Annotated in this window: 32 protein-coding genes; 19 read left to right on the forward strand and 13 right to left on the reverse strand. The window is 74.4% G+C overall.

Going from position 1 to position 115,343, the window contains the following annotated elements:
• The first annotated feature begins 100 nt into the window (after positions 1-100).
• From AB0J40_RS34605 to AB0J40_RS34655, 11 genes are all read left to right on the forward strand, one after another.
• Entirely contained in the window at positions 101-1,519 is a 1,419-nt protein-coding gene (locus tag AB0J40_RS34605; protein WP_364461729.1) for a cation:proton antiporter, read from the forward strand.
• Positions 1,520-1,527: 8 nt separating this feature from the next.
• Positions 1,528-2,724: a macrolide family glycosyltransferase gene (locus AB0J40_RS34610; protein ID WP_364461732.1), complete on the forward strand. Its 1,197-nt coding sequence runs from the start codon at positions 1,528-1,530 to the stop codon at positions 2,722-2,724.
• Positions 2,721-3,920, forward strand: coding sequence for a cytochrome P450 (locus tag AB0J40_RS34615; RefSeq protein WP_364461735.1), 1,200 nt, complete (start codon positions 2,721-2,723; stop codon positions 3,918-3,920). The genes AB0J40_RS34610 and AB0J40_RS34615 overlap by 4 nt, the downstream gene beginning before the upstream one ends.
• A 121-nt stretch (positions 3,921-4,041) precedes the next feature.
• Positions 4,042-15,726, forward strand: a complete 11,685-nt coding sequence (locus AB0J40_RS34620; RefSeq protein ID WP_364461738.1) for a type I polyketide synthase — start codon at positions 4,042-4,044, stop codon at positions 15,724-15,726.
• Between the two features lies 1 nt (position 15,727).
• The gene (locus tag AB0J40_RS34625; protein WP_364461741.1) at positions 15,728-29,947 is read left to right on the forward strand and encodes a type I polyketide synthase; all 14,220 of its coding nucleotides are present in this window, start codon (positions 15,728-15,730) and stop codon (positions 29,945-29,947) included.
• 488 nt (positions 29,948-30,435) lie between these two features.
• Positions 30,436-43,704 carry a type I polyketide synthase gene (locus AB0J40_RS34630; protein ID WP_364461744.1) on the forward strand — a complete coding sequence of 4,423 codons (13,269 nt, stop codon included), beginning with the start codon at positions 30,436-30,438 and terminating at the stop codon, positions 43,702-43,704.
• A gap of 51 nt (positions 43,705-43,755) precedes the next feature.
• Positions 43,756-67,956, forward strand: coding sequence for a type I polyketide synthase (locus AB0J40_RS34635; protein WP_364461747.1), 24,201 nt, complete (start codon positions 43,756-43,758; stop codon positions 67,954-67,956).
• The gene (locus tag AB0J40_RS34640) at positions 67,953-76,874 is read left to right on the forward strand and encodes a type I polyketide synthase (protein ID WP_364461750.1); all 8,922 of its coding nucleotides are present in this window, start codon (positions 67,953-67,955) and stop codon (positions 76,872-76,874) included. Before AB0J40_RS34635 ends, AB0J40_RS34640 begins: the two co-directional genes overlap by 4 nt.
• A gap of 10 nt (positions 76,875-76,884) precedes the next feature.
• Positions 76,885-87,162, forward strand: a complete 10,278-nt coding sequence (locus tag AB0J40_RS34645; protein WP_364461753.1) for a type I polyketide synthase — start codon at positions 76,885-76,887, stop codon at positions 87,160-87,162.
• Positions 87,159-87,917, forward strand: coding sequence for an alpha/beta fold hydrolase (locus AB0J40_RS34650; RefSeq protein ID WP_364461756.1), 759 nt, complete (start codon positions 87,159-87,161; stop codon positions 87,915-87,917). The genes AB0J40_RS34645 and AB0J40_RS34650 overlap by 4 nt, the downstream gene beginning before the upstream one ends.
• An 11-nt stretch (positions 87,918-87,928) precedes the next feature.
• A complete protein-coding gene (locus tag AB0J40_RS34655) occupies positions 87,929-89,179 on the forward strand; it encodes an activator-dependent family glycosyltransferase (protein WP_364461758.1) in 1,251 nt (416 codons plus the stop codon).
• Between the two features lie 43 nt (positions 89,180-89,222).
• Here AB0J40_RS34655 and AB0J40_RS34660 read toward each other — a convergent pair whose 3' ends face one another.
• Positions 89,223-90,416 carry an aminotransferase class I/II-fold pyridoxal phosphate-dependent enzyme gene (locus AB0J40_RS34660; RefSeq protein WP_364461761.1) on the reverse strand — a complete coding sequence of 398 codons (1,194 nt, stop codon included), beginning with the start codon at positions 90,414-90,416 and terminating at the stop codon, positions 89,223-89,225.
• A gap of 263 nt (positions 90,417-90,679) precedes the next feature.
• On the opposite strand from AB0J40_RS34660, the gene AB0J40_RS34665 reads away from it, so the two are divergent.
• Complete coding sequence (locus tag AB0J40_RS34665; RefSeq protein WP_364461764.1) at positions 90,680-91,894, forward strand: macrolide family glycosyltransferase; 1,215 nt, start codon at positions 90,680-90,682, stop codon at positions 91,892-91,894.
• Positions 91,891-92,949, forward strand: coding sequence for a ketoacyl-ACP synthase III family protein (locus AB0J40_RS34670; protein WP_364461767.1), 1,059 nt, complete (start codon positions 91,891-91,893; stop codon positions 92,947-92,949). Before AB0J40_RS34665 ends, AB0J40_RS34670 begins: the two co-directional genes overlap by 4 nt.
• Positions 92,950-93,130: 181 nt before the next feature.
• Here AB0J40_RS34670 and AB0J40_RS34675 read toward each other — a convergent pair whose 3' ends face one another.
• The 4 genes from AB0J40_RS34675 to AB0J40_RS34690 form a co-directional block, all read right to left on the reverse strand.
• Complete coding sequence (locus tag AB0J40_RS34675) at positions 93,131-93,403, reverse strand: hypothetical protein (RefSeq protein WP_364461770.1); 273 nt, start codon at positions 93,401-93,403, stop codon at positions 93,131-93,133.
• Positions 93,367-93,957 (reverse strand): LuxR C-terminal-related transcriptional regulator, encoded by a 591-nt coding sequence (locus AB0J40_RS34680; RefSeq protein ID WP_364461773.1) that lies wholly within the window; start codon positions 93,955-93,957, stop codon positions 93,367-93,369. Before AB0J40_RS34680 ends, AB0J40_RS34675 begins: the two co-directional genes overlap by 37 nt.
• 452 nt (positions 93,958-94,409) lie before the next feature.
• On the reverse strand, positions 94,410-95,594 hold the full coding sequence (locus tag AB0J40_RS34685) for a cytochrome P450 (protein ID WP_364461776.1): 1,185 nt from the start codon (positions 95,592-95,594) through the stop codon (positions 94,410-94,412).
• A gap of 7 nt (positions 95,595-95,601) precedes the next feature.
• Entirely contained in the window at positions 95,602-96,825 is a 1,224-nt protein-coding gene (locus tag AB0J40_RS34690) for a macrolide family glycosyltransferase (protein ID WP_364461779.1), read from the reverse strand.
• A gap of 142 nt (positions 96,826-96,967) precedes the next feature.
• On the opposite strand from AB0J40_RS34690, the gene AB0J40_RS34695 reads away from it, so the two are divergent.
• Together AB0J40_RS34695 and AB0J40_RS34700 are read left to right on the forward strand one after the other, a co-directional pair.
• On the forward strand, positions 96,968-97,924 hold the full coding sequence (locus tag AB0J40_RS34695) for an ATP-binding cassette domain-containing protein (protein WP_364461781.1): 957 nt from the start codon (positions 96,968-96,970) through the stop codon (positions 97,922-97,924).
• A gap of 4 nt (positions 97,925-97,928) precedes the next feature.
• On the forward strand, positions 97,929-98,768 hold the full coding sequence (locus AB0J40_RS34700) for an ABC transporter permease (RefSeq protein WP_364461783.1): 840 nt from the start codon (positions 97,929-97,931) through the stop codon (positions 98,766-98,768).
• A gap of 3 nt (positions 98,769-98,771) precedes the next feature.
• Here the strand turns inward: AB0J40_RS34700 and AB0J40_RS34705 are convergent, their stop codons facing one another.
• Positions 98,772-99,998, reverse strand: coding sequence for a macrolide family glycosyltransferase (locus tag AB0J40_RS34705; RefSeq protein ID WP_364461786.1), 1,227 nt, complete (start codon positions 99,996-99,998; stop codon positions 98,772-98,774).
• A gap of 205 nt (positions 99,999-100,203) precedes the next feature.
• Here AB0J40_RS34705 and AB0J40_RS34710 point away from each other — a divergent pair, with 205 nt between their 5' ends.
• Entirely contained in the window at positions 100,204-101,664 is a 1,461-nt protein-coding gene (locus AB0J40_RS34710; protein ID WP_364461789.1) for a glycosyltransferase family 39 protein, read from the forward strand.
• A 1-nt stretch (position 101,665) separates the two neighbouring features.
• Here AB0J40_RS34710 and rfbB read toward each other — a convergent pair whose 3' ends face one another.
• The 5 genes from rfbB to AB0J40_RS34735 all read right to left on the reverse strand — a co-directional run bounded on the left by rfbB (position 101,666) and on the right by AB0J40_RS34735 (position 106,776).
• A complete protein-coding gene (rfbB, locus tag AB0J40_RS34715) occupies positions 101,666-102,637 on the reverse strand; it encodes a dTDP-glucose 4,6-dehydratase (RefSeq protein ID WP_364461791.1) in 972 nt (323 codons plus the stop codon).
• A gap of 20 nt (positions 102,638-102,657) precedes the next feature.
• Positions 102,658-103,545 (reverse strand): glucose-1-phosphate thymidylyltransferase RfbA, encoded by an 888-nt coding sequence (gene rfbA, locus AB0J40_RS34720; RefSeq protein WP_364461793.1) that lies wholly within the window; start codon positions 103,543-103,545, stop codon positions 102,658-102,660.
• A gap of 360 nt (positions 103,546-103,905) precedes the next feature.
• Complete coding sequence (locus AB0J40_RS34725) at positions 103,906-105,189, reverse strand: ATP-binding protein (RefSeq protein ID WP_364461795.1); 1,284 nt, start codon at positions 105,187-105,189, stop codon at positions 103,906-103,908.
• A gap of 204 nt (positions 105,190-105,393) precedes the next feature.
• Positions 105,394-105,924 carry a hypothetical protein gene (locus AB0J40_RS34730; RefSeq protein ID WP_364461797.1) on the reverse strand — a complete coding sequence of 177 codons (531 nt, stop codon included), beginning with the start codon at positions 105,922-105,924 and terminating at the stop codon, positions 105,394-105,396.
• Positions 105,925-105,939: 15 nt separating this feature from the next.
• On the reverse strand, positions 105,940-106,776 hold the full coding sequence (locus AB0J40_RS34735; protein ID WP_364461799.1) for a hypothetical protein: 837 nt from the start codon (positions 106,774-106,776) through the stop codon (positions 105,940-105,942).
• A gap of 64 nt (positions 106,777-106,840) precedes the next feature.
• On the opposite strand from AB0J40_RS34735, the gene AB0J40_RS34740 reads away from it, so the two are divergent.
• Genes AB0J40_RS34740 through AB0J40_RS34750 form a run of 3 tightly spaced genes read left to right on the forward strand, consistent with a single transcriptional unit; the run spans position 106,841 to position 113,629 of the window.
• A complete protein-coding gene (locus tag AB0J40_RS34740) occupies positions 106,841-108,172 on the forward strand; it encodes a helix-turn-helix transcriptional regulator (RefSeq protein ID WP_364461801.1) in 1,332 nt (443 codons plus the stop codon).
• Complete coding sequence (locus tag AB0J40_RS34745) at positions 108,156-110,885, forward strand: AAA family ATPase (RefSeq protein WP_364461804.1); 2,730 nt, start codon at positions 108,156-108,158, stop codon at positions 110,883-110,885. The genes AB0J40_RS34740 and AB0J40_RS34745 overlap by 17 nt, the downstream gene beginning before the upstream one ends.
• 2 nt (positions 110,886-110,887) lie before the next feature.
• Positions 110,888-113,629 carry an AAA family ATPase gene (locus AB0J40_RS34750; RefSeq protein WP_364461807.1) on the forward strand — a complete coding sequence of 914 codons (2,742 nt, stop codon included), beginning with the start codon at positions 110,888-110,890 and terminating at the stop codon, positions 113,627-113,629.
• Between the two features lies 1 nt (position 113,630).
• On the opposite strand, the gene AB0J40_RS34755 is transcribed toward AB0J40_RS34750, so the two are convergent.
• Together AB0J40_RS34755 and AB0J40_RS34760 are read right to left on the reverse strand one after the other, a co-directional pair.
• On the reverse strand, positions 113,631-114,278 hold the full coding sequence (locus AB0J40_RS34755; protein WP_364462079.1) for a response regulator transcription factor: 648 nt from the start codon (positions 114,276-114,278) through the stop codon (positions 113,631-113,633).
• 105 nt (positions 114,279-114,383) lie between these two features.
• Positions 114,384-115,277 carry a TIGR03619 family F420-dependent LLM class oxidoreductase gene (locus AB0J40_RS34760; protein WP_364461809.1) on the reverse strand — a complete coding sequence of 298 codons (894 nt, stop codon included), beginning with the start codon at positions 115,275-115,277 and terminating at the stop codon, positions 114,384-114,386.
• Positions 115,278-115,343: the final 66 nt, after the last annotated feature.

Consider the following 115,343-nt stretch of genomic DNA (forward strand, 5'->3'; position numbering starts at 1 on the left):
GCCCGCCCCCCCACACCCGGGTGGGTAGAAAAAGACTGGTACTAACCCTTGAACACCCCCCCCCACGGCGTGGCGACCACCCTGATCGGAGAGGCCAGTCATGTCATCGCTCGACGAGCGCACCAGCGCCGAGCCCGAATCACCCGCCGGGACGCGGGGCCGGGCGTGGATCTCCTACCTGGCCATGGTGGTCGTCCCGGTCGTGATCGCGTTCTTCCTGCTGCGCACCAGCCCGGACGGCGGCGCGACGGCGACCGGGCACGCGGGTGGCGCGCCCGATCCGGTGGCCAAGCTGCTGTTCGCCCTGCCGGTGATCTTCCTGGCCTGCCGGCTGCTCTCGGCGCTCGCGAAGCGGCTCGCGCAGCCGACGGTGATCGGCGAGATCTTCGCGGGCATCCTGCTCGGGCCGTCGTTCCTCGGCTGGCTGTGGCCGGCGGCCTACCACTGGATCTTCCCCGACTCCCTGGCCCCGACGATCAACACGTTCGCCCAGATCGGCCTGGTCATCTTCATGTTCCTGGTCGGCTACGAGCTCGACGTCGAGCTGGTCCGCCGCCGCAGCAAGGCCGCGGTGCTGGTGAGCCACGTGAGCGTCGCGATCCCGTTCCTGTCCGGCGTGCTGCTCGCGTTCGTCCTGCACCCCACGCTCGGCGCCGGCGTCGACCGGTTGCCGTTCTCGCTGTTCCTCGCGATTTCGATGAGCATCACCGCGTTCCCCGTGCTGGCGCGGATCATCACCGACCGCGGGATGACGAAGCTGCCGATCGCCGCGCTGGCCCTGAGCTGCGCCGCCGTCGACGACATCACGGCGTGGTGCCTGCTCGCGCTCGTCGTCGCCATCGCCAGTGCCGGTTCCCTGGCCGCCACCGGCCTGACCATCGGGCTCACGATCGCGTTCTTCGCGCTGATGCTGTTCGTCGTACGGCCACTGCTGCGCCGGCTGTTCGCCCCGACCGACCACGGCCAGAAGGCGCTGCCGACGACGGCGGTGGTGTCCGTGCTGCTGGCCGGGTTGCTGCTCTCCGCGCTGGCCACCAACGCCATCGGCATCCACCCGATCTTCGGCGCGTTCCTCTTCGGCGCGGTGACGCCGCGCGGGTCGCTGCCGATCCGCCAGGCGACCGAGCAGATGCACGCGCTGACGGTGACCCTGCTGCTGCCGCTGTTCTTCGTCTACACCGGACTCCGCACCAAGTTCGACCTGATCGGCGCCGACCCCACGCTGTGGCTGTGGTGCGCGCTGATCGTCGTCGTGGCGATGCTGGGCAAGTGGGGCGGGAGCCTGGCCGCGGCGCGGCTGTCCGGGATCGGCAGGCGGGACGCGTGGTCGCTGGGCGCGTTGATGAACTGCCGGGGGCTGACCGAGCTGGCGGTGCTGAACATCGGGCTCGACCTCAAGGTGATCAGCCCGACGATGTTCGCGATGCTCGTGGTGATGACCCTGGTGACCACGGTGGCCACCTCGCCCGCGCTTTCGCTGATCGAGCGGTACCGGCGCCGGCGCGTTCCCGCCGCGTAGGAACGGTCATGAGCGACATCACCTTCCTGCCCTACCCGGCCTACGGGCACATGACACCGGCGCTGCCGGTGGTCGCCGAACTGGTCCGCCGCGGCCACCGGGTCACCTGCTTCACCTCCGGTGAGTTCGCGGACCGGGTCGCCGCGACCGGTGCCCGCGCCGCGGACTACGGCTGCGACCTGTCCACCGCGCAGCCGGACATCACCGACGCCGACGAAGCCGCGCGGGCGCCGCTCGACCTGCTCGAACAGAGCATGGCCGTGCTGCCCGCCGTGGAACGCCTGCCCGCACCGGACCTGCTCGTCTACGACACGACGCTGTGGGCGCCGGGCCGGCTGCTGGCCCGGAAGGCGAACCTGCCCACCGTGCAGCTGTCGGCCACGGCCGCGTCGAACGAGCACTTCTCGCTCACCAAGGAGAACCAGACCTTCGGCGAGCCGGTCGACCCGGCGCACCCGGCGATCGCCCGGTTCGTCACGCGGCTCGGCGAGCACCTGGCCGGGCACGGCCTCGGAGCGCTGACGCTGGCGGAGTTCTTCACCGGCGGCGACGAGTTCACGCTGGTGTTCCTGCCGCGGGCGTTCCAGCCGGCCGGGCAGACCTTCGACGACCGGTTCGCCTTCGTCGGGCCGTCGGTCGGCGGCTCCGCCGGTTCGTGGACGCCGCCCGCCGACGGGCGGCCGGTCGTGCTGATCACGCTGGGCACGACCGTCAACGACCGCCCGGAGTTCTTCCGCACCTGCGCCGAGGCGTTCGCGGGCCTGCCGTGGCAGGTGGTGCTCACCCTCGGGAAGCGAGTGGACCCGGCCGCACTCGGGCCGCTTCCGGCCAATGTGGAGGCCCACCGCTGGGTCGCCCACCCCGACGTCCTTCCGCACTGCTCGGTGTTCCTCTGCCAGGGCGGGATGGGCAGCCTGATGGAGGCGCTGTACTTCGGCGTCCCCGTGATCGCCGTGCCGCACCACCCGGAGCAGCACATCAACGCCCGGCAGATCCGGCGCCTCGGCCTCGGGGTGTCCCTGGACAAGGAGACGGTGACCGCCGCGGGCATCCGGGACGCGGTGCTCGCCGTCGACCGCGACGACGCCGTGCGCCGGCGCGTCGACCTGATGCGGCGCGAGGTGCACGCCGCCGGCGGGGCGGTCCGCGCCGCCGCCGAAATCGAGGCGCGGGTCGCGCCGCTGGCCGGAGGGAGCCGGAAGTGACCGAGCCGTTTTCGCTGCCCGTCAAGCGCAGCTGCCCGTTCGACCCGCCCGACGAGTACCGGACGCGGCCGCCGGTCGGTCCGCTCGCGTTCGAGGCCAGTCCCGGGCCGGCCACGGGCTGGCTGGTGACCAGGCTGTCCGACGTCCGCGCGGTGCTGTCCGACGCCCGGTTCAGCCACCGCAACGACCTCGTCGCGCTCGCCGTGCCGCCGCCGTTCCCGATGGACACCTACGAACCGGAGCCGGCCGCGCCCGGCGCGTTCCCGAAGATGGACGGCGCCGACCACGCGCGGTACCGGAAGCTGATCGCGAAGTACTTCACCGTGCGGCGCACCCGCGAGCTGGTCCCGGCCGCCGAACGCATCGCCGGCGGGCTGCTCGACGCGATGGCCGCGCACGGGACGGAAGCCGAGCTGGTCACCGCCTACGCCGAGCCGCTGGCGACCCGGCTGATGTGCGAGCTGGTCGGCGTGCCGGAGTCCGACCGCGAAGAGCTGCTGCACCACCTGAACGTCGTGGCCCGCATGCGGTACACCCTGGACGAGCTGATCGCCGCGATCACCGTCGTCGGCGGCACCCTGGAACGGCTCGTCGACGCGGCCTTCGACGACCCCGGCGAGGACATGCTCGGCGAGCTGGCGAGCACCGGCGAACTCGACCGGCCCGAGCTGGTCAACCTCGCGTGGGCGCTCGTCGGCGGCGGCTTCGACACCACGACGAACATGCTGGCGCTGGGCACTTTCGCGCTGTTCGAGCACCGTGCGCAGCTGGCGCGGGTGCAAGCCGATCCGGCGTTGTGGCCCAACGCCGTCGAGGAGCTGCTGCGCTACCTGACGGTCTCGCACCTGGGTGCGAGCCGGGCGGCGCTGGCGGACGTCGAGCTGGGGGAGCACGTGATCCGCGAAGGCGAGACGGTGGTCGTCGCGCTCCCCGTGGCCAACCGCGACCCCGAGCGCTTCCCGGACCCCGACCGGCTCGACCTCGGCCGCGTGACCCAGGGCCACGTCGCGTTCGGCCACGGCGTGCACCAGTGCATCGGCCAGCACCTGGCCCGGTTCACCATGCAGGTGGGTTTCCGGGCGCTGTTCGAGCGGTTCCCCGAGCTGCGGCCGGCGGTGCCGGCGGACCAGGTGCCGCTGCGCGACGACATGCTCCACTACGGCGTGCACGCCCTCCCCGTCACCTGGGCGCGCTGAAGTCCTTTAGGCACCGCACTAGACCTCACCTGTCCGTCGTGGACAGCGTTGCCGCGCCCGTGGTGCCGTGGACGTCGAGCCGCCGTCACAGGAAGGAAGCCGCCCGCCGATGGAGCGTGAGATGACGGGTTTTGCGAGCACTCCGGGCGAACCGGTCGCCGTGGTCGGGCTGTCCTGCCGCTTTCCGGGCGCGGACGGTCCCGACGCGTTCTGGCGGCTGCTGACCGATGGCCGCAGCGCGATCACCGAGGTGCCCGCCGACCGGTGGGACGCCGGGGAAACCGGGGTACGGCACGGCGGGTTCCTCGACGCGGTCGACCGGTTCGACGCCGCGTTCTTCGGCATCTCGCCGCGCGAGGCCGCCGCGATGGACCCGCAGCAGCGCCTGGTGCTGGAACTGGCGTGGGAAGCGCTGGAACACGCCGGGATCGTGCCCGCCACCCTCGGCGGGAGCGCCGCCGGCGTGTTCGTCGGCGCGATGTGGGACGACTACGCCGCACTCGTGCACGCGAGCGACGCGCGGGCGATCGGCCACCACACCATCACCGGGGTCCACCGCAGCCTGCTCGGCAACCGCGTCTCCCACTTCCTCGGCGCGCACGGCCCGAGCTTCACCGTCGACTCCGGACAGTCGTCCTCGCTCGTCGCCGTCCACCTGGCGGTGCAGAGCCTGCGCCGCGGCGAGTGCCCGGTCGCTCTCGCCGGCGGGGTCAACCTGATCTTCGCGCCGGGCAACGCCGTCACCACGGCGAAGTTCGGCGGGCTTTCGCCGGACGGGCGGTGCTTCACGTTCGACGCCCGCGCCAACGGGTTCGTGCGCGGCGAGGGCGGCGGCCTCGTCGTCCTCAAACTGCTGGCGCGGGCGCAGGCCGACAGCGACGAGATCCTCGGCGTCATCCGCGGTACCGCCGTCACCAACGACGGCGCCGGCGAGGGGCTCACCGTCCCGGACGCCGACGCGCAGGCCGCCGCGGTCCGGAGTGCCCATGCCGACGCCGGGATCGAGCCGTCGGTCGTGGGGTACGTCGAGCTGCACGGGACCGGCACGAAGGTCGGCGACCCGATCGAAGCGGCCGCGCTGGGCCGGGTCTTCGCCGCCGGGCGGGCCGAGCCGCTGCCGGTCGGCTCGGTCAAGACGAACATCGGCCACCTGGAAGGCGCGGCGGGGATCGCCGGGCTGCTCAAGACCGTCCTCGCGGTGCGGCACGCCGCGCTGCCCGCGAGCCTCAACTTCACGACACCGAACCCGGCGATCCCACTCGACGAGCTGAACCTGCGCGTGGTGACCGAGCCCGCGGACTGGGCCGGCCGCCGGATCGCCGGGGTCAGCTCGTTCGGGATGGGCGGGACCAACGCCCACGTCGTCCTCGAAGCGGCCGATCCGACCCCACCCCGTGCGGCGCCGGACACGGCCGCGCCCTGGCTGCTCTCGGCCCGCACCGCCGCGGCGCTGCGGGCGCAGGCGGGCCGCCTGCTGTCGCATGTGGACGAACACCCGGAACTGTCCTCTGTGGACATAGGCTGGACGCTGGCGAACCGGCGCACGGCGTTCGAGCACCGCGCGGTCGCCGACGGCCGCGAAGGGCTGCGCGCGGTCGCCGACGGACTGGGCGTCACGCAGGGCGTGGCGGCGACGAGCGACGGCCGCGTGGCCTTCGTCTTCCCCGGCCAGGGCGGGCAGTGGGCCGGGATGGCCGCCGAGCTGCTCGACGCCTCGCCGGTGTTCGCCGCGCGGCTGGCCGAGTGCGCCGCCGCGCTGGCACCGCACCTCGACTGGGACGTCGTCGACGTCCTGCGCCGGGGGACGCCCTCGCTCGAGCGCACCGACGTGCTGCAGCCGGTGTTCTGGTCGGTCGCGGTGTCTCTGGCCGCCGAGTGGCGAGCGCGCGGGGTCGAGCCCGCGGCGGTGCTCGGGCACAGCCAGGGCGAGCTGGCGGCCGCCGTCGTCGCGGACGCGCTGTCGCTGGAAGACGCGGCGCGGATCGTCGCGCTCCGGGCCAAGCTGCTCGCCGGCCGGATGGCGGGCCACGGCGGCATGCTGTCGGTCGACCTGCCGGTCGACGCCGTGACCGAGCTGCTCACCGCGTACGCCGGCCGGCTGTCGGTCGGCGCGGTCAACGGCCCGGCCACCACGGCGGTCTCCGGCGACCTCGACGCCCTCGACGAGCTGCAGGCCGAGCTGACCGCACGGGAAGTGCGCACCCGCCGGATCGCGATCGCCTACGCTTCGCACTCCGCGCAGGCCGAGCCGCTGAAGGACGAGCTGCTGCGGCTGATCGCCGGGATCCGGCCGCGGGCGTCGGCGATCCCGTTCTACTCGTCGACCGCGGGCGGCCGGCTCGCCACCGAACACCTCGACGCGGACCACTGGTTCGCGAACCTGCGGCAGCCGGTGCTGTTCGACCCGGCCGTGCGCGCGGCGCTGGACGCGGGCATCGGCGTGTTCGCCGAAGTCAGCCCCCACCCGGTGCTGGTCGCCGGGGTGGTGGCGACGGCGGCCGACCACGACCGCCCGGCCGCGGCGGTGGGCACGCTCCGCCGCGGCGAAGGCGGCCCGGCCCGGTTCGCGAAGTCGGTCGCCGAGCTGTGGACCCGAGGCGGCGCCGTCGCCTGGACGTTCCCCGGCGCGCACCCGGTGGACCTGCCGACGTACGCCTTCCAGCGCGAGCGCTTCTGGCTCGGCAGCACCGAACTCGACAGCACCGAAACCGTCGGTACCCCCCGATACACTGGAGACCGGGGGGCGGAGGCCCGCCCCCAGCCCACCCAGGACCTCCTCGAGACCGTCCGCGCCCACACGGCGCTGGTCCTCGGCCACCCCGGCCCGCAGGCGATCGACCCCACGGCGTCGTTCAAGGACCTCGGCTTCGACTCGATCACCGGCGTCGAGCTGTGCGAGCGCCTGTCCGCCGAGACGGGCCGCAAGGTCCCGGTCACCGCGGTGTTCGACCATCCGACCCCGGCCCGTCTCGCCGCGATGCTGGCCGGGACGACCGACGCCGACCAGACACAGGTGACCGGCGGAGACGAGCCGATCGCCATCGTCGCGATGAGCTGCCGCTACCCGGGTGGCGTGCGCTCGGCCGACGACCTGTGGGACCTCGTCAAGAACGGCCGCGACGTCATCGGCGGCCTCCCCACCGACCGCGGCTGGGACCTCGACGCGCTCTACGACCCCGACCCCGGCCACCAGGGCACGTCCTACGCGCGCCACGGCGGCTTCCTCGCCGACGTCGCCGAATTCGACGCGGACTTCTTCGGCATCTCGCCGCGCGAAGCCCTGGCGATGGACCCCCAGCAGCGGCTGCTCCTGGAAACCGCGTGGGAGGCGTTCGAGCACGCCGGCATCGACCCGGCCTCCCTGAAGGGCAGCCGCACCGGCGTCTACGTCGGCGCCACGAACTCCGAGTACGGCCCGCGGCTGGCCGAAGGCGGCGAAGGCGGGCACCTGCTCACCGGCACGACCGGCAGCGTCGCCTCCGGCCGGATCGCCTACGTCCTCGGCCTGGAAGGTCCGGCGCTGACCGTCGACACCGCGTGCTCCTCCTCGCTGGTCGCGCTGCACCTCGCCGTGCGCGCGCTGCGGGCGGGGGAGTGCACGCTCGCGCTGGCGGGCGGCGCGGCCGTGCTGGCCGGTCCCGGGATGCTCGTCGAGTTCAGCCGCCAGCGCGGCCTTTCCCGCGACGGCCGCTGCCGCGCGTTCTCGGCCGACGCCGACGGCACCGGCTGGGCCGAGGGCGCCGGTGTCGTGGTCGTGGAACGGCTCTCCGACGCCCGCCGCAACGGCCACCCGGTGCTCGCCGTCGTGCGCGGCACGGCGGTCAACTCCGACGGCGCGTCCAACGGCCTCACCGCCCCGAACGGCCCGTCCCAGCAACGCGTGATCCGCGCCGCGCTGGCCGACGCCGGCCTGGCACCGTCCGAAGTGGACGTCGTCGAGGCGCACGGCACCGGCACGCCGCTGGGCGACCCGATCGAAGCCCAGGCACTCATCGCCACCTACGGCCAGGACCGCGAACGGCCGCTGCTGCTCGGCTCGCTGAAGTCGAACCTCGGGCACACCCAGGCCGCCGCCGGCATCGGCGGCGTGATCAAGGTGGTGCAGGCACTGCGCCACGGCGTCGTCCCGCGCACCCTGCACGCCGGCGAGCCGAGCCCCCGGATCGACTGGTCCGCGGGCGCGGTGACCCTGGCCGCGGCGGAGCAGCCGTGGCCGGAGACCGGCGCACCCCGCCGGGCCGGCGTGTCCTCCTTCGGCATCAGCGGGACCAACGCGCACGTGATCGTCGAGCAGGTCCCCGAACCCGAGCCGGTCCCCGTCGTCGAGGATTCCCTGGGCGTGTGGGTGCTATCCGGCCGTTCCGAAGCCGCGGTCGCGGACCGGGCGACGGCGTTGGCGGAGACCGAGCACGGCGTCGCCGACGTCGGCTGGTCCCTCGCGGCGACGCGGACCGCGTTCGAGCACCGGGCCGCGGTGGTCGGCGAACGCGGCGAGCTGCTGACCGGCCTGCGCGAGATCGCCGCGGGGACTCCGGGCGCGTCGGTGGTCACCGGCGTCGCCGGTCCGGTCGGACGCACGGTCTTCGTCTTCCCGGGCCAGGGTGCGCAGTGGGCCGGCATGGCCGCCGGCCTGCTCGGCGAGTCACCGGTTTTCGCGGAACGGTTCGCCGAGTGCGAGGCAGCCTTGGAGTCCTTTGTGGATTTCTCCCTGCGGGACGCGGACCTGGATCGGGTCGACGTCGTGCAGCCGCTGTCGTGGGCGGTGATGGTGTCGCTGGCCGCGCTCTGGCAGTCCTACGGTGTCACGCCGGACGCGGTCGTCGGCCACTCCCAGGGCGAGATCGCCGCGGCCGTGGTCGCCGGTGGACTGTCCCTCGAGGACGGTGCCCGGGTGGTCGCCCTGCGCAGCAAGGCGATCGCGGCCGGACTGGCCGGCCAGGGCGGCATGGCGTCGATCGCGGCGGACGCCGAGCGGGTCGAAGCCCTGCTGGACGACCGGATCTCCATCGCGGCGTTCAACAGCCCGTCCTCGACGGTCGTGGCCGGAGACCCCACCGCGCTGCAGGACCTGGTCGCCCGCTGTGAAAGCGAGGGCCTCCGCGCCCGGCTGATCCCCGTGGACTACGCGTCCCACTCTGCGCACGTGGAAGCGATCGAAGCCGAGCTGCGTGAAGTGCTGGCCCCGATCCGGCCGCGCACCGGGGAAATCCCGTTCTACTCGACCGTGACGGCCGAACCCGTCGACACCGCGACGCTCGACGCCGGGTACTGGTACCGCAACCTGCGGCAGCCGGTGCTGTTCCACGAGACCGCCGACGTGCTCGCCGAGCGCGGCCACCGGTTCTTCGTCGAGGTCAGCCCGCACCCGGTCCTCGGCGGCGCGCTCCAGGACACCCTGGACGCGGCCGTCGTCGGGACGCTGCGCCGCAACGAGGGCGGCCTCCGCCGGTTCCTGCTGTCGGCCGCCCAGCTGTGGGCGCACGGTCACGACGTCGACTGGTCGGCCCACCACCCCCCGCGGCGCACGGTGAGCCTGCCCACCTATCCCTTCCAGCGGCAGCGGTTCTGGCTCGAGCCGGCGGCCGAACCCGACGGCGACAGCGGGTTCTGGACGGCGCTCGACGAGGACACGTTCGGCCTCGCCGAAGACACGCCGTGGCGCGACGCACGCCTCGCGTTGACCCGCTGGCGACGCCAAGCCGATCTGGACAGCCGGCGCCACCGCATCGCCTGGCGTGCGCTGCCCGAGCCGGCCGCCGCCCCGCTCACCGGCACCTGGCTCGTCGTCACCTCTGCTCCCGGCGCGCTCGACGGACTCGGCGCCGACGTCGTCGAGGTGCTCGCCACCGACGACCGCGCGGCCCTCGCCGAACGGCTGACCGGCCTGACCCCCGACGGCGTGCTCGCCCTGCCCGCGCCCGGCGACGACCCGGTCGGCGCGGTCACCCGCGCGACCGTCCTGGTCCAGGCACTCGGTGACGCCGGCATCGACGCACCCCTGTGGTGCCTGACCAGCGGCGCGGTCGCCCCGCTCGACACCGACCCGGCGCCGAAGCCGGAGCAGGCCGCGGTCTGGGGCTTCGGGCGCGTCGCCGCGCTGGAGCACCCCGGCCGCTGGGGCGGGCTCGTCGACCTGCCCGGGACGTGGGACGCCGAAACGCTCGCGCGGCTGGCCGCCGTGCTCGCCGGCCCCGAAGACCAGGTCGCCATCCGGCCGTCCGGCGTCTTCGCCCGCCGCCTGGTCCCGGCCGCCCTGCGGGGCAGGGCACCGGCCCGGACCTGGGAGACGCGCGGCACGGCGCTGGTCACCGGTGGCACCGGCGCGCTGGGCAGGCACCTCGCCCGGTGGCTCGTCGCCCGCGGCGCCGAGCACGTCGTCCTGACCGGCCGCCGCGGCGCCGACGCCCCCGGCGTGGCCGGACTGCGGGCGGAGCTGGGTACCCGGCTGAGCGTCGTGGCCTGCGACGTCGCCGACCGCGACGCCGTCCGCGAACTCCTCGAAGGCATCGACGATCTCCGCACGGTCGTGCACGCGGCGGGCGTCGGCACCCTCGCCGCGATCGCCGACACCGGCCCGGACGCGATCGCCGACGTCCTGCGGGCCAAGGTGCTCGGCGCGCGGCACCTCGACGACCTGCTCGGCGACCGCGAACTGGACGCGTTCGTGCTGTTCTCCTCGATCTCCGGGGTCTGGGGCGTCGCCGACCACGCCGCCTACGCCGCGTCGAACGCCTACCTCGACGCCTTCGCCCTGCGCCGCCGGGCGCTCGGCCGGACCGCGCTGTCGGTGGCCTGGGGCCCGTGGGCCGGCGGCGGCATGATCGCCGAAAGCCTGCACGACGTCCTCGCGCGCCGAGGTGTCCCGGTCATCGAGCCCGAGCCCGCCCTCGCGGGCCTCGGCCAGGCGCTCGACCACGACGAGGCGTTCGTCGCGCTGGCCGAGATCGACTGGCCGGTGTTCGCCGAGGTCTTCACCGCCGTCCGGCCGAGCCCGCTGCTCGCCGAGCGGCCCGGAGCGCAAGCCCACGAAGAACCCGCCGCGGCGTCCGACTGGCTCGCGGGCCATTCCGGACCCGAGCGGGAAAAGCTGGTGTCCACTGTGGTCCGGCAGCAGGTCGCGGCCGCGCTCGGGCACGCGAGCCCGGAGGCCGTCGACGTCCGACGCGCGTTCAAGGACCTCGGTTTCGACTCGCTCACCGCCGTCGAGCTGCGCAACCGGCTGACCGCGGTGACCGGGCTGAAGCTGCCGAGCACGTTGGTCTTCGACCACCCCACGGTCGCGAAGCTGACCGAGTTCCTGCTGGGCGAAGTGACGCCGGAGTCCACAGTGGACGCCGGGCCGGTCGAGGACGACCCGATCGCGATCGTCGCGATGGGCTGCCGCTTCCCCGGCGGGGTCACCTCCCCCGAAGAGCTGTGGACGCTGCTGTCCGACGGCGTCGACGCGATCTCCGGCCTGCCCGCCGACCGCGGCTGGGACGTCGGCTCGCTCTACGACGCCGACGCGAGCCGGCCGGGCACCACCTACGTCCGCCACGGCGGGTTCCTCGACGGCGCCACCCGGTTCGACCCGGCGTTCTTCGGGATTTCCCCGCGGGAAGCGCTGGCCATGGACCCGCAGCAGCGGCTGCTCCTGGAGGTCTGCTGGGAGGTGTTCGAGCGCGCGGGGATCGACCCGGCCACGCTCCACGGCACCCCGGCCGGCGTGTTCGTCGGCCTGACCGACCAGGCCTACGGCTCGGGCGGCGGCTCCGAGGGGGAGGACTACCTGGTCACCGGCGCGGTGTCGAGCGTCGCTTCCGGCCGGATCGCCTACGTCCTCGGCTTGGAGGGCCCGGCCGTCACGGTCGACACGGCGTGCTCGTCGTCGCTGGTCGCGCTGCACCTCGCGGCGCAGTCGCTGCGGGCGGGGGAGTGCTCGATGGCGCTGGCCGGCGCGTCGATGGTGATGTCGACGCCGAGCCAGTTCCTCGGCTTCAGCCGCCAGCGCGGCCTCGCGCCCGACGGCCGCTGCAAGCCGTTCTCCGCTTCCGCGGACGGGTTCGCCCTCGCCGAGGGTGTCGGTGTCCTGCTGGTCGAGCGCCTGTCCGACGCGCGCCGCCGCGGGCACCCCGTGCTCGCGGTCCTGCGCGGGTCGGCGGTCAACTCCGACGGCGCGTCGAACGGCCTGACCGCCCCCAACGGCGGGTCCCAGCAGCGGGTGATCCGCGCCGCCTTGGCCAAGGCCGGGCTCCGGCCGTCCGAAGTGGACGTCGTGGAGGCGCACGGGACCGGCACCCCGCTGGGCGACCCCATCGAAGCGCAGGCGCTGATCGCCGCGTACGGGCCCGAGCGCGAACGGCCGTTGCTGGTCGGCTCGCTGAAGGCGAACCTCGGGCACACCCAGACCGCGTCCGGGGTCGCCGGGGTGATCAAGGTCGTCGAGGCGATGCGCCACGGCGTGCTGCCGCGGACGCTGCACCTCGACGAGCCGACCGCGGAGGTGGACTGGTCGGCCGGGGTGGTCGAGCTGACGGCCGAGGACCGGCCGTGGCCGGAAACCGGCGCCCCGCGCCGCGCGGGCATCTCGGCGTTCGGCATCAGCGGCACCAACGCGCACGTGATCCTGGAACAGGCACCGGAAGAGCCCCCGGTGGACGCACTGCCGGACACCGTGGGCACCTGGGTGCTGTCGGCCCGGTCGGAAGCCGCCGTCCGCGAGCAGGCGGCGGCGCTGGCGGAGACCGGGCACGGCGTCGCCGAGGTCGGGTGGTCCCTGGTGCACACCCGGCCGGCCTTCGAGTACCGGGCCGCGGTCGTCGGCGATCGGGACGAGCTCCTGGCCGGGCTGCGCGAGCTGGCCGCCGGCGGTCCCGTCACCACCAGGACCGCGGGGGAGACCGTGTTCGTCTTCCCGGGTCAGGGCGCGCAGTGGGCGGGAATGGCGACCGGGTTGCTCGACGAGTCACCGGTCTTCGCCGAGCGGATCGCGGAGTGCGCGGCCGCGTTGGCCCCGTACGTGGACTGGTCCTTGACGGAGGTCCTGGGCGACGCGGCGGCCCTGGACCGGGTCGATGTCGTGCAACCGGCGTCGTGGGCGGTGATGGTCTCGCTCGCGGCGCTCTGGCGGGCGCACGGGGTCGAGCCCGACGCGGTCGTCGGGCATTCCCAGGGCGAGATCGCCGCCGCCGTGGTCGCGGGTGGACTGTCGCTCGAGGACGGTGCGAGGGTGGTCGCCCTGCGCAGCAAGGCGATCGCGGCCGGCCTCGCCGGCCGGGGCGGGATGGCGTGGATCGCCGCCCCGGAAGCCGAGATCACCCCGCTGCTGGAACCGTACGACGGCCGGATCTCCCTCGCCGCGGTGAACGGGCCCGGTTCGGTCGTCGTCTCCGGCGAAGCCGAGGCCATCGAGGCGCTGCTCGCGGCCGCCGGCGAGCTGCGGGTCCGCCGCATCCCGGTGGACTACGCCTCCCACTCGGCCGCGGTCGAGGCGATCGAGGCCGAGCTGCGTGAAGTCCTCGCCGCGATCCGGCCCCGGTCGTCGTCGATCACGTACCTCTCCGGCGTCACCGGCTCGCCGATCGACACGGCCACGCTGGACGCCGGGTACTGGTACCGCAACCTGCGCCGGCCCGTCCGGTTCCACGACGCCACGAAGGCGCTCGTCGAAGCCGGGCACCGGTTCTTCGTCGAGGTCAGCCCGCACCCGGTGCTCGGCGCGGGCATCGAGGAAACCCTCGACGAGGCCACGGACGCGGCCGCCGTCGTCGGGACCCTGCGGCGCAACGCGGGGGATCTCCGGCGGTTCCTGACCTCCCTGGCCCAGCTGTGGGCGCACGGCCACGACGTCGACTGGTCGGTCCGCTACCCGGTCAAGCGCACGGTCCCGTTGCCGACCTATCCCTTCCAGCGGCGGCGGTTCTGGCTCGAACCGCGGTCGGCGACACCGGTCGTCCGGTCCGCTGTGGACGATCTGCGGTACGACGTCCGGTGGAGCCCCGTGGCCACGCCGCGGGCGACGAGCCTCGACGCCGGCTGGCTCGCCGTGGTCCCCGCCGGGCTGGCCGCGCGGGAGCTGCTCGGTCCGGACGTCCGCGTGCTCGAAGTGTCCACTGAGGACCGGTCCGGGCTGGCGGTTCTCCTGGCCGCCGAAGCGCCGCCGACCGGCGTCGTTTCCTTTCTGGCGCTCGACGACGACCCGTATCCCGACCACCCGGTGCTCCCCGCCGGGCTCGCCGCCAACGTCGTGCTCACCCAGGCGCTGGCCGACGCGGGCGTCACCGCCCCGCTGTGGTTCGCCACCCGCGGCGCGGTCTCGGTCGACCCGGGCGAGCCGCTGGTCAATCCCACCCAGGCCATGGCGTGGGGCCTCGGCGGCATCCTCGGGCTCGACCAGCCCGATCGCTGGGGCGGCCTCGTCGACCTGCCCCCGGTGGCGGACGCCACGACGGCCGGCCGGCTCGCGGCCGTGCTCACCGGCCACGACGGCGAAGACCAGGTCGCCTTGCGGCCGTCCGGGCTGTTCGCCCGCCGGCTCGTCCGCGCGGCGGCGGCCCCGCCCGCCGGGACGCGCTGGCGGCCGCGCGGCACCGCGCTCGTCACCGGCGGCACGGGCGCGCTCGGCGGGCACGTCGCCCGCTGGCTGGCCGCGGGCGGCGTCGAGCACGTGGTGCTCACGAGCCGCCGAGGCGAGCACGCGCCGGGCGCCGCGGAGCTGACCGGTGAACTGTCCGCGCTCGGGGCCAAGGTGACCGTCGCCGCCTGCGACGTCGCGGACCGCGAGGCGCTGCGCGAGCTGCTCGCTGACCTGCCGCCGATCAACGCCGTCGTCCACACCGCGGGCGCGGTCGACGTCGAACGGCCGCTCACGGCCGTGACCCTGGCCGACATCGCGCACCTGGCCGAGGCGAAGGTGCGGGGCGCGCAGAATCTTGACGAGCTGTGCGACGACCTCGACGCGTTCGTCCTGTTCTCTTCCGGCGCGGGCGTCTGGGGCAACGCGGGCCAAGCGGGTTACGCAGCCGCGAACGCGTACCTCGACGCCCTCGCGCACCAGCGGCGCGACCGCGGCCTGCCCGCGACGTCGATCGCCTGGGGCGCCTGGGCCGGCGGCGGCATGGTCGACGAGAGCGTCGGCGCGCAGCTGGACCGGCGCGGGGTGCCGATGATGCGGCCCGAACTGGCGGTCACCGCGATCCAGCCGTCGGTCGACACCGGGAGCCCGGCGAGCGTCGTCGCCGACATCGACTGGGTCAAGTTCACCCCGCTCTACACCGCGGCGCGGCCGCGTCCGCTGCTGCGTGAACTGCCCGAAGCACAGCAAGAGTCCCCTGTGGACAGTGGCGGCGAACTGGCGACGCGGCTGCGCGCGGTGTCGGATAGCGAACGCGACCGAGTGGTGCTCGATCTGGTCCGCGGCGAGGTCGCCACGGTGCTCGGGTTCCCCGGCCGGGACGCCGTCCGGCCCACGCAGACGCTGAAGGAACTCGGGTTCGACTCCCTGACCGCGCTCGACCTGCGCAACCGGCTCGGGGCGGCGACCGGCCTGAAGCTGCCCGCGACGCTGGTCTTCGACTACCCGACCCCGGCCGCCGTCGCGAAACACCTGCTCGCCGGGCTCGTCGTCGAAGAGACAGCCACCGATGAGCTGGACCGGATCGAGGCCGCGCTGGCGGCCCTTCCGGCCGAACTGGTCACCGCGCGGCTGCGGAAGCTGCTGTGGAAGTGGGACGAAGCCGGCGAAGCCGAGGACGAAGACCTCGAACTCGACACGGCGACCGACGACGAGATGTTCGCGGCGATCGACCGAGAACTCGGAATCTCTTGACGTGACCGGACAACAGGAGCCGACGCAGATGCGCAACGAGGACAAGCTCCGTGACTACCTCAAGCGGGTCACGGCCGATCTGAAGCTGGCCAACCGGCGCCTGCACGACGTCACCGAGCGCCGCGCCGAGCCGATCGCCGTGGTGTCGATGAGCTGCCGCTTCCCGGGCGGGGTCGCCACCCCCGAACAGCTGTGGGACCTCCTCGCCGACGGCCGGGACGCCGTTTCGCCGTGGCCCGCCGACCGGGGCTGGGACCCGGACCTCTACGACCCCGACCCCGAGCGCGTCGGCCGCAGCTACGTCCGCGACGGCTGCTTCCTGACCGACGCCGCCCAGTTCGACCCCGCGTTCTTCGGCATCTCGCCGCGCGAAGCCACCGCGATGGACCCGCAGCAGCGGCTCCTGCTGGAGACCACCTGGGAAGCCTTCGAGCGGGCGAAGCTCGACGCGACGGCCCTGCGCGGCAGCAAGACCGGCGTGTTCGTCGGCGCCAGCAACCAGGGCTACGCGGGCGGCCTGGTCACCGCGCCCGAGGGCCTGGAAGGACTGCTGCTCACCGGTGGCTCGGCCGCCGTGCTGTCCGGCCGGCTCGCCTACACCTTCGGGCTCGAGGGCCCGGCCGTCACCGTCGACACGATGTGCTCGTCGTCGCTGGTCGCGCTGCATCTCGCGGTCACCGCGCTGCGGGGCGACGAATGCTCGATGGCACTGGCGTGCGGTGCGACCGTGATGGCCAACCCGCGCAACTTCATCGAGTTCAGCCGCCAGCGCGGCCTCTCCGCCGATGGCCGCTGCCGGGCGTTCTCCGCCGACGCCGACGGCACGGGCTGGGGCGAGGGCGTCGGCGTCGTGCTGCTGGAACGGCTGTCCGACGCGCGCAGGCACGGCCACCCGGTGCTCGCGGTCATCCGTGGCACGGCGATCAACCAGGACGGCGCGTCGAACGGGCTGACCGCCCCCAACGGGCTGTCCCAGCAGCGCGTGATCGAGGCGGCCCTGGCCAACGCGCGGCTGGCGCCGGAGCAGGTCGACGTCGTCGAGGCGCACGGCACCGGCACCAAGCTGGGCGACCCGATCGAGGCGCAGGCGCTGCAGGCGACCTACGGCCGCGACCGCTCGCGGCCGCTGCTCCTGGGCACGGTGAAGTCCAACATCGGCCACACCCAGGCGGCCTCCGGGCTCGCCGGGGTGGTCAAGATGGTCCTGGCCCTGCGCGCCGGCGTCCTGCCGAAGACGCTGTTCGTCGGCGAGCCGACCCCGCACGTCGACTGGACCGCGGGCGCGGTCTCCCTGCTGACCGAACACCAGGAGTGGCCCGAGACGGGTGCGCCGCGCCGGGCGGGGGTGTCCTCGTTCGGCGGCAGCGGCACCAACGCGCACGTCGTGCTGGAGGGCGTCACCGAAGAAGCCCCGGACGGCGAAGAATCCACTGTGGACACCGCGGTGTGGGTGCTGTCCGGCCGGTCCGAAGCCGCGCTGAAGGCCCGTGCGGCGGAACTGGCGTCGCTGCCGGACGCGAACATCGCCGACGTCGGCTGGTCCCTGGCCCACACGCGCTCGGCGTTCGAGCACCGCGCCGCGGTGGTCGGCCGGGATCTGCCCGAGCTGCTCGCGGGTGTTCGCGAGATCGCCGAATCCGGTACGGCCGCGGGCATCGGCGGCGAAGCCCAAGCCGTGGGCGGCACGGTGCTGGTCTTCCCCGGCCAGGGTGCCCAATGGGCCGGGATGGCCGTCGACCTGCTCGGGGAGTCCCCGGTGTTCGCCGCGCGGATGGCCGAGTGCGACGCCGCCCTGTCGTCCTTCGTGGACTGGAAGCTGACCGACGTCCTGGGTGACGCGGCGGCGCTGGAGCGGGTCGACGTCGTCCAGCCGGTTTCGTGGGCGGTCATGGTGTCGCTCGCCGCGCTGTGGGCGGCGCACGGCGTCACGCCGGACGCCGTCGTCGGGCACTCCCAGGGCGAGATCGCGGCCGCCGTCGTCGCGGGCGCGCTGTCGCTGTCCGACGGCGCCAAGGTCGTCGCGCTGCGCAGCAGGCTGATCGCCGCCCGGCTGGCCGGCCTGGGCGCGATGGCGTCGATCGCCGCGCCGGAAGCGCGGGTCGAAGCGCTGCTCGCGGACGGGGTGTCCATCGCGGCCGTCAACGGACCCGCGTCCGTGGTGATCTCCGGCGAGGTCGCCGCCGTCGAGGAACTCCTCGCCCGCGCCGAAGCCGGAGGCTTGCGCGTGCGCCGGATCCCGGTCGACTACGCGTCGCACTCCGCCGTCGTCGAGGTCCTGGAATCCGAGCTGCTCGAAGCACTGGCCGGGCTCGAACCCCGCGCCCCGCAGCTCACGTTCGTCTCCAGCGTCACCGGCGAGACCGCGTCGGCACTCGACGCCGCCTACTGGTACCGGAACCTGCGGCAGCGCGTGCGCTTCCAGGACGCGACCCGGACGCTCCTCGCCGAGGGACACCGGTTCTTCGTCGAGTGCAGCCCGCACCCCGTGCTCGGCGGCGGCATCCAGGAGACCGTCGACGAGGTGCTCGACGCGGGCGCGGCGGCCGTCGCCGGCACCCTGCGTCGCGGCGAAGGCGGCCTGACCCGGTTCCTGACGTCGGTGGCCCATCTGTGGGCGCAGGGTCACGACGTCGACTGGACGGCCGTCCACCCGCGGGGGCGTCCGGTCGCTTTGCCGACATATCCCTTCCAGCGGCAGCGCTACTGGCTGGAGATCCCGGTCGGGACCGCCCCGGCGGACGACGGGTTCTGGAGCGCCGTCGAAGACGGTGTACTCACCGAGGAGCTGGGCGTCACCGCCGAAACGCCCTGGCAGGAGGCACTGCCCGCGCTGGCGGACTGGCGCCGGCGCCGCACCGAGCTGTCCACTGTGGACGACTGGCGGTACCGCATCACCTGGCACCCGGTCGCCGAACCGGCCCCGGCGTTGGCCGGCACCTGGCTGGTCGTCAACGCGCCCGACGTCTGCCTGGACGCCCTGGAGAAGGCGGGCGCGCGGGTCCGCACGCTGCGCGTCGACGAGTCCGACGACCGCGTGTCGCTCGCCGAGCGCCTGCGCGGCGAGACCGGCGTCGCGGGCGTGCTGTCGCTGCTCGCCTTCGACGAGCGCGAGCACCCCACGCACCCGGTGCTGTCCCGGGGGCTGGCGGCGAACCTCGTGCTCTCCCAAGCCCTCGGCGACGCGGGCCTCACCGCGCCGCTCTGGCTCGCGACGCGGGGGTCAGCCGTCGTCGTGCCCGGCGACGCACTGCCGCACCCGGGCCAGGCCACGACCTGGGGCCTCGGCCGGGTCCTCGCGCTCGAACACCCCGACCGCTGGGGCGGGCTGGTCGACCTGCCGGAGACCCTGGACGAACCGGCCGCCACGCGGCTCTGCGCCGTCCTCACCGGGATCGGCGACGAAGACCAGCTGGCCGTCCGCGAGTCCGGGGTCCACCAGCGTCGCCTGCGTCGCGCGCCGGTCGAGGGCACCGCCCCCGAGTGGCGGACGAGCGGCACCGCACTGATCACCGGGGGCACCGGCGGGCTCGGCGCGCACGTCGCCCGCTGGCTCGCCGGCCGCGGAGCCGAGCACCTGGTGCTCACCAGCCGCCGTGGCCCCGACGCGCCCGGAGCCGCTGAGCTGCGCGAAGAACTCGAGGCGCTGGGCGTCGAAGTGACCATCGCCGCCTGCGACGTCGCCGACCGCGAGGCACTGTCTTCGCTGGTCGATGGCCTTACGGCGATCCGCACGGTCATCCACACCGCCGGCGTCGGCCTCCTCGCCCCCTTGGCCGAGACCACCTTGCCCGAGTTCGAGGAGGGCGCCCGCGCCAAGCTCGCCGGCGCGCGAAACCTCGACGCCCTCTTCGCCGAAGCCGACCTCGACGCCTTCGTCTTGTACTCCTCGGTCGCGGGCGTGTGGGGCAGTGGTGATCACGGCGCGTACGCCGCCGCGAACGCCTTCGTCGACGCGCTCGCCGAGAGCCGCCGCGCCCGCGGGCTGGCCGGAACCTCGGTCGCCTGGGGCATCTGGGCCGGCGACGGCATGGTCTCCGACGTCGTCGCCGACCAGCTCAAGTGGCGCGGCATCCCGTTCATGGCCCCGGCACCCGCCCTGCTCGGGCTCGGCCAGGTCCTCGACCACGGCGAGCCGTTCCTCGCCGTCGCCGACATCGACTGGGAGCGGTTCGTCCCGGTCTTCACCGCCGCCCGCCCGCGTCCGCTGCTGTCCGAAGTGCCCGAGGTCGCGGCCGTGCTGGCCGCCGGTTCCGAAGTCACCGAAGAGCAGACCGGCGCGGCGGGTGCGTTGCGCGCCAAGCTGTCCGCGCTGTCCGAAGCGGACCAGGACCGCGAACTCCTCGGGCTGGTCCGCAAGCACGCGGCTGCCGTCCTCGGCTACGCGGCGCCGGAGGACGTCGACGCGTCGCGGGCGTTCCGCGAGCTGGGCTTCGACTCGCTGACCGCCATCGACCTGCGCAACCGGCTCACCGCGGCGACCGGCCTCAAGCTGTCCGCCACCCTGGTCTTCGACTACCCGAACGCGACGACCCTCGCCCGGCACGTCCGCACCGAGGTGCTCGGCGCCCCGGCTCCCGCGGCGGTCGCGCCGGCGGTCGCGGCCGACGAGCCCTTGGCCATCGTCGGCATGAGCTGCCGGTTCGCCGGCGGCGTCGGCAGCCCGCAGCAGCTGTGGGAACTGATGCTGGCCGAGGCCGACGCCATCGGCGAGTTCCCCGGCGACCGCGGCTGGCAGCCCGGCTCGCTCTACGACCCCGACCCCGACCGCGCCGGCCACAGCTACACCCGCGCGGGCGGATTCCTCTACGACGCGGCCGAGTTCGACCCGGGCTTCTTCGGCATCAGCCCGCGCGAAGCCCTCGCGATGGACCCGCAGCAGCGCGTCGTCATGGAAGCCGCGTGGGAGGCCTTCGAAGACGCCGGGCTCGACCAGGCCGCCGTCCGCGGCAGCCGCACCGGCGTGTTCGTCGGCGCCAGCGGCCACGACTACGGGCCGCGGCTCCAGGAGGTCCCCGAAGGCGTCGAAGGACACCTGGTCACCGGCGGCACCGGCAGTGTCACCTCCGGCCGCGTCGCCTACACCTTCGGGCTCGAAGGCCCGGCGGTCACGATCGACACCGGCTGCTCGTCCTCGCTCGTCGCCCTGCACCTGGCCGGCCAGGCACTGCGGTCGGGGGAGTGCGACCTCGCGCTGGCCGGCGGCGTCGCGGTGATGTCGACGCCGGCGCCGTTCGTCGCGTTCAGCCGCCAGCGCGCGCTGGCCGCCGACGGCCGCAGCAAGCCGTTCTCCGCCGACGCCGACGGCATGGGCCTGGCCGAGGGCGTCGGCATGCTGCTCGTCGAGCGGCTGTCCGACGCCCGGCGCAGGGGGCACCGCGTCCTGGCCGTCGTCCGCGGCACCGCGACCAACCAGGACGGCGCGTCCAACGGCCTCACGGCGCCGAACGGCCCGTCGCAGCAGCGCGTGATCCTCTCCGCACTGGCCGCGGCCGGACTCGAACCGTCCGATGTGGACGCCGTCGAGGCGCACGGCACCGGCACCACCCTCGGCGACCCGATCGAAGCGCAGGCACTGCAGGCGACCTACGGCCGTGACCGCTCACGGCCGCTGTGGCTCGGCTCGGTGAAGTCGAACATCGGGCACAGCCAGGCGGCCGCCGGCGCGGCCGGTGTCATCAAGATGGTGCTGGCGATGCGCCACGGCCTGCTGCCGCGGTCGCTGCACTCGGAACGCCCGTCGCCGCACGTCGACTGGTCCGCCGGTGCCCTCGAACTGCTCACGTCGGCGACGCCGTGGCCGGACAAGCCGGGTCCGCGCCGCGTCGGCGTGTCCTCGTTCGGCGTCGGTGGCACCAACGCGCACGTCGTCCTCGAACACGACCCGGTTCCCGAACCCGTCATCGAGCGGGAGCGGGTCTCCGGCCCGGTGCCGTGGCTGGTTTCGGCGCGGTCCGCGGCCGGTTTGCCCGCACAGGCGGAGAAACTGGCGGCGTTCGCGGGCGACGCGGACATCGCCGACGTCGGCTGGTCCCTCGCCTCGACGCGGACCGCGTTCGAGCACCGGGCCGTCGTGCTCGGCGACGACCGCTCGGACCTGCTCACCGGCCTGCGCGCGCTCGCCACCGGGACGCCGAGCGCGTCGGTGGTCACGGGCGTGGCGGGCGCGGCCGGGCGCACGGTCTTCGTGTTCCCGGGCCAGGGTGCGCAGTGGGCCGGGATGGCCGTGGAGCTGCTCGACTCGTCGCCGGTGTTCGCCGACCGGTTCGCGGAGTGCGCGGCGGCGCTGGAGTCCTTTGTCGACTGGTCACCGTTCGACGCCCTGCGCGAATCCGCGCTGGACCGCGTCGACGTCGTGCAGCCGCTGTCGTGGGCGGTGATGGTTTCGCTGGCCGCGTTGTGGCAGGCGCACGGGGTCACGCCGGACGCCGTGGTGGGGCACTCCCAGGGCGAGATCGCCGCGGCGGTCGTCGCGGGCGGACTGTCCCTTGTCGACGGTGCCCGGGTGGTCGCGTTGCGCAGCAAGGCGATCGCCGCCGGCCTGGCCGGCCAGGGCGGGATGGCGTCGATCGCCCTCGACGCCGGACACGTCGAGAAACTGCTGGACGAGTGGGCCGGCCGGATCTCGATCGCGGCGTTCAACAGCCCGTCGTCGACCGTCGTGTGCGGGGACCCGGCCGCGTTGGACGAACTGCTCGCCCAGTGCCAGGCCGACGGCGTCCGGTCCCGGTTGATCCCGGTGGACTACGCCTCGCACTCGGCGCACGTGGAGGCGATCGAAGAAGAACTGAGAGACGTGCTCGCCGCGGTCGCCCCGCGCACCGGCGACGTCCCGTTCCACTCGACGGTGTCGGCCGGGCCGATCGACACCGCGACGCTGGACGCCGGCTACTGGTACCGCAACCTGCGCCAGCCCGTGTTGTTCGCGCAGACCGTCGAGGCGCTCGAGAACGCGGTGTTCGTCGAGGTCAGCCCGCACCCGGTCGTCTCGTCCGCGATCGCCGAAGCCGTGCCCGGCGCGATCACCGTCGGCACGCTGCGGCGCGACGAGGGCGGCCTGGCGCGGTTCCGCACGTCAATGGCCGAGCTGCACGTCCGCGGCGTCGACGTCGACTGGGCGCCGGTGTTCCCCGGTGCCCGCCCGATCCCGCTGCCGACCTACGCCTTCCAGCACCAGCGGTACTGGCTGGACGCCCCGGCCCGCGGTCAGCGGCCCAGTGGGTCCCCGGTGGACGACTGGCGGTACCGGGTCGAGTGGATCCCGCTCGCCGTCGCGCCCGGATCGGTCGTCGCCGACTGGCTGGTGGTCGCCCCGGCCGGGTCCGACGCCCGGGACCTCGCCGACGGGCTCGGCGCGCGCCTGCTGGAACTGCCGTCCGATGTGGACCGTGCGCGGTGTGCCGAGCTGCTGCGTGCGGCGGGCCCGTGCGAAGGCGTGCTGTCGCTCCTGGCCACCGACGGCCTCGAAGCGAACCTGACGCTGCTGCACGCCCTCGGCGACGCCGGGCTCGACGCGCCGCTCTGGTGCGCCACGAGCGGCGCGGTCAGCACCGGCGCGACCGACCCGATCCGCGCCACCGACCAGGCGCTGACCTGGGGGTTCGGGCGGATCGCGGCGATGGAGTACCCGCAGCGCTTCGGCGGCCTCGTCGACCTCCCGGCCGATCTCGACGCCCGTGCCGTCGCCCGCCTCGCCGCCGTGCTCGGGGCACCGGGTCCCGAGGACCAGGTCGCCGTCCGCGCTTCCGGGGTCTTCGGCCGCCGGTTCGTCCGCGCGGAACCGGCTCGCGGCGACCAGCCGTGGCGGGTGTCCGGAACGGTGCTGCTCACCGGCGGCACCGGGGGCATCGGCGCGCACCTGGCCCGCTGGCTCGCCCGCGCCGGCGCCGAGCGGCTGGTCCTGACCAGCCGGCACGGCCGGGACGTTCCCGAGCTGACCGCCGAACTGGCCGACCTCGGCACCGAGCTGACGGTCGTGGCCTGCGACGTCGCCGACCGCGCCCAGCTGGCCGAGCTCCTCGGCGAGCTGCCGGACCTCACCGCGGTGGTGCACGCCGCCGCCGTGCTCGACGACGGCGTCATCGACGGCCTCACCCCGGACCGGATCACCCGCGTGCTGCGGCCCAAGGCCGAAGCCGCGCGGCACCTGCACGAGCTGACCGCGGACCGCGAGCTGGCGGCGTTCGTCCTGTTCTCCTCGCTGGCGGGCACGCTCGGCGGGCCGGGGCAGGCGAGCTACGCGGCGGCCAACACCTACCTCGACGCGCTCGCCCGCGAGCGTCGGGCGGCGGGCCTGCCCGCGACGTCGGTGGCGTGGGGCGCGTGGCGCGGTGGCCGCGGCGAGGGCCTGGCCGAGCAGGGGCTCCCCGCGATGGATCCGGAACCGGCGCTGCTCGCCCTTCAGCAGGCCCTGGCCGACGACGAAACCGTGCTGGCCGTCGCCGACATCCGCTGGGACCGCTACCGCAAGACCCTCGCGCAGGGGCGGCCGAGTGCCGCGTTGCTGGGCATTTCCGAAGCGGGCGCGCCGGAAGCCGCCGAAACCGGCTGGGACCGGCGCCTGACCGGGCTCGACGTCGCCGAACAGCACCGGCTGGTCCTGGAGCTGATCCAGGCCCAGGCCGCGGTGGCGCTCGGCTATCCGTCGCCGGAGGCCATCGAGCCCGATCGCGCCTTCCGCGACCTCGGCTTCGACTCGCTCACCGCCGTCGACCTGCGCAACCGGCTCGGCGAAGCGACCGGCCTGCGGCTGCCCGTCACGTTGGTCTTCGACCACCCGACCGCCGTCGCGCTCGCCGAACACGTCCGGCGCGAACTGGCCGGCGACCCGGCGACCGAGACCGCGGCTCCGGTCGTGGCGAACACCGACGAGCCGATCGCGATCGTCGCGATGTCCTGCCGCTACCCCGGCGGCGTCGCCGATCCCGACGACCTCTGGCGGCTCGTCGCCGACGGGGTCGACGCGGTCGGCGAGTTCCCCGCCGACCGCGGCTGGGACCTCGACCGGCGCTACGACCCGGACCCGGACAAGCCGGGCACGTTCTACACCCGCGGCGGCGGTTTTCTGCACGACGCGGCGGACTTCGATCCGGCGTTCTTCGGGATCGCGCCCCGCGAGGCACCCGCGATCGACCCGCAGCAGCGGCTGCTGCTGGAGACGTCGTGGGAGGCCGTCGAACGCGCCGGCATCGACCCTTCGGCGTTGCGCGGCAGCCGGACCGGCGTGTTCGTCGGCTCCAACTACCACGACTACGGCGGCCGGCTGCGGCACGCGCCCGGCGAATTCGAAGGCCACCTGGCGACCGGCAGCGCGGGCAGCGTCGCGTCCGGCCGGATCGCCTACACCTTCGGCCTGGAAGGCCCGGCGGTCACGGTCGACACGGCGTGCTCGTCGTCGCTGGTGGCCCTGCACTGGGCGGTCAAGGCGCTGCGCTCGGGCGAGTGCGACCTCGCGCTCGCCGGCGGCGTCACGGTGATCTCCTCGGTCGACACGTTCGTCGAGTTCAGCAGGCAGCGCGCGCTGTCGCCGGACGGCCGGTGCCGCGCGTTCTCCGCGGACGCCGACGGCGCCGGCTGGGCCGAGGGCGTCGGCATGGTGCTGGTGGAACGGCTGTCCGACGCCCGGCGGCGCGGGCACCCCGTGCTCGCCGTGGTACGCGGCTCCGCGGTCAACCAGGACGGCGCGTCCAACGGCATGACCGCGCCGAGCGGGCCCGCGCAGCAGCGCGTCATCCGCGCCGCGCTGGCCGACGCCGCCCTGACACCGTCCGAAGTGGACGCCGTCGAAGCGCACGGCACCGGCACCACCCTGGGCGACCCGATCGAGGCGCAGGCGCTCATCGCGACCTACGGCCAGGACCGCGACCGGCCGCTGTGGCTCGGCTCGGTGAAGTCCAACATCGGGCACACGCAGGCCGCGTCCGGCATCGCCGGCGTCATCAAGATGGTGCAGGCGCTTCGGCACGGCGTCCTGCCGCGCACGCTGCACGCCGAGACGCCGTCGCCGCACATCGACTGGTCCTCGGGGCGGGTGCGGTTGCTGTCCGAGCCGGTCGAGTGGGCGGCGAACGGCCACCCGCGGCGCGCGGCGGTGTCGTCGTTCGGGGTCAGCGGCACCAACGTGCACACGATCCTCGAAGAGGCCCCCGCCGCGGACGAGCCGGCGGAACCTGTTACTTCGCGGCGGTTCACCGCCTGGCCGGTGTCGGCTCGGTCCGAAGCCGCGTTGCGCGGTCAGGCCCGGCGGCTGCTGGCGTTCACCGAGTCCGAAGTGGACTCGAACGCCGTCGCCCGCTCCCTGGCCGCTCGGGCGAAGTTCGGGCACCGCGCGGTGATCGTCGGTGAAACCCTCGGCGAACTGCGTGACGGATTGGCCGCGGATCGGCTCAGTGTGCGCACCGCGCGTGGCGGCCGGACGGCGTTCCTGTTCACCGGCCAGGGCTCGCAGCGGCTCGGCATGGGCCACGAGCTGTACGAGCGGTTCCCGGTCTTCGCCGACGCCTTCGACGCGGTGTGCGCCCACTTCGACCTGCCGCTGCGGGACGTCGTGTTCGGCGACGACGCGGCCCGGCTCGACCGCACGGGCTGCACCCAGCCCGCGCTGTTCGCCCTCGAAGTGGCGTTGTTCCGGCTCCTGGAGTCGTGGGACGTCCGCGCGGACTTCCTCGCCGGCCACTCGGTCGGCGAGCTGGCCGCCGCCCACGTCGCCGGGGTGCTTTCCCTGGCCGACGCGGCGAAACTGGTCGCCGCGCGCGGCCGGCTGATGGAGGCCCTGCCTTCGGACGGGGCCATGGTGGCGATCGCGGCCACCGAGGCCGAAGTCGCCCCGCTGCTCGACGAGCGCGTGTCGTTGGCCGCGGTGAACGGGCCGGCGGCCGTGGTGGTCTCGGGCGAAACCGACGCCGTCTTGGGCGTGCGGGAGCACTTTGCCGCGCTGGGCCGCAAGACCAAGCGCCTGGACGTCTCGCACGCGTTCCACTCGCCGCTCATGGACCCGATGCTCGCCGAGTTCGCCGACGTGGCCGCGAGCTTGACCTATGAGAAACCGCGGATCCCGGTCGTGGCGGCCGGTGACGTCACGACGCCGGAGTACTGGGTGCGGCACGTACGCGAGGCGGTCCGGTTCGCCGATGGCGTCGCCACGCTGGTCGCCGACGGCGTCACCCGGTTCGTCGAGCTGGGCCCGGACGCGGTGCTCGCCGCGCTCGTCCCGGACTGCGCCGGCGCCGCCGAGGTGAGCGTGGGATCGGTGCTGCGCAAGGGACACGACGAGGAGCGGTCGCTGCTGACCGCGCTCGCCGGGCTGCACACCGCGGGCGCCGACGTCGACTGGGCCGCCGTGCTCGGCGATGGCCCGCGCGTCGAACTGCCGACGTACGCGTTCCAGCGTGAGCGGTACTGGCTGGACGCTCCGGCCGCCCCCGGCGACGTCACCGGCGCCGGCCTCAGCGCGCCGGGACACCCGCTGCTCGGCGCGTCGGTCGCGCTGGCCGGGTCGGACGGCGTGCTGTTCACGAGCCTGCTGTCGGTGGCCGGCCACCCGCTGCTGGCGCAGCACGTCGTGCTCGGCAGTGTGCTGCTGCCCGGGACGGCGTTCATGGAACTGGCCGTACACGCGGCGGACCAGGTGGGCTGCGAACGCGTCGAGGAGCTGACCCTCGCGGCGCCGCTGGTGCTGCCGGAGACCGGCGGCGTCCGCCTGCAGGTCGCCGTCGGCGGGCCGGACCGCTTCGGCGGCCGGTCGATCGACATCTACTCCCGCGCCGACGGCGCCATGGAGGACGAGCCGTGGACGACGCACGCGAGCGGCACCCTCGCCGCGGCGCCCGCGCCGGCCGCCGGTGACCTCACCGGGACGTGGCCGCCGGCCGGCGCCGAGCCGATCGACCTCGACGGGCTCTACGACCGCATCGCGGCCAACGGGTTCGCCTACGGGCCCGCGTTCCAGGGGCTGCGGCGGGCGTGGCGCGCCGGCGAGGAGATCTTCGCCGAGGTCGGCCTGCCCGAGCCGGAAGCGGCCGAGGCCGGCCGCTTCGGCCTGCACCCGGCGCTGCTGGACGCCGCTCTGCACACCGTCGCGCTGCGCGACGAAAGCCGGGCCGTCCTGCCGTTCGCTTGGGCGGGCGTGACGCTGCACGCGGGAGGCGCGTCGGCGCTGCGGGTGCGGGTCACCGGGCAGGGCGAGGACACGGTCGCGCTGGCGGTGGCCGATCAGGACGGGCTGCCGGTGGCCACGATCAGCTCGCTGACGCTGCGGCCGGTTTCGGCCGAGCAGCTCGACGTCGCCCGGTCGGCGTACCACGAATCGCTGTTCCGCGTGGGCTGGGTGATGGCCCCGATCACGCCGGTGAGCCACTCGGCGGCCGAACGCTGGGCGGTCGTCGGGTCCGACGTCGGCGTCCGGGTCACCAAGGCACTGGGCACCGCGGGCGTCCCGGTCGAGTCGTACCCGGACTTCGACGCGCTCGAGGCCGCCGTGGTGGCGGGTACCCCGGTGCCCGAGGTGGTCGTGGTGACCAGCGGCCCGCACGAGGACGAGGACGTCACGCGCGCGGTCCGGACCGCCACCCACGGCGCGCTGGAGCAGGTGCAGGAGTGGCTGGCGAGCGACCTGTTCGCCGGCTCGCGGCTGGTGTTCGTGACGAAGGGCGCGATCGCTACGCGGGTCGGCGAGGGCATCACGGACCTCGCGACGGCGGCCGTCGTCGGCCTGGTCCGCTCGGCGCAGTCGGAGAACCCGGGCCGGTTCGTGCTGGTCGACCTCGACGACCGCGAAGTGTCGTACGCGGCGTTGCCGTCGGCCGTGGCGTGCGGCGAGCCGCACGTGGCGGTGCGGATCGGCGCGATCCAGGTGCCGCGCCTCGCCCGCGTCCCGGCGACGAGCCCGGCGCCGGTCGCGGCGTGGGACCCGGAGGGCACGGTGCTGATCACCGGCGCGACCGGAACGCTCGGCACGCTGGTCGCCCGCCACCTGGTGGCGGCACGCGGCGCCCGCCGGCTGGTGCTGACGAGCAGGCGGGGCCCGGCGGCGGAAGGCGCCGCCGAGCTGGTCGCGGAGCTGACGGCGTGGGGCGCGGACGTGACGATGGCCGCGTGCGACGTCGCCGACCGGGATTCCCTGGCGGCGCTGCTGGCGGCGATCCCGGCCGAGCACCCGCTGACGGCGGTGGTGCACACGGCGGGCGTGCTCGACGACGGCGTGGTGTCGGCGCTGACGACGCGGCAGCTGGACACGGCGTTGCGCCCCAAGGTAGACGCGGCGTGGCACCTGCACGAGCTGACGGCGGGGATGAACCTGGCCGGGTTCGTGGTGTTCTCGTCGCTGGCGGGCACGTTCGGCGGCACGGGCCAGGCGAACTACGCGGCGGCGAACGCGTTTCTCGACGCGCTGGCGCACGTCCGCCGGGCCGAGGGCCTGCCGGCGTTGTCACTGGCGTGGGGGCTGTGGGCCGAGCGCAGCGGGATGACGGGCAAGCTGGGCGAGGCGGACCTGTCCCGGCTCGCGCGTGGCGGCGTCGAGCCGATGCCGTCGGACGAGGGCTTGGACCTGTTCGACGTGGCGTGCGCGTTGGACGAGGCGGTGCTGCTGCCGGTCCGGCTGGTGGTGGAGGCGATGCGCGACCGGGTGGGCGAGGACGCGATCCCGGTGATTCTGCGCAGCCTGATCCGCACGCCGGTCCGCCGCGCGGTGCGGGCGGCCGTGGCCGACCCGGTGGACAGCCTGACGCACAGGTTGGCGGGAATGTCCGAGGCGGAACGCGACGGGGCATTGCTGGAGCTGGTCCGCACGCACGCGGCAACGGTCCTGGGGTACGCGGGCCCGGACGCGATCGAGCCGGACCGCGGGTTCCTGGAGCTGGGCTTCGACTCGTTGAGCGCGGTGGAGCTGCGGAACCTGCTGGGAGCGGCCACGGGGTTGCGCTTGCCGGCGACGTTGCTGTTCGACTACCCGTCGACGACGGTGCTGGTGGAGTACCTGCGGGCCGAGCTGGTCCCGGACGTCCCGGCGGCGATCCTGCCGGCGTTGGCGGAGCTGGACCGGGTGGAGTTCGCGTTGCCGGAGCTGCTGGCGGACACCCAGGCGCGGGCAACGCTGGGAGCGCGGTTGCAGGAGCTGCTGTCCCGGGTGAACGGTGCGGGCCCTGTCACCGCGGTCGAGGAACGGCTGGAGACCGCGACGGACGACGAGATGTTCGCCCTGATCGACGAGCTCGACCTCGACTGACGCAAGGTATCCAGCCGGACGGCACGACTGGCCCCAGCCGGTTCTCGTGCCGTCCGGCCGGTCGAGTCCCGGCTGGCGGACCCGTACCTCTGCTGGCCGAGCCCGCTCGGCTGGCAGAGGTGCGCTCGGCCGATCGCACCGCCGCAAGCCTGCCCGGTTGACGCTTGCCAAGCCGGCCTGCCAAGCCCCACGGTTGCCAGGCCCACGCTTGCCAGGAGGAGGCCTGCCAAGCCGACCTCATGCCCCAGTTCCCGCCCCGCGGGCCACCCCAGCCCCAGACCAAACCCCACCCATCCCTGGGGGCTGACCCCGATCCAGCCTATCGCCCACCCCCGACGAACCGTCCGGAAAGCCGCCCCACGAGCCGCAGTTGTCCACAACCGCGCCGGCCTGGGGACAGCTCGGCCCGCGACCGCCAACTTTAGGGATTTGCGGGTCCCGCATGCGGTTCACTCGAGGCGACCACGCCGTGAACCCGGAGGTACCTGGTGGCACTGTCTGCCGAAAAGGGCAAGGACAAGGACAAGGTCGTCGAAGCGCTCCGGGCGTCCTTGCGGGACAACAAGCGGCTGCGCGAACAGAACGACCGGCTCGCCAAAGCCGCCACCGAACCCATCGCCATCGTCGCCATGGGCTGCCGCTTCCCGGGCGGTGTCACCGACCCCGACCAGCTCTGGGACCTCCTCAAGAACGGCACCGACGCCATCGGCGCCTTCCCCGCCGACCGCAACTGGACCGCCGAGGAACTCGCCGGCAGCAACACCGCCGAGGGCGGCTTCCTCGACCAAGCCGCCGACTTCGACCCCGGCTTCTTCGGCATCTCCCCGCGCGAAGCCCTCGCCATGGACCCGCAGCAACGCCTGCTGCTCGAAGTCGCCTGGGAGACCTTCGAACGCGCCGGGCTCGACCGGGACACCCTGAAAGCCGGCGACACCGGCGTTTTCATCGGCTGCAGCAACCAGGCCTACGGCTCCACCGACTTCGACACCCTCCCCGACGAAGTCCGCGGCCACCTGCTCACCGGCAGCGCCGTCTCGGTCGCCTCCGGGCGGCTCGCCTACACCTTCGGCCTCGAGGGCCCCACCGTCACCGTCGACACCGCCTGTTCGTCGTCGCTCGTCGCGCTGCACCTCGCCGTGCAGGCCCTGCGCGCGGGGGAGTGCTCGATGGCGCTCGCCGGCGGGGTCACCGTCATGGCCACGCCCGCCGTCTTCGTCGAATTCACCAGCCAGGGCGGGGTTTCCGCCTCCGGGCGGTGCCGGTCGTTCGCCGACACCGCCGACGGCACCGGCTGGGGCGAGGGCGCCGGCGTCCTGCTCGTCGAACGCCTTTCCGACGCGCGCAAGAACGGCCACCCGGTGCTCGCCGTCCTGCGCGGGTCCGCCGTCAACTCCGACGGCGCCTCCAACGGCCTCACCGCCCCCAACGGCCTTTCCCAGCAACGCGTCATCCGCGCCGCGCTCGCCAACGCGGGCCTCAATCCGTCCGAAGTGGACGCCGTCGAGGCGCACGGCACCGGCACGACCCTCGGCGACCCGATCGAGGCGCAGGCCCTCCTGGCCACCTACGGCCGCGACCGCGAACACCCCCTCCGGCTCGGCTCCATCAAGTCCAACATCGGCCACACCCAGGCCGCGGCCGGCGTGGCCGGGGTCTTGAAGATGGTCCTGGCCCTGCGCCACGCCGAACTGCCCCGCACGCTGCACGTCACCGAGCCGTCCACCCAGGTCGACTGGACGCGGGGATCGATCGAGCTGCTGACCGAGCACACACCGTGGCCCGAGACCGGCACGCCCCGGCGGGCCGGCGTCTCGTCGTTCGGCGTCGGCGGCACCAACGCCCACGTCGTCCTGGAAGCAGCCGAGCCCACGCCCGCGCAGGCCGAAGCGCCGCAAGGCCCGGCAACGTGGTTGCTGTCCGCCCGCACCGCCGAAGCCCTGCGTGCCCAGGCCGGCCTGCTCCGCAACGCCGGGAAAGCCGATCCGCACGACGTCGGCCTGACACTGGCTGCCCGCACCGCCTGGGAACACCGCGCCGCCGTCGTCGGCGAGACCGTCGAAGACCTCGTCCACGGCCTGGACGCGCTCGCGGACGCCACGCCGTCGGCCGAGGTGGTCCGGGGCGTCGCCGCGCCGCCGGGCAAGATCGCCTTCGTCTTCCCCGGCCAGGGTGCCCAGTGGGCCGGCATGGCCGTCGACCTCCTCGGGCAGTCCCCGGTGTTCGCCGCCCGCCTGGCCGAGTGCGAGGCGGCGCTGGAGTCCTATGTGGACTGGAAGCTGACCGACGTCCTGGGCGACGCCGAGGCCTTGGAGCGGGTCGACGTCGTCCAGCCGGCCTCCTGGGCCGTGATGGTGTCCCTCGCCGCGCTCTGGCAGTCGGCGGGCGTGCGGCCCGGCGCGGTCGTCGGGCACTCCCAGGGCGAGATCGCCGCAGCCGTCGTCGCGGGTGCACTGTCCCTTGAGGACGGTGCCCGCGTGGTCGCGCTCAGGAGCAAGCTCATCGCCGGGAGACTGGCGGGCAAGGGCGGCATGGCGTCGGTCGCGTTGCCGGAGACCGAAGTCCGGATCGACGGCCGGGTCAGCGTCGCGGCGGTCAACAGCCCCGGCTCGGTGGTGCTGTCCGGGGAGCCGGCCGCGCTCGACGAACTCGTCGAAACCTGCGTCGCCGAAGGCATCCGCGCCCGCCGCATCCCGGTCGACTACGCCTCGCACTCCGCGCACGTCGAGGCCATCGAGGACGACCTCCTCGAAGCGCTCGCCCCGATCACCCCGCGCGAAGCCACGATCCCGGTCTATTCCTCGGTGCTCGGCGACTGGGCCGGCGCCCTGGACGCCGGCTACTGGTACCGGAACCTCCGCCGGACGGTCCGGTTCGACACGGCCGTCCGCGGCCTCGCCGAAGCCGGGTACACGACGTTCGTCGAGGTCAGCGCCCACCCCGTGCTCGCCGCGGCCGTCCAGGAGACCCTCGACGAGCCCGTCGTCGTCGGGTCGCTGCGCCGGGGCGACGGCGGCCTGTCGCGCTTCCTGACGTCGCTGGCCGAGCTGTGGACGCGCGGCGCCGTCGTCGACTGGGCCGCGCTGTTCCCGGGCGCGCGGCTGGTGGACTTGCCCACTTACCCGTTCCAGCGCGAACGCTACTGGCTGACCCCGGCCCAAAAGGCAGCCGGAGCCGACAGCGACTTCTGGTCCGCTGTGGACAGTGGCGATGCCGAAGTGCTCGCCGGCTCCCTGGACGTCGACGCGGCGACGCTCACCGACGTCCTCCCCGCCCTCGCCCAGTACCGCAGGCGCCGCCGGGAACAGTCCGTCGTGGACAACTGGCGGTACCGGATCGCCTGGCGGCCCTCGACGCCGCCGGACGCGGACCTCACCGGCCGCTGGCTGGTCATCGCCCCCACCGGTCACCCCACCGGCGATCTCGTCGACGGGCTGGCCGCACACGGCGCCGAGCCGGTCCTGCTGACCGTGGAGCCCGGCACCCCGCTGCCGGAGCTGCCCACCGAAGGCGTCACCGGCGTCCTGTCCTTGCTCGCCTTCGCCGAGGACGGCCTCTACGCCACCATCGAGCTGGTCCGGGCGGTGGACGCGGTGCCGCTGTGGCTGCTGACCCGCGGTGCCGTGTCCACCGGCCGCTCCGACCGCCTGACCTCCCCGGACCAGGCGCAGGTCTGGGGACTGGGCCGGGTCGTGGCGCTGGAGCACCCGGACCGCTGGGGCGGCCTGGTCGACCTGCCCGAAACCCTCGACGAGCGCGCGCTCGGCCGCCTGGCCCGGGTACTCGCCGACCAGAACGAAGACCAGGTCGCGATCCGCGCGTCCGGGGTGCTGGTCCGCCGCCTGGTCCCGGCCCCGGCCGGCCCGCCGCGAGGGGAGTGGCGGACCGGCGGGACCGCGCTGGTCACCGGCGGCACCGGCGCGCTCGGCGCGCACGTGGCCCGCTGGCTGGCCGAGGCCGGCGCCGAGCACCTCGTCCTGACCAGCCGCCGTGGCCCGGACGCGGACGGCGCCACCGAATTGCGTGACGAGCTGACCGCGCTCGGCGTCGAGGTGACCGTCGCCGCGTGCGACGTCGCCGACCGCGCCGCCCTGGCCGCCCTGCTGGCCGAGGTCGAACCCCGCGTCGTCGTGCACGCGGCCGGGGTGGGCCGCTCGGCCGCGCTGGCCGATCTCGACCGCGGCGAGGTCGCCGAGACGCTGCGCGCGAAGGTCGACGGCGCGCGGAACCTCGACGAACTCCTGCCGGACGTCGACGCGTTCGTGCTGTTCTCCTCCAACGCCGGCGTCTGGGGCGGCGGCGGCCAGGCCGCGTACGCCGCCGCCAACGCCCACCTCGACGCCCTCGCGCAGCACCGCCGCGACCGCGGCCGGGCCGCGACGTCCGTGGCGTGGGGCGCGTGGGCCGGGCCGGGCATGACCGGCGACGGCTCCGGCGAGCAGCTGCGCCGCCGCGGCGTCCGCGCGATGGACCCCGCGCTCGCCCTCACGGCGCTGCGGCAGGCTCTCGAAGCCGACGAGACCTTCCTGTCCGTCGCGGACATGGACTGGGCGCGGTTCGCCCCCGCCTTCACCGCCGCCCGCCCACGGCCGCTGCTCGACGAGCTGCCCGAGGTCCGCCGGGTCGTCGAGGAGCCCGGCACGCCGGATTCATCCGCCAAGCACTACCTTTCCGGGCTGGGCGAGGCCGCGCGGGCCGAGGCGCTGCTCGACCTCGTCCGCGCCGAAACCGCCGCCGTGCTGGGCTACCCCGGACCCGGCTCGATCGAGCCCGACCGGGCCTTCCGCGACCTCGGCGTCGACTCCCTGATCGCACTGGAGGTGCGCAACCGGCTCGTCGCGGCGACCGGGCTCAAGCTGCCCGCCGTCGTGCTGTTCGACCACCCGGACCCGCGGCGGCTCGCCGCACGGCTGGGGCACGAGCTGATCGACGCCGGCCCCGTGGCGGCCGAGCGGCTCGTGTCCCGGGTGGACACCGACGACCCGATCGCCATCGTGTCGATGGCCTGCCGCCTCCCCGGGGACGTGCGGTCGCCGGAGGACCTGTGGACCCTGGTCGCGGCGGGCGCCGAAGGCCTGACCCCCTTCCCGGTCAACCGCGGCTGGGACCTCGGCGAGGTGAGCGGCGTGGGCGGGTTCGTCCACGACGCCGACGAGTTCGACGCCGCCTTCTTCGGCATCTCGCCCCGCGAAGCCCTGGCCATGGACCCGCAGCAGCGGCTGCTGCTGGAAAGCGCCTGGGAACTGTTCGAACGCGCCGGCGTCGACCCGCGCTCGCTGCGCGGCAGCGCCGCCGGGGTGTTCGTCGGCTGCGGCACCCAGGGCTACGCGACCGGCCACACCGAAGCGCCCGAAGAGGTCGAGGGACACCTGCTCACCGGGAACGCCGGGGCCGTCGTGTCCGGCCGGGTGTCCTACGTGCTCGGTCTCGAAGGCCCGGCGGTCACCGTGGACACGGCGTGCTCGTCGTCGCTGGTCGCGTTGCACTTGGCCGCGCAGTCGGTCCGGTCCGGCGAGTCGTCGATGGCGGTCGCGGGCGGCGTCACCGTGATGGCGACGCCGGGCGCGTTCCAGGAGTTCGGCAGGCAGGGCGGCCTGGCGGGCGACGGCCGGTGCAAGGCCTTCGCCGACTCGGCCGACGGCACCGGCTGGGGCGAGGGTGTCGCGCTGGTGCTGGTCGAGCGCCTCTCGGACGCGCGGCGGCTCGGCCACCCGGTGCTCGCGCTGCTGCGGGGATCGGCGATGAACCAGGACGGCGCCTCGAACGGCCTGAGCGCCCCGAACGGCCCGTCCCAGCAACGCGTGATCCGCGCGGCGCTGGCGAACGCGGGGCTCGCACCGTCCGATGTGGACGCCGTCGAAGCGCACGGCACGGGCACCAGCCTGGGCGACCCGATCGAGGCTCAGGCGCTGCTGGAAACCTACGGCCGCGACCGCGAGCACCCGCTGTGGCTCGGCTCGGTCAAGTCGAACCTGGGGCACACGCAGGCGGCCTCCGGCGTCGTCGGCGTGCTCAAGATGATCCTCTCCCTGCGCGGCGGGACACTGCCGAAGACCCTGCACGTCGACCGCCCGTCGACCCGGGTCGACTGGACCGCGGGCGAGGTCCGGCTGCTCACCGAGGCCCGGCCCTGGCCGTCCGGTGATCGGCCGCGCCGTGCCGGCGTGTCGTCGTTCGGGGTCAGCGGCACCAACGCCCACGTCATCATCGAGGAGCCGCCCGCGGTTCCCGCCGCCCACCGCGACCCGGAGCCCGGCGTGCTGCCGTGGGTCCTTTCCGGACGGACCGAGCAGGCGGTTCGCGACGCCGCGCACGGCCTCACGACCGTCGACGGCGACCCCTTGGACATCGCGTTCGCGCTGGCCGCGCGCACCCCATTCGAGTACCGGACCGTCGTGGTGGGGGAGGACTTCGGCCCGGCGCCGATCGTGCCGGCCGAGCCGGGGAAGACCGCTTTCCTGTTCTCCGGCCAGGGTTCGCAGCGCGTCGGAATGGGCGCGGAGCTGTACGAGCGGTTCCCGGTGTTCGCCGAGGCCTTCGACGCGGTGTGCGTGCACCTGGACGCCGAGCTGGACCGCCCGCTGCGCGAAGTCGTCTTCGGCGATGCGGAACTCCTCGACCGGACCGGCTACACCCAGCCCGCGTTGTTCGCCGTCGAGGTGGCGTTGTTCCGGCTGCTGGAGTCCTGGGGCGTGCTCCCGGACCACGTGGCCGGGCACTCGATCGGCGAGCCGGCCGCGGCGCACGTCGCCGGTGTGCTGTCCCTCGAAGACGCGTGCCGGCTGGTGGCCGCGCGCGCGGGTCTGATGCAGGCGCTCCCCGCAGGAGGGGCGATGCTGGCCGTCCAGGCCACCGAGGACGAGGTCACCGCGCTGCTGGGCGACGGCGTGAGCGTGGCCGCGGTGAACGGGCCCGAAGCCGTGGTGGTCTCGGGTGACGTCGACGCGGTCGAACGGCACTTCGCGGAACTGGGCCGGAAAGTCCGCCGCCTGACCGTCTCGCACGCGTTCCACTCGGCGGCGATGGACCCGATGCTGGCGGAGTTCGCGCGCGTGGCCGGTGGGCTGACCTACACCGCGCCGAAGATCCCGTTCGTGTCCACTGTGTCCGGTCGCGTCGCCGGGGACGAACTGCTCACCCCGGAGTACTGGGTCCGCCAGGTCCGCGAAACCGTCCGCTTCGCCGACGCCACCGAGACCCTCGCCGGACTCGGCGTCACACGCGCGCTCGAACTCGGGCCGGACGGCGTGCTCTCGGCACTGGCCCCCTTCCCCTCGGTGCCGGTGCTGCGCAAGGACCGCGCCGAGTACCGGAGCCTCCTCACGGCGCTGGCCGACGCGCACACGCGCGGCCACACCGTCGACTGGACCGCGGTCCTGCGCGCGGCCCACCCCGGGCACGTCGCTCGTCCTGTCGCCCTGCCGACCTACCCGTTCCAGCGCACGCGCTTCTGGCTGGAAACCCGGTCGACGCACCGGTCGGCCCCGGTCGGCGAGTACGAGATCGCCTGGCAACCCGTCGCCGACCCCGGCGAGGGAACCCTGTCCGGACGGTGGCTCGCGGTGGTCCCGGCCGGCACGGACCTGCGCCTTTGCGACGAAGTTCTCGAAGTCACCCCCGACGACGACCTCGCCGGGCACCTGCGCGGCCGGGACCTCGCCGGTGTCGTGTCCGCTTTGGACGTTCACGGTCAGCTCGCGCTGGTCCAGGCCCTCGGCGACGCGGGGATCGACGCGCCGCTGTGGTGCGTCACCCGAGGCGCGGTCGCCGCGGCCGAGGGCGACGTGCCGGACCCGGCGCAGGCGATGGTCTGGGGCCTCGGCCGGACCGTCGCGCTGGAGCACCCGCACCGCTGGGGCGGTCTCGTCGACCTGCCCGCCGACGTCGACGAATCCGTGCTCGCCCGCCTGCACGCGATCCTCGCCGGCGCGACCGGCGAAGACGAAATCGCCCTCCGCGGAACCGCGGTGCTGGCCCGGCGGCTGACCCGCCGCACGGCGCACCCGGTGACGCCGTGGCAGCCGAGCGGCACCGTCCTGGTCACCGGCGGCACCGGCGCGCTCGGCCGGCACGTCGCCCGCTGGCTGGCCGGCGCGGGCGCCGAGCACCTCGTCCTGATCAGCCGCCGCGGCCCCGACGCACCCGGTGCCACCGAGCTGCGCGAAGAGCTGACCGCCCTCGGTGCCCGGGTCGACGTCCTGGCCTGCGACGCCACCGACCGCGCGGCGCTCGCCGCGACCCTCGACACCGTCGGCGAGCTGACCGCCGTCGTGCACACCGCCGGTGTGCTGGCCGACGGCGTGCTCGAAGCGCTCACCCCGGCGCGGCTCGCCGAGGTCGTCGACGCCAAGGCCGTGGCCGCGCAGAACCTGCACGACCTGACCGTCGGGCACCCCCTGGCCGCGTTCGTCCTGTTCTCCTCCTGCGCGGGCACCTTCGGCGCGGCGGGGCAGGGCAACTACGCCGCCGCGAACGCCTTCCTCGACGCGCTCGCCGAGCAGCGCCGGGCCCAGGGCCTGGTGGCGACGTCGGTCGCCTGGGGACCGTGGGCCGACGGTGGGATGGCCACGGCGGCGGCCGCGGAGGAGCACCTCGGCCGCACCGGGCTCGTCCCGCTGCGGCCCGACCGGGCGATCACCGCGCTGCGGGCCGCGGTCGAGAGCGGCGGCACGACCGTCACCCTCGCCGACATCGACTGGGACGTGTTCGCGGCCGCGCTCACCGCGCACCGCCCGAGCCCCCTGCTCGCCGGCCTCCCCGAAGTCCGGCCCGTGGTGGCCACGGATTCCCTCAAGGACAAGCTCGCCACCACCGCGGACGCGGAGAAGCTGCTGCTCAAGGTGGTGCGCGAGCAGGTGGCGTTCGCGCTCGGCCACCGTTCGGCCGACGACGTCCCGGCCGGGCGGACCTTCAAGGAGCTGGGGTTCGACTCGCTGACCGCGGTGGAGCTGCGCAACCGCCTCGACACCGCGACCGGGCTGCGGCTGCCGGCGACCCTCGCGTTCGACTACCCGACCGCGACCGCACTGGCGGGGTACCTCCGCGCGGAACTGCTGGGCGCGGTCGACGAAGCACCGGTGGCACTGGCCCAGGACGCCGACGAGCCGATCGCCATCGTCGGGATGAGCTGCCGCTTCCCCGGCGGGGTGCGCAACCCGGACGAACTCTGGGCCCTGCTGGCCGAGGGCCGCGACGCCGTGACGGAGTTCCCGGCCGACCGCGGCTGGGACACCGCCGCGCTCTACGACCCCGACCCCGACCACGCCGGGACGACGTACGTCCGCGAAGGCGGGTTCCTGGCCGGCGCCGACCGGTTCGACGCCGAGTTCTTCGGGATCTCGCCGCGCGAGGCGCTGGCCATGGACCCGCAGCAACGGCTGCTCCTGGAAGCGTCCTGGGAGGCCCTGGAGCAGGCGGGCATCGACCCGCAGTCGGTGCGGGGCGCGCCGGTCGGGGTGTTCGCGGGGACCAACGGGCAGGACTACACCGCGGCCCTGCACTTCGGCGAGGAGAGCGTCGACGGCTACCTCGCCACCGGCAGCGCCGGCAGTGTCCTTTCCGGACGGATCGCCTACGAGCTCGGCCTCGAAGGCCCGGCGATGACGGTCGACACGGCGTGTTCGTCGTCGCTGGTCGCCCTGCACCTGGCCGCCCAGTCGCTGCGGGCGGGCGAATGCTCGCTCGCGCTGGCCGGCGGGGTGACGATCATGTCCACCCCCGGCCTGTTCGTGGAGTTCAGCCGCCAGCGCGGGCTGGCTCGGGACGGGCGGTGCAAGGCCTTCTCCGACGACGCCGACGGCACCGGCTGGGGCGAGGGCGTCGGCGTCGTGCTCGTCGAACGGCTCTCCGACGCACGCCGCCACGGCCACCCGGTGCTGGCGGTCGTCCGGGGCTCGGCGGTCAACCAGGACGGCGCGTCCAACGGGCTCACCGCACCGAACGGTCCATCGCAGCAACGAGTGATCCGGGCGGCGCTGGCGAACGCGGGCCTGGAACCGTCCGATGTGGACGCCGTCGAGGCGCACGGCACCGGCACGACCCTGGGTGACCCGATCGAGGCGCAGGCGCTGCTGGCGACGTACGGCCGGGACCGCGCCACGCCGTTGTGGCTGGGGTCGATCAAGTCGAACGTCGGGCACACGCAGGCCGCGGCGGGGGTCGCCGGCGTGATCAAGATGGTGCTGGCCCTCCGGCACGGCGTGCTGCCGGCGACGCTGCACGTCGGCGAGCCGTCGCGGCACGTCGACTGGGAAAGCGGCGCGGTGTCCCTGCTGACGGAGGCACGGCCGTGGCCGGACCGCGAAGGTCCGCGCCGTGCGGGCATCTCGTCGTTCGGGGTCAGCGGCACGAACGCGCACATCATCGTCGAGGAAGTTCCCGCTGAGCCGGCGCCGGTGGTGGACGTGGACGATTCCTCGACCGCGTGGGTGCTGTCGGGCCGTTCGGAAGCGGCGGTCCGGGACCGCGCGGCCGCGCTGGCCGAGGTGCCCGGCAGCGTCGCCGAGATCGCGTGGTCGCTGGTCAGCACTCGCTCGACCTTCGAACACCGTGCGGTCGTCCTGGCCGACCACCGCGACGGGGTGCGGCAGCTGGCCGCGGACGCGCCGGGGCCGTCCGTCGTCACGGGCACCGCCGGGGCCGCCGGCGAGACGGCGTTCGTCTTCCCCGGCCAGGGCGCGCAGTGGGCGGGCATGGCCGTCGGCCTGCTCGACGAGCCCGTCTTCGCCGCCCGGCTCGCCGAATGCGCCGCCGCGCTGGAACCGTACGTGGACTGGTCACTGACCGACGTCCTGGGTGACGCGGAGGCCCTGGAGCGGGTCGACGTGGTGCAGCCGGCGTCCTGGGCCGTGATGGTGTCGCTGGCCGCGCTGTGGCGCTCGGCCGGCGTCGAACCCGACGCCGTCGCCGGGCACTCGCAGGGCGAGATCGCGGCCGCGGTCGTCGCGGGTGGACTGTCTCTTGAGGACGGCGCGAAGGTCGTCGCGTTGCGCAGCAAGGCGATCGCCGCCGGGCTCGCGGGCCACGGTGGCATGGCTTCGGTCGCCCTCGACGCCGGACGCGTCGCGGACCTCCTGCCGGACGGGGTCGCGATTGCGGCCTACAACAGCCCGGCGTCGACGGTGGTGTGCGGCGACCCGGCCGCGCTGGACGAGCTGCTCGCCCACTGCGCGGACCAGGACGTCCGCGCCCGGCGCATCCCGGTCGACTACGCCTCCCACTCGGGCTACGTCGAGGGCATCCGCGAGGAGCTCCGCGGCGTCCTCGCGGACCTGCGGCCGCGCCCGGGCGACATCCCGTTCTACTCGGCGGTGACCGCCGAACCGGTCGACACCGCCACCCTCGACGGCGGCTACTGGTACCGGAACCTCCGGGAGCCGGTCCGCTTCCTCGACACGACCCGGGCGCTCATCGAGCGCGGGCACCGGTTCTTCGTGGAGGTCAGCGCGCACCCGGTGCTGCTCAGCGCGATCCAGGAGACTCTCGACGACACCCCCGGCGTCGTCGTCGGGACGCTGCGCCGCGGCGAAGGCGACCCGCGCCGCTTCCTGACCTCGGTCGCCGAGCTGTGGACGCAGGGGCACGCCGTCGACTGGGCGGCCTTCGTCCCGCGGACGCGCACGGTCGGCCTGCCCACGTACCCGTTCCAGCACCGGCGCTACTGGCCGAAGCCCGCACAGCCCGCGGCGCCGGCCGGCGACCCGCTCGACGAGCAGTTCTGGGCGGCGGTGGACCGCGAGGACGTGACGTCGCTCGCCGGTACCCTCGCGATCGCGCCGGAACCGCTCGGCGACGTCCTGCCCGCACTCGCGTCCTGGCGGCGCACCCGGGTCGAACAGTCCACTGTAGACAATTGGCGCTACCGGATCGTGTGGAAGCCTCTCGAAACACCGGAGCGGCCCCTCACCGGTACCTGGCTGGTCGTCATGCCGGAAGGCGGCGAGCACCCCTGGCTCGACGCGGCGCCGCGGATCTTCGAGACCGCCGTCCCGGTGACCGTCGGCGACACCGACCGGGCCACGCTCGGCAAGCGCCTGGTCGACCTCGCTCCGGTGGACGGCGTGCTTTCGCTGCTGGCGCTCGACCCGGCCGGGCAGCGCGGCGTCGCGAACACCCTGCTCCTGACCCAGGCACTCGGCGACGCCGGGAGCACCGCCCCGCTGTGGCTCGCCACGGCGGGCGCGGTCGCCACCGGCCGCGCCGACGCGGTCACCGACGCCGGGCAGGCCCAGGTCTGGGGCCTCGGCCGGGTCGTCGGCCTGGAACACGCCGACCGCTGGGGCGGCCTGGTCGACCTGCCCGCCACGACGGACGAGCGCGACCGGCGGCGGCTGGCCGGCGTCCTCGCCGCGGCGGGCGACGAGGACCAGGTCGCCGTCCGGCCGTCCGGGGTGCTCACCCGGCGCTTGGTGCCCGCTCCGCTCGGCGACGGTGCCCCGGCTCGCGACTGGCGGCCGTCTGGCACCGTGCTGATCACCGGCGGTACCGGCGGGGTCGGGGCCCACGTCGCCCGCTGGCTCGCCGGCCGCGGCGCGGCGCGCCTGGTCCTCACCAGCCGGCGCGGCGAAGCGGCGCCCGGCGCGGCCGAACTCCGTGACGAACTGGCCGGGCTCGGCACCGAAACCACGATCGCGGCCTGCGACGTCGCCGACCGCGAGGCCGTGCGGGCGCTGCTCGACGGCCTGGCCGAAGCGGGCACACCCGTCCGGGCCGTGTTCCACGCGGCCGGGATCGTCCAGGGCACCGCGCTGGACGACACCGAACTCGCCGAGTTCGCCGAGGTGGTGGCGGCCAAGGTCGACGGCGCCACGCACCTCGACGAACTCCTGGACGACGTCGACGCGTTCGTCCTGTTCTCCTCCAACGCCGGCGTCTGGGGCAGCGGCGGCCAGGGCGCCTACGCGGCGGGCAACGCCTTCCTCGACGCGCTCGCCCAGCGCCGCCGGGACCGCGGCCGCACCGCCACCTCGGTCGCGTGGGGCGCCTGGCAGGGCGCGGGCATGGCGGGCGACCACGACGCCGAAGAGCACCTGCGCCGCCGCGGCGTCGGCGCGATGCCGCCGGAGCGGGCGCTGCTCGCGCTGGGGCAGGCGCTCGACCGCGACGAGACCGTGCTCACCGTCGCCGACGTCGACTGGGACCGGTTCGTGCGGGGCTTCACCGCCGCGCGGCCGCGGCCGCTGCTGGACGACCTGCCCGCCGTCCGCCGGGCCCTCGAAACCCAGCGGGCGGAACCGGAGGCGACCCCGGAGTCGTTCACGAGCCGGCTGACCGGCCTGCCGCCGGTCGAGCAGGAGCGCGTGGTCCTCGACCACGTCCGCGACGCCATCGCCCGGGTCCTCGGGCACGCCGGCGCCGGCGAGGTCGACGCGCACCGGCCGTTCAAGGAAATCGGCTTCGACTCCCTGACCGCGGTGGAGCTGCGCAACCGCCTGCGCGCGGCGACCGGGCTGAAGCTGCCCGCCACCCTGGTCTTCGACCACCCGACGCCGGCGGCGCTGGCCGGGTTCCTGCTCGCGGCGCTGGTCGGCGAGGAAGTTTCGGTCCTCACCGAGCTCGACCGGATCGAGGCGCTGGTTTCAGGGGTTTCCCCAGAGGATGCCGCCTTTGGTCAAATCACCAGCCGCCTTCGGACCATGCTGGACAAGCTGGGGGAAGCGCGGGCGTCCGACGACGGCCGTCCCCGGGTCGCCCAGCAGCTCGAAGCCGCGACGGACGACGAAATTTTCGACTTCATCCACCGGGAGCTAGGCAGGTCGTGAGCTGCCCGCGCCCGGTGGACCGCACGAAAGACCACAAGGGCGAGGGCGCTGGTGAACGAAGAGAAGCTCCGGGACTACCTGAAGTGGGTCACGACCGACCTCGCCGAGACCCGGCAACGCCTCCAGGACCTCGAGGCGGGGGAGAAGGAGCCCATCGCGATCGTCGCGATGGGCTGCCGGTTCCCGGGTGGCGTGACCTCCCCGGAGGAGCTCTGGGACCTGGTCGAGAGCGGCGCCGACGCGATGACGCCGTTCCCGGCCGACCGCGGCTGGGACGCCGGCTCCGGCGACTACGCCCGCACGGGCGGGTTCGTCGACACCGCCACGACGTTCGACCCGGCGCTCTTCGGCATCAGCCCGCGTGAGGCCCTCGCCACCGACCCGCAGCAGCGCCTGCTGCTCGAGGTGTCGTGGGAGGTCTTCGAACGCGCGGGCATCGATCCCGGCTCGCTCGCCGGGACGTCCGCCGGTGTCTTCGTCGGCTCGACGCCGTCCGGGTACGGCGTGGGCAGCGACACCGACGAGGTCGCCGGTCACCTGCTCACCGGCAACGCCGGCAGCGTCCTGTCCGGACGGCTCGCCTACAGCTACGGCCTCGAAGGTCCCGCGGTCACCGTCGACACGGCGTGCTCGTCCGCGCTGGTCGCGCTGCACCTCGCCTGCCAGGCGCTGCGCAAGCGGGAGTGCTCGCTCGCCCTGGCCGGCGGCGCGACGATCATGTCGACCCCGGCGGTGTTCCTGGAGTTCGCCCGCCAGGGCGGCCTGGCCGGCGACGGCCGGTGCAAGCCGTTCGCCGAAGCCGCCGACGGCACCGGCTGGGGCGAGGGCGTCGGCCTGCTGCTGCTCGAGCGCCTCTCCGACGCGCGGCGCCGCGACCACCCGGTGCTCGCCGTGATCGAGGGATCGGCCGTCAACTCCGACGGCGCGTCCAACGGCCTGACCGCGCCGAACGGTCCCTCGCAGCAGCGGGTGATCCGCGCGGCGCTGACCGCCGCCGGGCTGTCGCCGTCCGATGTGGACGTCGTCGAAGCGCACGGCACCGGCACGACGCTGGGCGACCCGATCGAGGCGCAGGCGCTGCTGGCCACCTACGGGCAGCACCGCCCGGCGGACCGGCCGCTGCGCGTCGGCGCGGTGAAGTCGAACATCGGGCACACCCAGGCCGCCTCGGGCGCGGCCGGCGTCATCAAGATGGTCCTCGCCCTGCGGCACGGGCACCTCCCGCGGACCCTGCACCTGGACGAGCCGACGTCCCACGTGGACTGGTCGGCCGGGGCGGTCGAGCTGCTGGGCGAGCCGATGCCGTGGCCGGAGCGCGACGCGCCCCGCCGCGCCGGGGTGTCGGCGTTCGGCGTCAGCGGCACGAACGCCCACGTCCTGCTGGCGGAAGCGCCCGCGGCCGAAGAAGCCGACGAGCCGACGGCGGTGGAGGGACCGCTGCCGTTCCTGGTCTCCGCGCGCGGTGCGGCCGCCCTGCGCGAGCAGGCCGCGAGCGTCAAGTCCGTCGACGCCGGCTTGCCCGATCTCGCGTGGTCGCTGGCCACCGGCCGGGCGGCCCTGGACGACCGCGCGGTCGTGCTCGCCGAAGATCGCGACGAGCTGCAGCGCGGCCTCGACGCCCTCGCCGCGGACGACGTCGCGCCCGGCTTGGTGCGCGGCACGGTGTTGCCCGGGAAGCTGGCCTTCCTGTTCACCGGCCAGGGTTCCCAGCGCGCCGGCATGGGCGCGGAGCTGCACGCCCGGTACCCGGTCTTCGCCGCCGCCTTCGACGAGGTGTGCGCGGAGTTCGACCGCCACCTCGACCGTCCACTGCGGACGGTGATCGCGTCGGGCGAGCACCTGGACGAGACGGCGTACACGCAGCCCGCGCTGTTCGCGGTCGAGGTCGCGCTGTACCGGCTCGCCGAGTCCTGGGGCTACGTCCCGGACTACCTGCTCGGCCACTCGATCGGCGAACTGGTCGCCGCGCACGTCGCCGGGGTGCTGTCACTGGCCGACGCGTGCACGCTGGTCGCGGCCCGCGGCAGCCTGATGCAGGCGCTGCCCGCCGGCGGCGCGATGGTGGCCGTCCAGGCGGCCGAAGACGAGGTCGACCTGGCCGCCGGTCTCTCGATCGCGGCCGTCAACGCCCCCGGTTCGCTGGTCCTGTCCGGCGACGAGGACGCCGTGCTGGCCGCCGCCGGGCACTTCGCCGGGCTCGGCCGCAAGACCAAGCGCCTCGACGTCTCGCACGCGTTCCACTCCGCCCGCATGGACGGCATGCTCGCCGAGTTCCGGCAGGTCCTCGCCGGGCTCACCTTCCACCCGCCGAAGATCGCGGTGGTCTCCAACGTCACCGGCGCCCTCGCCGACCGCCTGACCTCGCCGGACTACTGGGTCGCGCACGTCCGCGAGGCCGTGCGGTTCGCCGACGGCATCGGCTGGCTGCACGACGCGGGCGTGACCGGGTTCCTCGAGCTGGGGCCCGACGGCGCGCTGGCCGCGCTCGCCCAGGAGTGCCTGCCCGACGGCGCCGCCGTCGCCGCCCTGCTGCGGCGCGACCGGCCGGAGCCGACGGCCGCGCTGACCGGCCTGGCCCGCCTGCACGTGGCCGGCCACGGACCCGACTGGTCGGCCGTCCTGCCCGGCGGCCGCCGGGTCGAGCTGCCGACGTACCGCTTCCAGCGGCAGCGTTACTGGCTGGAGCCGTCGCCCGCCACCGGAGCCGGCGACGACGCGTTCTGGTCCGCAGTGGACACCGGCACCCTCGCCGACGTGCTCAACCTGCCGGCCGACGCGGTCGGCGAACTGCTGCCCGCGTTGTCGGCCTACCGCGCCCAGCGGCAAGAGAAGTCCACTGTGGACGCCTGGCGGTACGGGATCGGCTGGACCCCGGTGTCGCCCGCGCCCGCCCCGCTCACCGGGACGTGGCTGGCCGTCGTGCCGGAGGACTTCACGTCACCGGTGCTCGACGCCCTGGTGAGCCGCGGCTTCGTGCCCGTCACGCCGGACCGGCTCCCCGAGCACGCCGACGGTGTCCTTTCCCTCTTGGCCCTGGACGGCGAGGCAGCCACGACCCTGCCGCGCACCATCGAGCTGGTCCGCCGCGCGGCCGCCCCCGTCTGGGTCGTCACGCAAGGCGCGGTCTCCACCGGGCAGTCCGACCCGCTGCGGGCCGCCGAGCAGGCGCCGCTGTGGGGCCTCGGCCGGGTCGCCGCGCTGGAGTACCCGCAGCTCTGGGGCGGTCTGGTCGACCTGCCCGCCGAGCTGGACGACCGCGCCCTCGACCGCCTGACCGCCGTCCTGGCCTCGGCCGAAGACCAGGTGGCGCTGCGCGCCTCCGGCGTCTTCGGCCGCCGGCTGCGGCGGATCACCGGCCCGGCCGCCGAGCCGTGGTCGCCCGCCGGCACTGTGCTGATCACCGGCGGCACCGGTGCGCTGGGCGCGGTCGTCGCGCGCACGCTCGCCGAGGACGGCGCCGGCCACCTCGTCCTGGCCGGCCGCCGCGGCCTCGACGCCCCGGGCGCGACGGAGCTGCGGGACGAGCTGACCGCGCTCGGCACCCGCGTGACCGTCGCCGCCTGCGACGTCTCCGACCGGGACGCCGTCGCGGGCCTGCTGGACACGCTGCCCGACCTCGACGCCGTCATCCACACCGCCGGCGTCCTCGACGACGCCGTGCTCGACGGCGTCACCGCCGAGCAGCTCGACACCGTGTTCCGGCCCAAGCTCACCGCGGCCCGGCACCTCGACGAGCTGACCCGCGACCGCGAGCTGTCGGCGTTCGTGCTGTTCTCGTCGTTCGCGGGCAGCCTCGGCGCGGTCGGGCAGGCCGCCTACGCCGCCGCGAACGCCGGGCTCGACGCGCTGGCCGAGCAGCGCCGCGCCGCCGGGCTCCCCGCCACCGCCGTGGCCTGGGGCCCGTGGGGCGGCAGCGGCATGGCGGCCGACGACCTGGTCGCCGACCGGATGCGCCGGGGCGGCGTGCCGCCGATGGCGCCGCGCCTGGCCGTCGCCGCGTTGCGCCGCGCGATCGCCGGCGGGGAGCCGAACCCGATCGTCGCCGACGTCGACTGGGCGAAGTTCGTGCCCGGGTTCACCACCACCCGTCCCAGCCCGCTGCTCGGCGACCTGCCCGAGGCGCGGGACGCGATGCGCACGCCCGACGAGCAGCCCCTCGCCGCGCGGCTCGCGAATCTGTCCACAGAGGACCAGAACGCGCTCCTGCTGGACGTCGTCCGCGCCCAGGCCGCCGCCGTGCTCGGGTACGCCGGGCCGGAGGCGGTCGAGCCCGGCCGGGCGTTCAAGGACCTCGGTGTCGACTCGCTGACCGCCGTCGAGCTGCGCAACGGCCTCGGTGCCGCGACCGGGCGCCCGCTGCCCGCGACGCTGGTGTTCGACTACCCGACGCCGGCCGCCGTCGCCGCCTACCTGTGCGAGGAGCCGGTCGGGACCGCGGCGGCGCCGGTCGTCACGCGGCCCGCCGTCGCCGAGGACGAGCCGCTCGCCATCGTGTCGATGGCCTGCCGCCTGCCCGGCGGCGTGCGGTCGCCCGAAGACCTGTGGGACCTCTTGGCCGGCGGCCGCGACGCCGTCACGACCTTTCCCGAAGACCGCGGCTGGCCCCTGGCCGACCTCTACCACCCCGACCGCGGCCACGACGGCACCAGTTACACCCGCCACGGCGGGTTCCTCGACGGCGTGGCCGACTTCGATCCCGGTTTCTTCGGGATCTCGCCGCGTGAGGCGCTCGCGATGGACCCGCAGCAGCGGCTGCTGCTGGAGACGTCGTGGGAGACCTTCGAGCGCGCGGGCATCGACCCGCTGTCGCTGCGCGGTACCCAGGTCGGTGTCTACATCGGAACCAACGGCCAGGACTACGCGGCGCTGCTGCGCGAGGCCGGCGAAGGCGGTTCGGAAGGCCACGCGGGGACCGGGAACGCGGGCTCGGTCGTCTCCGGCCGGATCTCCTACGTGCTCGGCCTGGAAGGTCCCGCCGTCACGGTCGACACGGCGTGTTCGTCGTCGCTCGTGGCGCTGCACTGGGCCGCGCAGTCGCTGCGCTCGGGCGAGTCCTCGATGGCGCTGGTCGGCGGCGTCACGGTGATGACGACGCCGGGCGCGTTCCTGGAGTTCAGCAAGCAGGGCGGGTTGGCCGAAGACGGCCGCTGCAAGGCTTTCGCCGACGGCGCGGACGGCACGGGCTGGGGCGAGGGCGTCGGCCTGCTGCTGGTGGAACGGCTGTCCGACGCGCGCCGCAACGGCCACCCCGTGCTCGCGCTGGTGCGCGGCTCCGCGGTGAATCAGGACGGCGCGTCGAACGGGCTCACCGCGCCGAACGGGCCGTCGCAGCAGCGGGTGATCCGCGCGGCGCTGGCGAACGCGGGACTGAGGCCGTCCGATGTGGACGCCGTCGAGGCGCACGGCACCGGCACGATCCTGGGCGACCCGATCGAGGCGCAGGCGCTCATCGCCGCCTACGGCCAGGACCGTCCGCGGCCGCTGTGGCTGGGTTCGCTGAAGTCCAACATCGGGCACACGCAGGCGGCCGCGGGTGTCGCGGGGATCATCAAGATGGTTCTCGCACTGGAGCACGGCCTGCTGCCGAAGACCCTGCACGTCGACCGGCCGTCGCGGCACATCGACTGGGCCGGCGGAGCGGTGTCGCTGCTGACCGAGGCACAGGCCTGGCCGGCCGATGGAGGTCCGCGGCGTGCGGGCGTGTCGTCGTTCGGGGTCAGCGGCACGAACGCCCACGTGATCCTCGAAGGGGTGCCCGCGGCCGAGTCGCCGGCGGTATCGAGCGGTCTGGTGCCGTGGGTGCTGTCCGGCCGGTCCGCGGCCGCGCTGCGGGACGCCGCCCGTGACCTGTTGCGACTGGGGGAACCCGACGTCGCGGACGTGGCCGCCGGCTTGGCCGGGCGCGCCGCCTTCGAACACCGGGCCGTCGTGCTCGGCGCGGACTTCGCCGAGCTGTCGACCGGCTTGGCGGCGCTGGCGGCCGGTGGGACGGCCGCGAACCTGGTCCAAGGCGCACAGACCGCCGGCAAGTCGGCGTTCCTGTTCTCGGGCCAGGGCTCGCAGCGCGCCGGGATGGGCGCGGAGCTGTACGAGCGCTTCCCGGTGTTCGCGGACGCCTTCGACGCCGTCTGCGCGCTGGTGGACGCGGCGCTGGACCGCCCGTTGCGGGAGGTCGTCTTCGGCGACGCTTCGCTGCTGGACGAGACCGGGTACACCCAGCCCGCGCTGTTCGCGGTCGAAGTGGCCCTGTTCCGGCTGCTGGAGTCGTGGGACGTCCGGCCGGACTACGTGGCGGGCCACTCGATCGGCGAGCTGGCGGCCGCGCACGTCGCCGGCGTGTTGTCCCTGGAGGACGCTTGCCGGTTGGTGTCGGCCCGGGCGCGCCTGATGCAGGCGCTGCCGCCCGGTGGTGCGATGCTGAGCGTGCAGGCCACCGAAGACGAGGTCGCCGCGGTCCTGGGCGAGGGCGTGGGTTTCGCGGCGGTCAACGGTCCACAAGCGATAGTGGTCTCGGGAGAGGCCGACGCTGTCGAGGCGGTCGAGCGGCACTTCGCCGGGCTGGGCCGCAAGGTCCGGCGGCTGGCGGTGTCGCACGCGTTCCACTCGGCGCTGATGGACCCGATGCTGGACGAGTTCGCGGCCGTCGCCGACCAGTTGACCTTCCACGCGCCGAAGATCCCGCTGGTGTCCACTGTGTCCGGTCGTGTGGCGGGCGACGAGATCCTCACGCCGGTGTACTGGGTGCGCCAGGTCCGCGAGCCGGTGCGGTTCGCCGACGCCGTCGGCACGCTGGCCGGGCTCGGCGTGACCGGCGGTGTCGAGCTGGGCCCCGACGGAGTGCTCTCGGCGCTGGCCGACTTCCCCGCGGTGCCGCTGCTGCGCAAGGGCCGGCCCGAGGAGCGGACGCTGCTCACCGCGCTGGCCCGCCTCCACGTCGCCGGCCGCGGGCCGGACTGGGCCGCGGTGGTGCCGCGGGCGCGGTTCGTCGTGCTGCCCACCTACCCGTTCCAGCGCGAGCGGTTCTGGCCGCGTGTCAAGGAAGCCGCACCCGCACCGGACGCCGGATTCTGGACGGCGCTCGAGCGCACCGATCTGACCGCGCTGTCGTCGACTTTGGATGCCACCGAACTGGCCAGCCTGGAAACGGCGTTGCCGGTGCTCGCCCGGTGGCACCGCGAGACGTCTACTGTGGACAACTGGCGGTACGCCGTGAACTGGCGCCCGCTGCCCGGGCCCGCCGGTGGAGCGCCGGGCACCTGGCTGCTGGTCCTCCCCGAGCACGGCGTCGAGCCGGAGTTCCTCGCCGCGCTGACCGCGGGCCTCGACTGCGTTCCGACGAACCTGGCCGACCTGCCCGAGGGCGACTTCGCGGGGGTGCTGTCCCTGCTGGCCTTCGACGAGCGTCCCCGGCCGGAAGGGATTGCGGCCGGGCTCGCGGCAACCTTGGAACTCGTCCAGGCGCTCGACGGTACGGCACCGCTGTGGTGCGTGACTTCTGGTGCGGTCTCAGTCGGCCGCGCCGACCCGGTCCGCAGCGCGATGCAGGCGGCGCTGTGGGGTTTCGGCCGCACGGCGGCGGTCGAGCACGCCGACCGCTGGGGCGGTCTGGTCGACCTGCCGGCGGTCCTCGACGACCGCGCGGTCGCCCGGCTCGCGGGCGTGCTCACCGGCACCGAAGACCAGGTCGCCATCCGCGACTCCGCCGTTTTCGCCGCGCGCCTGGACCGCGCGCCCGCCCATTCGCGACCGGCCGCGGCGGACCGCTCGTGGCGGCCGCGGGGCACCGTCCTCATCACCGGCGGCACCGGCGCACTGGGCGCCGAAGTCGCCCGCTGGCTGGCCCGATCCGGTGCCGGCCACCTGGTCCTCACCTCCCGCCGGGGCCTCGACGCCCCCGGTGCGCCCGAACTGCGCGACGAGCTGACCGCCCTCGGCGTCACCGTGACCATCTCGGCCTGCGACGTCACCGACCGCGCAGCCGTCGCCGACCTGGTCGGCGGCCTCGACGGGCTGCGGGCCGTCGTGCACGCCGCCGGGGTTGCCCAGGCCGCGCCCCTCGCCGATCTCAGCCCCGGCGAATTCGCCCGGTTCACCGCCGCCAAGCTCGCCGGTGCCGAGAACCTCGACGCCGTCCTCGGCGACCGCGAGCTGGACGCCTTCGTGCTCTTCTCCTCCATCGCGGGCGTCTGGGGCAGCGGCGGCCAGAGCGCCTACGCCGCCGCGAACGCCTACCTCGACGGCCTCGCCCACCGGCGCCGCGCGGCGGGCCTGGCCGCGACGTCGGTCGCGTGGGGTCCCTGGGCCGGCGGCGGCATGCTCGCCGACGAAGGCGCGGAAGACCACCTGCGCCGCCGCGGTCTCCGGCCCCTGGCGCCCGATCTGGCGCTCACTGCCCTGCGGCAGGCTCTCGACGCCGGCGACATCGCGGTGACCGTGGCCGACGTCGACTGGGCGCGGTTCGCGCCCGGCTTCACCGCCGTCCGCGCCAGCGCCCTGCTCGGCGACCTGCCCGAAGTACGGGCCGCGCTCGACGTCCCGGTCGAGACGACTGCACGCCCCCAGCTGTCGGCCGACGAGCTGCTGGACCTCGTCCAGCGCGAAGCCGCGGCCGCCCTCGGACACGCCGACCCGGCGTCCGTCGCGGTGGACCGGCCCTTCCGCGACCTCGGTTTCGACTCCCTCACCGCCGTCGAGCTGCGCAACCGCCTGAGCACGGTCACCGGCCTGAAACTGCCGTCGACGCTCGTCTTCGACCACCCGTCGGCCACCGTGCTCGCGGGCTTCCTCGCCGCCGAGCTGTTCGGCGGCGACGAGGAAGTCCCGGTCCGGCGCGTCGAGGGCGCCGACGAGCCGATCGCCATCGTCGGCATGAGCTGCCGCCTGCCCGGCGGCATCACCTCACCGGAAGAGCTGTGGCAGCTGCTGGCCGACGGCGGCGACGCCATCTCCGCGTGGCCCACCGACCGCGGCTGGGACGTCGAGGGCCTCTACGACCCCGATCCCGACGCCGAAGGCAAGAGCTACTCCCGCGACGGCGGCTTCCTCGTCGGCGCAGGCGAGTTCGACGCCGCGTTCTTCGAAATGAGCCCGCGCGAGGCCCTCGCCACCGACCCGCAGCAGCGGCTGCTGCTCGAAAGTTCCTGGGAGGCCCTGGAACGGGCGGGCATCGACCCGCGGTCCCTCGCCGGGACCAGCTCCGGTGTGTTCGTCGGCGCGGGCGTCTCCGGCTACGCCGCCGGGCTGCGCGAAGCCCCCGAAGGTCTTGGCGGGCACCTGCTCACCGGCAACGCGGGCAGTGTCCTTTCCGGACGGATCGCCTACCACCTCGGCGTCGAAGGCCCGGCCGTCACGCTGGACACCGCGTGCTCGTCGTCGCTCGTCGCCCTGCACCTCGCCGCCCGGTCCCTGCGCTCGGGCGAGTGCTCCCTGGCGCTGGCCGGCGGGGTCGCGGTGATGGCCAACCCCGCCGCGTTCGTCGAGTTCAGCAGGCAGCGCGGCCTCGCGCCGGACGGCCGGTGCAAGGCGTACTCCGACGCCGCCGACGGCACCGGCTGGTCCGAAGGCGCCGGCATGCTCGTGCTGGAACGGCTTTCCGACGCCCAGCGGCTCGGGCACCCCGTGCTGGCCGTCGTGCGCGGCTCCGCGGTGAACTCCGACGGCGCGTCCAACGGCCTGACCGCCCCGAACGGCCCGTCCCAGCAGCGGGTGATCCGGGCCGCGCTCGCCGACGCCGGTCTCGAACCGTCCGATGTGGACGCTGTCGAAGGCCACGGTACGGGTACCCGGCTCGGCGACCCGATCGAGGCGCACGCCCTGCTGGCCACCTACGGCCGCGACCGCGACCGTCCCCTGTGGCTCGGTTCGCTGAAGTCCAACCTCGGGCACACCCAGGCCGCGGCCGGCGTCGCCGGGGTGATCAAGATGGTGTCCGCCCTCCGGCGCGAGCTGCTCCCGAAGACCCTGCACGCCGGCCTGCCGTCGTCCGAAGTGGACTGGTCGACCGGCGACGTTTCGCTGCTCACCGAGCCGATGCCCTGGCAGGCGGACGGTCGTCCGCGCCGGGCGGGCGTGTCCGCGTTCGGCGTGAGCGGCACCAACGCGCACGTCATCCTCGAAGAGGCGCCCGCGACCGGCCCCGAGCTGCCGCGGCCGCGGCGCACCGGGCTGGTGCCGGTGGCGCTGTCCGGCCGGTCGGAGGCGGCGCTGCGGGCGCAGGCCGCGCGGCTGCTCGACCACCCCGCGGGCGACGTCGGCGACCTGGCCTGGTCGCTGGCCGCGACCCGGTCGGCGTTCGAGCACCGCGCCGTCGTGCTGGCCGAAGACGAGACCGAACTCCGGGCCGGGCTCGCGGCGCTGGCGGAGGGCGCCAAGTCCGCCGGGGTCGTGCGCGGGACGGCCGCGAAGGGCCGGACGGCGTTCCTGTTCACCGGCCAGGGCGCGCAGCGGGCCGGCATGGGAAGCGAGCTGTACCGCGAGTTCCCGGTGTTCGCCGACGCTTTCGACGCGGTGTGCGCGCACTTCGACGGTTCGCTGCGCACGGCGATCGATTCGGGGGAGCGGCTCGACGAAACGGCCTACACCCAGCCCGCGCTGTTCGCGGTCGAGGTCGCGCTGTTCCGGCTGCTCGAGTCCTGGGGCGTGACGCCCGACTTCGTCGGCGGCCATTCGATCGGCGAGCTGGCCGCCGCGCACGTCGCCGGTGTGTTGTCCCTCGAGGACGCGTGCAAGCTCGTCGCCGCTCGCGCACGGCTGATGCAGGCGCTGCCCGAAGGGGGCGCGATGGTGGCGGTCGCGGCCACCGAGGACGAGGTCACGCCGCTGCTGACCGACCGCGTTTCCCTGGCCGCGGTCAACGGGCCGGCCTCGGTCGTGCTGTCCGGTGACGAAGACGCCGTGCTGGCGGTCGCCGCACGGTTCGAAAAGAGTCGGCGGCTGCGGGTGAGCCACGCGTTCCACTCGGCCCGGATGGACGGCATGCTCGCGGACTTCCGCGCGGTGGCGGCCGGTCTGACCTATCACGAGCCCACCGTGCCGGTGCTGTCGAACGTCACCGGGGAGATCGCCACCGGCCTGCGCGACCCCGAGTACTGGGTCCGGCAGGTCCGCGCCACGGTCCGGTTCGCCGACGGCGTCCGCACGCTGGCCGGCCGCGGGGTGACGCGGTTCCTGGAGCTGGGGCCGGCCGGGGTCCTCTCCGCGATGGTCGCGGAGTCCGTGGACGGGATCGCCGTGCCGGCGCTGCGGGCCGACCGTCCCGAGGCCCGCACGCTGCTCTCGGCGCTGGCCGAACTGCAGGTCGACGGCGGTGCCGTGGACTGGGCCCGGGTCGTCGGCGACGGCTCGCGCGTCGAGCTGCCCACCTACGCGTTCCAGCGCGAGCGCTACTGGCTGGAGGTGCCGGACGTCGACGGCGATCCGGCGTCGCTCGGCCAGTCCGGCGCGGCGCACGGGCTGCTCGGTGCGGCCGTGGAGCTGGCGGGCGCGGACGGTGTCGTGCTCACCGGGTTGCTCTCGGTCGACACCGCGCCCTGGCTGGGCGAGCACCGGGTCCACGGCGAGATCCTGTTCCCGGGCGCCGGGTTCGTGGAGCTGGCCCTGCGCGCGGCCGACGAGGTGGGCTGCGACCAGGTCGAAGAACTGGTCCTGGAAGCGCCGCTGGTCCTGCCGGAGCACGGCGGGGTACCGGTGCAGGTCCGCGTCGAAGCCGCGGAGGGCTCACGACGGGCGTTCGGCATCTACACCCGCGGCGACGGCTGGGTCCGGCACGCCGGCGGCGTCCTGGCCGATGGATTGTCCACTTCGGACGATCTGACGCAGTGGGCGCCGACCGGGGCGCTGCCGATCGAGGACTTCTACACCCGGCGTGCGGCGGCCGGGTTCGCGTATGGGCCGACGTTCCAGGGGTTGCGGGCGGCCTACCGCACCGGCGACGACGTGTTCGCCGAGGTCGCGCTGCCCGCGGAAACCGCCACCGGGGAGTGGGGGGTGCACCCGGCACTGCTCGACGCGGCGCTGCACGCGCTGGCGTTCGCCGACCTGCCGGACATGCTGCCGTTCTCGTGGTCGGGCGTCAGCCTGCACGCGACGGGCGCGACCGAGCTGCGCGTTCGCGTGCGCCGCACGGGAAACGCGGTCCAGCTGACCTTGGCGGACCCGACGGGCCAGGTCGTCGCGACGGCCGACGCCGTCGTCCTGCGCCCCGCCACTCGCCCCGCATCGACCACGCACCACCGCGTCGAGTGGGTCGTGAGTGGGAAACAGCGTTCCAACCCTGTTCCTCACTCACGACCGGCCGCGGCCATCGGTGACCTCGGGCTGGAGTTGCCCACCTACCAGGAGTTCGCCGAGCTGGCCGCTGCCGGTGCGGTGCCCGAGGTCGTGTTCGCCTCCTGCCGTCCCGCCGACACCGACGACCGCACCTGGGCCGTCTGGGCTTCGGCGCAGCGGGCGTTGGCGCTGGTCAAGGCCTGGCTCGCCGACCCGCGGTTCGCCGGCTCACGGCTGGTGTTCGTGACCCGCGGCGCGGTCGCCGTCGGTGTCGGCGACGTGCCGGACGTGGTGGAAGCCGCCGTCTGGGGAGCCGTGGAGCCGGTGCTGGCGCAGCACCCCGGGCGGTTCGCCCTCGTCGACGGCGAGCCCGCCGAGCCGGGCGCGGATCGGCTCGCGATCCGCGACGGCGTGGTCTACGAGCCGCGGACCACCGCGGTCACGCCGGACGCCTGGAAACCCGAGGGGACCGTGCTGCTCACCGGGGCGGCCGGCGAACTGGGCGCCGCCGTCGCGCGGCACCTGGTCGAGGACCGCGGTGTCCAGCGGCTCGTCGTGCTCGGGGACGTGGACCTGCCGGGCGCCGTCGCCTGCGACCCCGCCGACCGCCACGAACTGGCGCGGGCGCTCCGGAGCATCCCGGACGTCACCACGGCCGTCCACATCGGACTCGCCGACGGCGTGGCCGACCTCCGCGACCGCGCCGACATCGCCTTCAACCTCGCCGAGCTGGACGTCGATCTCGTGGTCCTGACCGCCGCGGGCGGCGATGGCCTGGTCGCCGCGCAGACCGCGGTGCTCGAAGCCGTCGCCCACAGTGCGCTCGCCTGCCGTCCCGGTGAGACGTTCGACCTGCTGGGTACGCGGGGCGCGCTCCGCACCGCCGAATCGGCCCCGGCCAAGGTCAAGACCCGCCGGGTGGTCGCCCAGGTGGCCGACGCGGGCAACGCGCTGCACCAGAAGCTCGCCCGGCTGCCCGAGACCGACCGGCACCGGGCGCTGCTCGACCTCGTCCGCACGGAGGCCGCGCTGGTCCTCGGCCACGACGGGCCGGACGCCGTCGGCGCGGACCGGGCGTTCAAGGAACTCGGCGTCGACTCGCTGACCGCCGTCCAGCTGCGCACCGCGCTCAACACGGTCACCGGCCTGCGCCTGCCCGCGACCTCGGTGTTCGACCACCCGACTCCGACCGCGCTGGCGAAGGCGCTGCACGCCGAGCTGTTCGGTGCGGAAGAGGAGAGTGCCGAGGCCGTCACCCGGGTCGACGAGCCGATCGCGATCGTCGGCATGGCCTGCCGCTACCCCGGCGGCATCGCCGACCCCGACGACCTCTGGCGGCTGGTCGCCGAGGGCCGCGACGCGATTTCGCCGTTCCCGACCGACCGCGGCTGGGACCTCGAAGCCCTTTACGACACCGACCCCGACGCACCGGGCACCTGCTACGCCCGCGAAGGCGGCTTCCTGCACGACGCGAGCGCCTTCGACCCCGGCTTCTTCGGGATCAGCCCGCGCGAGGCCGTCGCGATGGACCCGCAGCACCGCCTGCTGCTCGAAGTGTCCTGGGAGTCGATGGAACGCGCCGGCCTCGACCCGGCCACGCTGCGCGGCAGCCGCACCGGTGTCTTCGCCGGCATCACCTACCAGGACTACGGCGGCCTGCTCGGCGCCGCGACCGACAGCTTCGAGGGCTTCCTCGGCACCGGCAACTCGCCGAGCGTCCTGTCCGGCCGCGTCGCCTACACCTTCGGCCTGGAAGGACCCGCCGTCTCGATCGACACGGCGTGCTCGTCCTCGCTGGTCGCGATCCACTGGGCGTGCCAGTCCCTGCGCGACGGTGACTGCACGCTGGCCCTCGCCGGCGGTGTCACGGTCATGTCCACCCCGGTCTCCCTGGTCGAGTTCAGCCGCCAGCGCGCACTGGCCGCCGACGGGCGCAGCAAGCCGTTCTCGGCCGACGCCGACGGCGCCAGCTGGGCCGAGGGCGCCGGGATGCTGATGCTGGAACGGCTTTCCGACGCCGAGCGCAACGGCCACCGCGTCCTCGCGGTGATCAAGGGCTCCGCGATCAACTCCGACGGCGCGTCCAACGGCCTGACCGCCCCGAACGGGCCGTCGCAGCAGCGGGTGATCCGGCGGGCGCTGGCCAACGCGCGGCTCACCCCGTCCGAAGTGGACGTCGTCGAGGCGCACGGCACGGGCACCAAGCTCGGCGACCCGATCGAGGCACAGGCCATCATCGCCACCTACGGCCAGGACCGCGACCGGCCGGTGTACCTGGGGTCGTTCAAGTCCAACGTCGGGCACGCGCAGGCGGCCTCGGGCGTCGGCGGTGTGATCAAGATGGTCCAGGCCATCCGGCACGGCGTGCTGCCGAAGACGCTGCACGCGGAAGTGCCGTCCCCGCACGTCGACTGGGAGGCGGGCGAGGTGAGCCTGCTCACCGAGACCCGGCCGTGGCTCTCCGACGGCCCGCGCCGGGCGGGGGTCTCGTCGTTCGGCATGAGCGGGACGAACGCGCACCTGATCCTGGAGCAGTCGCCAGAGCGCCCCAATGTGGCCTTGGTTGCGTCTGACGCACCGAAGGCCACATTGGGTGCGTCTGACGCACCGAAGGCCACATTGGGGCGCTTGGGGCCGGTGCCGCTGCTCGTGTCCGGCCGGACTGCCGATGCGCTGCGGCACCAGGCCGAACGGCTGGCCGCCACCTTGGCCACCGCCGACATCACCGATGTGGCGGTCTCCCTGGCCACCGCGCGGTCGGCCTTCGAACACCGGGCCGTCGTCGTCGGCGGTGACCGGGACGAGCTGCTCGCCGGGCTGGCCGACCCCGCCGTGCGCGGGGTCGCCGGGACGCCCGGCAAGACCGTGTTCGTCTTCCCCGGCCAGGGCTCGCAGTGGGTCGGCATGGCCCTCGAACTCGCCGAAGCCGCGCCGGTGTTCGCCGAGCGGCTCGCCGAGTGCGCGGCCGCGCTAGAACCGTTCGTCGAGTGGAAGCTGACCGATGTCCTCGGCGACGCCGACGCGCTGACCAGGGTCGACGTCGTGCAGCCGGCCTGCTGGGCGGTCATGGTGTCGCTCGCCGCGCTGTGGGAGTCCTACGGCGTCCGGCCCGACGCCGTCATCGGCCACTCCCAGGGCGAGATCGCCGCCGCCTGCGTGTCCGGCGGCCTGTCCCTCGAGGACGGCGCACGGGTCGTGGCCCTGCGCAGCCAGGTGATCCGGACGTCGCTGGCGGGCCGCGGCGCGATGGCGTCGGTGGCCCTGCCCGCCGAGGACATCGAGCTGCCGCCCGGCCTGTCCATCGCCGCACTGAACGGCACCGCCGCGGTCACCGTCTCCGGCGACCCGGAGCAGGTCGACGCGCTGGTGGCCCGCTGTAACGCCGACGGTGTCCGGGCCCGCAAGGTCGCCGTGGACTACGCGTCGCACTCCGCGCACGTCGAGGCGATCGAAGCCGAACTGCTGGACGTGCTGGCCCCGGTCACCCCGCAGCCGGCGCGGATCCCGTTCTACTCGACCGTCACCGGCGACTGGCTCGACACGACCGAGCTGACCGCCGCGTACTGGTACCGGAACCTGCGGCAACGCGTGCTGTTCGCGCCCGCCACCGTCGCGCTCGGCGAGCAGGGCTTCGACGTGTTCGTCGAGTCCAGCGCGCACCCCGTGCTGGGCACCGCGATCGCCGGGACCCTCGACGACGCCGTGGTCACCGGCTCGCTACGCCGTGACGAAGGCGGGCTCGCCCGCTTCCTGACCTCGGCCGGCGAGCTGTGGGTGCACGGCGTCGACGTGGACTTCGCGCTGACCGGGTCCATTGTGGATCTGCCGACCTATCCGTTCCAGCGGCAGCGCTACTGGCCCACGCTGCCCGGCCCGAGTGATGTCGCCGCGGCCTCCGATGCGGCCGACGCCGGCTTCTGGTCGGCCGTCGAGCGCGACGACGTCGGCGAGCTGGCCAAGACGCTCGGCCTCGACGCGGCCGCCGTCGAAGGGCTGCTGCCCGCGCTGGCCGCGTACCGCAGGCAACGCCGTGAAGAATCCACAGTGGACAACTGGCGCTACCGCGTCGGCTGGCAGCCGGTCACCGCCGATGCCTCCTCGCGGCTCGACGGCACCTGGCTCGTCGTGCGCCGCCCCGACGACGAGACCCCGCTGCCGCTGGAGCGCTTCGGCGCGGAAGTCACCACGATCGAGGTCGAGCCCGGGATCGACCGGGCCACCTTGGCCGAGTGGATCGGGGACGTCGAAGCAGCCGGACTCGTGAACCTGCTGGGGACCGACACGTCCTACCGCGGGCTCATCGACACGCTGACCCTGATCCAAGCCGCCGGCGACGTTCCCTTGTGGACGTTCACCCGCGGCGCGGTGTCGACCGGCAAGGCCGACGCGCTCCGCAATCCGGCCCAGGCGGCGGTGTGGGGCCTCGGCCGCGTCGCCGCGCTCGAACACCCCGGCCGCTGGGGCGGCCTGCTCGACCTGCCCGCCGACCTCGACGACCGCGCCCTCGCCCGGGTGGTCGCCGCGCTCACCGGCGACGAAGACCAGGTCGCCGTCCGTGCGTCCGGCGTGTTCGCCCGCCGCCTCCTGCGCTCGCCGCTGCGGGACACCCCGCCGGGCCACGAGTGGACGCCGGAGGGAACCGTGCTGGTCACCGGTGGTACCGGCGCACTCGGCGCCAAGGTCGCCCGGTGGCTGGCCGGCCGCGGGGCCGGGCACCTGGTGCTCACCAGCCGTCGCGGCGCGGACGCCCCGGGCGCGGCCGAGCTGTGCGAAGAACTCGCCGGGCTCGGGTCCCGGGCGACCGTCGTGGCCTGCGACGTCGCGGACCGCGCCGCCCTCGCCGCGGTGCTGGCCGAGCACCCGCCGACCGCCGTCGTCCACGCGGCCGGTGTCCTCGACGACGGCGTGCTGGACTCGCTCACCCCGGACCGCCTCACCGCGGTGCTCAAGCCGAAGGCACTGGCCGCCTTCCACCTGCACGAGCTGACCAAGGACCTGGACCTGACGGCGTTCGTCTCGTTCGCCTCGACGGCCGGTGTCTGGGGTGGACCCGGCCAGGGCAACTACGCCGCCGCCAACGCCTACCTCGACGCGCTCGCCGAGCACCGGCGCTCGCTCGGGCTGGCCGCGACGTCGATCTCCTGGGGCCCGTGGGCCGACACCGGGATGGCCGACGCCGCCGCCGTCGCCGAACGGCAGCGCCTCGGCGGCATCCAGGCGCTCGACCCCGAGCTGGCGATCGCCGCGCTGCAGCAGGCCCTCGACCACGGCGAGACCACGCTGACCGTGGCCGGCGTCGACTGGGCGCGGTACGTCCCGTCGTTCACCGCCGTCCGGCCGAGCCCGCTGCTGCTCGGCATCCCCGAGGCCCGCGCGGCGATGGCGACCGGGCCGGAGAGCGCGGCCGTCGGCCTGGACGAACGCGAGATCCTCGACTTCGTCCGCACCCAGGTCGCCGGCGTCCTCGGCTACGGCGGGCCGGGCGAAGTCGAGCCGAACCGCGCGTTCACCGACCTCGGCTTCGACTCGCTGACGGCGGTCGACCTGCGCAACCGCCTGTCCGCGGCCACCGGGCTCAAGCTGCCCGCGACGCTCATCTTCGACTACCCGACGACGACCGCGCTCGTCGCGCACCTCAAGACGGAGCTGGGCGAGCCGGCCGAATCGACGTCCACAGTGGACGTCACGCCGAAGGCCGTCGAGGACGACCCGATCGCCATCGTCTCGATGGCCTGCCGGTTCCCCGGTGGCGTCCGCTCGCCGGAGGAGCTGTGGGCGCTGCTGTCCGAAGGCCAAGACGCGATCACCGACTTCCCCGACGACCGCGGCTGGGACCTCGACGCGCTCTACGACCCGGACCCCGACCACCAGGGCACGTCCTACACCCGCCGCGGCGGATTCCTCGACGGCGCCAGCAGGTTCGACGCCGCGTTCTTCGGCATCAACCCGCGTGAAGCCCTGGCGATGGACCCGCAGCAGCGCCTGCTGCTGGAGACGGCGTGGGAAGCCGTCGAGCGCGCCGGGATCGACGCGGCGTCGCTGCGCGGCGGCCCGGTCGGCGTGTTCGCCGGCTCGAACGGGCAGGACTACACCCCGCTGCTCGCGCTCGGTGACGACGAGGGCGTCGAGGGCTACACGATGACCGGCAACGCGGGTTCCGTGGTGTCGGGCCGGATCTCCTACGCGCTCGGCCTCGAAGGCCCGGCCGTCACGGTCGACACGGCGTGCTCGTCGTCGCTGGTCGCCGTGCACCTGGCCACCCGGGCGCTGCGGGCGGGGGAGTGCTCGCTGGCGCTGGCCGGCGGCGTCACGATCATGTCGACGCCGTCCGGGTTCATCCAGTTCAGCCGCCAGCGCGGGCTCGCGCTCGACGGCCGCTGCAAGGCGTTCTCCGACGACGCCGACGGCACGGGCTGGGGCGAGGGCGCCGGGATGGTGCTCCTCGAACGGCTTTCCGACGCCCGCCGCAACGGCCACCCGGTGCTCGCCCTCGTCCGCGGCAGCGCGGTCAACCAGGACGGCGCCTCGAACGGCCTGACCGCGCCCAACGGGCCGTCGCAGCAGCGGGTGATCCGCGCCGCGCTGGCCGACGCCGGACTGGCGCCGTCCGAAGTGGACGCCGTCGAAGCGCACGGCACCGGCACGGTGCTCGGCGACCCGATCGAAGCGCAGGCCGTCCTGGCCACCTACGGGCAGGACCGCGACCGGCCGCTGTGGCTCGGGTCGGTCAAGTCGAACATCGGGCACACCCAGGCCGCCGCGGGCGCGGCCGGGATCATGAAGATGGTCCTGGCGTTGCGCCACGACCTGCTGCCGAAGACGCTGCACGCCGGTGTCCCGTCGTCCCATGTGGACTGGACTTCGGGCGAGGTGCGGCTGCTGTCCGACGCCGTCGAGTGGACGCCGAACGGGCACCCGCGCCGGGCCGGGATCTCGTCGTTCGGCGTGAGCGGCACGAACGCCCACGTGCTCGTCGAGCAGGCTCCGGACGAGCCCACGGTGGCCGAGCCGGCGTGGTCGGGTCCGGTGCCGTGGGTCCTTTCGGGACGGTCCGAAGCCGCACTGCGGGCCCAGGCCGCCCAGCTCGCCGACCGGCTCGAAGCGGAACGGCCTGCCGACGTCGGCTGGTCGCTGGCCACCGGGCGCTCGGCGTTCGAGCACCGCGCGGTGGTGATCGGCACCGAGACCGAAGAGCTGTTGCGAGGCCTGCGTGACCTCGTCGACGGACCGCTCCCCGGCCCGATCGGCGAAGGCCGGATCGGGTTCCTGTTCACCGGGCAGGGCGCGCAGCGGCTCGGCATGGGCCGCGAGCTGTACGACGAGTACCCCGCGTACGCCGAAGCGTTCGACGCGGTGTGCGCGCACTTCGACACCGAGCTGGACCGGCCGCTGCGGGACGTCGTCTTCGGCGACGAGGAGCTGCTGAACGAAACCGGCTACACCCAGCCCGCGCTGTTCGCGGTCGAGGTCGCGCTGTTCCGGCTGCTGGAGTCGTGGGGCGTGCACCCCGAGTACCTGGCCGGGCATTCGATCGGCGAGCTGGCCGCGGCGCACGTCGCCGGCGTGTTCTCCCTCGCCGACGCGTGCCGCCTGGTCGCCGCGCGGGGCCGGCTGATGCAGGCCCTCCCACGCGGCGGCGGGATGCTGGCCGTCGCCGCCACCGAAGACGAGGTCACCCCGCTGCTCACGGACACGGTGAGCATCGCCGCGATCAACGGACCGTCGTCCATTGTGGTCTCCGGCGACTTGGACGTCCTCGACGGGATCGAGCGGCACTTCACCGTGCTGGGCCGCAAGACCAAGCGGCTCACGGTCTCCCACGCGTTCCACTCGCCGTTGATGGAGCCGATGCTGGCCGAGTTCGCGAAGGTGGCCGGGCGGATCACCTACGCCGAATCGGCCCTGCCGATCGTGTCCACGGTGACCGGTGCGGTCGCGTCCGTGGTCACACCGGAGTACTGGGTCGGCCAGGTGCGCGCGGCCGTGCGGTTCGCCGACGCCGTCACGACCCTGCAGGGCCTGGGCGTCAACCGGTTCGTCGAGATCGGGCCGGACGCCGTCCTCACGCCGTTGGTCGACGCGGACGTGGTCGTGCCCGCCCTGCGCGCGGGCCGCGACGAGCGGGCCACGCTGCTGGCCGCCGTCGGCGAGCTGCACGTCCACGGGCAGAGTCCCGAGTGGACGGCCGTGTTCGCCGGGACGGCGGCCCGGCGGGTCGACCTGCCGACGTACGCGTTCCAGTACCAGCGGTTCTGGCCGCACCTGACCGGGCTGCCGGTCGGCGACGTCACCGCCGCCGGCCTCACCGCCGTGGACCACCCGCTGCTCGGCGCGGCGGTGTCCGTGGCCGGCTCCGAGGAGGTGCTGTTCACCAGCCGGCTCGCGCTGTCCACACACCCGTGGCTGGCCGGGCACGAGGTCATGGGCCAGGTGCTGCTGCCCGGCACGGCGTTCCTGGAGCTGGCCGTCCGCGCCGCGGACCAGGCCGGCTGCGCCCGCGTGGCCGAGCTGACGCTGGCCGCGCCGCTGGTGCTGCCCGAGCGCGGCGGTGTCCAGCTGCAGTGCTCGGTCGGCGCGCCCGGCGAGGACGGCAGCCGGGCGTTCACCGCGCACTCGCGCGGCGAAGGTGCCGAAGAGTGGGTCCTGCACGCCACCGGCTTGCTCGCCGTCGAAGCCGGCGACCCCGGCGAGCCGCTGACCGAGTGGCCGCCCGCGCAGGCGGAACCCATTGGCGTGGACGATTTCTACGCCACCTACGCGGCCGGCGGGTTCGCCTACGGGGACGCCTTCCGCGGCCTCACCGCCGCGTGGCGCCACGGCGACGACGTCTACGCCGAGATCGCCCTGCCCGAACCCGCTCGCGACGACGCGCGGCGCTTCGGGCTGCACCCGGCGTTGCTCGACGCCGCCCTGCAGGCCCTGCTCTACCTGCCCCTGGCGGGCTCCGGGCAGAGCCGGCTGCCGTTCTCCTGGTCGGACGTCACCCTGCACGCTTCCGGCGCCGCCGCGCTGCGCGTCCGGCTGAGCCTGGCGGGCCCGGACGCACTGGCGCTGACCATCGCCGACACCGCGGGCGCCCCCGTCGCCACCGTGGGTTCGCTGGCCATGCGCCAGGTCTCGGCCGAGCTGCTGACCGAACCGAGCAGGCTGCGCGACTCGCTGTTCCAAGTGGACTGGATCCCGCTGACCGGCTCGTCCGAACCGGACACCGGAACCTGGGCGGTGCTCGGCCCGGACCCGCACAAGCTCGGCGTCCAGCTCGGCACGGCGGGCCCGCTCAAGTCCTATGTGGACCTCGACGCGCTGGTCGCGGAAGGCGGGACGCCACCCGAGGTGGTCTTCGCGCCGCTCGTGCCGGACCGGGCGGCGGACCTGCCGGGCGCGGTCCGCGCGGCCACCGGCCTCGTCCTGACGACGGTGCAGCGCTGGCTGACCGAGGACACCCTCGAAGGCGCGAAACTGGTGTTCGTCACCTCGGGCGCGGTCGCGCACCGCGGTGAGGTGACCGACCTGGCCAACGCCGCGGTCTGGGGCCTGGTCCGCTCGGCCCAGGCCGAAAACCCCGGCCGGTTCCTCCTGGTGGACGTCGACGGCAAGGAGGCGTCCTACGGCGCGATCCCCGCCGCTCTCACCACCGGCGAACCGCAACTGTCCCTTCGCGACGGTGAACCGCACGCGGCCCGCCTGGTGCGCGCGGAAACCGCGGGCGGGGTGCTCGCCGCGCCGGCCGACGGACCGTGGCGGCTCGACGTCGTCGACAAGGGCACCCTCGAGAACCTGACCCTGCTGCCGTGCCCCGAGGTCGAGGGCCCGCTGCCGGACGGGCACGTGCGCATCGCGGTCCGCGCGGCGGGCGTCAACTTCCGCGACGTCCTCAACGCGCTCGGCATGTACCCCGGCGAGGCCGGGCAGCTGGGCCTGGAAGGCGCGGGTGTCGTCACCGAAGTCGGCGCGGGGGTCACCGGGCTCGCCGTCGGTGACCGCGTGCTCGGCATGTTCGCCGGCGCGTTCGGCCCCCTGGCCGTCGCCGACCAGCGGCTCGTCGCCCGCGTCCCGGACGGCTGGTCGTTCGCCGAGGCGGCGTCCGTGCCGATCGTGTTCCTCACCGCCTACTACGCGCTGGTCGACCTCGGCCGCGTCCGGCCGGGGGAGACGGTACTGGTCCACGCCGCCGCCGGCGGGGTCGGCATGGCCGCGGTCCAGCTCGCGAAGCACCTCGGCGCCGACGTGTTCGGCACCGCGGGCGCCGGCAAGTGGGCCGCCCTGCGCGACCACGGCCTCGCCGACGACCGGATCGCGTCCTCGCGGACCCTGGACTTCGAGGACCGGTTCCTCGCGGCCACCGCGGGCCGGGGTGTCGACGTCGTCCTCGATTCCCTGGCCGGCGAGTTCGTCGACGCGTCCCTGCGGCTGCTGCCCCGCGGCGGCCGGTTCCTGGAGATGGGCAAGACCGACGTCCGCGATCCCGCCGTCGTCGCCGGGGACCACCCGGGCGTCGCCTACCGGGCGTTCGACCTCATCGAAGCCGGCCCGGACCGGATCGCCGGAATGCTGCGGGAAGTCCTCGACCTGCTCGGGAAGGGCGTGCTGCGCCCGATCCCGGTCACCGCGTGGGACGTCCACCGCGCCCCGGCGGCCTTCAAGCACCTCCAGCAGGCCAAGCACGTCGGCAAGGTCGTGCTGACCGTGCCCGCGCCGCTCGACCCCGAGGGCACGGTCCTGATCACCGGCGGCACCGGCGGCCTGGGCGGGCTGCTGGCCCGGCACCTCGTCACCGAGCACGGCGCGCGGCACCTGCTGCTCACCAGCCGCCGCGGCCTCGCGGCCGACGGGGCGGCCGAGCTGCGGGACGAGCTGACCGGCCTCGGGGCGACCGTCACCGTGGCGGCCTGCGACGCGGCGGACCGCGACGCGCTGGCCGCGGTGCTCGCCGGGATCCCCGCCGAGCACCCGCTGCGCGCCGTCATGCACACCGCCGGCGTGCTCGACGACGGCGTCATCGGCTCCCTGGACGCGGCCCGCCTGGACAAGGTGCTGCGGCCGAAGGTCGACGCCGCCGTGCACCTCGACGAGCTGACCCGGCACGCCGACCTGACCGCGTTCGTGCTGTTCTCCGGGGCCGCCGGGCTGTTCGGCGGTGCCGGGCAGGCGAACTACGCCGCTGCCAACGCCTTCGTCGACGCCTTCGCCACGCACCGGCACGCCCGCGGACTGCCCGCGGTGGCGCTCGCGTGGGGGCCGTGGTCGGCCGACGCCGGCATGACCAGCGGCCTGACCGAGACGGACCTGAGCCGGATGGCCCGCGCGGGGCTGCTGCCGCTGTCCGCCGAACTCGGCCTCGCCCTGCTCGACGCGGGCGTCGCTGCGGGCGAAGCGGCGGTGGTGCCGATGCGGGTCGACCCGGCCGCGCTGGCGTCCTCGGGCGCGCCGCTGTTCCGGGAATTCGCCACCGCGCCGGTGCGGCGGGCGGTCGCTGCGGTCGCCGAGGCCCAGCCCGCCGGACTGGCCGAGCGGCTGGCCGCGACCCCGGTCGCGGACCGCGAGGACCTCGTCGCGGACCTGGTGTCCGGTCAGGTCGCCGCGGTGCTGGGCCACGCGTCCACAGTGGACATCGATCCGGCGAAGGCGTTCTCCGAACTGGGCTTCGACTCGCTCACCGCGGTCGAGCTGCGCAACCGGCTCGGCGCGGTCGCAGGGAAACGGCTGCCCGCGACGCTGGTGTTCGACTACCCGACGGTCCGCGAGCTGGCCGGCTACCTGCTCGCCGAGATCGCGCCGGCGGCACCGTCGGCGGCGGGGGCCGTCGACGAGCTGCGCACATCCCTCGCCGCGCTGCCCGAAGGCTACGAGGGCCGGGACGAGATCACCGAGCGGCTGCAGAGCCTGCTTGCCTGGTGGACCGGTGAACCGCAGCTGGACGACGAAGTGGCAGCTGCCTCCGCCGACGAGCTGTTCGACCTGATCGACAAGGAGTTCGGGGCGTGACCTCCGACAACGAGAAAAAGCTGCTCGACTACCTCAAGAAGGTCACCACCGACCTGCGCGCGGCGAACCAGCGGCTGCGCGAGGTGGAGGAGCGCGACGCCGAACCGGTCGCGGTGATCGGGCTGGGCTGCCGGTTCCCCGGCGGCGTCCGCACCCCCGACCAGCTGTGGCAGCTGCTGGCCGACGGCGGCGACGGCATGGCGGGCTTCCCCGCCGACCGCGGCTGGCCCGCGGCGCTGTACTCCGGCGACGCCGAGCAGGCGGGCACCAGCTACGTCCGCGAGGGCGGGTTCGTCTACGACGCGGCCGAGTTCGACCCCGGCTTCTTCGGGATGAGCCCGCGTGAGGCGCTGGCCACCGACCCGCAGCAGCGGCTGCTGCTCGAAACGGCGTGGGAGACGATCGAACGCGCCGGCATCGACCCGCTGTCCCTGCGCGGCACGAAAGCCGGGGTCTTCGTCGGCGGCACGTCCACCGGCTACGGCTCCGGCCTGACCGCGCTGCCCGACGGCGTCGAAGGACACCTGCTCACCGGCAACTCGACCGCAGTGATCTCCGGCCGGGTCGCCTACCAGCTCGGGCTCAAGGGCCCGGCGGTCACCGTGGACACGGCGTGCTCGTCGTCGCTGGTCGCCCTGCACTGGGCGGCCCAGTCCCTGCGGCGCGGCGAGTGTTCGCTGGCGCTGGTCGGCGGGGTGACGGTGATGTCGACGCCGGGCATGTTCCTCGAGTTCAGCCGCCAGCGCGGGCTCGCGCCCGACGGGCGGTGCAAGCCGTTCGCGGCCGCGGCCGACGGCACCGGCTGGTCCGAGGGCGTCGGGCTCGTACTGGTCGAAAAGCTGTCGGACGCCCTCGCCAACGGGCACCCGGTGCTGGCCGTGGTCCGCGGCTCGGCGGTCAACTCCGACGGCGCGTCCAACGGGCTCACCGCGCCCAACGGCCCGGCCCAGCAGCAGGCCATCCGGGCCGCGCTGGCGAGCGCCGGGCTCGCACCGTCCGATGTGGACGTCGTCGAGGCGCACGGCACGGGCACCACCCTGGGCGACCCGATCGAGGCGCACGCGCTGCTGGCGACCTACGGCCAGGACCGCGACCGGCCGCTGTGGCTCGGCTCGGTGAAGTCGAACATCGGCCACACGCAGGCGGCCGCGGGAGTCGCCGGCGTGCTCAAGATGATCCTGGCCATGCGGCACGGGCTGCTGCCGCGCACGGTCCACGTCGACGAGCCGTCGCCGCACATCGACTGGACGGCCGGGCGCGTCGAGCTGCTCACCGAGAACGTCTCGTGGCCGGCCGGGGAGACTCCGCGCCGGGCCGGCGTGTCGTCGTTCGGCATCAGCGGCACCAACGCGCACGTGATCCTGGAGAGCTACGACTCCGCGCCCGCCGAGGCGACCGCGGTGGACGGTGTGGTTCCGCTCGTGCTGTCCGCCCGGTCCGCGGAAGCCTTGCGGGAGCAGGCCGTCCGACTGCGCGAGCACCTGACGACGGGCCCGTCGCCGGCGGACACCGCGTTCTCGCTGGTCACCGGCCGGTCGGCGTTCGAACACCGGGCGGTGGTGCTCGCCGCCGACACCGCTTCGGCCGTGAGTGCGCTGGACGCGGTGGCAGCCGGTTCGCCGCATCCGTCCGTGGTGGACGGTGTCATCGGCAAGGCGGGCAAGACCGCGTTCCTGTTCTCCGGCCAGGGTTCCCAGCGGATCGGGATGGGTGCCGGGCTGCGGTCCGCCTTTCCGGTGTTCGCGTCGGCCTTCGACGCGGTGTGCGCGGAGTTCGGCTTGCCCTTGGCCGAGGTGATCTCGGGCGGGTCGCTGGACGACACGGGCTACACGCAGCCCGCTCTGTTCGCGGTCGAGGTGGCCCTGTTCCGGCTCCTGGAGTCGTGGGGCGTCCGGCCGGACTTCCTGGCCGGGCATTCGATCGGCGAGCTGGCGGCGGCGCACGTCGCCGGGATCCTGTCGCTGACCGACGCCTGCACGCTGGTCGCCGCGCGGGCGCGGTTGATGGCGGCCCTCCCGCCCGGCGGGGCGATGGTCGCCGTGCAGGCGACCGAAGCCGAGGTCGGGCCCCTGCTGGGTGAGCGGGTGAACCTCGCCGCCGTCAACGCGGCCGGCTCGGTCGTCCTGTCCGGCGACGAAGCCGCGGTCCTGGCGGCGGCGGCCGAACTGGCCTCGCGCGGGCGCAAGACCAAGCGGCTCAGCGTGTCGCACGCCTTCCACTCGGTGCTGATGGAGCCGATGCTGGCGGAGTTCCGGCAGGTCGCGGCCGGGCTGACCTTCTCGGCGCCGCGGCTGCCGATCGTGACCGGCGGGACCGCCGACCTGACCGACCCGGAGTACTGGGTGCGGCACGTGCGCGAACCGGTCCGGTTCGCCGACCGGATGACGGACCTGCAAGCCCGTGGCGTCACGCGGTTCGTCGAGGTCGGCCCGGACGGGACCCTCGCCGGGATGGCCGGCGTGCCCGTCGTGGCGGTGCTGCGGGCGTCGCGGGACGAACGGGAGTCGGCGCTGGCCGCGCTGGCCGAGCTGCACGTCCGGGGCGGCGCGCCCGACTGGACGGCGCTGCTCCGGGGCGCCCATCGGGTCGACCTGCCGACGTACGCCTTCCAGCACGAACGGTTCTGGCTCACCTCGCCGGAGTCCGCCGCGGTCGCGGACACCGACGCGGACGACTTCTGGTCGGCGGTCGAGCACGAGGACCTCGCCGCGGTGACCGACGCTCTGGACGTGCCCGCGGAGACACCGCTGAGCGATGTCCTCCCCGCGCTGGCCGCCTGGCGCCGCCGCCGGCACGAAGAGTCCCTTGTGGACCGGTGGCGTTACCGGGTCGCCTGGCGACCGGTCACCGGGACGACCGCGACCCGGCTCTCCGGCCGCTGGCTTCTGCTCGCGACGGAAAGCGACCTGGCCGCGGGCCTGCGGGCCCGGGGTGCGGAGGTCGTCGAGCTGTCCGACGTCAGCGCGTTGGCGGAGGTCGGCGACGAACCCGCCGGGGTTCTTTCGGCGCTGGGTGTGGCCGACACGCTGGCGCTGATCCAGGCGCTGGGCACGCGCGGCTGGTCCGCGCCGCTGTGGTGCCTGACCCGGGGCGCGGTGTCGACCGGCAAGTCCGACCCCCTCGACCACCCGGAGCAGGCCCAGGTGTGGGGCCTCGGCCGGTCCGCCGCCGTGGAACACCCGCGCCGCTGGGGCGGTCTGGTCGACCTGCCCGGGCAGCTCGACGACCGTGGTCTCGACCGGCTCTGCGGAGTGCTCACCGACGGCGCCGAGGACGAGGTCGCGATCCGGCCCTCCGGCGTCTTCGCGCGCCGGCTCGTGCGCGCGCCGCTGTCCGGCGACTGTCCCGAGTGGACGATCACCGGGACGGTGCTGATCACCGGCGGCACCGGCGCGCTCGGCGGCCACCTGGCGCGCTGGGCGGTCGAGCGCGGCGCGTCGCGCGTCGTGCTGGCGAGCCGCCGCGGCCCGGCGGCGACCGAACCGGCGATGCCCGAGATCAGCGTCGTGGCCTGCGACTGCGCCGATCGGGACGCGGTCACCGCGCTCGTGGCGTCCCTGCCGGACCTGACCGCCGTGGTCCACGCGGCGGGCGTGCTCGACGACGGCGTGCTCGACGGGCTCACCCCCGAAAAGCTCGACCGCGTGCTGCGGGCCAAGGCGGTCTCCGCCCAGGTGCTGCACGAGGCCACCGCGGACCGCGAGCTGTCGGCGTTCGTGCTGTTCTCCTCACTCGCCGGCACCGTGGGTTCGGCCGGGCAGGGCAACTACGCCGCGGCGAACGCCCACCTCGACGCGCTGGCCGCGTACCGGCGGGCCCGCGGGCTCCCGGCGACGTCGCTCGCCTGGGGGCCGTGGGCCGACACCGGGATGGCGGCCGACGCCGCCGTCCGCGACCGGCTGCTCCGAGGCGGTCTCACCCCGCTCGACCCCGAACTCGCGGTGGCGGCGCTCGACCGGGCGCTCGGTGCCGGGGACGTCACGGTGGCGCTCGCCGACGTCGACTGGCCCGCCTACGGCCCCGCGCTCACCGCGGTGCGGCCGAGCCGGCTGCTGACCGAACTGCCCGAGGCGGCCGGCACCGCGGTGGCCGAACCGTCCGATGTGGACATGCTGACCCTGGTGCGCCGTCAGGTCGCGGCGGTGCTCGGGTACGCCGACCAGGTCGCGGCGGACAAGTCGTTCAAGGACCTCGGGTTCGACTCGCTGACCGCCGTCGAGCTGCGCAACCGCCTCGGCGCGGCCACCGGCGCGGACCTGCCCGCGACGCTGATCTACGACTACCCGACGGCCGCCGACCTGGCCGCGCACCTGGCGGGCACGTCGAGCGAACCGCCGGTCGTCGAGCGGCCCGCGGTGTCCACCGAGGATCCGATCGTCGTCGTGGCGATGGGCTGCCGGTTCCCCGGCGGGGTGCGGACGCCGGAAGACCTGTGGGAGCTGCTGGTTTCCGGACGCGACGCGGTTTCGGGCTTCCCCGCCGACCGGCACTGGGACATCGCCGGCCTCGCGGCGGCCGGGGTCGTCACGGGCGGCGGCGCGTTCGTCGACGGCGTCACGGAGTTCGACCCGGCCTTCTTCGGCATTTCGCCGCGCGAGGCACTGGCGATGGACCCGCAGCAGCGGCTCGTCCTGGAGACCGCGTGGGAGACCCTGGAACGCGCGGGCGTCGACCCGGCCGGCGGTCCGGACGTGGGCGTGTTCCTCGGGACCAACGGGCAGGACTACCCGGCGGTGCTCGCCGGCTCGGGCGAGGACTTCGGCGGGTTCGTCGGCACCGGGAACGCGGCTTCGGTCGTCTCGGGCCGGGTGTCGTACGTGCTGGGCCTCGGCGGCCCGGCCGTCACGGTGGACACGGCGTGCTCGGCGTCGCTGGTCGCGCTGCACCTGGCGGCGCAGTCGGTGCGCGCGGGGGAGTGCGCGATGGCACTGGCCGGCGGTGTGACGGTGATGGCGACGCCCGGCGCGTTCGTCGAGTTCTCCCGCCAGGGCGGGCTCGCGGCGGACGGCCGCTGCAAGGCGTTCGCCGACGACGCGGACGGCACGGGCTGGGGCGAAGGCGCCGGCGTCGTGCTGGTCGAACGGCTGTCGGACGCGCGACGGCTCGGACACCCGGTGCTCGCGGTGCTGCGCGGCTCGGCGATGAACCAGGACGGCGCGTCGAACGGGCTGACCGCACCGAACGGCCCGTCGCAGCAGCGGGTCATCCGCTCCGCACTGGCTGCCGCCGGGCTGGCTCCGTCCGATGTGGACGCTGTGGAGGCGCACGGCACCGGTACCGAGCTGGGCGACCCGATCGAGGCACAGGCGCTGCTGGCGACCTACGGCCGGGACCGCGCCACGCCGTTGTGGCTGGGGTCGCTGAAGTCCAACATCGGGCACACGCAGGCGGCGGCGGGGATCGCCGGGGTGATCAAGATGGTGCTCGCGCTGGAGCACGGCCTCCTGCCGAAGACGCTGCACGCGGACCGGCCGTCCCGGCACGTCGACTGGACCAGCGGCGCGGTGGCGCTGCTGACCTCCGAGCAACCCTGGCCGCCTGGGGAGCGGCCGCGCCGGGCGGGCGTTTCGTCGTTCGGTTTCAGCGGTACGAACGCCCACGTCATCCTCGAGGAGCCGCCGGCGCGGGACGTCACTCCGGTCGAGGCCGGTGTCGTGGCCTGGCCGCTGTCGGCGCGGTCGGAGCCGGCGCTGCGGGAGCAGGCGCGCCGGCTCGCGGCCTTCGACTCGGACGCCGCTCCGGCCGACGTCAGCCTGACCCTGGCCGGCCGGGCGGCGTTCGACCACCGGGCGGTGGTGACCGGCGCGTCGCGCGCGGAGCTGCTGGCCGGGCTGACGGCGGTGGCCTCGGGCGGGAAGGGCCCGGGCGTCGTGACCGGTCAGGCCGGCTCGGGGGCGACGGGGATGCTGTTCGCCGGGCAGGGTTCGCAGCGCGTCGGGATGGGGGCGGAGCTGTACGCGCGGTTCCCGGCGTTCGCGGACGCGTTCGACGCCGCGTGCGCGGTGCTGGACCCGGCGCTGGACCGGCCGTTGCGCGAGGTCGTGTTCGGCGACGCGGTGGCGCTCGACCAGACGGGGTACACGCAGCCGGCGCTGTTCGTGTTCGAGGTGGCGTTGTTCCGGCTGCTGGAGTCGTGGGGCGTCCGGCCGGACTACCTGGCGGGGCACTCGATCGGCGAACTGGCCGCGGCGCACGTCGCGGGGGTGTTCTCGCTGGCGGACGCGGGCACGCTGGTGGCGGCGCGGGCGGGCCTGATGCAGGCGTTGCCGCCCGGGGGCGCGATGCTGGCGGTGCAGGCCGCTGAGCAGGAGGTTCTGTCGGTCGCGGCGGGCCGCGCGGACCTCGCCGCGGTGAACGGGCCGCGGTCGGTGGTCCTGTCGGGCGAGGGCGACGTCCTCGCCGAGATCGCCGCGGAGCTGACGGCGCGCGGGGTGAAGTCTAGGGATTTGCGGGTCTCGCATGCGTTTCACTCGGCTCGTATGGACGCGATGCTGGAGGACTACGCCGAGGTGGCGCGCGGGATCGGCTACGCCGGGCCGCGCGTGCCCGTGGTGTCCACGGTGACCGGGCGGGTCGCGGACGAGCTGACGGACCCGGGGTACTGGGTCCGCCAGGTACGCGAGCCGGTGCGGTTCGCCGCGGCGGTCGAGACGCTGCGTTCGGCCGGAGTCACGCGGCTGGTCGAGCTGGGTCCGGACGGGACGTTGTCGGCGCTGGCCCCGGGATGTGTGCCGACGGTGCGCAAGGACCGGCCGGAGGTCTCTTCGGTGTTGCTGGCGTTGGGGTCGTTGCACGTCAGCGGGCAGGCGGTGGACTGGGCCGGGCTGTCGTCCGGGACGCGGAAGGTGGCGTTGCCGACGTACCCGTTCGAGCGGCGGGTGTTCTGGCCGGAGCCGGTGGTTTCGAACGGGTCGCCTTCGGACGCGTGCCGTTACCGGGTGTCGTGGCGGCTGGTGGCGGATCGGCCGCGGGCCGGGTTGACCGGCCGGTGGCTGGTGGCGGTGCCCGCCGGGTTCGACGGTGACCCGCTGGTCAAGGCGGTGCTGTCGGCGCTCGCGGAGGCGGGGGCCGAGCCGGCGCCGGTGCTGCTGGGAGAGGCCGACCTCGACCGAGAGGCGCTGACCGCGCGCTTGCTGGCGGGCGCCGGTGCCGAGTCGACGCTCGGCGAAGCCGCCCGGGGGTCGGTTGCCGGTGCGGGGCCGGTGCTCGGCGGGGCCGCCCGGGGCTCGGTTGCCGGTGCCCAGCCACTGCCCACCTCGCTCGCCGAAGCCGGTCTCAGCCCGGTCACCGGCGTTCTTTCCCTGCTCGGCCTGGCCGTCCACGCCACGCCCGGCCTCCCGTCCGTCCCCCTCGGACTCGCGCTGAGCACCACCCTCGTCCAGTCCCTCGGCGACGCCGGCCTCACCGCGCCGCTGTGGCACCTCACCTCCGGCGCCGTGGCGGTCGACGGGGAAACCCTCGTCGACCCGCTGTCCGCCGGGATCTGGGGCCTCGGCCGGACCGCCGCCCTCGAACACCCCGACCGGTGGGGCGGCCTCGCCGACCTGGCCGCCGACCCCGGCGACCCCGAGCTGGCCGGCCTGATCGCCGCCCTGGCCACCCCCGGAGGGGAGGACCAGCTCGCCATCCGCCCCGCCGGCACCTTCACCCGCCGGCTCGTGCGCGCCCCGATCACCCCCGCCGAGCCGTGGACACCGCGCGGGACCGTGCTCGTCAGCGGGGGCACCGGCGCGCTCGGGGCCGAAGTCGCCCGGTGGCTGGCCCGTACCGGTGCTCCCCACGTCGTGCTCGCCGGGCGCCGCGGCCCCGCCGCTCCGGGGGCCGCCGAACTCGAAGCCGAACTCCGTTCGCTCGGTGCCGAAGTCACCGTCGCCGCGGTCGATCTCGCCGATCGGGACGCCGTCGCCGGACTCCTCGGCACCCTTCCCGATCTCGACGCCGTCGTGCACGCCGCCGGTGTCCTCGACGACGGCGTCCTCGATTCCCTTACCCCGCAGCGGCTCGCGACCGTGCTGAAGGCCAAAGTGGACTCGGCGCGAAACCTCGACGAACTCACCCGCGACCGGGACCTCTCCGCCTTCGTCCTGTTCTCCTCCCTCGCCGCCACCCTCGGGGCGGCCGGGCAGGGCAACTACGTCGCCGCCAACGCCGTCCTCGACGCGCTCGCCGAACACCGCGCCGGGCTCGGCCTGCCCGCCACCTCGATCGCCTGGGGCCCGTGGGCCGGGGCCGGCATGGCCGCCGGGAACAGTTCCCGCGCCGAACGCGGCGGCATCCGTCCGCTGGCACCCGCCCTGGCCACCGCCGCGCTGCACCGCGCGCTCACGGGTGGCGAGCCGGTCGTCACGGTCGCCGACTTCGACTGGGACCGGTTCCGCGCCGGGCGGCTGTTCGACGAGCTGCCCGAAGCCAGGCAGGCCACCCCGGAAGCGGACTTCCGCGCCAAGCTCGACACCCTGACCGGGCCCGAACGGGACCGCGCGCTGCTCGAGCTGGTGCGCGCCGAGGTCGCCGCCGTGCTCGGGTACGCCGGTCCGTCCACAGTGGATCCCGGGCTGGCGTTCAAGGAACTGGGCCTCGACTCGCTCACCGCGGTCGAGCTGCGCAACGGGCTCGCCGCCGCCACCGGTCTGGCCCTCCCCGCGACGCTCGGCTTCGACTACGCGAACCCGGCCGCGCTCGCCGCGCACCTCGGCCGCGAACTCGCGCCCGCCGACCCGGCCGAAGCCGCGCTCCAACGCATCGAAGCGGCCTTCGCCGACCTGACCGCCGAGCAGGGCACCCGCGTCACCGCCCGGCTGCAGGCACTGCTGGGCCGGCTGGGCGCGGAGCCGGCGGAAAGCACGCGGCAGAAGCTCGAGACGGCCAGCGAAACCGAGATCTTCGACTTCATCGACAACGAGCTGGGACTCGCGTGACGGGGGCGACGTGAACGAGGAGAAGCTGCTCGGCTACCTGCGCAAGGTCACCGCCGACCTGCACGAGACGCGGGAGCGGCTGCGGGCCGCCGAAGCCGCCGCGCCGGAGCCGATCGCGATCGTGGCCATGGCCTGCCGGTTCCCCGGCGGCGTCGAGACGCCCGAGGACCTCTGGCGGGTCCTGGAGACCGGCACCGACACGCTGACGGACTTCCCGGACGACCGCGGCTGGGACCTCGACGCGGTCTACCACCCCGACCCGGCCCACCCGGGCACGAGCTACGTCCGCCAGGGCGGGTTCGTCCGCGACGCGGGCGCGTTCGACGCCGCCTTCTTCGGCATCTCGCCCCGCGAGGCCGTCGCCATGGACCCGCAGCAGCGGCTGCTGCTCGAAACCTCCTGGGAGGCCTTGGAACGCGCCGGCCTCGACCCGCTGTCCCTGCGCGGCGAGCCGGTCGGCGTGTTCGCCGGCACCAACGGCCAGGACTACCCGGGGCTGCTCAGCCTCGCGCCCGGCGTCGGCGACGGCTACGAGAGCACCGGCAACGCGGCCAGCGTCCTTTCCGGACGGATCGCCTACGCGCTCGGTCTGGAGGGCCCGGCGGTCACGGTCGACACGGCGTGCTCGTCGTCGCTGGTCGCGCTGCACTGGGCGGCGCACGCCCTGCGCGAAGGGGAGTGCGACCTCGCCCTCGCCGGCGGGGTCACGGTCATGACCACGCCCGGGGCGTTCATCGGGTTCAGCAGGCAGCAGGGGCTGGCCGCGGACGGCCGGTGCAAGGCGTTCGCCGACACCGCCGACGGCACGGGCTGGGGCGAGGGCGCCGGCGTCGTCCTCGTGGAACGGCTGTCGGACGCCCGCCGCAACGGTCATCCGGTGCTCGCGATCGTCGCGGGCTCGGCGATCAACTCCGACGGCGCGTCGAACGGGCTCACCGCCCCGAACGGCCCGTCGCAGCAACGCGTCATCCGCGCCGCCCTGGCCGACGCCGGCCTTTCACCGTCCGATGTGGACGCCGTCGAAGCGCACGGCACGGGGACGAGCCTGGGCGATCCCATCGAAGCGCAGGCCCTGCTGGCCACCTACGGACGGGACCGCCGGACGCCGCTGTGGCTCGGCTCGGTCAAGTCGAACCTCGGGCACACCCAGGCCGCCGCCGGGGTCGCCGGCGTGATCAAGATGACCCTCGCGCTGCACAACGGTGTCCTGCCGAAGACCCTGCACGTCGACCGGCCGTCGTCCCGGGTGGACTGGACGGCCGGCGACGTCCGGCTGCTGACCGAGCCGGTTCCGTGGCCGGCGGAGGGGCGGGTGCGCCGCGCGGGCGTCTCGGCGTTCGGCGTCAGCGGGACCAACGCGCACGTGCTCCTGGCCGCACCGCCCGCCGAGGAAACAGCCGAGCCGCGGGAAAGCCCGGCCGTCGTGCCGTGGGTCCTTTCCGGACGCACGGATGCCGCCCTGCGTGCTCAAGCCGAGCGGTTGGCCGGAGTCGAGGGCGACCCCGCCGCGATCGGGCTGGCGCTCGCCACGACCCGCTCGGCCTTCGAGCACCGGGCGGTGCTGGTCGGCGACGCGGCCGAACTGGCCGAAGGAGTGCGTGCGCTCGCCAAGGGCGAGGAGGTACCCCTGCGCGGCACGGTCACCGAAGGGCTGACCGCGTTCCTCTTCACCGGACAGGGCGCCCAGCGCACCGGCATGGGCGGCGAACTCTACGACCGCTTCCCGGCCTACGCCGAAGCCTTCGACGAGATCTGCGCGGAGTTCGACCGCCACCTGGAACGTCCACTCAAGACGGTCGTCGAGTCCGGTGTGGACATCGATGAGACGGCTTACACCCAGCCCGCGCTGTTCGCGGTCGAGGTCGCGCTGTTCCGGTTGCTGGAATCCTGGGGCGTGACCCCGGACCACCTCGCCGGGCACTCCATCGGCGAGCTGGCGGCCGCGCACGTCGCCGGCGTCTTCTCCCTCGCCGACGCGGCCGAGCTGGTCGCGGCCCGCGGCCGGCTGATGCAGGCACTCCCGCGCGGGGGCGCGATGGTCGCCGTGCAAGCCACCGAAGCCGAAGTGACGCCGCTGCTCACCGAGACCGTCTCGCTCGCCGCGGTCAACGGCCCGGACTCCGTCGTGGTGTCCGGGGAGGGCGCCGAGGCGATCGAGCGGCACTTCGCGGCGCTCGGCCGCCGGACCCGGCGGCTCACCGTCTCCCACGCCTTCCACTCCCCGCTGATGGACCCGATGCTGGCGGAGTTCGGCCGGGTCGCGGCGCGGATCACCTACGCCCGCCCGCGGCTCCCGATCGTCTCGACGGTCACCGGGACCCCGCTGACCGACGAGCTGACCACCCCGGAGTACTGGGTGCGCCAGGTCCGGGAGCCGGTCCGCTTCGCCGCCGCCGTCGCGGCGCTCGCCGAACTCGGGACCACCCGGTTCCTCGAGGTCGGGCCGCACGGCGTGCTCACGGCCATGACCGAGGAGTGCTTGCCCGGCGCGACGGCCGCCGCGCTGCTGCGCAAGGACCGCGACGAGGTCCGGACCGCGCTGACCGCCGTCGCGACGATGTACGTCCGGGGCGCGCGAGCCGGCTGGGGCGCGGTGTTCCCCGGCGCGCGGGCCTGCGCCCTGCCGACCTACGCGTTCCAGCGCGAGACCTACTGGCCGGAGCTGCCCCGCCCGGTGGGCGGCACCACCCGCGACGCCCTGCTCAAGCTCGACTGGGTGCCGGTCCCGGCGGGCGAGCCGGTCCCGGCGACCTGGGCGCTGCTCGGCTCCGGCCACCGGGAACTCGCCGCCGCCCTGTTCGCCGAGCTGGGCGCGCTGGCCTGCCACCCCGACCTCGACGGCGTCGCCGAGGCGGGCTCGCTGCCCGACGTCCTCGTCGTCCCGTTCCTCTCCCGGTCCGAAGAGGACACTCCCGGCGCCGCGGCGCGGCGCGCGCTGCGGCTCGTACGGTCTTGGCTGGCCGATGAACGGTTCGACGGCCGCACCCTGGTCGTGCTGACCCGCGGTGCCGCCGTCGCCGAGGGCGTTGCGGACCTCGCGCAGGCCCCGGTGTGGGGCCTGGTGCGCTCGGCCGCGGCGGAGAACCCCGGCCGGTTCGTGCTCGCCGACGTCGACGACCCGGCGGCCGCGCGGCTGCTGCCCGCCGCGCTCGCCACCGGCGAACCCGAGTTCCTGCTGCGCGACGGCGAGATCCGGGCCGCCCGCCTCGCCAAGGCGTCCGGGACCGGCCCGGCCGCGTCCTTCGGTCCGGAAGGGACGGTGCTGGTCACCGGCGGGACCGGGGCACTGGGCGCGCGGATCGCCCGGCACCTGGTCACCCGGTACGGCGTGCGGCACCTGGTCCTCGCGAGCCGCCGCGGCCCGGACGCCGACGGCGCTGCGGAGCTGGCCGCGGACCTGACCGAGCTGGGTGCCGAACCGGTCGTCGCGGCCTGCGACGCCGCCGACCGCGAGGCGCTGGCGGCCCTCCTGGCGGCCATTCCGGCGGACCGGCCGCTGACCGGCGTCGTCCACGTGGCCGGGGTCCTCGACGACGGCGTCGTGTCCGCGCTGACGCCCGAGCGCCTCGACACCGTGCTGCGACCCAAGATCGACGCCGTCACGAACCTCGACGAGCTGACCGCGGACACCGAACTGACGGCGTTCGTCGTGTTCTCGTCGATCTCCGGCACGCTCGGCCCGGCCGGGCAGGCGAACTACGCGGCGGCGAACGTCTGGCTCGACGCGCTGGCCCGCCACCGCCGCGACCGCGGCCTGCCCGGGCTCGCGCTCGGCTGGGGTCTGTGGGCGCAGGACGGCGGCATGACCGGCGGGCTCGCCGACCGCGACCGCCGCCGGCTGGGCGCCACCGGGATGATCCCGCTGTCCACAGTGGAAGGTCTCCGGCTGTTCGACGAGGCCTGCCTCGGCGGCGAGCCCGCCGTGCTGCCGATCCGGTTCGACTTCGACGTGCTGCGCGCCGCCCCGGCCCTGCCGCCGGTCTTCGCCGGGCTCGTCCCGCCCCGGCCGGCCGAGCCCGTCGCCGACCGGCCGGCCGACGTGCTCGACGTCGTCCGCACCGCCGTGGCGCAGGTGCTCGGCTACGCCGGCGCGGCGACCGTCGAGCCGGACCGGGCGTTCAAGGACCTCGGCTTCGACTCGCTGACCGCGGTGGAACTGCGCAACCGGCTGGCCGCGGCCACCGGGCAGCGCCTGACCGCCACGCTGATCTACGACTACGCCACCCCGAAGGCGCTGGCCGCGCACCTGGCCGGTGACGCGGCCCCGGCGGCACCGGCCGCGGTGGTCCGGGCCGGTGACGAGCCGATCGCGATCGTGTCGATGGCCTGCCGGTTCCCCGGCGGCGTCCGCACCCCGGACGAGCTGTGGGCGTTGCTCGCCGACGGCCGGGACGCGATCGGCGGGTTCCCCACCGACCGCGGCTGGGACCTCGACGCGCTCTACGATCCGGACCCCGACAGCGAAGGCACGTCGTACGCCCGTGAAGGCGGTTTCCTCGACGACGCCGCGTTGTTCGACCCCGCCTTCTTCGGCATCTCGCCGCGGGAAGCCCTCGCGATGGACCCGCAGCAGCGGCTGCTGCTCGAAACGTCGTGGGAAGCCCTGGAACGGGCGGGAATCGACCCGGAGTCGCTGCGCGGCGCGCCGGTGGGCGTGTTCGCCGGGACCAACGGCCAGGACTACCCGGCCCTGCTCGCGCTGGCGCCGCGGAGCGCCGAAGGCTACCTGGGCACCGGCAACGCCGCTTCCGTGCTTTCGGGCCGGATTTCCTACGCTCTCGGGCTCGAGGGACCGGCGGTCACCGTCGACACCGCGTGCTCGTCGTCGCTGGTCGCGCTGCACTGGGCGATCCAGGCCCTGCGTTCGGGGGAGTGCTCGCTCGTGCTCGCCGGCGGCGTCACGGTGCTGTCGACGCCCGGCTCGTTCGTCGAGTTCAGCCGGCAGCGCGGGCTGGCGCCGGACGGGCGCTGCAAGGCGTTCTCCGACGCCGCCGACGGCACCGGCTGGGGTGAAGGCTCGGGAATGCTGGTGCTGGAACGGCTTTCCGACGCGCGTCGCAACGGGCACCCGGTCCTCGCGGTCGTGCGGGGCAGCGCGGTCAACCAGGACGGCGCGTCGAACGGGCTCACCGCGCCGAACGGGCCGTCGCAGCAACGCGTGATCCGAGCGGCGCTCGCGAACGCGGGCCTCCGGCCGTCCGATGTGGACGCCGTCGAAGCCCACGGCACCGGGACGTCGCTGGGTGACCCGATCGAGGCGCAGGCGCTGATTGCCACCTACGGCCAGGACCGCGACCGGCCGTTGTGGCTCGGGTCGATCAAGTCCAATGTGGGCCACACCCAGGCGGCGGCGGGGGTCGCCGGCGTCATGAAGATGGTGCTGGCGCTGAACAACGGCCTGCTGCCGAAGACCCTGCACGCCGACGTGCCGTCGTCGCATGTGGACTGGTCCGGTGGCGACGTCCGGCTGCTGGCGGAGCCCGTGCCGTGGCCGGACGACGACCGCGTGCGCCGCGCCGGGGTGTCGTCGTTCGGCGTGAGCGGCACGAACGCTCACGTCATCGTCGAGGCCGCACCCGAAGCGGCGCCTTCCCGGGAAACTACGGCTTCCCGCTCGCTGACGGCGTGGGCCGTGTCGGGCCACGGCCCGGAAGCGCTGCGCGGTCAGGCCGAACGGCTGCTCGACCACGTCACGGCCGATCCCGCCGAGCCCGCTCAGATCGGCACGGCTTTGGCCGCCCGCACGGTCTTCGGCCACCGGGCGGTCGTCGTGGGTGCGGACCGCGACGACCTGGTCACGGGCCTGGCCGCGGTGGCCGCCGGCCGGGCCGCGCCCGGCGTCGTCACGGGCGTGCGTGCCGAGGGCGCCACCGCGTTCCTGTTCACCGGCCAGGGCGCGCAACGGCTCGGCATGGGTGCCGGCCTGCGCCAGGAGTTCCCGGTCTTCGCCGACGCCTTCGCCGAGGTCTGCGCGGAGTTCGACGCCCACCTCGGCCGCCCCCTGCGCGAGGTGATCGACACCGAACCCGAGCTGCTCGACCGGACCGAGTACACCCAGCCCGCGCTGTTCGCGGTCGAAGTCGCCCTGTTCCGCCTGCTGGAATCCTGGGGCGTCCGGCCGGACCGGCTGGCCGGGCATTCGATCGGCGAGCTGGCCGCAGCGCACGTCGCCGGCGTGTGGTCTCTGCCCGACGCCTGCGCCGTCGTCGCCGCGCGCGGCCGCCTCATGCAAGCCCTGCCGGCCGGCGGTGCGATGCTCGCGATCGAGGCGACCGAGGCCGAGGTCGTCCCGACGCTGCCCGCGGGGGTCGACCTCGCCGCGGTCAATGGCCCCACGTCCGTGGTGGTCTCCGGCGCCGAGGACGGGATCGAGGCGGTCGAGCGGCACTGGGCCGGCCGCAAGACCCGGCGGCTGCGCGTCTCGCACGCCTTCCACTCGGCGGACATGGACGCGATGCTCGCGGACTTCGGCCGGGTCCTCAACGGTGTCACGTTCGCCCCGCCGGCCATCCCGGTCGTCTCGACGCTGACCGGAGCGGTCGCGACCGAGCTGACCTCGCCGGCGTACTGGCTGCGCCAGGCCCGCGGGACCGTCCGGTTCGCCGACGCCGTCGCCACCCTCGCCGGGCTGGGCGTGACCCGGTTCGCCGAGCTGGGGCCGGATGGCGTGCTCACCGCGATGGCCGCCGCCTGCCTGGACGAGCGCACGCTGGTCACCGCGCTGGTGCGCAAGGACGAGCCGCGGGACCTGCTGACCGGGCTGGCGAAACTGCACGTCGATGGCTCCACAGTGGACTGGGCCCGCGTGCTCGGGAGAACCGGCGACCCGGCGTCCCTGCCGACGTACGCCTTCCAGCACGAGCGGTTCTGGCCCGAGTTCTCCTTGGCGCCGGCCGGGGACGTCACGCTGGCGGGCCTCGACCGCCCGGACCACCCGCTCCTGGGCGCGTCGGTCACGAATGCCGAGGACGGCACCGTGGTGTGCACGGGCCGGATCTCCCCGCGCACCCACCCCTGGCTCGCCGACCACGTCGTCGCGGGCCGCACGCTCTTCCCGGGCACCGGGTTCGTCGAGCTGGTCCTCCGCGCGGCCGGGCAGGCCGGCGCCGGCGGTATCGACGAGCTGGTCGTGGAGGCACCCCTGGACCTGCCCGGCGACGGCGTCCAGCTGCAGGTGGTCCTCGGTGCGCCGGACGAGTCGGGCGCGCGGGGTGTCACCGTCCACTCGCGATTCGACGACGAGCCGTGGACCCGGCACGCCGCCGGCCGGCTCGCCGCCGAACCCGGGGCCGTCCCCGGAGATCTCGCGGAATGGCCGCCGCCCGGCGCCGAACCCCTGGACCTCGACGGCCTCTACACCGCGGACAGCGAGTTCGGCTACGGTCCGGCTTTCCAAGGCCTGCGCGCGGCTTGGCGGCTCGGCGACGAGGTGCACGCCGAAGTGGCCCTGCGGCCCGAGGAGCACGCGGACGCGGGCCGGTGTGGCCTGCACCCGGCGCTGCTCGACGCCTCGCTGCACGTCGTGGGCACGGTCTCCGAATGGGCGGGCCGGGCCTACCTCCCGTTCTCCTGGAGCGGGGTGACGCTGCACGCGACCGGTGCCACCGCGGTTCGGGTCACCGTCACCCCGAACGGCCACGACACGGTCAAGCTGAGCCTGGCCGACCCGGCGGGCCGCGCGGTGGCGTCGGTCGACGCGCTCGTGCTGCGCCCCCTGGCCGACGGCGGAACCCGGCCGGTCCGGAAGACGCACGATTCCCTGTTCCGGCTGGACTGGCGGCCGGTTCCGCCGGTGCCGGTCGACGGCGCCCGGCGGTGGGCCGTCCTCGGCGCCGACGACCTCGGGATCGGGCCGGCGCTCGACGCGAGCGGCGTCACCTGCGAGTCCTATGTGGACCTCGACGCGCTCGGCACCGCGGTCGGGCTGGGCATGGCCGTTCCCGAAGCGGTACTGGCCATCGCGGCACCGGTCCCGGGCGCGCTGCCGGACGCCGCCCGGTCGGCCGCCCACGACGTGCTGGCCCTGCTGCGGGAGTGGCTGGCCGACGAGCGGTTCGCCGCCTCCCGGCTGGTCGTGGTGACGCGCGGCGCGGTGGCCGCCGCGGCCGGCGACGACGTCCCCGACCTGGCGGCCGCGCCGATCTGGGGCCTGGTCCGCTCGGCGCAGTCGGAACACCCGGGACGGGTGAGGCTGATCGACCTCGACGGATCGGTGGCGGGGTTGGCCGATGGGGAGCACCCCGGTCCATCCATGGCGGCGCTGCCGGCCGCGGTCCTCAGCGACGAACCTCAGCTGGCCGTGCGCGAAGGCACGTTGCTCGCCGCCCGGCTGAACCGGGCCACCACCGAGTCCGCGACCGGGAAGCGGCCGTTCGGACCGGACGGCACCGTGCTGCTCACCGGCGCCACCGGCAGCCTGGGCCGCGTGCTGGCCCGGCACCTGGTCACCGCGCACGACGTCCGGCGGCTGGTGCTGATCAGCCGGACCGCCACCGGCGCCACCGACCTCAAGGACGAGCTGGCCGCGCTCGGCGCGGACGTCCGGTTCGCCGCGTGCGACGCGGCGGACCGGGACGCGCTCGCCGGGCTGCTGGCCGGCATCCCCGACCTCGCCGCGGTCGTGCACGCGGCCGGCGTCCTCGACGACGGCGTCATCGAGGGCCTCACCCCGGAGCGGCTGGACGCGGTGCTGCGCCCCAAGGTCGACGCCGCCTGGCACCTGCACGAGCTGACCATGGACCGGCACCTCTCGGCGTTCGTGCTGTTCTCCTCGGTGTCGGCCACCTTCGGCGCGCCCGGGCAGGGCAACTACGCCGCGGCGAACGCGTTCCTCGACGCGCTCGCCGCCCACCGGGCCGCCCGCGGCCTGCCCGCCCAGGCGCTGGCCTGGGGACTGTGGGAGACCGGGATGAGCGCCAAGCTGGACTCCGCCGACCGGAACCGGATGTCGCGCGGCGGCGTCCGGGCACTGCCGGTCGGGCAGGGGCTGGCGTTGTTCGACGCCGCGACCGCGCTCGCCGAACCCGCGCTCGTCCCGGCGAAGCTGGACCTGTCCGGCGGTGCGGTCGCTCCCGTCCTCAAAGGACTGGTGCGGCCGGAGCGGCGGGCCGCTCGGGTCTCCGATGAGGACACCCTGAGCCGTGCGCTGGCCGGTAAGTCCGAAGAGGACCGCGAAACGGTGCTGCTGGACCTGGTCCGCGGCGCCGCGGCCACGGTGCTGGGGCACGCCGGGCCCGACGCCGTCCGCGCGGACGTCGGGTTCCTCGTCGCCGGCTTCGACTCGCTCACCGCGGTCGAGCTGCGCAACACCCTCGGCGCCGCCACCGGCCTGCGGTTGCCGCCGACGCTGGTCTTCGACTTCCCGACCCCCGCGGACCTCGCGGCCCACCTGCGAGCGGAGCTGAAGGTCGCCGAAGAGCCGAAGACGTCCACTGTGGACGCCGGGGAGACGCTCGGCGCGCTCTTCCGCACCGCCTGCGAACTCGGCAAGATGAAGGAGGGCTTCGAGCTGCTGCAGAACGCGGCGCTGCTCCGGCCCACCTTCGGCTCGGCCGCGGACCTGGCGCACCGTCTCGGCTCGGTGAAGCTCGCCGCCGGGGAGCGCACACCGAAGCTGATCTGCTTCAGCTCGTACGTAGCGCTGGCCGGCGTGCACCAGTACGCCCGGTTCGCCTCGCCGTTCCGCGGCGACCGGGACGTCCACGCGCTGCCGGCGCCCGGGTTCGTCAAGGGCGAGGCGCTGCCCACCAGCGTCCGGGCGGTCGCCGAGGTGCAGGCCGACGCCGTGCTGCGCGCTGCCGGCGGCGAGCCGTTCGTGCTGCTCGGCTCGTCCTCGGGCGGGATGCTGGCGCACGCCGCCGCCGAACTCCTCGAAGAGCGGGGCACGCCGCCGCTGGCGGTCGTGCTGCTCGACAGCTACCTGCCGCGCGCGGATTCGCCGCTGGACCGGTTCCGCGACGAGCTGTTCGGCGGCATGTTCGACCGCGAAGAGGTGTTCGCGCCGATGGACGCCGCGCGGCTGTCGGCGATGAGCTGGTACTTCCGGCTGATGGCCGGCTGGGAACCCGCGAAGCTGGCGGTGCCGCTGCTGCTGGTCCGCTCGTCCGAACCCCCGGTCGCCGACGCGGGCCTGGCGCCCGAGGACTGGCAGACCCACTGGGACACCGCCGACACCGTCGTCGACGTGCCCGGCAACCACTTCACCATGGTCGAGGACCACGCCGCCACGACCGCCGAGACCGTGCGCGACTGGCTCGGCACCACCCTCCAGGACGGAGCGCACGCATGACTGACGACCCGGAGCTGTGGCTCCGCCGCTACCACGAGGCCGACGAAGGCGCCGTCCGGCTGTTCTGCCTGCCGCACGCGGGCGGCTCGGCCAGCTTCTACTTCCCGATGTCCGCCGGGCTCGGCCGCGCCGTCGAGGTGCTGGCCGTCCAGTACCCGGGGCGGCAGGACCGGCGGCTGGAGCCCGGGATCGACAGCCTGCCCGCGCTCGCGGACCGGCTCACCGAGGTGCTCGCCGAGCGGACGCGGGAGCCGTTCGCGCTGTTCGGCCACAGCATGGGCGCGACGCTGGCGTTCGAGGTCGCCGCCCGGCTGGAGCGGACCGGGGTGACCCCGCTGCACCTGTTCGCGTCCGGCAGGCGGGCACCCTCCTGCCGCCGCGACGAGTCCGTGCACCTGCTCGACGACGACGGCGTCATCGCCGAGGTGCGCCGGCTGGGCGGCACCAACGCCGCCGTGCTGGGCGACGAGGAGATCCTGCGGATGGCGTTGCCCGCCATCCGCAACGACTACAAGGCCGCCGAGACGTACGTCCGGCAGCCGGGACCGAAACTGGCCACGCCGATCACCGTGCTGACCGGCGACGCCGACCCGAAGACCACTCTCGACGAGGCTCGGGCTTGGGAGGGGCTCACCGACGGCGAGTTCGAGCTGAAGGTGTTCCGCGGCGGGCACTTCTTCCTCGCCGACCACCAGCCCGAGGTGCTGCGGCTGATCTCCGCGCGGCTCGCGGGCACGCTCTCCGGCCACCACTGAAAGGCGAACCCGTGCGCGTGCTGTTCGTGACGCTGGACGAGAAGTCCCACCTGTACTGCATGGTCCCGACGGCCTGGGCGCTCGTCGCGGCCGGGCACGAGGTGCGGGTCGCGGCGTCGCCGGGGTTCACCGACGTCGTCACCGGCACCGGGCTGACCGCGGTGCCGGTCGGCGCGGACAACACGATGCACGAGGGCATGAAGCAGAACCGCGACGCCCAGGAAGCCGACATCGCGAACTGGAACGACACCGATCCGGCGTCGCACACGTGGGCGGCCTTGCACCAGCGCTACACGTTCACCGTGTGGGCGGGGTTCGCCATCTACAACGACGAGATGGTCGCCGACCTGGTCGCGTACGCGCTGGACTGGCGGCCGGACCTGGTCGTCTGGGACGCGCTGACCTACGCCGGGGCGATCGCGGCGAAGGCCTGCGGCGCCGCGCACGTCCGGCAGCTGTGCTGGGCCGACGTCTGGTGCGCCATGCGCCGGACGTTCCTCGACGTGCTGGCCGAGCAGCCGCCTGCGGAGCGAGAAGACCCGCTGTACGACTGGCTGGAGCTGACCGGCCGGCCGTACGGCGTGGACTTCGCCGAGGAGCTCGTCACCGGTCAGGCGACGATCGACCCGCTGCCGGAGCGGCTCGGCGCGCGCTCCGGCGTCCGGCGGCTGCCGGTGCGGCACGTGCCCTACAACGGCCGCGCGGTCGTCTGGGACTGGCTGCGCGAACCGCCGTCACGGCCCCGCGTGTGCTTGACGCTGGGTTCGTCCAACACGGACGCGTTCGGCGGCGACTACGTGTCCATTCCGGACATCCTGGGCGCACTGTCGGGTTTGGACATCGAGGTGGTGGCGGCGCTGGTACCCGCGCAGCGCAAGGCCCTCGACGAGGTTCCGGCCAACGTCCGGGTCGTCGGGTCGGTCGCGCTGCACACGGTCCTGCCGAGCTGCTCGGCGATCGTGCACCACGGCGGCTTCGGCAGCTACGGCGCGGCTTTGGTCGCCGGCGTGCCGCAGCTGACGGTGACCACGCCGATCGCCGACCACCTGTTGCGTGCCCAGCGCCTGGTGGACGAAGGCGCCGGATTGTTGTTCACGCACAACGGCTTCACGGCCGACGACCTGCGTACCTCGGTCGCGAGACTGGTCGGGGAGCCGGAGTTCGCGGCCAACGCGCGTCGCCTCCGTGACCTGGCGGTGGCCCAGCCGACCCCGCACGAACTGGTGGCGGACCTGGAAAAGCTGGTCGCGGAGCGGTCGTGAGTGGGAAACAGCGCGCCAACCCTGTTTCCCACTCACGACGGCGTCAGCCTCGGGCGGCCAGGCGGCGGCGGATCTCCGGCGCGTGCTCGATCGCGAACGCGATGAGGGCCGAGACTTCGCGGACCTGCTCGCTGGTGACCGACGGTCCCGTCGGCAGCGTCAGCACCCGGCGCGAGAACGCGTCGGTGGCCGGCAGCGACACCGGCCGCTCGGTCCGGTACGGCTCGCACTCGTGCACGCACGGCGAGAAGTACCGCTGCGCCAGCACGTTGTCGGCCCGCAGCAGCTCGAGGATCGTGTCGCGGGACAGGCCGCACGCCTGCTCGTCGACCTTGACGACGTTGTACTGGTAGCTGTTGCGGTTGTCCTCGTCGTAGCGGTGCATCTCCAGGCCGGGGAGCCCGTCCAGCTCGGCGGCGTACTCCTCGTAGTGCGCGCGGTTGGCGGCGATCGTCGCGGGCAGCGCGTCGAGCGAGGTCAGGCCCATCGCCGCGGACGCCTCGCTCATCTTGGCGTTGGTGCCGGCGAACTCGGTGACGTGCTCCTCGCCCCAGCCGAAGTTGTGGGTGTAGCGGGCGCGCTGGGCGAACTCGTCGTCGTTGGTGACGATCGCGCCGCCTTCGAAGGTGGTGACGACCTTCGCCGCGTGGAAGCTGAACATCTCCGCCTTGCCGAACCCGCCGAGCGGCTGGGAACCGAAGGTGCAGCCGATGCCGTGCGCGGCGTCGAAGAAGAGGGTCAGGTCGTGGACTTCGGCGATCTTCTCCAGTTCCTGGATGGCGGCGGGCTGACCCCACAGGTGCACCCCGACCAGGCCGGTCGTGCGCGGGGTGATGAGGCTTTCGACCTGCTCGGGGTCGATGCAGCCGGTCGCCGGGTCGAGGTCGCAGAAGACCGGCGTCAACCCGAGGTAGCGCATGGCGTGCGCGGTCGCGACGTAGGTCATCGACGGCATGATGACCTCGCCGGTCAGCCCGGCCGCCCGGGCCATCACCTCGAGCGCGATCGTGCCGTTGCAGGTGGCCACGCAGTGCTTGGCGCCGGTGTGCTCGGCGATCCGCGCTTCGAACTCCTTCACCAGCGGGCCGCCGCTGGTCAGGCGGCCGCTGTCCAGGGCGACTTCGAGCCGCTCGTAGAACTTCGCCCGGTCGCCGGTGCTCGGCTTCCCCACCACCAAGGTCTTCTCGAAGGCCATCGGGCCGCCGAACAGGGCCAGGTCGTCAACGCTCGTCTTCATGAAGGTCCTTCCCCAGGGGTCGCGGACTGCCCTTACCCGCGGCGACGTGCAATTCGTTGCTTTTAAACGATTGTTGAGATCCCCCTCGTTGCGTCGTCTGCAGGATAGGGACGGCGTGCTCCGGCAATGGATTTCGCGGCGGAAGTCTGTGGAAGCCCCTAGTCGTCCCGGCTCGGCACCGTGCGAAGTGGACTCGGGGGAAACCGCCAGACCTCGCGTGGTAGCCGGTGCGCCCCGCCGGCCGGGTGCCCGACGATGTCGTGGTGAGCAGGCACATCGCCGTCTTCAGCTTCCCCGCGTACGCCCACGTCGCGCCGGTCCTCCCGATCGTCGCCGAACTGGTGCGCCGCGGCCACCGCGTCACCTTCGCCGTGGTCGACGAGTTCGCCGCGAAAGTGGCGGCGACCGGGGCCGAAGTGCTGCCCTACACCTCGACGTTCCCGTGGGCGACCGGCCTGGGCGACACCGCGTCCGACGGCTACGCGCTGCGGGCCATGCTGGCGTTCATGGGCGAAGGGCTCGCCCCGCTCCCGGCCGCCATGGCCCGGTTCGCCGACGACCCGCCGGACCTCGTCGTGCACGACCTGGCGGCGTCCGAGACGGCGCGGCTGGTCGCGCGGAAGTGGTCGGTGCCGACCGTCCAGTCGTGCCCGGAGTTCGCTTCCAACGCCCATTTCCGGTTGAACGAAGCACAAGCCGAGTCCGACGCCGCCCAGCCGCCCGACCTCGCCGACCCGGAACTGGCCGCGTTCGTGGAGCGCGCCCAGCGGCTGCTGGCCGAGCACGGCCTGTCCGATGTGGACACCGGTGGTGGCGAACCGCCCTACCACCTGGTCTACCTGCCCAAGGCGTTCCAGATCCAGGGCGAGACCTTCGACGACCGCTTCGCGTTCGTCGGACCGTGTTTCGACCGCTCGGTGGCGCCGGGGGAGTGGACCCCGCCCGCGGACGGCCTGCCGGTCGTGCTGATCTCGCTGGGCACCTCGCGCAGCCGGGAGCAGGTCGGCTTCTTCCGCAAGTGCGTGCGCGCCTTCACCGGGCAGCCGTGGCACGTCGTGCTGACGCTCGGCCGGTGGGTCGACCCCGCCGAGCTCGGGCCGCTGCCGGAGAACATCGAGGCGCATCCGTTCGTCGCGCACGCGGCGCTGTTGCCGCACACCCGCGTCTTCGTCACCCACGGCGGGCTCGGCAGCACCATGGAAGCGCTGCACTACGGCGTGCCGATGGTGATGACACCGTCCCAGAGCGACCAGGTGGTGACCGCGGCCCGCGTCGCCGACCTCGGGCTGGGCCACGTCGTGTCGCGGACCGAGGTCACCGAAGCGGAACTGCTCGACGCCGTCACGAAGACCGCGTCCGACCCGGTGGTCGCCCAGCGGGTCCGGTGGATGAGCGAGCAGGTCGCGCTGGCCGGCGGGGAGATCCGCGCGGCCGACGCCGTCGAGTCGTGGCTGCGGGCGAAAGTGGAGGCGAAGTGAAGCTGGCGGACGTCTACCTCAGCGGGATCGGCACCTACGTGCCCGAGACCACCGGTGTCGGGCACGCGATCGAGCACGGGTGGATCACCGCCGAAGACGCGGAGACGTCCGGGCTGACCGGCGCGGCCTGCGCCGGCGAGACCCCGGCTCCGGACATGGCGCTCTGGGCGGGGCAGCAGGCCGTCGCCCGCGCGGACGTCGACCCGGAGGCGCTCGACGTCCTGCTCTACGCCGACAACTACCACTCGGGCCCGGACGGCTGGTTCCCGCAGTTCTGGCTGCAGCGGCACCTGGTGGGCGGCGACCTGCTCGCCGCGCAGTTGCGCCAGGGCTGCAACGGCATGTTCGGGGCGCTGGAGCTGGCGGCGACGTACCTGATCGCGCGCGGCGGCGGGACGGCGATGACGGTCGCGTCCGACAATTCGACGTCTCCGCTGGTCAACCGCTGGCGCTGCCTGCGCCCGGACTTCATCATCGGCGACGGCGCGACGGCGGTCGTGCTGAACACGACGTCGGGCTTCGCGCGGCTCAAGTCGGCGAGCTCGATCACGGTGCCGGAGCTGGAAGGCATGCACCGCGGCGACGAGCCGATGTTCCCGCCGGGTGCGACCATCGGCCGGTTCATGGACTTCGCCGAGCGCATCGACTTCTTCGGCTTCGAGCACCGCGACACGATGCTGCACAGTGGACTCAACCTGCTGAAGACGCGGTCCGAGCTGATCGACCGCGTACTGGCCGAGGCGGGCATCGGGCTCGACGGGGTCAGCCGCATCGCCTACAACCACGGCTCGCGCACGTACGTCGAGGACGGCCTGCTGACGATGCTGGGGATCCCCCTGGAGAAGTCGAACTGGGACTTCGGCCGCGGGCTCGGCCACCTGGGGGCGAGCGACCAGGTGGCGTCGCTGGCGCACATGCTGGGCACCGGGCAGCTGGCGCCGGGGGACCACGTCCTGATGGTCGGGATCGCGCCCGGGGTCAGCGTCGCGGGTGCGGTCGTGGAGATCCTGGACGTGCCCGGGTGGGCCGAGCCGGTGGTGCCCCGGTCGCGCTGACCGTCACCGAGGGTACGACCGCTGTTGTCGTAGCGTAGCCACCGTACCGGAGCTGGTGGAAACTGACCAACAGGTGGTGAACCGGCCGGGTCATCCCGGCAAACACCCCGAAAAACGCGAATCGGGTGGGCCGGGGTTTCCCCTCGGCCCACCCGATCCGGTGGGTCGTCAGTCCGGTGGCTCAGCCGCCGGAGCCGCCGCCGTACGCGCCACCCAAAAGGCGGCTGCGGCGCTTGCGGTTCTTTTCGTCGTCAGCCTTGGCGTTGTCCGCCTTGGTGTCCGCCGGCTTCTTCTTGGAATCGTCTTCCTTTTTTCCGAAAATTCCCACCAGTTCATCCCTTTCCGGCATTTGGAAATCGAACCGTGCCCTCGCAGGATAGCGCAGGGTTTCTTCGCCCGCACACCGCCGGAAGCGGATCAGCGGATGTACTGCGGAGTCACCTTCGGTGGCCACTGGCCGATGCAGAGGATGCCCTGCGAGTACGCCTTCGAGACCAGCGCCGAGCGGTTCGGCGACTTGAACTGCCGCAGCATCGCGCCGACGTGGTACTCGATGCCCTGCCTGCTCAGGTAGAGCTTCGAGGCCAGCTGCACCGTCGAGATCCCGGCGGCGACGCCTTCGAGGACCTTCGCGTCGAGCTCGCTGAGCAGCTTGTTCTTTTCGATGGCGGGCCGGGGGGTCTCCGCGGCGCGGTCCGGTTTGATCAGCACGACGATCGTGGTGACCTGGCCGGACTGGCTGCGCACGGCGATGCCCGTCAGGCCGCCCGAGAGCACCGGCTGCGCGGGGCGCACGCCGACCAGGCGCGCGCTGAAGCGGTCGCGCCGGCCTTCGTTCAGCCGCGCCAGCTGCTGCAGCGTGAACTGCTTGGCGCTCGGGTGCACGAAGTCCACAAAGCTCTGTCCGAAAACGTCGGACGCGGTCCGGCCCAGCTGCCGGAGAAAGTCGCCGTTCGCTTCGATGACCCGGAGATCGGGACCCAGATTCGCGATGCAGACGTCGGACATGTCGAAGGCGGGGACGTTCTGGTGCTGTCTTTCGGAGCCGGCCGGCAGGCCGTGCGATACGGCGACTGGCCGATCGACCACGGAATCCACACGTGCGTTCATCGAGTTCGAACCCCCAGATTCGGTTCTGCGTTCGAGGCGTGCGCCACGGACAAAAGACGTCGACGACCCTCGAGCTCCCCACCAGAGGGTCCACGGCGGGCAGTCCGGATGGTTCTTCACACCACCCCAGCGGAAACCTCGAGTTCCTTCCCCAGAACGATCCTCGAGTCCACCCGGACACCGGCCGCCTCGGTCCGTTTCGTTGGAAACAAACCAAACGACGTCTCGTACGCTAGCCAAGCGGGTATGACCCGTCAATGCCGGTGCGGCGGTTCGGGGCTAACACTGGGGTCCGCCCCGCCGCAGGTACGGCACCCCCGGCCCGGCCTTCGGTGGGTGCGGTGCCCCGGTCAGCGGGCCGCGGTCGTGACCGGCAGCCGCTGCACGCCGAACACGCCGCCGGCGTGGAACGGGACATCCGCGCCCGGAGCCACCCGCAGGTGCTCGAACCGCTCGAACAGCAGCTCCAGCGCGACACGTCCCTCCAGCCGCGCCAGCGGCGCCCCCAGGCAGAAGTGGATGCCGTGCCCGAACGCGGCGTGGGAGTTCGGCTTGCGGTGCAGGTCGAACCGCCACGGGTCGGCGAACTCGCGCTCGTCGTAGTTGGCCGAGACCACCCAGGCCCAGACGATCGAGTCGGCGGGGATGACCGTGCCGGCCACCTCGACATCGGCCGTGGTCACCCGGACCACCCGGGGGAACGGCGGCCGCAGCCGCAGCACCTCCTCCAGCAGCGGCTCCACCAGCGCCGGGTCCGCCCGGACCCCCTCGTAGACACCGGGTGCGTCCTCCAGGCAGAGCAGGACGTTGCCGAGCAGCATGGTGGTGGTGACGTGCCCCGCGAGCAGCAGCAGCGCGGTGAAGTTGCCGACCTCCTCGTCGGTCAGCCGCTCGCCGTCGATCGTTGCCTCCACCAGGCGGGTCAGCAGGTCGTCGCGGGGATGCGCGCGCCGGTCGGCGATCTGGGCGCCCAGGTAGGCCTCCATCTCCTCGATGGCGACCGCGAGCTTCTCGCCGGTGCTCGGGTCGTCGACCTGCAGGGCCATCAGCGCTTCGGCCCAGCCGCGGAACAGGGCCCGGTCGTCGGCGGGCACGCCGAGCAGCTCGGCGATGACGATCACCGGCAGCGGGTAGGCGAGCACGTCGACCAGGTCGAACGCCGTCGCGCCCGGCTCGACCGCGGCCAGCAGCTCCCGGGTCACCTCGGTGATCCGCGGCTCGAGGTCGGCGACGACCTTCGGGGTGAACGCCTGGCTGACCAGGCGGCGCAGCTTGCGGTGCTCGGGCGGGTCGATGACCAGCAGGGTGCCCGGCGGCGCCTGGTCGCCCGGCGAGGTCAGGCGCGTCGTGTCCGAAGAGAACAGCTGCGCGTCGGTGCTGACGCGGCGGACGTCGGCGGACCGGAACACGTGCCACGCCCCGGCCTCGTCCTGCCAGACCGGCGTGTCCGCGCGCATCTTTTCGAGCCAGGTCAGCAGTGCGGCGCCGCCGTCCGGCGCGATCTCCGGGGCGGCGGTCGGCTCGGTGGTGTCCACTTCGGATTCACTCCCAGGGTCGAGCGGTCAGTCGGGCCTCGACGCGGTCCGCGGCCGCCGCGGCGCCACCGGCGCCGGTGATGTGCGCCCGCATCCGGGCCACGCGCTCGTGCGCGACGGCGTCCTCGGCGAGGCCGGTGACGGCCGCCCGCAGCGTTTCCGCGTCGACGTCGGCCGGGTCGACCCGGACTCCGAGGCCCAGCTCGGCGATCCGGTCGGCGACGATCTCCTGCTCCAGCGTGCGCGGCACGACCACCGGCGGGACGCCCAGCGCGAGGGACTCCATGGTGCTGCCCATCCCGGCGTGCGAGACGAACCCGCTCGCCCGGCTCAGCACGGCGGGCTGCGGCACCCACGGGTGCAGCTCGAAGTTCGATGGCACCGGGCCCAGGTCGGCCGCCGAGACCAGCCGGCCGATCGTCATGACGACGTGCCACGGCGTCCCGGCGAAAGCTTCGAGACACGAGGCGAAGAACTCGCGCTGGCGATGGTAGCCGAAGCTGCCCATGGCGATCAGCAGCACCGGACGGCTGTCCGGCGGGGTCCAGCCGCCCGCGCGGTCGCCGAGGCACGGCCCGACGAAGGCGAACCCGTCGTCGAAGGTGTCCCCGCCGGGCTGGAACTCCCGCGGCAGGAACACGAGCTTGGTGTCTTCGTTCCCCTGGGCGAACTCGGCCGCGGACGTGCCGGGCAGGTGCTCGGCGAGCGCGTCCTCGACCACCGCCGCGGCCTTCGCCAGCGCGGGGTGCGCCGGATCGGGGGCCGGCACCTTGCCCGCCATCGACGCGTACGGCGAGAACCGTTCGTTCGCGACGAACGTCGAGCACAGCAGGATCGCCGGGACGTCCCACTTGCGCGCCAGCAGCCGCCCGGTCGGATAGCCGAAGGCGTCGTACAGGAAGACGTCCGGCCGGTCGTCGTCGAAGGCGCCGAGCGCGGTCCGCAACGACGCGAAGCCCTCCAGCGCCTGGGCGAGTCCCGCTTCGGCGACGACGTCGCCGGTGATCTCCTCCGGGATCGCCACGGTGTCCCAGGACTTCGGCACGTGGGACTCGTACGGCAGCACCGTGGCGCCGGTCGCGCGCACGGCTTCGGCGTACTGCTCGGCGACGACGTAGCTCACCCGGTGGCCGCGCCGGACGAGCTCGGCCGCCACGGGCAGCGTCGGGTTGACGTGCCCGTGGGCGGGATAGGTGAGGAAGGCGACGTGGCTTCCCGGCGGGGGAGTCATGGTCCGAGCGTCGGGCTCGTCCGTGACCGGCGTCAACCATGTCTAGGCGAACCCCTCGGGTCGTCCTTCCGTGCGGGGAAAGGGGTTTCCCGGTGTGCTAACTGTAGCGATGTCCGATCCGGCGCAGCGGAAGGAAACGGCCGTGACCCTGTTCGTCGAGGCCGAGGGGATCACCAAGACCTTCGGCAAGGTCCGCGCGCTGGACGACGTCAGCCTGCAGGTGCCGCGCGGCACCGTGTGCGGCCTGCTGGGCCACAACGGCGCCGGCAAGACCACGTTGGTCAACGTGCTCACCACGCTCGTGACGCCGACGTCCGGCCGGGCCAGCGTCGCGGGGCTCGACGTCCGGCGCGACGCCGTCGCCCTGCGCAGCCGCATCGGGCTCACCGGCCAGTTCGCCTCGGTGGACGAGCAGCTGTCCGGCTTCCGCAACCTGATCCTCATCGCCCGCCTGCTCGGCGCCTCCACGAAGGCGGCCAAAGAGCGGGCCGACGAGCTGCTGACCGCGTTCGGCCTGCAAGAAGCGGCCGGGCGGCCGGCGAAGACCTACTCCGGCGGCATGCGGCGGCGGCTGGACCTGGCCGCCAGCCTGGTCGGCCACCCCGACGTGATCTTCCTCGACGAGCCGACGACCGGGCTCGACCCGGCGGCCCGGATCGCCATGTGGGAGATCGTGGAACAGCTGGTGCGCGACGGCTCGACCGTGCTCCTGACGACCCAGATGCTCGACGAGGCCGACCGGCTCGCCGACAAGATCGTCGTGCTGGCGCAGGGAAAGGTGATCGCGGCCGGCACCGCGGCCGCGCTCAAGGCGCAGGTCGGCAAGCGCACGGTCACCCTGACGCTGGCCGATCCGCCGGACGCCGGACGCGCGGCCGATGCCGTGCGCGGCGCCGGGCTCGAGCCACGGGTGTCCGGTGTGGACGAACTGATCGTCCCGGTGGAGAAGTCCACCGACCTCGCGCGCGTGGTCCGCGCGCTCGACGACGTCGCGGTCGAGCCGGTCGAGCTGGCGCTGGTCGACCCGCGCCTCGACGACGTGTACCTCGCCCTGTCCGGCGGGCCGCGGGATCCGCACACCGAGACCGAGAGGCTCTGATCCGATGAGCGCACCGACACTGTCCACTCCGGACTCGCCGGCCACGGTGGCCGGACCGGGCCCGTGGCGCGGTACGTCCGTGCCGATGCAGATCGTCATCCTGACCGGACGGTCGCTGCGCGCGGTGGTGGCGTCGCGGGCGCTCGTGCTGCTGGGCCTGCTGCAGCCCCTCATCGTGCTGATCCTGTTCAGCCAGGTGTTCGCGAGCCTGGCCGGCACCAGCTCGTTCCCGGCCGGCGTGTCCTACATCGACTACCTGATGCCGGCGGTGCTGGTGATGGGCTCGCTGTCGGTGGCGCTGCAGTCGGGCGTCGGCCTGCTCGACGACATGCGCAACGGCGTGGTGGCCCGCTTCCGCACCCTGCCGATCGCGTCGGCGTCGGTGCTGGTGGCGCGCAGCCTCGCCGACGTCGTGCGGCACGCCCTGCAGCTGGCGATCATGCTGGTGCTGGCGGCGACGCTGTTCGGGTTCTCCCCGGGCGGCGGTTTCACCGGCGTGCTGCTCGCGTGGCTGATGTGCATCGCGGTCGGCTGGTCGCTGTCCTGGATGTTCATGGCCATCGGCGTGTGGATCACCAACGTCGAGGTGATGCAGGGCGTGACGTCGATGGTGATGTTCCCGCTGATGTTCGCGTCCTCGGCGTACGTGCCGCTTTCGTCGTTGCCGGCGTGGCTGCGCGCGGTGGCGACGGTCAACCCGCTGACGTACTCGGTCGACGCGTCCCGCAACCTGGCGCTGGGCAATCCCGTCGGCGTGGGCGGCCTGGCGGCCTTGGGCGCGGCCGGCCTGATCGGCCTGACGGGCGCGATCGTGGCCACGCGGGGCTTCCGCCGCTCCGCCTGACCCTTACCGGAGCAGGGCTTCGAGGGCGCCGGCCGCGGCCGGCGCCCCGCCCGCCTGCTCGATCTCCTTGGCCATCAGCGCGAGCCGGGCGGGCAGCGAGCCGTCGGCCGCCAGTGCCTCGACCGCCGCGTGGATCGCCGGACCCGTCGCCGACGCGACCGGGATGTGCGTGCCCAGGCCCAGTTCCGCGACGCGGTGGGCGTTGGCCAGCGTCTCGCCGCTGTGGGAGACCGCGACGACCGGGACCTCGTAGCGCAGCGCCTCCAGGACGCTGCCCATCCCGGCCTGGCAGACCAGCGCGGAGGCGTACCGCAGCACCGACGGGTGCGGCATCCACTCGTGCGCCTCGACGTTCGGCGGCAGCTCGCCGAGCGCGGCCAGGTCGGCGCCGCGGCCCAGCGTCAGCACCACGTGCCACGGCTTGCCGCGGAACGCCTCGATGCAGCCGGTGAAGAACCCGATGTCCTTGCTCATCGACGTGCCGAGCGAGATCAGCACCACCGGCCGGCCGTCGCCCGGCGGGGTCCAGTGGCCCTCCAGCGCGCGGCAGTCCGCGGTCGGGCCGACGAACCGGTACCGCGGGCCGAAGGTCTCGCTCCCGTAGTGGAACGCCTGGGGGATGTACACCAGGCGAAGTTCGTCCCCGACGGGAGACAGGCTGGCCGTCGCCAGCCGGGGATCCAGGCCGTACCGCGTCAGCAGCGCCGAGACGCCGGCGCCGAACTCCTCGCCGAACCGCGCCAGCCGCGGGTCCTCGTGGTCGAAGCCGGTGGCGGCCGGGTGGTCGTCGGGCGGCTGGGGCGCGCCGGGGATCTCGTCGGCGTCGTTCTCGATGAAGACGGGGCAGCTTTCGGCCAGCGGGACGTCCCACGCCCGGCCCAGCACCCGCGCGGCGTTCCCGCTGATGGTGTCGTGGACGATCAGGCCGGGCCGGTCGCCGTCGAGCCGCGCCAGCGCCGCTTCCAGCGGTGCGAAGCCTTCGCGCATGAGGTCGATGATCATCGTGACGGCGTCTTCGGCGCTGTCCACCTTGGTCACCGACGCGGGGAACTCCGAGCGGTACGGCAGGACCTCGGCGGAGCTGTCGCGCAGCAGGTGCGCGAACTGCTCGGCGACGGCGAACGTGACCCGGTGGCCCCGCCCGGCGAGCGCTTCGACCGGGCCCAGCATCGGGTTGATGTGCCCGACGCCGGGAAAGCTGAAGAAGACGATGTGCCGACCCGCAGTCATGGCTGGAGTATCGCGAAAAACCCCAGGACAGAGCCGGTTCGCGGGGGAAGTCTAGGGGAATCGCTACCCTCACCTTGCGTGGTCAAACATCACTTCCGAGTGACTACGAAGGTTGCGGATCCGCCCGGCGTGATCGACTTTCGTTGTGCGGAACGAAGACTCCCGGCCGCAGAAAACGCGAGGTAGGAGCCGGTCTACTGAAGGTATGACCCTTACCAGTGAGACCACCGAAACCCGCACGCGGCCCGCGTTCGCGCGGACCCCGGTTCTCCTGATCGCGGGAGTCGCCGGAGCCCTGCTCCTCGTCGCCAGCCGGAACTACGGGTTCTCGTTCGACGAGGCCTACTTCGTGGTGGCCGGCCGCGACCACCCCGCGTGGGGCTACTTCGACCAGCCGCCGCTGCTGCCATTCCTGGCCGCCGGGCTGGACCACCTGTTCCCCGGTTCGCTGGTGGCCCTGCGGCTGCCCGCGACCCTGGCCGCGGTGGGCGGGATCGCGATGAGCGCGCTCATCGCCCGCGAGCTGGGCGGCCGCCGGGTCGCGCAGGCCGTCGCCGCGGCCGCGTACGCGATGTCCGGCGCGACGCTGATCTGCCACTACCTCGCGACCTACTCGATCGACCCGTTCTTCTGGTCGCTCATCCTGTTCCTGGTCGTCCGCTGGACCCGGGTGCGCGACGACCGGCTGCTGTTCGCCGCCGGGCTCGTCACGGCCGTGTCGCTGCAGACGAAGTTCCTGGTCCCGGCGCTGTGGGTGGCGCTCGCCGCCGCGTCGCTGGTCTTCGGCCCGCGTGACCTCGTCCGCCGGCCGCTGCTGTGGGCGGGAGCGCTGGTCGCGACGCTGACCACCGTGCCGACGCTGCTCTGGCAGGCGGCGAACGGCTGGCCGTACACGCGGATGTCCGAGGTCGTCTCGGCCGAGTTCCCCGGCACCGGCGCGTTCCTGCTCGAGCTGCTGTCCGGGCCCGGCCTGGTGATCGGCGTGCCGCTCGCGCTGTTCGGCTTCGCGCGCCTGCTCATCGTGCGGGAGCAGCGGTTCCTCGGCGTCGCGGTCCTGCTGCTCGTCGTGGCCTACCTGCTGACGTCCGGCCGGTCCTACTACGTCTACAGCCTGTACGCGCCGCTGTTCGCCGCCGGTGCCGTGGGCCTGCAGGACGTCAAGTGGCCCACGGCCGCGAAGGCCGCCGGCTGGCTGCTCACCGCCGCATCGGTCCTCCAGGCGCTCGTCGCGCTGCCGATCTACCCGAAGTCGTGGGCCGAGCGCATCCCCGACGTGCCGCTGGTGCCGTTGACCGCCAAGGTGTTCGTGCAGTCCGACGGCCAGCTCGGCCAGCTGTCGGACGCCGTCGTGCAGGTCTACCGGTCGCTGCCGCCCGAGCAGCGGGCGCGGACGGCGATCATGACCGACAGCTACGCGTTCGCCGCCGACCTCGAGCTCTTCGGGGCCGGCCGGGGACTGCCGGCCGTCTACAGTGCACACCGCGGGTACTACTACTTCGGGCACCCGGACGAGGACGTCGACAGCGTCCTGTTCGTCGGCGACACGAGCCCCGTGGTGACCGCGGCGTTCGCCCACCGCCAGGAGGTCGTGCCGCAGCTGATGACCGTCCTGAGTGGACGGAACACGGCGTGGGACGCCCTGTGGCCCCGGTTGCGCACGCAGTGACTCAGCCCTTGAGCGGTTCCCACCAGCCGCGGTTGTTCTTGTACCAGTCGACGGTGTCGCGCAGGCCGGTGTCGATGTCGACCCGCGGGGTGTAGCCGAGCTCGGTGGCGATCTTGGTGATGTCGACGGAGTAGCGGCGGTCGTGGCCCTTGCGGTCCTCGACGGGCCGGATCGCGGTGTGGTCCCGGCCGGTGATGGCGAGGAGCCGTTCGGTGAGCTCCCGGTTGGTCAGCTCGGTGCCGCCGCCGATGTTGTAGACCTCGCCGGCCCGCCCCTTTTCGGCCACCAGCTGGATGCCGCGGCAGTGGTCGTCGACGTGCAGCCAGTCGCGGACGTTGAGGCCGTCGCCGTAGAGCGGGACCTGGAGGCCGTCGACGAGGTTGGTGACGAACAGCGGGATGACCTTCTCGGGGTACTGGTAGGGCCCGTAGTTGTTGGAGCAGCGCGTGATCGAGGCGTCGAGGCCGTGGGTGGTGTGGAAGGCGCGGACCAGCAGGTCGGAGGACGCCTTCGAGGCCGAGTACGGCGAGTTGGGGGCGATCGGGTGCGTCTCGGGCCAGGAGCCGGAGTCGATGGAGCCGTAGACCTCGTCGGTGGAGACGTGCACGAACTTGCCGACCTCGCCTTCGAGCGCGGCCTGCAGCAGCGTCTGGGTGCCGAGGACGTTGGTGCGGACGAACTCCGCCGACCCGGCGATCGAGCGGTCCACATGGGACTCGGCGGCGAAGTGCACGACGAGGTCGGTGCCGGCCAGCTCCCGCTCGACGACGTCGGCGTCGCAGATGTCGCCGGCGACGATCTTGAGCCGTTCGTCGCCGGCCACCGGCGCGAGGTTCGCCCGGTTGCCCGCGTAGGTGAACTTGTCGAGCACGACCAGCTCGTCGGGCGCGAACCCGGCGTACTGTCCGGAAAGGACGTTGCGGACGTAGGCCGAGCCGATGAACCCGGCACCGCCGGTGACCACCATGCGCATGGGAAAGGATCCTCCGGGGTTCAGACCGCGGTGAGCGGCCGCGCGCGGCGCGCGAAGTCCATGACGTACTCGCCGTAGCCCGAGCTGCCGATCCGCTCGCCCAGCGCGTAGCACTGGTCGGCGTCGATGAAGCCCATGCGCAGCGCGATCTCTTCGAGGCAGGCGATCTGCACGCCCTGGCGGGCTTCCATCGTCTGCACGTACTGCCCGGCGTCCAGCAGCGACTTGTGCGTGCCGGTGTCCAGCCAGGCGAAGCCGCGCCCGAGGTCGACGCACGCGGCGCGGCCCCGGTCGAGGTAGACGTTGTTGACGTCGGTGATCTCCAGTTCGCCGCGCGCGGACGGCTTCAGGCTCTTGGCGATCTCGACGACGTCGTTGTCGTAGAAGTAAAGCCCGGTCAGCGCCCGGTTCGACTTCGGGTTGGCGGGTTTCTCCTCGATGGAGATCAGGTTCCCGTCGGCGTCGCACTCGCCGATGCCGTGCCGGTGCGGGTCGGAGACCTCGTAGCCGAACAGGACGCAGCCCTTGAGGTCGTGGGTGGCGGCGCGCAGGACGTCGGAGAAACCCTGGCCGTGGAAGATGTTGTCGCCGAGGATGAGGGCCGAGGTGTCGTCGCCGACGTGCTCCTCGCCGATGATGAAGGCCTCGGCGAGCCCGTTCGGGTGGGGCTGCTCGGCGTAGTCGAGCCGCAGGCCGAGTTCCGCGCCGTCGCCGAGCAGGCGCTTGAACGCGGGCAGGTCGTGCGGGGTCGAGATGACCAGGATCTCGGTGATGCCGGCCAGCATCAGGACCGAGAGCGGGTAGTAGATCATCGGCTTGTTGTAGACCGGGACGAGCTGCTTGGAGACGCCCAGCGTGACCGGGTGCAGTCGGGAGCCACTGCCGCCGGCCAGGATGATGCCTTTCATGTGGGCTCCACGTTCTGGGTCGGGAGGTTCGCGTCCGGCTCCGACCCTAGGCGCGGGAGGAGTAGGAGAATGCCCAGTCCTGGCGCGGGAGTGGGAGGGCAGGGAGCGGGCGCGGTGGCCTGGCGGCGCGCGAGCTGCGGCGCGGGCTCGGTGGCTCGGTGGTGCGGGCTGGAGTGGCGGGCGCGGGAGCCGGCGGCGCGGTGCGGTGGTCCGGTGGGCGGCGGCGCGCGAGCTGCGGCGCGGGTGCGGTGCCTCGGCGGTGCAGCCAGGGTGCGGGGTCGCGGGAGCCGGCGGCGGCACCGGCGCGCGGGTGGCCCAGCTGTGCGGGTGGCGGCGCGCGGGCGGCCGACCCACGCGGAGTCAGCGGTGCCCGGACTTCTGCCGCGTCTCCGTGGTGGGCACGTACGCCGGCAGGTCCGCCGCGATCCGGAACCCGCCGTCGGGGGTCGGCCCCGCCTGCAGTGTCCCGCCCACCAGCTCCACCCGGTGGCGCAGGCTCGACAACCCCAGCCCCGACCCGCTTCCCGCCAGCACCTCGTCCGGCCGGCGCTGCGGCCTGGTGTTGATCACCCGGATCCCCACACCGTCCGGCCGGTAGCGCAGCTTCACGCGGATCTCCGCGCCCGCCGCGTGCTTGCGGGCGTTCGTCAGCGCCTCCTGGACGATCCGGTGGACCGTGCGGGCGATCGTCGGGGACATCTGGGAGCGCTCGCCCTCGACGTCCAGCTCCACCGGGATCCCCGCCGCCACCGACTCCGCCACCAGCGTCGCGGGGTCCGGGGCCGGCTGCGACGGCACGCTGGGGCTCGGGCTCTTCATCCGCTCGGACACGTCGGCCGAGGTCGTGTTCAGCACCCCGACCAGGTCGCGCAGCTCGTCCAGCGCCATCGCGCCGCGGGCGCGGATCTCCTCGGCCGCCTTGCGGACCTCGGGTTCCTTCGAACTGATCCCGAGCGCCCCGGCGTGCAGGACCATCAGGCTGAGCCCGTGGGTGAGCACGTCGTGCATCTCCGCGGCCAGCCGGCGGCGCTCCTCGAACCGGGCCTGCTCGGCCAGCAGGTGCGTCTCGCGTTCGGCCCGCTCGGCGCGGTCGCGCAGTTCCTGCAGCAGCTGCCGGCGCGCGTCCAGGTACAGCACGACGGCCGCGGGGCCGATCGTGCTGAGCAGGCCGACCGGGGTGAGCGTCCAGCTGGGCGCCCACGGCTCGCTGCCGATGACCGCCAGCGCGCCGATGAAGGCGAACGCGACGGGCGCGGGCTCCAGCCGGACCAGGAAGATCACGATCACCGACGTCACGCGGGGCAGCACCAGCGGGCTGGCCGGGTCCTCCGGGGACAGCAGGCCCGGGGCGAGCGCGTCGGCCAGCACCGTCGCGAACGTCACGGCCAGCGCGATGCTCGCCACGGTCTTCGGGAACCGCCGCAGCCCGAGCACCGAGACGTCGACGAACAGCTGCAGGACCAGGTCCGCGCGGGGGCCCGCCCAGCCGGTGGTGGGGTGGCTGTTGAGGCAGATCGCCACGTCGAGCGCGCCGAAGATCACCGCCAGGCTCAGCAGGGTCGCCAGTTCGTGCTTGGGGCCCACCCGCGTGCCGAGGTGCTCACGCAGCGTGGTTCGAAGACCGGGAGTGGTGACGTCCGACACGGGGTCCACGGTAGCTTCCGGACCCCCTCCCCGGCGGTGGACCGCCGGTTCCCGGGCCGGACTAGCGACGAAAGTTGGCCGCCGGGGGACGGACCGACAACTTTCGTTGGTTCGCCGTCACCCCGTCGGCCCACGGCAGCCGAAGGCCACCTCAAGTCTTGGTTAAATGTCCGATCTCGGGGTCGAAGGAATGCTACAAGTGTGTCACCCGTAGGGGTGGTGGGCTTCGCTGACAGCAAGGGTCACTCCTGGTACGGTCACTCCATAGTGGAGGAAGTGGCGCGCATCGGGCACCGGCGGTGGTTTCCTTACCGGCGGCGGTGTCAATAGTGTTCGGACGGTCAGATCCTTCGGCGGCTCTGGGGGCTGCGGGAAAGGCTCGGTTTTGCCGAGCTTGCAGGAAAGGTCGATGGCGGCATGTCGGATCCCACTCCGAATCCGGTCCTCGCCCGGGATCCGGGCGCGCTGTCCCGGTGTGCGGCACTGGCGTGGACGGAGTCCGCGCAGGCCGTGCTGGTGGACGCGGCGCCCGGCGGTGGCGTCCGGACCCTGCTCGCGGGTCTGGAAACGGGGAAACCGGGACAATCTGCGAATATCTTTCGCTTTTGCGCCGAAGCGGCGGACGAGCCGGTCGAGTTCCACGCGCTCGTGGAACTGTTCACGAAGAACGACGATCCCGGCGGTGCCATTCGGCGCACGCTGAAACTGCCCGCGGCGGACGGTTCGGGAACGCACCGGAAATTCCGCACTTTACGATCGCTTTTGCTGGCCGGGCCATTGCGGAAAAAGAATTCCGTCATTGTCGTCGAAGAAGCCCAGTGGTGCGACGAATCGTCGCTGCGTTTCCTGGACTTCCTGCTGCGCTGCGGCCGGGGGGATCGGTTTCTCGTCGTCCTCTGCCGCCGCCCCGACGAGCCCGGCCCCGGGGCGTGGGCGCTCGGGCAGATCGGGGCGCAGGACCGGTGCCACCGCCGGGAAGTCGCCGCGCCGAGCCCGGTCGACGCGCTGGCCTGCCTGCCCGCGCAGACACGCACCGTGGCCACCGCCGTCGCGGTGCTCGACGAACCGGACGTGACGAGGGTGGCCGCATTGTGCGGGCTGCCCGCGCGGTCGGTGCGGATCGCGATCGACGCAATTCGGCGCGCGAATCTCTGCACCGGAAGCGTGCTCGACCGGTCGGTCCGATCCCGCCTGCTCGCCGAAACGCCCGCCGACGAACTCGCCCGTATGCATTTGCATGCGGCCAGGATGCTCAACGACGACGCGCGCCCCGCCGCCGAAGTGGCCCCTCACCTCGGTGCGCTGCCGCGGCTCGACGAGCGCTGGATGGTCGACCTCGCGCTGGAAGCCGCGGCCGCGGCGCAGGACCCGGCGACCGCCGTCGCCCACCTTTCCCGCGCGGCCGCCGCCGAGCCGGCGCGGCTCGACGTCCGGCTGGCGCTGGCCGCCGCCCGGCTCGGCCTCGACCCGGACGCGGCGATGACGGAGCTGCGCACGGCCGCCCGCCATGCCCGAGACCCGCGCGACCACTGCGCCGTCGCGGTGCTCTACGCGCTCGCGGCCACCGCGCCGGCCGCCGCCGGCCACCGGGCGGACGGTCGGCGGCCTCGTCGACCGGCTGGCCCGGCGTTTCGGCACCGCCTCGCCCGCGGTGCCCGTGGCGGCCCTCGCCGCCGCGGCCACGACCCGGGAGGCCGCGCGCGGCCTGCTGCGGGACCGGGCCGCGACCGCCCCCCGCGCGGCCGCGGCCCGTCACCCCGGCGCCCGGGACCTCGCCGACCGGGCGGTCGCCCTCGCGCTGACCGGCCGCGGCACCGAGGTCGCCGCGGCCTGCGCCCGCGCCGTGGTCCGGCTGCCCGCGGCGGCTGCCTCGAGCGACGACCTGCTCGCCGCCGCGCGGACCCTGCGCCTGGTCGACGACGCGCCGAACACCCTGCGGGCCCTCGACCGCGCGGTGGCCGAGGCCGCGGTGCGCGGCGACCGGCCCGCGCTCGGCCGGGCGCTCGCCGCCCGCTCCCGCGTGCTGCGGGAAAGCGGCGACCGCGACGGCGCGCTCGCCGACGTCCGCGTCGCGGCGCTGGCGAGCGCCGGGCAGCGCCCGGACCTGATGGTCCGCACGACGCTGGCCACCGCCCTGCGCGACGACGGCGAGCCGGCCGCCGCCGAGCGGCTGCTGCTCGCGGCGCGCCCGGAGGAACTGGCCGCCGCGCCGGCGGACCGCCACCTCTGGCTGCTCGGCCGGGCGCGCGGCCGCGCGCTGCGGTCCGATGTGGACGGCGCGCTGGACCTCCTGCTGGAATCCGGCCGGGGCCAGGACGAGGCCGGCATCGGCAACCCGGTGTTCGCGCCGTGGTGGTTCACCGTCACCCTGCTGCTGGCCGGCGCGGGGCGGCACCGCGAAGCCGGCGGCTACGCCGAACGCGGGCAGGAGCTCGCCGCGCGCTGGCCGACCGCGACGGCCCGGGGCCTGGTGCTGCTCGGCCGCGGTGCCGGCGCGTCCGGGGCGCGGGCGGTGGAGCTGCTGGCCGAGGCGAGCCGGGTGCTGGCGACCTCGCCCTGCCGGGTCGAGTACGCGCGGTCGGAATACCTGCTGGGCAAGGCGTTGACGCTCGTCGGCGACCGCAAGACCGCGCGACGGCACCTGCGCCAGGCGGCGATGCTGGCCGCCGGCTCGGGGTGGCACTCGATCGGCGGGCCGGCCAGGGACCTGCTCGAGGAGTCCGGCGGCCGGCTGCGGCAACCGCGTGCCGACGTGCTGACGCTGCGCGAACGGGAGGTGGCAGGCCTGGTCGCCGGCGGCGCGAGCAACCGCGACGTCGCGAGCGCCCTGTTCGTCTCGCCGCGGACCGTCGAGCTGCACCTGACCAACGTCTACCGGAAGCTGGCCGTGGACAGCCGCGCCGAGCTGGCCACGGCGCTGCGGGCGAGCGCGGGACCGGCCGTCCCGGAGGCCGCGAAGAGGACGCATGGGCTCGCCGGGTGAGGACGAGGAGGCCGGGCCCGCCGCGTCGCCGGAGGTGACCGGGGTGCCGTACCAGCGCGGCGTTTCCGCGACGCGGCTGGCCGAGCGGGACGAGGAGGCCGCGCTGCTGACCGGTCTGGTCGGCGACCTGCGCGAGGGACGCTCGGCGGTCGTGACGGTCACCGGCGCGCCGGGGTCCGGCCGCAGCGCGCTGCTGGCGTCCGTGGCGGCGACGGCCCGGGCGGCCGGGCTGCCGGTGGCCCACGTGCCGTGCTGCCCGTCGGACCGCACCGAGCCGTTCACCGTGCTGCACGAGGTCTTCGCCGCGCTCGGCGTCGCGCTGCCGGCGCTCGCGGACCCGCCGGACGAGGACGAGCTGTGCCGGGACCTCTACGCCGGGCTCGGCGGGCGGCCGCTCGTGCTCGTCGTCGACGACCTGCACTGGGCCGACGCCCCCACCCGCGCGTGGCTGCGCGTGCTTTCCGGGTACCGGGCCGGGGTGCCGGTGCTGCTGGTGGTCAGCGAGACCAGCGGGCTGGACACCTGGGAGCCCGCGACGGACGCCACCCACGGGGTCCGGCTGCGCCCGCTCGGCGACGCCGCGGTGGCCGCGCTGGTCCGCGTGCGCCTGGCCGGCGCGGACGACCGGGTCGTCGAGCACGCCGTGCGCGGCAGCGGCGGGAACCCGGCGGTGCTGACCGAGGCGCTCGCCCGGCTGAGCATGGATCCCGCCGGCGCGCCGGAACCGGCCGGGCTGTTCACGCGCGTCGCCACCGAGCGGCTGCTGCGCCTGGTCGACGGCCTGCCCGCCGGGCTGCTCGCCGTGCTGCGCGCGGTTTCGGTGTGCCAGGAGGGGTTCGGCCCGGCGTTGCTGGCCGAGCTCGCCGGCTGTCCGCCGGACCGGTTCGCCGCGGACCTCGCCCGGCTGCGGGCCCTCGGCCTGCTCACCGCGGACGGCAAGCTCGCCGGGCCGGACATCGGCCAGCGCGCGCTCCGCGGGATGACCGAAGAGAACCGCGACGCGTTCTTCGCCCGCGCGGCCGAGCTGGGCTGGGCACGCGGCGTCGCGAACGCAGCCGTCGCGGCGATCCTGCGGCGGACCCGGGTGATCGGCGAGCCGTGGGTGGTGGAGGTGCTGCGCGCGGCCGCCCGGCTCGGCCAGGCCGACGGCCGCGACGGGCAGGCGACGGCGTCGCTGCGGCGGGCGCTGCGGGAACCGCTCGAACCGGCGCAGCGCGCGGCCGTGCTGATCGACCTCGGCGCCGGGGAACTGCTGCTGGACACCGAGGCCGGCGACCGCCACCTCGCCCAGGTGCTGTCCGAAGTGGACGGTCCGGGCCTCGGCCGGTACCGGCTGCTGGCGGCGGACCTGCTCAACGCGCGCGGCGGCCTGAGCGCGCGCACGCTCATCGCCGCGTTCCGCCGCCCCGACGTCTCCGCGGCCGAGCGCGACGCCTTGCCCGCCCTGTACTGGCTGGCCGACGGCGAGCCCCAGGACCGGTCCGCGGTCGGCGGCTACGGCATGCCACCGCTGCCCGAGCGGCCGGCCGATCCGGCGCAGGCCGCCGTCGCCGCGGTGCTGCTCGCCCGGCGCGGCGTGCGCCCGGCCCGGGTGCGCCGGCTCGCGCGCGCCGCGCTGGCGCAGCCGATCGCGGACGCCGGCTCGCTGACCGTGCGCGCCGCGGCGGTCCGCGCGCTGACCCTCACCGGGGACTTCGGCGAGGCCGCCGTCCACGGCGAGGAAGTACTCGCGCGCGCCCGCCGCCAGGGCGCCCGCACGCTGATCGCCCGCGCCCTCGTCGACCGGGCCGAACGGCACCTCGCGGTCGGCGTCCTCGACGACGCCGAGGCGGACCTGGCCGAGGCGCACGAACTGGTGCCGCCCCGGTACTGGCACCCGGCGCTGCGCGCCCGGGTCGTCGCGACCGAGGCGCGGGTGCACCTCGACGCCGGCTGCCCCGACCTCGCCCGGCGAACGCTCGACCGCGACCACGTCGAGCCGGGACCGGGCCTCGGCAGCGCGTTCCTGTTGTACGCCAAGGGAACGACCCTGCTCGACGAGGGACGGCCCGAGCAGGCGCTCGCCCCGCTGCGGGAGTGCGGCCGCCGGCTTTCCGCGCGCGGCTGGGAAAACCCCGAGCTGCTGCCCTGGCGTTCCGCGGTGGCGCGGTGCCTGGTGGCGGCCGGCGAGCGGGCGCCCGCCCGGCGGCTGCTCGGCGAAGAACTCGCCGCCGCGACCGCGTGGAGCACCCGGGCCGCCGTCGGCGGGGCGCACCTGGCCGCCGCGCGCACCCTCGGCCCCGAAGACCCCGGCCACGCCGGGCACCTGGCGCGGGCGGCCGGGCTGCTGGACGGCACCGGCAGCCACCTGCGGCACGCGACGGCGCTGGTGGAGCTGGGCGCGATCGCCGGCGACGAGGCCGACGCCCACCTCGCGCGGGCCGGTGCGCTGGCGGCGCGGTACCGCTGGCCGGGGGTCCTCGCCCGGCTGCGGGACCTGACCGGCGGGCCGGAGGCCGACCGGCAGCCCGTGCTTTCCGAAGCCCAGCGCCGGGTCGCGGACCTGGCCGCCGCGGGCACCTCCAACGCCGACATCGCCGACCGGCTCGAAGTGACCCGGCGGACGGTCGAGCTGCACCTGACCAACGTCTACCGCAAGCTGGGGATCGGGGGCAGGCACCAGCTCGCCGACGCGCTGGCCGCCGCGGGGCGCCCGGGCGGCGGGGAGGGGTAGGCGTGACGCTGCCGGAACGCGAGACCGAGCTGCGCCTGCTGTGCGGTGCGATCACCGCGGCCGGGGCGGGGGAAGGCTCGGTCACGGTGGTCACCGGGCCGCTCGGCGTGGGGAAGACCGCGCTGCTCAAGGAAGTCCTGCGGATCGCCCCGACGCGGCCCGGCGCACCGCGGGTGCTCACCGCGTCGGCGAGCCGGACCGAGCAGGACTTCGACTTCGGGGTGGCCTGCCAGGTGCTCGAGCCGGTGGTCGCCGAGGCCGGCGAGCACGACGCGGAACGCTGGTTCGCCGGCACCGCTTCGGCGGCGCGGTGGCTGTTTCCCGGCGCCCCCGGCTGGCCCGGCTGGGAACCGGACGGCCACCACGACGTGCTCACCGCGCACGGCCTGGCCGGCCTGCTCGCCGCGATCGCCGCCGACCGGCCGCTCGTCGTGCTGGTCGACGACCTGCACGTCGCCGACCGGCAGTCGCTGACCTGGCTGCGGCAGTGCGCCCGGCGCATCCGCGACGTGCCCTGCGCGCTCGTCGTCGCGGTCCGCGAAGGCGACCCGGGAGCCGACCGGCCGGCGATCCGCGAGCTGTGGGAGCTGGCGAAGACGCGGATCCGGCCGCCGAACCTGTCCGAGGCCGGTGTCGCGGCCGCGTTGCGCGCGGCCTCCGACGCGCGGGCCGGCGATGCCCGGTTCGTCGCCGCCTGCCACGCGGCGAGCGCCGGAAACCCGTTGTACCTCACCGAAGCCGTCCGCGGTGACCACCGCACCGGGCCGTCCCTGCTGAAGGAGCGGCTCACCGCCCAGCTCGCCGTGCTGCCTCCGGGGGTCGGCGAGTGCGCCAAGGCGATCGCGGTGCTCGGCGACCACGCCGAGCCGTGGCTGGTCGAGCGCCTCACCGGCGGCGACTCGGTGGCCGTCGCGGAGGCCGTGCGCGCCCTGCGCCGGCTGGGGATCCTCGGTCCGGCGGCCCCGCCGCGGTTCGCCGCGCCCGTGGTGCGGGCCGCGGTCGAGGCGTCGACGACAGCGCCGGAGGACCTGCGGCTGCGGCTGCACGCGGCGACCGTGTTCCACGAGGCCGGGTTCGCGGCCGAGACGGTCGCGGCGCAGCTGCTCGAAGTGCCCGCGCCGTCGCCCTCGCCGTGGATGCCCGAGGAGCTGCGCACCGCGGCCGACGCGGCGACCCGCCGCGGGCAGCCCGAGACGGCGGCGCGCTACCTGCGCCGCGCGCTGCTCGACCTGCCGCCCGACGGCCCAGAGCGCGGCTGGCGGCTGGTGGACCTGGCGCTCACCGAAGCCGCTTTCGACGTCCCCGCCGCGATCCGGCACCTCATGCAGGCGGTCGGCCTGCTGCCCACCCCGCGGGAGCGGGCCGAGGCGGTCACCCTGCTGCCGCTTTCGGCGTTCCTCCGGCCGGAAGCCGCCGTCCTCGTCGGGCGCGTCCGGCCGGAGGACGCCGGTGCGCAGGCCGGGCTCCGCCTGGAGGCACGGATCCGGCTGACCCGCTGCGAAGATCCGGTGCTGCTGGCCGGCGCGGCCGACCGCCTGCGCGAGCTGGGCCCGGAGCCGCCGATCGGCACCGTCGCCGAGCGCGAGCTGCTGGCGGTGCTGCTCCACGCGGCCACGCTGAGCGCCGGGGTGTCCGCGCGGACCGTGGCGGAGCTGACCGAGCGGCTGCTGCGCTGCGCTCCCGCGTCGTCCACGGAGTTCGCGGACACCGCGCCGCTGCTGATCGTCTGTTCGTTCGCCGCGGGCTCGGCCGGGCAGCCGTCGTCGTGGCTGGAGAGCGCGGTGGGGGAGACGGCCGAGGGGCGGCCGGCGTCGCTGATCGCGGCGCGCGCGGCCGAGCTGGCCCAGAGCGGGCAGCTGACCCGCGCGCGGGCCACGGCCTGGGAGGCGTACGAGCTGATCGGCGGCGACCTCGCCGAAGTGGCCGAGTCGCTCGTGATGGCGCTCGTCTCGGTCGCGATCATCGCCCGGGACGAGCGGCTGGCGGCCACGTTGGTCGAGCACTACGACGAGGCCGCGCTGGGGCGGACCGGCCTGCACGTCCGGGCCGCGCTGCTGATGCTGCGCGGTGCGGTGGCGGCGGTCGAGGACCCCCGCGGCGCGCTGGCGCGGTTCCTCGACTGCGGCGCGGCCCTGCACCGCGCGGGCTGGCGGAACCCGGCGCTGTTCCCGTGGCGGACGTGGAGCGCCTGGCTCCAGCGCCGGCTCGGCGACCGCGTCTCGGCCGGTGAGCTGATCGACGACGAAGTCCGCTGGGCACGCCGCTGGGGCGCGCCGGTGGCGCTCGGCCGCGCGCTGCGGATCAAGGCGTCGCTGCTCTCGGGCGCCGAGGCGGATCGCGTGCTCGCCGAGTCGATCGAGATCTCCCGGTCCTCGGGCGACCGGCTGGAGCTGGCGCGCGCCCTGCTGGCGGAGGGGGCGCTGCTGTCCGGCGCCGCGGCGGCGGGCGACCGCCTCCGCGAGGCGTACCGGCTCGCCGAGGGCTGCGGCGCGCCGTGGCTCACCGGCCGCGGCGCGGAGGAGCCGGCCGGCCCGTCGGCCGCGCTGAGCGAGGCGGAGGGCCGGGTGGTCGCGTTCGCCTTGGACGGGCTGACCAACGGCGAGATCGCGGCCGAGATCAACGTGAGCAGGCGGGCGGTGGAGAAGCACCTGACGAACTGCTACCGGAAGCTGGGTATTTCGGGGCGCGCGGAACTCGCCGAAGTGTTCGGCGCGTGGGGTTTCGGGGCCCGCAGCAGCGCGTGAGTCAGCCCGCGAGACCCGCTTCGTGGGCCAGCAGGCCGGCCTGGGTCCGGTTGGCGCAGCCCAGCTTCGTCAGCATCCGCGAGACGTAGCTCTTCACCGTCGCTTCGGACAGGTGCAGCTTGGCCGCGATGGCGGCGTTCGACATGCCCTCGCCGAGGCAGACGAGCATGTCCAGCTCGCGGTCGGTGAGATCCGCCGTGCGCTCGCGGGCCTCCTGCGAGCGCTCGTGCTCGCCGGCCGACGCGGAAACCATCCGGCGCGCGGCTTCCTTGGACAGCACCGTGTGCCCGTCGGCCGCGACGCGCACCAGGCCGATCAGGTCCTCCGGAGGCGTCGACTTGAGCAGGAACCCCGACGCGCCGGCCCGCAGCGCCTTGAGGACGTAGCTGTCGGTGTCGAACGTCGTGAGCGCGACGAGGGCGGGCGGGTCGGGAAGCTTGACGATCCGCTCGATCGCGGTCAGCCCGTCCACCCCGGGCATCCGCAGGTCCATCAGCATGACGTCGGGCCGGAACCGCCCGGCGGCCTCGACGGCTTCGGCGCCGTCCTGCGCCTGCCCGACGATGTCGATGTCCTCGGCGGAGGTCAGCACCGTACGCAGGTGCGCGAGCACCATCGGCTCGTCGTCGACGATCACCAGGCGGATCACGCTGTCGTCTTTCCCTTGTGTGCGCACACCCCGCAGTATCGCATTGACCCGGCCCGCGCCGCGTCGGCGACGCGGAACCCGCCGGGCGGGTTCCGCGCCCGCGCGTCAGCCCTTGGCGACCAGGTCCAGCAGGCGGCCGGTGAGGTCGAGGTGCTCCTCCACGCTGCTCGTCAGGTAGGTCAGGTCGACGAAGGTGTGGTCCGGCTCGAGGATGCCGACGATCTTCGTCACCGACTCGGCGATCTGCGCCGCTTCCGTGCCGGGCGCGGCGTTCACGCGCAGCGCGACGCCGAGGGCCTGCGGGTCCCGCCCGGCCTTCTCGGCGTCCGTCCGGATCTTGGCGAGGGTCGAGGTGAGCACGTCCGCGGGGAACTGCTCGGGCACCGACCAGACGGGCAGCCAGCCGTCGGCCCGCTCGGCGACCCGGCGCAGCGCCTTTTCGCCGAAGCCGGCCAGGTGCACCGGCGGCTTGCGCACCGGCTTGAGGTCGACGTGGGACTCGGCGATGGCGTAGCCGACACCGTCGTGCGACACGGTGTCCTTGGTCCACCAGGTTTCGAGCAGGTCGAGCAGGTCGTCCAGCCGCTTGCCGCGCTCGCCCATCGGGATGCCGACGGCCGCGTACTCGTCGGGCGACCAGCCGATGCCGAGGCCGGGCAGCAGCCGTCCGCCGGAAGCGACGTCGATGCTGGTGAGCAGCCGGGCGAAGTTCGCGGGCTGGTACTGGGTGGCGTTGATGGTGCTGGAGCCGAGGATCGCGGTCTCGGTCACGGCGGCGGCGACGGCCAGCGCGGTGAACGGGTCCTGTGCGGTGTGGAACTCCTCGGGCATGGTGTCGTAGCCCGGGTAGGGCACGACGGGCGCGACCGGCGACAGCAGCCGGTCGCCGACCCAGAGACTGGCCGCCCCGGCCTGTTCGGCTTCGCGGGCGTATCGCGCGATCCCGCCCGGTGCGGCCGCCGCCTTGCCGAAGACCGGCAGGCTGAAACCCAAGTTCATGAATTCTCCCCTGGAGAGCGAACGGATCTTTGGTGATCCTCCGTCCAGTAGTACTCGGGTTTAGTT

The organism is Amycolatopsis sp. NPDC049691 (assembly GCF_040675005.1).
Classification (GTDB): Bacteria; Actinomycetota; Actinomycetes; order Mycobacteriales; family Pseudonocardiaceae; genus Amycolatopsis.

Bases quoted from the DNA above. Each gene is read 5' to 3' on its own strand.
- AB0J40_RS34605 (WP_364461729.1), top strand. From the start codon at position 101: ATGTCATCGCTCGACGAGCGCACCAGCGCCGAGCCCGAATCACCCGCC.
- AB0J40_RS34610 (WP_364461732.1), top strand. From the start codon at position 1,528: ATGAGCGACATCACCTTCCTGCCCTACCCGGCCTACGGGCACATGACA.
- AB0J40_RS34620 (WP_364461738.1), top strand. From the start codon at position 4,042: ATGACGGGTTTTGCGAGCACTCCGGGCGAACCGGTCGCCGTGGTCGGG.
- AB0J40_RS34650 (WP_364461756.1), top strand. From the start codon at position 87,159: ATGACTGACGACCCGGAGCTGTGGCTCCGCCGCTACCACGAGGCCGAC.
- AB0J40_RS34660 (WP_364461761.1), bottom strand. From the start codon at position 90,416: ATGAAGACGAGCGTTGACGACCTGGCCCTGTTCGGCGGCCCGATGGCC.
- AB0J40_RS34680 (WP_364461773.1), bottom strand. From the start codon at position 93,957: ATGTCCGACGTCTGCATCGCGAATCTGGGTCCCGATCTCCGGGTCATC.
- AB0J40_RS34690 (WP_364461779.1), bottom strand. From the start codon at position 96,825: ATGACTCCCCCGCCGGGAAGCCACGTCGCCTTCCTCACCTATCCCGCC.
- AB0J40_RS34700 (WP_364461783.1), top strand. From the start codon at position 97,929: ATGAGCGCACCGACACTGTCCACTCCGGACTCGCCGGCCACGGTGGCC.
- AB0J40_RS34705 (WP_364461786.1), bottom strand. From the start codon at position 99,998: ATGACTGCGGGTCGGCACATCGTCTTCTTCAGCTTTCCCGGCGTCGGG.
- AB0J40_RS34710 (WP_364461789.1), top strand. From the start codon at position 100,204: ATGACCCTTACCAGTGAGACCACCGAAACCCGCACGCGGCCCGCGTTC.
- rfbB (WP_364461791.1), bottom strand. From the start codon at position 102,637: ATGCGCATGGTGGTCACCGGCGGTGCCGGGTTCATCGGCTCGGCCTAC.
- rfbA (WP_364461793.1), bottom strand. From the start codon at position 103,545: ATGAAAGGCATCATCCTGGCCGGCGGCAGTGGCTCCCGACTGCACCCG.
- AB0J40_RS34745 (WP_364461804.1), top strand. From the start codon at position 108,156: ATGGGCTCGCCGGGTGAGGACGAGGAGGCCGGGCCCGCCGCGTCGCCG.
- AB0J40_RS34760 (WP_364461809.1), bottom strand. From the start codon at position 115,277: ATGAACTTGGGTTTCAGCCTGCCGGTCTTCGGCAAGGCGGCGGCCGCA.